Annotated in this window: 101 protein-coding genes (2 of these 101 cut by a window edge); 54 read left to right on the top strand and 47 right to left on the bottom strand. The window is 51.5% G+C overall.

The features are described from left to right. From phnD to bhcR, 3 genes are all read right to left on the bottom strand, one after another. Positions 1-273 carry the 5' portion of a phosphonate ABC transporter substrate-binding protein gene (gene phnD / locus FEE96_RS11360; protein ID WP_138163169.1) on the bottom strand. Its footprint begins 636 nt before the window's first position, so the window shows 273 of its 909 coding nt (coding positions 1-273); the start codon lies at positions 271-273; its stop codon lies off the left edge, out of view. A 62-nt stretch (positions 274-335) separates the two neighbouring features. Next, positions 336-1,160, bottom strand: coding sequence for a phosphonate ABC transporter ATP-binding protein (gene phnC / locus FEE96_RS11355; RefSeq protein ID WP_138163168.1), 825 nt, complete (start codon positions 1,158-1,160; stop codon positions 336-338). A 317-nt stretch (positions 1,161-1,477) separates the two neighbouring features. Beyond that, positions 1,478-2,293, bottom strand: a complete 816-nt coding sequence (gene bhcR, locus FEE96_RS11350) for an HTH-type transcriptional regulator BhcR (protein ID WP_138163167.1) — start codon at positions 2,291-2,293, stop codon at positions 1,478-1,480. Positions 2,294-2,487: 194 nt separating this feature from the next. Here bhcR and bhcA point away from each other — a divergent pair, with 194 nt between their 5' ends. The 5 genes from bhcA (at position 2,488) to FEE96_RS11325 (ending at position 11,411) form a co-directional block, all read left to right on the top strand. Then, positions 2,488-3,678: an L-aspartate--glyoxylate aminotransferase BhcA gene (bhcA, locus tag FEE96_RS11345; RefSeq protein ID WP_138163166.1), complete on the top strand. Its 1,191-nt coding sequence runs from the start codon at positions 2,488-2,490 to the stop codon at positions 3,676-3,678. A gap of 14 nt (positions 3,679-3,692) precedes the next feature. Beyond that, positions 3,693-4,646, top strand: a complete 954-nt coding sequence (gene bhcB, locus FEE96_RS11340) for a beta-hydroxyaspartate dehydratase BhcB (protein WP_138163165.1) — start codon at positions 3,693-3,695, stop codon at positions 4,644-4,646. Between the two features lie 16 nt (positions 4,647-4,662). Continuing rightward, a complete protein-coding gene (gene bhcC / locus FEE96_RS11335; protein ID WP_138163164.1) occupies positions 4,663-5,826 on the top strand; it encodes a 3-hydroxy-D-aspartate aldolase BhcC in 1,164 nt (387 codons plus the stop codon). Positions 5,827-5,904: 78 nt separating this feature from the next. Then, positions 5,905-6,870, top strand: a complete 966-nt coding sequence (gene bhcD / locus FEE96_RS11330; protein WP_138163163.1) for an iminosuccinate reductase BhcD — start codon at positions 5,905-5,907, stop codon at positions 6,868-6,870. Positions 6,871-7,640: 770 nt separating this feature from the next. Next, positions 7,641-11,411, top strand: coding sequence for a Hint domain-containing protein (locus FEE96_RS11325; protein ID WP_246079413.1), 3,771 nt, complete (start codon positions 7,641-7,643; stop codon positions 11,409-11,411). Between the two features lie 76 nt (positions 11,412-11,487). Here FEE96_RS11325 and FEE96_RS11320 read toward each other — a convergent pair whose 3' ends face one another. The 5 genes from FEE96_RS11320 to FEE96_RS11300 all read right to left on the bottom strand — a co-directional run bounded on the left by FEE96_RS11320 (position 11,488) and on the right by FEE96_RS11300 (position 18,820). Then, positions 11,488-12,072: a nucleotidyltransferase family protein gene (locus tag FEE96_RS11320; RefSeq protein ID WP_138163162.1), complete on the bottom strand. Its 585-nt coding sequence runs from the start codon at positions 12,070-12,072 to the stop codon at positions 11,488-11,490. Positions 12,073-12,233: 161 nt separating this feature from the next. Next, a complete protein-coding gene (locus FEE96_RS11315; RefSeq protein ID WP_138163161.1) occupies positions 12,234-14,651 on the bottom strand; it encodes a GcvT family protein in 2,418 nt (805 codons plus the stop codon). 306 nt (positions 14,652-14,957) lie between these two features. Continuing rightward, on the bottom strand, positions 14,958-16,268 hold the full coding sequence (locus FEE96_RS11310) for an HlyC/CorC family transporter (protein ID WP_138163160.1): 1,311 nt from the start codon (positions 16,266-16,268) through the stop codon (positions 14,958-14,960). Between the two features lie 64 nt (positions 16,269-16,332). Continuing rightward, positions 16,333-17,289, bottom strand: coding sequence for a site-specific tyrosine recombinase XerD (locus tag FEE96_RS11305; RefSeq protein WP_138163159.1), 957 nt, complete (start codon positions 17,287-17,289; stop codon positions 16,333-16,335). A 1-nt stretch (position 17,290) separates the two neighbouring features. Then, positions 17,291-18,820, bottom strand: a complete 1,530-nt coding sequence (locus FEE96_RS11300) for a hypothetical protein (RefSeq protein ID WP_138163158.1) — start codon at positions 18,818-18,820, stop codon at positions 17,291-17,293. Positions 18,821-19,041: 221 nt separating this feature from the next. Between FEE96_RS11300 and FEE96_RS11295 the strand changes: the two genes are divergently transcribed. Together FEE96_RS11295 and aroB are read left to right on the top strand one after the other, a co-directional pair. After that, a complete protein-coding gene (locus FEE96_RS11295) occupies positions 19,042-19,632 on the top strand; it encodes a shikimate kinase (RefSeq protein ID WP_138163157.1) in 591 nt (196 codons plus the stop codon). Beyond that, positions 19,632-20,741 (top strand): 3-dehydroquinate synthase, encoded by a 1,110-nt coding sequence (aroB, locus tag FEE96_RS11290; protein WP_138163156.1) that lies wholly within the window; start codon positions 19,632-19,634, stop codon positions 20,739-20,741. The genes FEE96_RS11295 and aroB overlap by 1 nt, the downstream gene beginning before the upstream one ends. A gap of 12 nt (positions 20,742-20,753) precedes the next feature. On the opposite strand, the gene FEE96_RS11285 is transcribed toward aroB, so the two are convergent. Together FEE96_RS11285 and ssb are read right to left on the bottom strand one after the other, a co-directional pair. Beyond that, positions 20,754-22,895, bottom strand: a complete 2,142-nt coding sequence (locus tag FEE96_RS11285; RefSeq protein WP_138163155.1) for a methyl-accepting chemotaxis protein — start codon at positions 22,893-22,895, stop codon at positions 20,754-20,756. 368 nt (positions 22,896-23,263) lie between these two features. Continuing rightward, complete coding sequence (gene ssb, locus FEE96_RS11280; RefSeq protein ID WP_138163154.1) at positions 23,264-23,785, bottom strand: single-stranded DNA-binding protein; 522 nt, start codon at positions 23,783-23,785, stop codon at positions 23,264-23,266. A gap of 241 nt (positions 23,786-24,026) precedes the next feature. On the opposite strand from ssb, the gene FEE96_RS11275 reads away from it, so the two are divergent. The 4 genes from FEE96_RS11275 to FEE96_RS11260 all read left to right on the top strand — a co-directional run bounded on the left by FEE96_RS11275 (position 24,027) and on the right by FEE96_RS11260 (position 28,011). After that, complete coding sequence (locus tag FEE96_RS11275) at positions 24,027-24,611, top strand: lytic transglycosylase domain-containing protein (RefSeq protein ID WP_138163153.1); 585 nt, start codon at positions 24,027-24,029, stop codon at positions 24,609-24,611. A gap of 129 nt (positions 24,612-24,740) precedes the next feature. After that, positions 24,741-25,115, top strand: coding sequence for a hypothetical protein (locus FEE96_RS11270; RefSeq protein ID WP_138163152.1), 375 nt, complete (start codon positions 24,741-24,743; stop codon positions 25,113-25,115). A gap of 132 nt (positions 25,116-25,247) precedes the next feature. After that, complete coding sequence (locus tag FEE96_RS11265; RefSeq protein ID WP_138163151.1) at positions 25,248-26,372, top strand: cytochrome-c peroxidase; 1,125 nt, start codon at positions 25,248-25,250, stop codon at positions 26,370-26,372. A gap of 202 nt (positions 26,373-26,574) precedes the next feature. Beyond that, complete coding sequence (locus FEE96_RS11260) at positions 26,575-28,011, top strand: tetratricopeptide repeat-containing sulfotransferase family protein (protein WP_171021678.1); 1,437 nt, start codon at positions 26,575-26,577, stop codon at positions 28,009-28,011. A gap of 27 nt (positions 28,012-28,038) precedes the next feature. Here FEE96_RS11260 and FEE96_RS11255 read toward each other — a convergent pair whose 3' ends face one another. From FEE96_RS11255 to miaA, 6 genes are all read right to left on the bottom strand, one after another. Continuing rightward, entirely contained in the window at positions 28,039-30,126 is a 2,088-nt protein-coding gene (locus FEE96_RS11255) for a dipeptide ABC transporter ATP-binding protein (protein WP_138163149.1), read from the bottom strand. Positions 30,127-30,213: 87 nt separating this feature from the next. Next, complete coding sequence (locus tag FEE96_RS11250) at positions 30,214-31,428, bottom strand: ABC transporter permease (RefSeq protein WP_138163148.1); 1,215 nt, start codon at positions 31,426-31,428, stop codon at positions 30,214-30,216. Between the two features lie 12 nt (positions 31,429-31,440). Beyond that, entirely contained in the window at positions 31,441-32,493 is a 1,053-nt protein-coding gene (locus FEE96_RS11245; protein ID WP_138163147.1) for an ABC transporter permease, read from the bottom strand. A gap of 125 nt (positions 32,494-32,618) precedes the next feature. After that, positions 32,619-34,283 (bottom strand): ABC transporter substrate-binding protein, encoded by a 1,665-nt coding sequence (locus FEE96_RS11240; RefSeq protein ID WP_138163146.1) that lies wholly within the window; start codon positions 34,281-34,283, stop codon positions 32,619-32,621. A gap of 283 nt (positions 34,284-34,566) precedes the next feature. After that, positions 34,567-35,124 carry an AraC family transcriptional regulator gene (locus tag FEE96_RS11235; RefSeq protein WP_342770967.1) on the bottom strand — a complete coding sequence of 186 codons (558 nt, stop codon included), beginning with the start codon at positions 35,122-35,124 and terminating at the stop codon, positions 34,567-34,569. Positions 35,125-35,455: 331 nt separating this feature from the next. Next, entirely contained in the window at positions 35,456-36,319 is an 864-nt protein-coding gene (gene miaA / locus FEE96_RS11230) for a tRNA (adenosine(37)-N6)-dimethylallyltransferase MiaA (protein WP_138163144.1), read from the bottom strand. 130 nt (positions 36,320-36,449) lie between these two features. Between miaA and pyrH the strand changes: the two genes are divergently transcribed. The 14 genes from pyrH (at position 36,450) to FEE96_RS11165 (ending at position 49,314) form a co-directional block, all read left to right on the top strand. Further along, positions 36,450-37,199 carry a UMP kinase gene (pyrH, locus tag FEE96_RS11225; protein WP_138163143.1) on the top strand — a complete coding sequence of 250 codons (750 nt, stop codon included), beginning with the start codon at positions 36,450-36,452 and terminating at the stop codon, positions 37,197-37,199. A gap of 210 nt (positions 37,200-37,409) precedes the next feature. Then, a complete protein-coding gene (gene frr, locus FEE96_RS11220; protein WP_138163142.1) occupies positions 37,410-37,973 on the top strand; it encodes a ribosome recycling factor in 564 nt (187 codons plus the stop codon). 9 nt (positions 37,974-37,982) lie between these two features. Beyond that, positions 37,983-38,741, top strand: a complete 759-nt coding sequence (locus tag FEE96_RS11215) for an undecaprenyl pyrophosphate synthase (RefSeq protein ID WP_138163141.1) — start codon at positions 37,983-37,985, stop codon at positions 38,739-38,741. Further along, positions 38,738-39,526: a phosphatidate cytidylyltransferase gene (locus FEE96_RS11210; RefSeq protein ID WP_138163140.1), complete on the top strand. Its 789-nt coding sequence runs from the start codon at positions 38,738-38,740 to the stop codon at positions 39,524-39,526. Before FEE96_RS11215 ends, FEE96_RS11210 begins: the two co-directional genes overlap by 4 nt. After that, the gene (dxr, locus tag FEE96_RS11205; RefSeq protein ID WP_138163139.1) at positions 39,526-40,698 is read left to right on the top strand and encodes a 1-deoxy-D-xylulose-5-phosphate reductoisomerase; all 1,173 of its coding nucleotides are present in this window, start codon (positions 39,526-39,528) and stop codon (positions 40,696-40,698) included. The genes FEE96_RS11210 and dxr overlap by 1 nt, the downstream gene beginning before the upstream one ends. A 4-nt stretch (positions 40,699-40,702) precedes the next feature. Further along, the gene (rseP, locus tag FEE96_RS11200) at positions 40,703-42,052 is read left to right on the top strand and encodes an RIP metalloprotease RseP (protein ID WP_138163138.1); all 1,350 of its coding nucleotides are present in this window, start codon (positions 40,703-40,705) and stop codon (positions 42,050-42,052) included. A gap of 125 nt (positions 42,053-42,177) precedes the next feature. Beyond that, a complete protein-coding gene (locus FEE96_RS23980) occupies positions 42,178-42,303 on the top strand; it encodes a hypothetical protein (RefSeq protein ID WP_280817695.1) in 126 nt (41 codons plus the stop codon). 126 nt (positions 42,304-42,429) lie between these two features. After that, positions 42,430-44,826, top strand: coding sequence for an outer membrane protein assembly factor BamA (gene bamA / locus FEE96_RS11195; protein ID WP_138163137.1), 2,397 nt, complete (start codon positions 42,430-42,432; stop codon positions 44,824-44,826). 55 nt (positions 44,827-44,881) lie between these two features. Next, a complete protein-coding gene (locus FEE96_RS11190; protein WP_425467313.1) occupies positions 44,882-45,451 on the top strand; it encodes an OmpH/Skp family outer membrane protein in 570 nt (189 codons plus the stop codon). 71 nt (positions 45,452-45,522) lie between these two features. After that, complete coding sequence (gene fabZ, locus FEE96_RS11185; RefSeq protein WP_138163135.1) at positions 45,523-45,987, top strand: 3-hydroxyacyl-ACP dehydratase FabZ; 465 nt, start codon at positions 45,523-45,525, stop codon at positions 45,985-45,987. A gap of 5 nt (positions 45,988-45,992) precedes the next feature. After that, positions 45,993-46,778: an acyl-ACP--UDP-N-acetylglucosamine O-acyltransferase gene (lpxA, locus tag FEE96_RS11180; RefSeq protein ID WP_138163134.1), complete on the top strand. Its 786-nt coding sequence runs from the start codon at positions 45,993-45,995 to the stop codon at positions 46,776-46,778. A gap of 3 nt (positions 46,779-46,781) precedes the next feature. Then, positions 46,782-47,570 (top strand): LpxI family protein, encoded by a 789-nt coding sequence (locus FEE96_RS11175; protein ID WP_138163133.1) that lies wholly within the window; start codon positions 46,782-46,784, stop codon positions 47,568-47,570. Beyond that, a complete protein-coding gene (gene lpxB / locus FEE96_RS11170) occupies positions 47,567-48,727 on the top strand; it encodes a lipid-A-disaccharide synthase (RefSeq protein WP_138163132.1) in 1,161 nt (386 codons plus the stop codon). Before FEE96_RS11175 ends, lpxB begins: the two co-directional genes overlap by 4 nt. Positions 48,728-48,732: 5 nt before the next feature. Then, positions 48,733-49,314, top strand: a complete 582-nt coding sequence (locus tag FEE96_RS11165; protein WP_138163131.1) for a hypothetical protein — start codon at positions 48,733-48,735, stop codon at positions 49,312-49,314. 97 nt (positions 49,315-49,411) lie between these two features. On the opposite strand, the gene mnmA is transcribed toward FEE96_RS11165, so the two are convergent. Next, positions 49,412-50,557 (bottom strand): tRNA 2-thiouridine(34) synthase MnmA, encoded by a 1,146-nt coding sequence (gene mnmA, locus FEE96_RS11160; RefSeq protein ID WP_138163130.1) that lies wholly within the window; start codon positions 50,555-50,557, stop codon positions 49,412-49,414. 133 nt (positions 50,558-50,690) lie between these two features. Here mnmA and sciP point away from each other — a divergent pair, with 133 nt between their 5' ends. The 5 genes from sciP (at position 50,691) to FEE96_RS23975 (ending at position 56,541) form a co-directional block, all read left to right on the top strand. Then, a complete protein-coding gene (sciP, locus tag FEE96_RS11155) occupies positions 50,691-50,969 on the top strand; it encodes a CtrA inhibitor SciP (RefSeq protein WP_138163129.1) in 279 nt (92 codons plus the stop codon). Between the two features lie 102 nt (positions 50,970-51,071). Continuing rightward, entirely contained in the window at positions 51,072-51,791 is a 720-nt protein-coding gene (gene ctrA, locus FEE96_RS11150; RefSeq protein ID WP_138163128.1) for a response regulator transcription factor CtrA, read from the top strand. 138 nt (positions 51,792-51,929) lie between these two features. Continuing rightward, entirely contained in the window at positions 51,930-54,188 is a 2,259-nt protein-coding gene (gene ligA / locus FEE96_RS11145) for an NAD-dependent DNA ligase LigA (RefSeq protein WP_171021677.1), read from the top strand. Beyond that, positions 54,185-56,275: an ATP-dependent DNA helicase RecG gene (gene recG, locus FEE96_RS11140; protein ID WP_138163127.1), complete on the top strand. Its 2,091-nt coding sequence runs from the start codon at positions 54,185-54,187 to the stop codon at positions 56,273-56,275. The genes ligA and recG overlap by 4 nt, the downstream gene beginning before the upstream one ends. Positions 56,276-56,418: 143 nt before the next feature. Then, complete coding sequence (locus tag FEE96_RS23975) at positions 56,419-56,541, top strand: hypothetical protein (protein ID WP_280818009.1); 123 nt, start codon at positions 56,419-56,421, stop codon at positions 56,539-56,541. Between the two features lie 372 nt (positions 56,542-56,913). Here FEE96_RS23975 and FEE96_RS11135 read toward each other — a convergent pair whose 3' ends face one another. After that, positions 56,914-57,366 (bottom strand): iron-sulfur cluster assembly scaffold protein, encoded by a 453-nt coding sequence (locus FEE96_RS11135; RefSeq protein ID WP_138163126.1) that lies wholly within the window; start codon positions 57,364-57,366, stop codon positions 56,914-56,916. A gap of 60 nt (positions 57,367-57,426) precedes the next feature. Here FEE96_RS11135 and hisI point away from each other — a divergent pair, with 60 nt between their 5' ends. Then, complete coding sequence (hisI, locus tag FEE96_RS11130) at positions 57,427-57,804, top strand: phosphoribosyl-AMP cyclohydrolase (protein ID WP_138163125.1); 378 nt, start codon at positions 57,427-57,429, stop codon at positions 57,802-57,804. A 53-nt stretch (positions 57,805-57,857) separates the two neighbouring features. On the opposite strand, the gene gluQRS is transcribed toward hisI, so the two are convergent. The 3 genes from gluQRS to FEE96_RS11115 form a co-directional block, all read right to left on the bottom strand. Further along, the gene (gene gluQRS, locus FEE96_RS11125; RefSeq protein WP_138163124.1) at positions 57,858-58,799 is read right to left on the bottom strand and encodes a tRNA glutamyl-Q(34) synthetase GluQRS; all 942 of its coding nucleotides are present in this window, start codon (positions 58,797-58,799) and stop codon (positions 57,858-57,860) included. Positions 58,800-58,823: 24 nt separating this feature from the next. Continuing rightward, entirely contained in the window at positions 58,824-60,167 is a 1,344-nt protein-coding gene (gene trmFO / locus FEE96_RS11120) for a methylenetetrahydrofolate--tRNA-(uracil(54)-C(5))-methyltransferase (FADH(2)-oxidizing) TrmFO (protein ID WP_138163123.1), read from the bottom strand. A gap of 312 nt (positions 60,168-60,479) precedes the next feature. Beyond that, on the bottom strand, positions 60,480-61,310 hold the full coding sequence (locus FEE96_RS11115) for an enoyl-CoA hydratase (protein ID WP_281278363.1): 831 nt from the start codon (positions 61,308-61,310) through the stop codon (positions 60,480-60,482). Positions 61,311-61,325: 15 nt separating this feature from the next. Between FEE96_RS11115 and FEE96_RS11110 the strand changes: the two genes are divergently transcribed. Further along, the gene (locus FEE96_RS11110) at positions 61,326-61,754 is read left to right on the top strand and encodes a PaaI family thioesterase (RefSeq protein ID WP_138163121.1); all 429 of its coding nucleotides are present in this window, start codon (positions 61,326-61,328) and stop codon (positions 61,752-61,754) included. A 173-nt stretch (positions 61,755-61,927) separates the two neighbouring features. Here the strand turns inward: FEE96_RS11110 and FEE96_RS11105 are convergent, their stop codons facing one another. Beyond that, a complete protein-coding gene (locus FEE96_RS11105; protein WP_138163120.1) occupies positions 61,928-62,161 on the bottom strand; it encodes a DUF1127 domain-containing protein in 234 nt (77 codons plus the stop codon). A gap of 93 nt (positions 62,162-62,254) precedes the next feature. Between FEE96_RS11105 and FEE96_RS11100 the strand changes: the two genes are divergently transcribed. From FEE96_RS11100 to rpsI, 3 genes are all read left to right on the top strand, one after another. Further along, positions 62,255-63,658 (top strand): aminotransferase-like domain-containing protein, encoded by a 1,404-nt coding sequence (locus FEE96_RS11100; RefSeq protein ID WP_138163119.1) that lies wholly within the window; start codon positions 62,255-62,257, stop codon positions 63,656-63,658. Between the two features lie 164 nt (positions 63,659-63,822). Then, on the top strand, positions 63,823-64,281 hold the full coding sequence (gene rplM / locus FEE96_RS11095) for a 50S ribosomal protein L13 (protein WP_138163118.1): 459 nt from the start codon (positions 63,823-63,825) through the stop codon (positions 64,279-64,281). A gap of 5 nt (positions 64,282-64,286) precedes the next feature. Beyond that, positions 64,287-64,772 (top strand): 30S ribosomal protein S9, encoded by a 486-nt coding sequence (gene rpsI / locus FEE96_RS11090; protein WP_138163117.1) that lies wholly within the window; start codon positions 64,287-64,289, stop codon positions 64,770-64,772. A 108-nt stretch (positions 64,773-64,880) separates the two neighbouring features. On the opposite strand, the gene FEE96_RS11085 is transcribed toward rpsI, so the two are convergent. The 8 genes from FEE96_RS11085 to guaA form a co-directional block, all read right to left on the bottom strand. Beyond that, positions 64,881-66,140, bottom strand: coding sequence for an alpha/beta hydrolase (locus FEE96_RS11085; RefSeq protein ID WP_138163116.1), 1,260 nt, complete (start codon positions 66,138-66,140; stop codon positions 64,881-64,883). A gap of 80 nt (positions 66,141-66,220) precedes the next feature. Beyond that, the gene (locus FEE96_RS11080) at positions 66,221-66,838 is read right to left on the bottom strand and encodes a TetR/AcrR family transcriptional regulator (protein WP_138163115.1); all 618 of its coding nucleotides are present in this window, start codon (positions 66,836-66,838) and stop codon (positions 66,221-66,223) included. Beyond that, positions 66,831-67,700: a polyphosphate kinase 2 gene (ppk2, locus tag FEE96_RS11075; protein WP_138163114.1), complete on the bottom strand. Its 870-nt coding sequence runs from the start codon at positions 67,698-67,700 to the stop codon at positions 66,831-66,833. Before ppk2 ends, FEE96_RS11080 begins: the two co-directional genes overlap by 8 nt. Positions 67,701-67,901: 201 nt before the next feature. Beyond that, positions 67,902-68,819, bottom strand: a complete 918-nt coding sequence (metA, locus tag FEE96_RS11070; RefSeq protein ID WP_138163113.1) for a homoserine O-acetyltransferase MetA — start codon at positions 68,817-68,819, stop codon at positions 67,902-67,904. A 33-nt stretch (positions 68,820-68,852) separates the two neighbouring features. Beyond that, positions 68,853-69,737: an ATPase gene (locus FEE96_RS11065; protein ID WP_138163112.1), complete on the bottom strand. Its 885-nt coding sequence runs from the start codon at positions 69,735-69,737 to the stop codon at positions 68,853-68,855. A gap of 138 nt (positions 69,738-69,875) precedes the next feature. After that, a complete protein-coding gene (locus FEE96_RS11060) occupies positions 69,876-70,958 on the bottom strand; it encodes an OmpP1/FadL family transporter (protein WP_246079411.1) in 1,083 nt (360 codons plus the stop codon). A 121-nt stretch (positions 70,959-71,079) separates the two neighbouring features. Beyond that, positions 71,080-71,967, bottom strand: a complete 888-nt coding sequence (locus FEE96_RS11055; RefSeq protein ID WP_425467309.1) for a DMT family transporter — start codon at positions 71,965-71,967, stop codon at positions 71,080-71,082. 183 nt (positions 71,968-72,150) lie between these two features. Next, complete coding sequence (guaA, locus tag FEE96_RS11050) at positions 72,151-73,719, bottom strand: glutamine-hydrolyzing GMP synthase (RefSeq protein WP_138163109.1); 1,569 nt, start codon at positions 73,717-73,719, stop codon at positions 72,151-72,153. A gap of 262 nt (positions 73,720-73,981) precedes the next feature. Here guaA and FEE96_RS11045 point away from each other — a divergent pair, with 262 nt between their 5' ends. Beyond that, entirely contained in the window at positions 73,982-75,526 is a 1,545-nt protein-coding gene (locus FEE96_RS11045) for a trimethylamine methyltransferase family protein (RefSeq protein ID WP_138163108.1), read from the top strand. A 15-nt stretch (positions 75,527-75,541) separates the two neighbouring features. Here the strand turns inward: FEE96_RS11045 and FEE96_RS11040 are convergent, their stop codons facing one another. Next, complete coding sequence (locus FEE96_RS11040) at positions 75,542-75,901, bottom strand: DUF6477 family protein (RefSeq protein WP_212744757.1); 360 nt, start codon at positions 75,899-75,901, stop codon at positions 75,542-75,544. 235 nt (positions 75,902-76,136) lie between these two features. On the opposite strand from FEE96_RS11040, the gene FEE96_RS11035 reads away from it, so the two are divergent. Then, on the top strand, positions 76,137-77,201 hold the full coding sequence (locus tag FEE96_RS11035) for a DUF6456 domain-containing protein (RefSeq protein WP_138163107.1): 1,065 nt from the start codon (positions 76,137-76,139) through the stop codon (positions 77,199-77,201). A 48-nt stretch (positions 77,202-77,249) separates the two neighbouring features. Here the strand turns inward: FEE96_RS11035 and FEE96_RS11030 are convergent, their stop codons facing one another. Beyond that, complete coding sequence (locus FEE96_RS11030; RefSeq protein WP_138163106.1) at positions 77,250-78,710, bottom strand: catalase; 1,461 nt, start codon at positions 78,708-78,710, stop codon at positions 77,250-77,252. Between the two features lie 96 nt (positions 78,711-78,806). Here FEE96_RS11030 and FEE96_RS11025 point away from each other — a divergent pair, with 96 nt between their 5' ends. Beyond that, positions 78,807-79,730 carry a LysR substrate-binding domain-containing protein gene (locus tag FEE96_RS11025; protein ID WP_138163105.1) on the top strand — a complete coding sequence of 308 codons (924 nt, stop codon included), beginning with the start codon at positions 78,807-78,809 and terminating at the stop codon, positions 79,728-79,730. A 47-nt stretch (positions 79,731-79,777) separates the two neighbouring features. Here FEE96_RS11025 and FEE96_RS11020 read toward each other — a convergent pair whose 3' ends face one another. Beyond that, a complete protein-coding gene (locus tag FEE96_RS11020) occupies positions 79,778-80,326 on the bottom strand; it encodes a peroxiredoxin (protein WP_138163104.1) in 549 nt (182 codons plus the stop codon). Between the two features lie 255 nt (positions 80,327-80,581). Here FEE96_RS11020 and lipA point away from each other — a divergent pair, with 255 nt between their 5' ends. After that, positions 80,582-81,535: a lipoyl synthase gene (gene lipA / locus FEE96_RS11015; RefSeq protein WP_138163103.1), complete on the top strand. Its 954-nt coding sequence runs from the start codon at positions 80,582-80,584 to the stop codon at positions 81,533-81,535. A gap of 98 nt (positions 81,536-81,633) precedes the next feature. On the opposite strand, the gene hpt is transcribed toward lipA, so the two are convergent. Continuing rightward, entirely contained in the window at positions 81,634-82,182 is a 549-nt protein-coding gene (hpt, locus tag FEE96_RS11010) for a hypoxanthine phosphoribosyltransferase (protein WP_138163102.1), read from the bottom strand. Between the two features lie 72 nt (positions 82,183-82,254). Here hpt and FEE96_RS11005 point away from each other — a divergent pair, with 72 nt between their 5' ends. After that, complete coding sequence (locus tag FEE96_RS11005; protein ID WP_138163101.1) at positions 82,255-82,701, top strand: type II toxin-antitoxin system RatA family toxin; 447 nt, start codon at positions 82,255-82,257, stop codon at positions 82,699-82,701. A gap of 25 nt (positions 82,702-82,726) precedes the next feature. Next, positions 82,727-84,019: an MmgE/PrpD family protein gene (locus FEE96_RS11000; protein ID WP_171021676.1), complete on the top strand. Its 1,293-nt coding sequence runs from the start codon at positions 82,727-82,729 to the stop codon at positions 84,017-84,019. 164 nt (positions 84,020-84,183) lie between these two features. On the opposite strand, the gene FEE96_RS10995 is transcribed toward FEE96_RS11000, so the two are convergent. From FEE96_RS10995 to FEE96_RS10985, 3 genes are read right to left on the bottom strand one after another with little or no spacing between them, the layout of a single operon-like run. Continuing rightward, the gene (locus FEE96_RS10995) at positions 84,184-84,675 is read right to left on the bottom strand and encodes a CinA family protein (RefSeq protein WP_425467312.1); all 492 of its coding nucleotides are present in this window, start codon (positions 84,673-84,675) and stop codon (positions 84,184-84,186) included. 2 nt (positions 84,676-84,677) lie between these two features. Next, entirely contained in the window at positions 84,678-85,190 is a 513-nt protein-coding gene (locus tag FEE96_RS10990; RefSeq protein ID WP_138163098.1) for a phosphatidylglycerophosphatase A family protein, read from the bottom strand. Further along, entirely contained in the window at positions 85,187-86,323 is a 1,137-nt protein-coding gene (locus FEE96_RS10985) for a bifunctional 2-C-methyl-D-erythritol 4-phosphate cytidylyltransferase/2-C-methyl-D-erythritol 2,4-cyclodiphosphate synthase (RefSeq protein ID WP_138163097.1), read from the bottom strand. Before FEE96_RS10985 ends, FEE96_RS10990 begins: the two co-directional genes overlap by 4 nt. Positions 86,324-86,506: 183 nt before the next feature. Here FEE96_RS10985 and dusB point away from each other — a divergent pair, with 183 nt between their 5' ends. From dusB to ntrX, 5 genes are all read left to right on the top strand, one after another. Continuing rightward, complete coding sequence (dusB, locus tag FEE96_RS10980; protein WP_138163096.1) at positions 86,507-87,493, top strand: tRNA dihydrouridine synthase DusB; 987 nt, start codon at positions 86,507-86,509, stop codon at positions 87,491-87,493. Beyond that, positions 87,490-88,566 (top strand): two-component system sensor histidine kinase NtrB, encoded by a 1,077-nt coding sequence (locus FEE96_RS10975; RefSeq protein ID WP_138163095.1) that lies wholly within the window; start codon positions 87,490-87,492, stop codon positions 88,564-88,566. The genes dusB and FEE96_RS10975 overlap by 4 nt, the downstream gene beginning before the upstream one ends. Positions 88,567-88,571: 5 nt before the next feature. Then, entirely contained in the window at positions 88,572-89,939 is a 1,368-nt protein-coding gene (locus FEE96_RS10970) for a response regulator (protein ID WP_138163094.1), read from the top strand. Between the two features lie 100 nt (positions 89,940-90,039). Beyond that, positions 90,040-92,319, top strand: a complete 2,280-nt coding sequence (locus FEE96_RS10965) for a sensor histidine kinase NtrY-like (protein WP_138163093.1) — start codon at positions 90,040-90,042, stop codon at positions 92,317-92,319. Next, a complete protein-coding gene (gene ntrX, locus FEE96_RS10960) occupies positions 92,316-93,725 on the top strand; it encodes a nitrogen assimilation response regulator NtrX (protein ID WP_138163092.1) in 1,410 nt (469 codons plus the stop codon). Before FEE96_RS10965 ends, ntrX begins: the two co-directional genes overlap by 4 nt. Before the next feature lie 170 nt (positions 93,726-93,895). On the opposite strand, the gene FEE96_RS10955 is transcribed toward ntrX, so the two are convergent. Then, positions 93,896-94,267 carry a hypothetical protein gene (locus FEE96_RS10955; protein WP_246079409.1) on the bottom strand — a complete coding sequence of 124 codons (372 nt, stop codon included), beginning with the start codon at positions 94,265-94,267 and terminating at the stop codon, positions 93,896-93,898. Between the two features lie 209 nt (positions 94,268-94,476). On the opposite strand from FEE96_RS10955, the gene trkA reads away from it, so the two are divergent. The 4 genes from trkA to hflX all read left to right on the top strand — a co-directional run bounded on the left by trkA (position 94,477) and on the right by hflX (position 99,034). Further along, positions 94,477-95,853: a Trk system potassium transporter TrkA gene (trkA, locus tag FEE96_RS10950; protein ID WP_138163090.1), complete on the top strand. Its 1,377-nt coding sequence runs from the start codon at positions 94,477-94,479 to the stop codon at positions 95,851-95,853. 1 nt (position 95,854) lies between these two features. Continuing rightward, positions 95,855-97,387, top strand: coding sequence for a TrkH family potassium uptake protein (locus tag FEE96_RS10945; RefSeq protein WP_138163089.1), 1,533 nt, complete (start codon positions 95,855-95,857; stop codon positions 97,385-97,387). A 136-nt stretch (positions 97,388-97,523) separates the two neighbouring features. Then, positions 97,524-97,763 (top strand): RNA chaperone Hfq, encoded by a 240-nt coding sequence (gene hfq / locus FEE96_RS10940; RefSeq protein ID WP_008204623.1) that lies wholly within the window; start codon positions 97,524-97,526, stop codon positions 97,761-97,763. Next, the gene (hflX, locus tag FEE96_RS10935; RefSeq protein ID WP_138163088.1) at positions 97,763-99,034 is read left to right on the top strand and encodes a GTPase HflX; all 1,272 of its coding nucleotides are present in this window, start codon (positions 97,763-97,765) and stop codon (positions 99,032-99,034) included. The genes hfq and hflX overlap by 1 nt, the downstream gene beginning before the upstream one ends. Positions 99,035-99,106: 72 nt before the next feature. Here hflX and FEE96_RS10930 read toward each other — a convergent pair whose 3' ends face one another. Beyond that, on the bottom strand, positions 99,107-101,584 hold the full coding sequence (locus FEE96_RS10930) for a penicillin acylase family protein (protein ID WP_138163087.1): 2,478 nt from the start codon (positions 101,582-101,584) through the stop codon (positions 99,107-99,109). Between the two features lie 112 nt (positions 101,585-101,696). Between FEE96_RS10930 and FEE96_RS10925 the strand changes: the two genes are divergently transcribed. Then, positions 101,697-102,569, top strand: coding sequence for an NAD(P)-dependent oxidoreductase (locus tag FEE96_RS10925; protein WP_138163086.1), 873 nt, complete (start codon positions 101,697-101,699; stop codon positions 102,567-102,569). 80 nt (positions 102,570-102,649) lie between these two features. Here the strand turns inward: FEE96_RS10925 and FEE96_RS10920 are convergent, their stop codons facing one another. Beyond that, positions 102,650-103,225: a lipid-binding SYLF domain-containing protein gene (locus FEE96_RS10920; RefSeq protein ID WP_138163085.1), complete on the bottom strand. Its 576-nt coding sequence runs from the start codon at positions 103,223-103,225 to the stop codon at positions 102,650-102,652. Positions 103,226-103,373: 148 nt separating this feature from the next. Then, the gene (hemB, locus tag FEE96_RS10915) at positions 103,374-104,372 is read right to left on the bottom strand and encodes a porphobilinogen synthase (protein WP_138163084.1); all 999 of its coding nucleotides are present in this window, start codon (positions 104,370-104,372) and stop codon (positions 103,374-103,376) included. 166 nt (positions 104,373-104,538) lie between these two features. On the opposite strand from hemB, the gene FEE96_RS10910 reads away from it, so the two are divergent. Both FEE96_RS10910 and mfd read left to right on the top strand, forming a co-directional pair. Further along, complete coding sequence (locus FEE96_RS10910) at positions 104,539-105,063, top strand: component of SufBCD complex (RefSeq protein ID WP_138163083.1); 525 nt, start codon at positions 104,539-104,541, stop codon at positions 105,061-105,063. Positions 105,064-105,090: 27 nt separating this feature from the next. Next, positions 105,091-108,546, top strand: a complete 3,456-nt coding sequence (mfd, locus tag FEE96_RS10905; protein ID WP_138163082.1) for a transcription-repair coupling factor — start codon at positions 105,091-105,093, stop codon at positions 108,544-108,546. Positions 108,547-108,556: 10 nt separating this feature from the next. Here the strand turns inward: mfd and FEE96_RS10900 are convergent, their stop codons facing one another. The 5 genes from FEE96_RS10900 to FEE96_RS10880 all read right to left on the bottom strand — a co-directional run bounded on the left by FEE96_RS10900 (position 108,557) and on the right by FEE96_RS10880 (position 114,549). Next, positions 108,557-109,234: an SH3 domain-containing protein gene (locus FEE96_RS10900; RefSeq protein WP_138163081.1), complete on the bottom strand. Its 678-nt coding sequence runs from the start codon at positions 109,232-109,234 to the stop codon at positions 108,557-108,559. After that, positions 109,231-110,892 carry a tetratricopeptide repeat protein gene (locus FEE96_RS10895; RefSeq protein WP_138163080.1) on the bottom strand — a complete coding sequence of 554 codons (1,662 nt, stop codon included), beginning with the start codon at positions 110,890-110,892 and terminating at the stop codon, positions 109,231-109,233. The genes FEE96_RS10900 and FEE96_RS10895 overlap by 4 nt, the downstream gene beginning before the upstream one ends. A 70-nt stretch (positions 110,893-110,962) precedes the next feature. Further along, complete coding sequence (locus FEE96_RS10890) at positions 110,963-112,186, bottom strand: multidrug effflux MFS transporter (protein ID WP_246079407.1); 1,224 nt, start codon at positions 112,184-112,186, stop codon at positions 110,963-110,965. Positions 112,187-112,382: 196 nt separating this feature from the next. Further along, entirely contained in the window at positions 112,383-113,033 is a 651-nt protein-coding gene (locus FEE96_RS10885) for a DsbA family oxidoreductase (protein WP_138163079.1), read from the bottom strand. 1 nt (position 113,034) lies between these two features. After that, on the bottom strand, positions 113,035-114,549 hold the full coding sequence (locus FEE96_RS10880) for a class I adenylate-forming enzyme family protein (protein WP_138163078.1): 1,515 nt from the start codon (positions 114,547-114,549) through the stop codon (positions 113,035-113,037). A gap of 64 nt (positions 114,550-114,613) precedes the next feature. Between FEE96_RS10880 and FEE96_RS10875 the strand changes: the two genes are divergently transcribed. Continuing rightward, complete coding sequence (locus FEE96_RS10875) at positions 114,614-115,237, top strand: helix-turn-helix domain-containing protein (protein WP_138163077.1); 624 nt, start codon at positions 114,614-114,616, stop codon at positions 115,235-115,237. 14 nt (positions 115,238-115,251) lie between these two features. On the opposite strand, the gene FEE96_RS10870 is transcribed toward FEE96_RS10875, so the two are convergent. Continuing rightward, positions 115,252-115,343, bottom strand: the final stretch of a protein-coding gene (locus tag FEE96_RS10870) for a hypothetical protein (RefSeq protein WP_138163076.1). Its footprint extends 130 nt past the window's final position; only the last 92 of its 222 coding nucleotides appear in the window; its start codon lies beyond the right edge, outside the window; its stop codon occupies positions 115,252-115,254.

Raw genomic sequence — 115,343 nt, 5'->3', positions numbered from 1 at the left:
GGCATAGCCAGAAGCACCCAACCAAGCCATATCCAACGTACCGCCCAACAGGCCCTGAATAACGCCATTGTAGTCAGCAGGGGCGAAGAGCTTGGTTTCAACACCCAACAGCTCTTCGGTTTTTGCACGCAGACATTCGTTGTTATTCAGACGGTCCTGGGCGTTTTCGCCACCCAGAAGACCAATACGGAATTCAGTGATTTTAGTTTCTTCAGCCATGACCGGAGCGGTCAGAGCAGTGGTCGCGAGGACAGCAGCAAGAAGATTTTTCATCGTGTAGTCTCCAGTTTGGTCCCAAGAGCCCCATCGGCTTTGGGTGATGAATTTGGGTAAAGTCAAAGAGCCGTTTCAGCGGTCATCCGAACGACCGCGTTGCCTTGCTCCAGTGTTTCGATAGATGTAGAAGTGGCGGCCTCGGAAAAATCGGCGCCAGCGCCATAGATTTCGCGCGCGACACTTGTAGTCAGCTGCTCGGGTAAGCCGTCAAAAACAATCCGGCCATCGCGCATACCAACCACGCGGTCGCAATACCGGCGCGCTGTATCCAGTGTGTGTAGGTTTGCGATGATCGTGCGCCCGTCTTCTTCGTGGATGCGGCGCAGCGCCTCCATCACCGTTTGCGCGTTCATCGGATCAAGCGATGCAATGGGTTCATCAGCCAAAATTATACGCGGATCCTGCATCAGCGCCCGTGCAATAGCTACACGCTGCTGTTGTCCACCTGATAGTGCTTCGGCGCGTTTGGGGGCATGCTCTGCAATTCCCAAACGGTCAAGAATATCAATTGCGCGATGTATGTCCGTGGTTGGGTACAGATTGAACATCGCTGCAAGCGTTGAACGCTGGTTCAAAGTGCCGTGTAGCACGTTTGAAACCACATCCATTCGCGGTACCAGATTGAACTGCTGGAAAATCATCGCGCATTCGGATTGCCAGGCCCGCTTCGCTTTTCCGGTAAGCGATGTGATGTCGCGCCCTTCAAAACTGATCGTGCCAGTGCTGGCATCTGACAGGCAATTTAGCATCCGCAATAACGTTGATTTACCAGCGCCGGATCGGCCGATAATGCCGATCATACAGGGCTTGTCGATATCCAGCGTCGCGGAATCTACAGCGGTCTTATCGCCGAAGTGTTTGGATAGGTTCGAAATTCTCAGCACAGTCAGCTCCCGGTTTTCCCGGTCTGGCTACTGGTCTTTTTTATAAACTATGTGTCGGGTATGCGAAGATTTTGTAAAGGAGCAGAATATGGAATTACGATTTCCCGATTACTTGCTGTCGGTCAACCGGTGCTTGGACAAGGGCGCAGTTTCACTTTAGGCAAAAGGTGAATTATGGGCCCTTCTGGCTGGATTTAGACAGCGGAGGTGGGACGAAAGGACTGCGGTAAGTGCCCACCGGCAATTGGATTTGGCGAACGTAGTGCACGGGCCTGCATAAGCAAACAACAGCTACCGGGCGCTCTCTCTGTTTCTGATCAGGTTTCTGACGAGCCGAGTCCGCGAGAAATTTGGTTTGCAGCTTGTTTTACGGCCTTGCCGATTTCGCTGATCCTATCCGGTGTCAAACGGTGCGAAGGGCCTGATACCGAAATTCCCGCAACAGGTTCATTGTAGAAATCCAAGATTGGGGCGGCGACACAGCGCATACCCGTTGTCTTCTCTTCATCATCTACGGCAAAACCTGCTTCCCGAATTCCCTGCATGTCTTTGCGTATAGCCACAGGTTCGCACAGAGTTTTCGAAGTAAACGCCTCGAATGTCCCACTCCTTAAAAACCTATCCAAACGGTCATCGGAATAGCGGCTCAAAAGCGCCTTGCCGATGCCTGATGCGTGCATGGGAGAAAGTGTTCCTGGTGGAAAAAAGGCACGGATGGTTTCATGCGTTTCAACTTGACTGAGAAACATAACAAGACCGTCTTTTTCAATCCCAAGGTTTGCAGTTTCACCCGTTATCTCCATCAACTGGCGCATTTCAGGGCGACTGCGGTCTACTACGCTTGTTCGGCGCAAAAAGGCGGACCCGAGCCGAAAGGCCATTGGTCCGATATGCCAAGCCTGCGTTTGCGGATCACTTTCGACAATGCCGCGAGCATTTAGCGTATTGAGAACACGATAGATTGTGGCTGGAGACTGGTCGAGCCGCTCTGCAATCTCTGTCAGTGTAAGCCCAGCGCTGTCCGCTAGTGCTTCCAGCACGATCATCGCCCTATCTAGTGACTGTACCGGCGCAACTTCGGTTTTGGCGTAGAACCCTTTTGGGCGTCCCTTACGGCGCGTGGGCGTTTTCACGTGGGCTCCCTTTCAAGTGGACATCTTTAAAATTATAATATTTGAAAGAGTATTTCAGTCAATGAAAAAATGTAACCTTTTGAAATTTATACGATAATTCCCTTCTTGTTCATAGTGAAATCTTTTTTCAAAAAAATTGGCCTGCGTTAAACTGGCGGCTACAGTTGTCTCAAACGCCACAGGAGGGCAACAACGTGAGCTTTCAAAACCCAGTTTTCATTCCGGGTCCGACCAACATGCCAGAGGTGCTTCGCAAGGCCTGTGATATGCCAACTCTGGATCACCGTTCGTCCTTATTTGGTGATATCCTGCACCCAGCGCTCGAAGGCGTAAAACAGGTTCTCAAAAGCCAAACGGCGGAAATTTTTGTTTTTCCTTCGACAGGAACTGGCGGCTGGGAAACGGCTCTGACAAATACGCTGTCTGCAGGTGACAAGGTTTTAGCTGCGCGTAATGGTATGTTCAGCCACCGCTGGATTGACATGTGTAATCGCCACGGGCTGAACGTCGAAGTTGTTGAAACTCCTTGGGGAGCGGGCCTGCCGGCTGACCGTTACGAGGAAATACTGACAGCAGATACTGGTCATGAGATCAAAGTGGTTTTGGCCACACATAATGAGACCGCAACAGGGGTGAAGTCAGACATTGCCGCTGTACGCCGCGCATTGGATTCGGCTGGGCATCCGGCGCTACTTTATGTTGATGGGGTCTCTTCGATTGGCTCGATGGATTTCCGCATGGATGAATGGGGCGTTGATGTTGCTATCACTGGCTCACAGAAGGGGTTTATGTTGCCTGCGGGTCTGGCAATTGTTGGAATTTCGCCCAAAGCTATGGCCTTGGTTGAAAAAGCAAAATTGCCGCGCACCTTTTTTGACATCCGCGATATGGCGGCTGGCTATGCCAACAATGCCTACCCCTATACACCGGCCGTCGGCCTGCTGAACGGGTTGAAGCAATCAGTTGAAATGCTACTTGATGAGGGGCTGGAGAATGTCTTTTCCCGCCATCGTCGGATTGCCAATGGGGTTCGCGCAGCGGTGGATGCTTGGGGATTGCAGCTTTGTGCCCATTCTCCAGAGCTTTACTCGGACACGGTGAGTGCGATCCGAACGCCAGAAGGGTTTGATGCCACACGTATCGTTACCCACGCTGCTGATATTTATGGGGTCGCCTTCGGCGTTGGTCTTGGAGAGGTTGCGGGCAAGGTGTTTCGCATTGGCCATCTTGGTTCGCTAACCGATGTGATGACACTATCTGGAATCGCCACCGCTGAGATGTGTATGGCAGATTTGGGACTGGATATCACATTGGGGGCCGGTGTGGCGGCTGCACAGGAATCCTATCGTGCCACCACGCGCCAGCCCGCCCTCGCAGCTGCATAAGTAAGGACGCACCTATGTTGATCCCAACCTATGACGACATGCTAGCAGCAAGGGCGCGTATAAAACCCTATGTGCATCACACGCCGGTTTTGACGTCCAGCTTTCTGAACGGGTTGACCGGAGCAGAGCTGTTCTTCAAGTGCGAGAATTTTCAAAAAGCGGCTGCCTTTAAGGTGCGCGGGGCGTCAAACGCGGTGTTTGGCCTAAATGACGAACAGGCAAAACGGGGTGTTGCCACCCATTCCAGTGGCAATCACGCACTGAGCTTAAGCTATGCGGCGGGCCGACGTGGCATTCCCTGCCATGTGGTGATGCCGCATAGTGCGCCGCAGGCTAAAAAGGATGCGGTGATTGGCTATGGTGGCAAAATCACCGAATGTGAACCCTCGACCAGCAGTCGCGAGGCGGTGTTTGCGGAGGTACAAGACCGCACCGGCGCGGATTTTGTGCATCCCTATAACGATCCGCGGGTGATTGCAGGGCAGGGGACGTGCTCGTTTGAATTGGTAGAACAGGTCGACGGGCTCAATGCTGTTGTTGCTCCAATTGGCGGCGGCGGCATGATCTCTGGAACATGTCTAACCCTGTCACATAAAGCACCGGATGTGGCGGTGATTGCAGCTGAACCCGAGCAAGCTGATGATGCGTATCGTAGTTTCAAGGCTGGCCATATCATCGCTGATGATGCGCCCGTGACTGTGGCTGACGGGCTGAAAGTGCCCCTAAAGGATCTGACATGGCATTTTGTCGCCAACAACGTCAGCGACATTCTGACTGCGGGCGAACAAGAAATCATTGATGCGATGCGGCTGATTTGGGTGCGGATGAAAATTGTGGTTGAGCCCTCCAGCGCTGTTCCGCTGGCAACCATTTTGAAGAACAAGGACCGCTTTGCAGGCAAACGTCTGGGCGTCATTATCACAGGCGGCAATGTCGATTTAGACAAGCTGCCCTGGATGAACAGCTGATCTGGGAGATACACAAATGAACATACAAACAAACATCAATGACCTAGTTGTCGGCTATGACGTACCTGCGCTGCCGGGAATGGATGAGACAGATATACAGACGCCCTGTCTGGTTCTGGATCTGGATGCGTTGGAGCGTAATATTAAGAAGATGGGTGATTATGCTGCTGCACATGGCATGCGACACCGGGTGCATGGCAAGATGCACAAATCTGTGGATGTGGCCAAGCTTCAAGAACAATTGGGTGGCGCTGTTGGTGTCTGCTGTCAAAAGGTTTCCGAGGCCGAAGTCTTTGTTCGCGGTGGGATCAAAGATGTCTTGGTCTCCAACCAGGTTCGCGATCCGTTGAAAATGGACCGTTTGGCACAGTTGCCAAAACTGGGTTCTCGGATTCTTGTCTGTGTTGATGATTTGGCCAATGTCGACGGGTTGTCAGCTGCTGTTCAAAAACACGGAACCAAATTGGATTGTCTGATTGAGATCGACTGTGGCGCAGGTCGCTGTGGTGTAAATTCGACCAAAGATGTTGTTGTCATAGCCAAGGCTATTCAAGCCGCCGAGGGGCTGAATTTCACTGGTATTCAGGCTTACCAGGGGGCGATGCAGCATATGGACAGCTATGATGATCGCAAAGCAAAATTGGATATTGCAATCGATCTGGTCGAAGACGCCGTCGCTGGGTTGAAAGCTGAAGGGATAACCTGCGAGCTGGTTTCTGGTGGCGGGACCGGGTCGTACTATTTCGAGAGCAACTCCGGCGTGTATAATGAACTCCAATGTGGCTCTTATGCCTTTATGGATGCCGATTATGGGCGGATCCTTGATCGAAATGGTACGCGCATTGATCAGGGCGAGTGGGAGAACGCCCTGTTTATCCTGACCTCGGTGATGTCACATACCAAAGCAGACAAGGCGATTTGTGATGCGGGCCTTAAAGCGCAGTCAATGGACTCTGGGCTACCGTTTATCTACGGCCGTGACGACGTAGAGTACCTTAAATGCTCGGATGAGCACGGTGTAATCGGTGATCCAGATGGCGTTTTGAAAGTGAACGACAAATTGCGGCTGGTCCCCGGTCACTGCGATCCAACCTGTAACGTGCACGATTGGTACGTTGGTGTGCGCGATGGCAAGGTCGAAACTCTTTGGCCAGTATCCGCACGCGGTAAAGCTTACTAACACCTCCCCGGAAGGTTAGCGGGGCTGGCTAGGCGTTTACGGCTGTTGGCCCCAATTTTCTGATCAAAGGATACATCTATGATAATCGTTCCTGAACGAGAAATTGCCGGGCTTGTAACCCGTGAAGACAGTTTCGACGCGGTTGAAAAGGTTTTTGCGTCGATGGCCAATGATGCAGCTTACAATTTCCCTGTAATCCGTGAGTCGATTGGCCATGCAGATGCACTGTATGGATTTAAATCAGGCTTTGACCGGGCAGGCCTGAATTTGGGCTTGAAATCGGGTGGGTATTGGCCCGGCAATGCCGACAAAGGTCTTACAAACCATCAATCGACGGTTTTTTTGTTTGATGCAGATACCGGGCAATGTCGCGCAGTGGTCGGGGGCAACGTCTTGACCGCCTTGCGTACCGCTGCTGCCAGCGCTGTATCGATCAAGCACCTTGCGCCAAAAAACTCAAAGGTATTGGGCATGATTGGAGCCGGACACCAGTCTGCGTTTCAAGTACGTGCAGCAGTGGAACAACGAGAGTTTGAAAAGATCATCGGGTGGAATCTTCATCCAGAATATCTGGTCAATCTGGAAACTGTCGCCCGAGAGGTTGGCCTGCCGTTTGAAGTGGTTGAACTGGACCAATTGGGAGACGAGTCGGATGTAATCATCACAATCACTTCGTCCTTTGATCCAATTCTCATGGATTCACAGGTCACTGGCGGCACCCATATAGCCTGTATGGGAACCGACACAGTAGGTAAGCAAGAAGTCGATGCAGCTTTGGTTGCGCGCGCGACGGTCTTTACGGATGAGATAGCACAATCCATTTCACTAGGTGAGTGCCAGCACGCCGTTGCCAATGGTCGTAAGCTTGAAACGGAAATTACACAGATAGGGTCTGTCATTAACGGCAAACACGCAGGCCGAAGCACAGATGATGAAGTGACGCTATTCGATGGCACAGGGGTTGGTTTGCAAGATCTTGCGGTTGCAGCAGCAGTTGTCGATTTAGCGGTGGAAAAAGGCGTCGCTTTGGACGTGGATTTCTAAGCAATTTTTCTCGATACAAACATGGCCTCCATTCGCGTGGGGGCCTTTTTATGTTTGGGATCATATGTGGTTGTTAAGCGAGATTGTTGTTTAACGAGCCGCTTCGATTCGAGTTGAAATGGTGGATCTACGCTACATATCTATCTACAATTAGCCGTGTTCAGGGGGATTGGTTCCAAAAGCAGCCATTGGGGGGCGAAATTGTGGGATGATGGATCTGACTGAATTTTCGTTAAAGAGCCTTTATGATTGTATCTAATCTGGAAACAATTTTTGGGTTCCAACGATGAATTTCGAACCGAAAGGAGTATTTTCAGTTGTTATTGGCAAGTTCGGCACTGTGTTCTTGTATGATTAGGAAACAATTCACCTTGAGTTTGGGCGGATTGAGAGTCCCAAATTCAAGTCTTTGGGCTGTCGACTGCAAAATACGTCAATTTTTTTCATTGTTGGGCTACGGGCATGGGGTATTGATAGAACAGCCCATTTTGGGGGGAGAAGTCTGCTGGTCGTGGGGGCGACTGCACTTTTTGCATCGGGACGATGCCTGAGAACTGTTTGGTTACAGAGTGGCTGCCGCTGCGTGGATACCAAAAATAGATACATCGGTGCTAAAAAGCACTTGTGTAGCCGGGTCTTTAATACTTGGCGTTCTCACTTTGTCCTAATTGCAAGTGCTAGTTTCCGATCGTGCCCTGCTTTTCTGATGGAATGGAATTTTTCCGCAGTTTTGCGGTGTGGTGCGTGGGTGTGCCGAGAAGGAGAGTGTGATGGCGAATAACTTTGACAACCCGTTTTCGGCCAATGTCGTTGGTTTGTGGGATTTCCGCGATGGATATGAGAACGATGATAGTGGTCTGGGTGATGGGATTGCCCAAGATGGCACGCCAGCAAATGGGCCAAGTTTCGCCGGTGGCTGGATGCTTGGAAACGGTGATGGTTCTCGCATGGACGTTGATGACGGCGATGACGCTGCATTCGATCTGAGCGAAGGAACGATTGTCACGGCGTTTCGACCATATGAGCTGCCAACTGGCGATCCTCAAACAGTTATGAGCCGTGGGCTTGCTGGCGCAGAAGATCAGGATCCGGACACCGATTTTATGGAAGTCCGTGTTACCAGTGACGGTTCAGTAGAAGTTTATCACGTTGACGGTGCAAATTCGGCGTTGTTGACCACCGACCCAAGCTTTTTTAGCAGTGGCGATATCGTAAAAGTCTCCTACGCTTGGAGCACAGATGGCGTGGTTATGAGTGTTGAAAACACCACTCAAGGTACCTCCACCGTAGTGGGCAGTGATGTAAATAATCTAACACTCGATCTGACTGGTGATGATGAACAGAGCTTTGCCATTGGTAGTCGCGAGACTGTAGAAGGTGAGTTTGACCAGAACTTCAACGGTGCAATCGACTATCTGGCCGTTTTGGATGATGACGTGGTTACACCTGAAAGCGGCCTAGACGGCATTGTCGAGGGCAGCGAGGGTGATGACCTTATCGACGTGGCTTATACTGGCGATCCAGAAGGCGACATGATTGACAACGACGATGCGATCAATCCAGCGGATGAGCCGAATGATGATCTGGTAAATGCAGGTGCCGGGGATGACACGGTCGAGGCTGGTGTTGGGGATGACACTATCCATGGTGGATCTGGCTCTGATGTGTTGAACGGCGGAGAAGGCGATGATGTCATCGAAGCTGACACCGATGCGCCGGGGGTACAGCCGACCAGCCGTCAGGTATTTGAATGGGATCGCGCACCAGATCCAGATGATGGTGGCGAGGTTGACGACGAAGACGACTTGAGCGGTGGATTCAGTCAGGATACTGGCTCGGTAACCGTCGATTTCTCAGTTTTAAACGAGGATCCGGGAGTTGAGACTGAGTTTACGGATACCACCCAATTTGTCGGAAATGTTGACGGTGACGGCAACCCGGTAGAAGACAGCAGTGGTTTGTCTTCTTTGACCAATGGTGATGGCAATGGCGCAGGCTATCAGTTGGATTTCTCTGCACCTGTAGAAAATGTTTCATTCCGGATCAATGACATTGACGGTGATGGTGTTGTCCAGGTTACTGCTTTTGATGCAAACGGTGATCCAGTTGTTGTAAATCTGGCTGGCGGTCCTGCCGTGACACTGTCTGATACGGATAGCGTTGCAGGAAATGACACCGCTACCGCAAATGGCGGATATGCCAGCGCTGATAACGCTGATATTTCACTACTGGTTACGATCCCTGGTCCGATTTCGCGCTTGGTCATTGACCATGAACAGGTTGGCCACGGAAATTCCGGCACGTTGATTTCGGATGTCTATTTTGATGCAACCAACGAGACTTCGGAGATCGTTCCCGGTGACGATACGATTGATGGTGGCGATGGCGACGACATCATTATTGCTGGTGGCGGCAATGACGACGTAACAGGTGGCGAAGGCTCCGACAGTGTTGATGGTGGCGACGGAGATGATATCATCGACACGTCAGGTGGTGGCGCAATTCCCTTACCAGATCGCGGTTTCCCTGGTTATGTCAGTTCTTCGGTAACTATTCCGCCCATTCCCGCTGACGGTGATACCACCGATGATATGGACACCGTGGACGGTGGTGCGGGGAATGACACCATCACAACTGGCGATGATGCAGATTACATCACTGGCGGCACTGGTGATGACAGCATCGATGGCGGCATCGACGACGATACGATTTCTGGTGGAGCAGATAACGACTATATCGTCGGCGGCGAAGGTGCTGACAGTATCCAAGGTGATGCTGGCAATGACACCATTTATGGTGGCCTGGATCCTGCATTTCCTGACGTTCTGAATATCCTTGACGATGGTTCGAGTGGGGATCCTGTGGATCCAGACCAGACCAACGGTATGGATGTGATCGACGGCGGCGAAGGTAATGATCTGATCTATGGTCAGGACGATGATGACACACTCAGCGGTGGTGCCGGTGACGATACCCTTTTTGGTGGTATCGACGAAGATGAACTGTCCGGTGGTGCCGGAGATGACGTGTTGCTGGGTGGTCAGGGTGCCGACCTTGTGATGGGTGGCGACGATGCGGACATCATTGGTGTTGGTATTGGCGATACAATTGTTGGTGGTGAAGGCGGCGATGACAATGACGCCGCAATTGCAACCGGCTTGGCAACGGTGAATTATGATGGCGGCGATCCGTCCTCTGAATCCGGAACCATTACTTATTACAATGACGATCTGACAGAAGCCGGTACTGCTGAGTTCTCTGAAATTGAGAACGTGTATGTTGTCGGAACTGCAAGTACAAATGCGGTGCTGGAAGACCCCTCTTCAGGTCCAGGCGCGCTAAGCATAGATGGCGTTGTTGAAGGCACCAGTGGCGATGATCTGATCGACCTAGCATATACCGGTGACCCTGAAGGGGACATGGTTGACAATGATGATGCTGTTGCACCTCTTGTGGATGAACAAGATGTCATCGTTGCAGGTGCAGGCAATGACACTGTTGAGGGCCATTTCGGTACGGATGTCATTTTTGGTGGCGCCGATGACGATGATCTCTATGGCATGCAGGGCAACGATGCCATTGACGGTGGTACCGGAGACGACTGGTTGGATGGTGGCGCTGGTCGTGACATTCTGGCCGGTGGGGACGGTAATGATACCATCTCAGGTAGCAGTGATGACGCCGAAGATGGCGGCGACCTTATGTTTGGGCAGGATGGCGACGACAGTTTTGTCAATATTGGCCAAGGGGAAGTCATCTATGGTGGTGAAGACGATGACGGCCTGGACGTAGATGTTCTGGACCTGACCGGAGCCGCAGAAGCAGTGAATCCGGGCGGCACACTCACTGTTACCTACGATGTGGGTGATCCTGAAAGTGGTGTCGTTACATTCTTCAACTCTGACGGTGATGAAACTGGGACAACTGAGTTCCATGAAATCGAAACTGTGGTTCTTCCTTGTTTCACTCCGGGAACTTTGATTGCGACACCCAAGGGTGAGCGCAAGGTTGAGGATCTGAAAGCGGGTGACCGGGTGATTACGCGCGACAACGGCATTCAAGAAATCCGTTGGTTGGGTCGGCGGGATTTGTCGAGCGACGAGCTTTCTGGTGGGGCACATCTTCAGCCTGTATTGATCCGTCAGGGCGCCTTGGGCAACGGTCTGCCAGAGCGTGATATGATGGTCAGTCCAAACCACCGTGTTCTGGTCGCGAACAACAAGACGGCACTTTACTTTGAGGACCGTGAAGTTTTGGTTGCTGCTAAACACCTGACAGGTTTGACTGGTGTGGATGCTGTTGAAACATCGGAAGTGTCATATATTCACTTCATGTTCGACCAGCACGAAGTTGTGTTGTCGGATGGCGCTTGGACCGAAAGCTTCCAGCCTGGTGATATGACCCTGCGTGGGTTGGACAAGTCCCAGCGCGATGAATTGCTTGAGCTGTTCCCAGAGCTGAAGACGCAAAAAGGCAAAGCGGCCTACCCCGCTGCGCGCCGGTCACTGAAAAAGCACGAGGCGCGCCTGCTGGTGCACTGATCATTGTGCAACTATAGAAATGGAAAAGGCAGGGCTGTTTTAGCCCTGCCTTTTTGATTTGAGAGTCATCTGAGAACTAGTTCTTGTTGGCGCGCCAGATTGTCCAGGCCTCGGGGGTGTCAAGATCCGTCACGGCGCGCATTCCGGGTAAGGTCACCAGTTTTACAGGTTGGTTTTTTAGGACCGAGCGGGCACCAGAGTCGCCGCTGAGCGTTAGTAATTCTTCGAAATAGTGGCGAGGGAAGAGGACCGGATGACCGGGGGTGCCATCAATGGTACAGGCGCGCAGAATTTGTGGATCATCGCTACTGTACTGTTTTGCCATGTGTAAAAGGTCTTGAGTTTCAATTTCAGGCATATCTGCGGGCAGGATCAACACTGCCCCGATCGTTTTCGGAAGAGCGGCGATACCTGTACGTATTGAGATCCCCATACCCTCTGCAGCGTCGGGAACTTCAATTGGGATGGCGTTGCCAACGTGTGCAGCTCGTGGATGGCTGTGGGACGGGATCGTCACAAAACTGGACAACCCTGTTTGCATTGCGCGGTGGCTCATCAGGCCCAACAACGGTTGGCCGTTCACCTTCTCCATTAACTTGTCACGAGGGGCCATTCGGCTGGAGGATCCCGCGGCCAGCAATAGGATGGCAAGTTGGCTCATGATTTGTCTCCAGTAAGGGCGGGGCGCAGAGACTGGACTACTCCGGCACAGGCATCTAGGGCAACTAATTGCCTTTGAGCCAGAGGTTATCGGAATTTGGAAGGGTGAATCGAGTTAGCGCTTCGTCTGAGGCAAAAGCGCTAACTCATTTGTTTTCGGCGCTAACCGCGCATCCGCGACCCATCTGCATCGAACAGTGGGGCGGATATCAATACCGCAGGATGCATTTTCCCAAGAACTTCAATTTCAACCTTCAGCCCTTCGACTACGTTCCCAACCGGAACAAAACCAAGCGCGATCGATTTTTCTGCGTGATGTGAATATCCGCCAGACGTACAGAACCCAACAACCTTGCCGTCCAGCCAGATCGGTTCATAAGCCACTACGTCAGCATCATCCACACTTACTTCAAACGCGCAAAGCTTACGCGCAGGGCCTGCATCTCGCTCGGCCTCAGCCGCCGCGCGGCCGATGAATGGAGTGTCTTTTTTGAACGAAATAAAACGGTCTAATCCAGTCTCAGCAGCTGTGTAGTCTGGTGAGTACTCTCGGAGCCAAGAGCCAAAAAACTTGTCCAAACGAAGGCTCATCATTGCCCGCATGCCAAAGGGTTTCATTCCCAGAGGTTGTCCTTCCCTCCACAACACAGACCAAAGCGCGCGCAGGCTGGGTAGGTCGCAGAATATTTCATATCCCAAGTCCCCGGTGTAACTGACACGTTGTACGATACAGTCCGCCATGCCGACGCTAAGCTGGCGCACATCCATAAATTTCATATCCGAGATGTCCTGACGGGTGCAGACCTGTAAGACGTCGCGCGCTTTTGGACCTGCAATTTGAAATCCGCTGCGGGTATCCGATATATTTTCGATGTTCACCCCGTCATCAAGGTTCTTCAGGAACCAGCGCCAGTGATAGGCCTGAGATCCGTAAGACGCTGTCAGTTGGAATTCTTCCTCATTCAGGCAAGAGATCGTGAAATCGCCTATCAACCGACCTCTGGCTGAGAGCATAGGCGTCAGAGACAGGCGGCCAACTTTGGGCATCCGACCAGCCATGATCCGATCAAGCCACGTCCGGGCATTTGCGCCAGTTACGCGATATTTTCCAAAATTGTGCAGTTCGTTAATACCTACTGCATTTCGGACAGCTGCAACTTCACGGGCGGCGGCGTCAAATGCATTAGAGCGACGGAAGCTGGGCGTCTCGTAGCGTGGTTCGTCTCCAGCTGCGAAATAGTTGGCGACCTCAAGCCCATACTGTGCCCCCCAAACGGCCCCCATGCCTTCAAAGATGTCGTACATAGGTGTGGTGCGAAATGGACGCGCCGCTGGCAGTTCTTCGTTTGGATAAGACACGGAGAAGCGTGTCTGGTAGTTTTCAATCACCTTGGGACGGGTATAGCCGGGGGTAATCCAGTCACCAAAACGTGCACAGTCCATCGCAAATGTGTCACGTTCCGTTTCGCCTTCGACCATCCATTGCGCCAGCATCAGACCAACGCCACCCCCTTGGCTAAAGCCGGCCATTACAGCGCAGGCGGACCAATAGTTTCGCATTCCGGGAACAGGGCCAACCAATGGGTTTCCGTCAGGTGCAAAGGTGAAAGGGCCGTGGATCACAGATTTTACCCCAGCCGTTTCCAGCGCAGGAAACCGTTTGTAAGCAAAGGCAATTGAGTCTTCAATCTTATCAAAATCATCCTGCAGTAGTTCATGCCCGAAATCCCAAGGTGTGCCATCCACAGCCCAAGGTTTACAGGGTTGTTCATAAAACCCGATACACAGACCACGTCCCTCTTGTCGTAGGTAACTTTCTCCGGCCGGGTCCATCACATGTGGATGTTCGCCTCCAGCGTCGATGATATCTGCAATCATTGGCACCTCGTCGGTGACGATGTACTGGTGCTCCATTGGGTGAAGAGGGAAATAGACCCCGGCCATTGCGCCAACTTCACGCGCCCAAAGCCCACCTGCGTTGACCACGTGTTCGGCGTGAATTGTCCCTTTGTCAGTGACCACATCCCAAGTCCCATCTGCACGTTGGTTGGTCTCGATCACTTTGCAATGCGTTTCGATTGTTGCTCCGCCGAGGCGTGCAGCTTTGGCATAGGCATGGGTGGTGCCCGAAGGGTCTAGGTGGCCATCCAATGGATCGTAGAGGCCACCAAGAATGCCATCTGTGTTTGTGACTGGTGCGAACTTCTTAATCTCTTCGGGGGTGACAATTTCAGTTTCCAACCCCATGAACCGATGTTTGGCACGTTCTGCCTTGAGCATGTCAAAGCGTTCCTGATTGTCTGCTAGTGTGATGCCGCCCACATGATGTAAACCACAGGACATGCCGGTGATTTCTTCCAGCTCACGGTACAGTTTGATCGTATACCCCTGCAGCGCCGCCATGTTGGTGTCACCGTTCAATGTGTGAAAACCACCAGCTGCATGCCATGTTGATCCGGAGGTCAGCTCCGACCGTTCAAGCAGCACGACATCTGACCAGCCCAGTTTTGTCAGGTGGTAAAGAACCGAACAGCCGACAACTCCACCGCCAATGACGGCCACTCGCGTGGTGGTTTTCATCCCTAATCTCCCCAAAATGTCTCCTTTGGATATTCTGGACATATGTGAACAGTAATCCAATCAAAAAACGACCACCCATGTCGCCAAAGGATCTAAAGCGAAAACTGTAGTTCGGTCAGGAGTGTGAAAAGGTATGTGTGGATCAGGAACAACATTACTAGTAGGGCTGCCATCGAAGTTGGGAAGGCTACCAATTTGTATTGGATGATAGCCTTCTTAGCGCGAACCATAACAGGTGGCGCAAGTGGCCAGCACAGCTTTTGCACTCAATTTACGAGCAGCTTCTCGAAGTAGGTCGGGCCCCTGTCACAACAGGGGACGAATTTTAATTCCAGTAACCCTATTTCCGGCCCGGTCGGTCACTTCGAAACGAAACCCATGAAACGAAAAGACCTGACCTATGGTGGGAATCATCTGCGCCTCGTGAATGACCAGACCCGCTACGGTGTTCGCTTCGTCGTCCGGGAGAGTCCATTCGGTTGCGCGGTTCAAGTCCCGGATAGTCATGGCACCATCTACCAGAAAATTGCCATCTGCAGTTTTCTCAACAGGCGTTTCGGTTGCCGTGTCAAATTCGTCGGTGATCTCACCAACGATTTCTTCCAATATGTCCTCTAGGGTTATTAACCCCTGCAACGATCCGTATTCATCTACGACCAACGCAAAATGCGCTCTTTGTCGTAGGAACTGGCGCATTTGGTCGTCTAGCGTCGTTGTTTCAGGAATAAAGTAAGGAGGCTTGGCGACACCAGAAATCTGAAAATCGCGAAGGGCAGCTGCGTCCCCTTCCGGGCCGCCAATCTTGGTGTACATCTCGCGCAATAGGTCTTTGGCGTGGACAACTCCAATAATGTTTTCAGGCTCGTCCCGGAATAGCGGCAAACGTGTATAGGGGGAATTAAGGCATTGTTCCAATACTGCATGGGGGTCATTTGCCGCATCGATCATTTCGATCTTGGAGCGGTGCAACATGATTTCGTCCACCGCCCGTTCAGACAAGTCCAGTGCGCCCAGAATTCGGTCTCGGTCTTCTTTTTCGACAACACCTTCAGAGTGACCAAGTTGCAAAGCTCCTGCAATCTCTTCCCGAACTGCAAGAACGTTGCTGTTGGGGTCAATTTTAACTCCAAAAAGCTGAAGGACACCGCGTACAAGCAACCTTACTGCACTGACAAATGGCGCTAGCACCGTGACCAGCACTGCAATAATTGGTGCAACCCGCGCTGCTGCCTTTTCTGCGTTTGATATAGCATAGGTTTTGGGCAGGACTTCGGCAAACACCAGCACCAGCAATGTCATCACCAATGTGGCCACTGCGACACCACTTTCACCAAATGCTCGGGTGAACATGGCGGTCGCAAGGGAGGCCGCTAAAATGTTGACGAGGTTATTGCCCAGTAGCACTGAACCGATCAAACGCTCTGTGTCGTCAGTAACGTTCAGCGCTCTTTGTGCCCCTCGGGACCCTTTGTCTGCCTGCGATCGTAACTTACCCCGTGAAGCCGCTGTCAAAGCGGTCTCGGAGCCCGAGAAGAAGGCGGAAAGCACCAACAGCAAAAGAATGATGCTAGCACTAATCCAAAAAGCGCTGTCCAGAACGGTCGATGGGGTGTCCATGTAAGATCCAAGTTTATTCGATACAGGGTAAGGTTATGGGGGGCGGTAAGAGAGTATTCAAGCGCTATGGATCTGTATCATCGTCTTCGTTTTGCGCTAGTGGGTGATGTTGAAGCACCAGTTCGCTAAGCCGGGCATCTAACACGTGGGTGTAAATTTCGGTTGTCGCAATATCAGAATGCCCCAACAAGGTCTGAATCGCTCTCAAATCAGCGCCATTGGCCAGTAGGTGAGTGGCAAAGGCATGGCGCAGCGTATGTGGCGTAACCTTTTCTGGAGCGATGCCTCCAGTCACAGCCAGTTCTTTGATCAACTGGTAGAACCAGTGTCGGGTGAAGTGGCCAGCCTTGCCTCGTGACGGGAACAAAAAGGGAGAGCTGGCTTGTCCTTTGCTCGTCCTTTCATCATTTGCGTCATCCCGATCAATCAGCCAAGCAGCCAGTGCTTCACGAGCAGGTGGAGATAAAGGTACCATGCGTTCTTTTCCACCTTTGCCGCTGATCAACAGCATACGTGGATCACCGCGCGCGGCTGAGACAGGCAAGGAGACAAGTTCGGTTACCCGCATACCTGTGGCGTAGAGAAGTTCCATCAGGCAAGTGTTGCGCAATCTGTCTGATTGGGTGCGGCCAGTTTGGCGCGCCGCATTTAAGAGCCGGTCTACTTCAATCACTTCCAACGTTTTCGGCAGACGTTTTTCCCGGCCTGGACCGCGGATCTGAACTGCGGGATTATCACTGCGCCAGCCCTCTTCAAATGCAAACCGATAGATTTGTTTGACAGCTGACAACCGCCGGGCGCGGGTAGATTTTGCTAACCCTTGTGCATCACAGTCAATTAAATAGGCCTCGATGTCTTCACGTGTGGTTGTTGCAATATCAATGTTGGTGCGCTCCATCCATGCGGCGAAATCTTTGAGATCCCTACCGTAGGCTAACAGTGTATTGCGTGAAGCCCCCAGTTCGGCTGCCTGAGCATCCAGAAAAGTGGATATCCATTGATAAACATCTCGTGGAGCCATGTTAGCCTCGATCCAACAGCATCAACTGTAAGGCAGCGCGCCGTGCTGTGTCTTCCAGTCCGATGGCCCTAAAGGTGGTAAGGGCTGCGCTTAGATCTGACAGATTTCCAGCTGCGCCTTGTTCAAACAAAAACATACTGTTCAAAATGGCTTCGCCCAACTGGCCGCTTTCCAACAAGCGTTGCAAGTCGTCAGGTGGAGAGGCTTCTTCGGAAAATCCGTCTTCAATGGCCTGTTCTAGCGCTGAGGTGGCAGCAACGCGATTTGGCGTTCCCTTTGCCAATGCAGAAAGAAACCGATTTTTACGGCTGTCTTGTGGCAGAGTTAAAGCTGCCGTCTCATATGACGGTGATAGCAACCGAACGCGCCAGGCCAGGTCAGCGACGTCACCACTAAGTTGGATCTTGGAAAGCTGCTCTGAGAACAGATCAGCAAAGGCAACTTCAATGCGGGCTTCTGACATCGCTTGCCAGACGCCGGGCAAGGTTTTTGCCACTGCATCTGGGCTGGTTGTATTTAAAGCTGTTTCAAAACGCTGTAAGGCAGCAACCCGGTCCCAAATACCACCGGATGCGGCAGGTAGTCGATCCGTGTAGAGCCCCAACAGTTGATTCGGATTCAACGCGCTGATGCGTGTAAGTCGTTCTGCGGCCTCTAATTGAGCCTTCCAACCAGCAACATCTCGCAGATCTGCAGCCGAAAAAGCGCGAGGTAAAGGCGCAGTGGGCAGTCGTTCACCTATGGTTTCAAACAGGCGGAATGTGAGAGGATCTGGATGTTGCGGACGGGGTAGGGGCGGTGCCAGTTCAAAAACGTCTGGGCTCAAAAAGCGATCTAATAAGTCCATTTGGGCTTTGGGCAGCAAATCTAGTGCATGTACAGCCTCCAGAGTAAGCGCTGCAGTTTGCCAGTCGCCGCGACGTGCTGCACAGAAAATACGAGCTTCATACTTTGGCGACAAATAGGGCTTTGCAGTTAGGGCTGCGCAGGCGCGATCCTCGTCGCCAGTCAACAGAGTAGCATCAAACCAGCGCTGAAAACGTGCGATGCTTTGGGCTGGACCTGCTTGTTCGGCAAGTGCCTGGGCTGGGTCCGTTGCTCCCAGCTGCATCAGCCGGTCGAGCCGTGCCAACAAGAGCTGATCCCCAGTCCCACTAGGGGGACGGGTCTCTGACAATAGTAACGTAAACAAGAGCGATTGCATTGCCGGGTTGTCTTGTACAGAAATTTGGCCAATCAGTCGGGAGAGGGTGCTAGGTCTGCTTCCACGCCATAGATCAACTGGCAACCCTGTTGCGGAGGGTGACACCAGTCCTACTGGTGTCACCAGTGCTTCCAGCGGGGTCACAATAACCTGTGGCTGCAATGCTGAACCGGTTACCGGAGGCTCCAGCAACACTGTACCCGGCAGATTGTTGGTTGTTGTCGTTTGCTGCAGCCAACCGATAGCCGACAGTGGATCAGCAACAACCGCACCGGTGGCAAGGCAAAACACTGCAACCAGTGGCAGGAGGGCCTGCTTAATTGGCATCCAAAATCACCGGTTTTCGTACTTCTGCCGTCGGCGCACTAAAATCTGCCCCAAACCAAGGCCCAACATATGCATAGGCAATTAGCCCAATTCCGCATAAAATAACGATAATAAACAGGTACTTGAATATTCGACCCATAGCAATCTCTCTGCCCCTCTTCTTGGTGTTTTGCTCAAGTTATATATGGCCTTTTCAACAAGATCACGTCATTCACTAGAGAATGAGCGAAAATGAGCAAAAACCTAGATCTGAGATAGCGGACCTCGTTCCCGGACAGCTGAAAAAAACCATTGTAATGGTAGGCATGATGGGGGCAGGGAAGACTGCTGTGGGCCGGGCATTGGCCGCACGGTTGAATGTGCCGTTCCTGGACAGTGACCATGAAATCGAATCTGCCGCCAATCTGACGATTCCCGAGATATTTGCGCGCGATGGTGAACCCTTTTTTCGCCAAAAAGAACGCCAAATTATCAGCAGATTGTTGGAAAAAGAACGCGGTGTTCTGTCTACTGGTGGCGGCGCCTTTTTGTCGGAAGAAAATCGACGGATCATAACTAACGGCGGTGTTTCTGTCTGGCTTCAAGCAGACCTACAGGTGCTATGGAACCGGGTGAAACACCGCGATACTCGTCCATTGCTGCGTACAGAGAACCCTTATGCAACGCTGCGATCGCTTTATGACGCGCGGGTGCCGCTTTACGCCTTAGCCGATCTGCAAGTGGTTTCCGATGGACGGGCTTCAATTGAAACCATGGTTGACCGGGTGTTGCAGTCTTTGCGAGCTCGACCCGATGTATTGGAATGGAAATGATGGAAAAGACAGTACACGTTGATCTGGGAGACCGCTCTTATGATGTTGTTATTGGTCCGGGACTGTTGGAGCAGGTCGGCGAAAGGGTCACCCCATTTCTAACGCGCCAACGGGTTGTCGTGGTCAGTGACGAAAATGTAGCAGGGTTGCATCTGGAAACATTGCGCACAGGATTTGCAAGTGCTGGGATCGAAATGGAAATCCTGGCCTTGCCCGCAGGAGAAGCCACAAAGGGCTGGCCACAATTCAGTCGTACCGTTGAGTGGTTATTGGAGCAAAAAGTCGAACGTGGAGATATCGTCGTTGCATTTGGCGGTGGCGTGATCGGTGATCTGGTCGGTTTTGCAGCGGCTGTACTGCGTCGAGGTGTGCGCTTTGTCCAGATTCCGACATCGTTGCTGGCTCAGGTCGACAGTTCGGTTGGGGGGAAGACTGGCATCAATGCGCCGCAGGGTAAAAACCTTATTGGCGCTTTTCATCAACCTTCGTTGGTGTTGGCTGACACGAATGTTCTGGGCTCTTTGACACAGCGTGATTTTCTGGCCGGATATGGCGAGGTCGTAAAATATGGAATGCTTGGGGACGCTGGGTTCTTTCAATGGCTGGAACAAAATGGCCCAGCCTTGGCCGCAGGTGATATGGCCACACGGGTTGAGGCAGTAACACGCTCGGTTCAGATGAAGGCCGATATCGTATCGCGTGACGAAACCGAGCAGGGAGATCGGGCGCTGTTGAACCTGGGCCATACATTTTGCCACGCACTGGAAGCTGCTACCGGGTATTCAGACCGACTTTTGCACGGTGAAGGCGTGGCCATTGGCTGTGCGCTGGCTTTTGAATTGTCAGCGCGAATGGGGCTGTGTAGTCAGGAAGACCCAAGTCGTGTACGTGCCCATCTTAAAGCAATGGGGATGAAGACCGATCTTGGCGATATTTCTGGCGAATTACCGGATGCGACGACGCTTGTCGAGCTCATGGCGCAGGACAAGAAAGTTGTCGCCGGGAGGTTGAACTTCATTCTCGCCAGGGGGATCGGTGAGGCGTTTGTTACCGCAGATGTGCCACCCGAGGCCGTTCTGGCCGTATTGCAGGATGCCCTGGAACGGTAACGTATCGGATTACTAAGCGACCTGAGACCAATTATCATCTGATGAGAAGGCCGTTTCCTCCGAAACCGAAAATTGAGATATTAGTTGGTTCAGCTCTCCGGCTTGATGTGACAGCTGAACGGACGCTGCAGTGGTTTCTTCGACCATACTCGCATTTTTCTGGGTAACTTGTTCCAGTTCGCCAACGGCGCCGTTGATGTCTGACAACTGGTGAGCCTGTTCTTTGACCACCTGCGCAATTTCCTCCATCAAACCAGAGATTTTGCTCACCTGGTCGTTGACGTTGTCCATCGCGTTGCCTGCTTGGCCAACAAGATCAGCGCCTCTGTCGACCAGCCCAGAGCTGCGGTTTGTTAGTTCGTCGATCTGCCCGACGGCATCCGTGCATCGCTGCGCAAGGACACGGACTTCGCTGGCTACAACTGCAAAACCACGCCCAGCTTCGCCTGCTCGAGCTGCTTCGACACCGGCATTGAGTGCAAGAAGGTTGGTTTGGAAAGCGATGTCCTCAATCACTTTGGTAATCGCTGAAATGTCGCTAGAGGAAGTCCGTATTTCCTCCATGGCTTCCACTGTGTCGTTCACAACTGTGTTGCACTTGGCCACATCTGCACGAGCATTTTGCGCAATTTTTTCCACTTCATCCGCATTCTCGGCTGATTGGCGAACGCTTTGCGTCAACTCATTCATAGCAGAAGTGGTTTGTTCCAGCGCGTTGGCTTGAGATTCAGTTCGCTGCGCAAGACTGGTTGTGTTGGTCGAAATGGCTTGAGTGCCCTTTCCAACAGTGGTCGCCAGTTGGCTGACCGACATCACCGCCGTTTCTAAGGCTTGAGCAGAATCATTGAAATCCAAACGAAGCGTATTGAAGTCTTCGGGGAAGTCTTCCTCAATCCGATATGTCAGCATCTTTCTGTTCAAACTGGATAGCGCTTTGCCCACTTGCTGCGCCATCCAAGTTTGATCACGACGCGTTTTTTCCATTTCAGCGTCGGCAGTACGTTTTTCTAAGGCACCTTCGCGCAGGACCACAACGCTGCGCGCCATAGAACCCAACTGGTCTTTACGATTGGAGCCTGGAATTTCGATGTCTAAGTTTGATTCGCCAAGTTCTTTGAGCGCTTTGTTCAGTCCTGATAGGCCCCGACTGATATCTCGGGCAACCAAGATGGACAGGGTTAGGATGATCGCTACAAGCGCGCTCAAACCAGTAAGGTTTTGAATGAATCCATTTCGATTGCCGTCATCGAAGGCTTGCATGTCTGTGCGCATTTGCAAGATCAACGCGTTTTCCATCTCTTTCATTGCAGCCAAGGCAGCGGTAGCTGTTTCGGACCAGATTTCTTGCGTGATCGATTTGATTTCTGATTTGTTGCGAGCCAGAACGTTGTTTCGGATCGTCATCATGTTCTGGTAGTCTTCATTTTCCAGAAGGATCTTTAGTTGCTCATAGGCTTGTCCCGATGCAATGCTCTGGAAACTGCGGAAACGTTCCTGTGTACGTTGTGCCGCAATAGCTAGCTTTCGCACTCGTTTTGGGGTCCAAACTGCGGAAAATCCGAGTGAGCCAACTGCGCGTTCCAACCCAATTGAGTCTTTTGAAAGTACGAATATCGACATCGCCATTCCTTGCTCAGCGATGTTTTTGTCGTCAATGGTCAAGGCTGCTGCCAGTCCAATATCCACAAGATTGCTGTTGAGATTGGTATAAAAGCTCACCATTTCCGGGACGGTAACGTCTTGCTGATCAACGCTTTGTCGAACCACGTCCAATTGACCGATGGAGGCAATTACTTGGTCGACTTTGCCAAGTGTTTCGTCATGTAGAGTGCTCGTATCTACTTCCGATAGGACACTCTTGAACGATTGCGTCAGTTCGGTGTTTGCCGCTCTGATCTCTGACAATTCGGGAGAAGCGCTGGTGTCGTCGTTAGCGATATACGTCGCACTCATCCCACGCTCAGTTTGCAATCCATGAACAAGGTTACTCATAGTTTCAACGAGCTCACCGGTTACCGCAGTGTTGATCTGGGCCCGTTCATACAGGTCAAGAAGTCTGGAAACCGCAAACACAACGATCAGTATCATCGGGATAGCAACAAGCATCGCTATTCGAGTGCTAATCGGAAGCCTATGTAGAATATAGGTTGCCATGAAACTGATCTCCTCACTTCAGACGTTAGCTATGGTATGAAATTCCATATTTAAGATCAGGTTTATTTTTGGAGATTTGACTTGGCCTTTGCATGGAGTTCACGAACAAAGAAGATCGAAATTGATACAGTGTCTGCATATGCGGCGTGCTGGCGCAATTTGAGATTGCGGTTTTTGTTCAGATAATCGGAAAGAGTTGAACCGGGTCAAAGCTCAACACCGCTGGTTGTGGGCTACAGAATTCCTGATTTGTATGGGCTGTCGGCGCACGTCCCAATGTAGAACACAGCAAAAAGGGCTGACAAATGCCAGCCCTTCTCATCTATTGTTGAAACTTGCGAGAGTTTACCAACGAATTGCAGTAAACCTCAAAACGGGATCTCGTCGTCATCTATACTGTGGGACGGTCCAGATTGCTGGCCACCGCCAAATCCACCACCGCCACTCTTTGGTCCACTATCGTAGCCGCCGCCCTGGGGGCCGCTGTCATAGTTGCCACCGCCATAACTGCCGCCGCCTTCGCCACCGCCGCCTTCGCCACGACCATCAAGCATGGTCAGAGTTGAACCAAACCCTTGCAGCACGACTTCGGTCGAGTACCGGTCCTGGCCAGATTGGTCCTGCCATTTACGCGTTTGCAGCTGACCTTCAATATAGACTTTCGAACCTTTACGCAGAAACTGTTCTGCAACGCGAACAAGCCCTTCGCTGAAAATCGCTACGGAGTGCCATTCGGTTTTTTCACGACGCTCGCCAGTGTTTCGGTCTTTCCAGTTCTCCGATGTGGCAATGCGAAGGTTGCAGACTTTGCCGCCGTTTTGAAAGCTGCGCACTTCAGGGTCGCGGCCCAGGTTGCCGATGAGAATGACTTTGTTGACTGAGCCGGCCATGAGAGACGTGTCCTTGTTGCTGTATACTTGTTTGCGCGAATCTGGTCGCACCTCTTGTTGGCCACAGTATAGGCCGAGTGTCGGTGATAAAAGCAGACATCTGTGGATGAACACCCCAAAACTTACGGTGTCAGGACGACGATGTACGTTGGCACAAGCAAGGTTTTGCCGGTGCGCTTTTCATTTAAGGTGAATTCTATATATTGCGCTCAAGAAACGTGGGCGGGGCAGGTAGAGATTAATGCGCAAACTGGCTGTTGGTATGGTGATCGCGTCTTTGTCGGTTGGACAAGGGGCCAGTGCTGATATTTTTAGTACCAAGAGCCAAAGAAATCTCTTTGCCTCCCATGCGAGAGTGCTCGATGGTCGCGCAGCAAGCCAATATAACAACTCGGTACGCCTGCAACCTCCCAGCATCAATACTCCGACCAAATGGGGTAGCCTGCCATATGAGGGTAAATACCGGGGGGAATACTTGGAAATGGCTCGGGCGGCGGCGCGCCAGCACGACATACCCGAAGACTTGTTTCTGCGGTTGGTACAGCAGGAGAGCAATTGGAACCCCAATGCGAAGTCTCATAAAGGTGCAATTGGGCTTGCGCAGTTGATGCCGGCAACGGCGCGTGCACTTGGGGTCGATCCTGAAAAGCCAAAGCAAAACCTCGAAGGAGGTGCGCGCTACTTGGCGCGCCAGTATCAGAAATTTGGGTCATGGAAGTTGGCATTGGCGGCTTACAACGCAGGCCCAAAAGCGGTTGAAAAATATGGCGGAATTCCCCCTTATCGTGAGACCCAGAACTACGTGAAAAAAATCTGGGGCAGCTGACAAGCCTGCTTGTTCCGATCTACTTTAACTTTGCCTTAAGCTTGCCTTAATGCTTCGTTAACACCGCTTGGAAGTCTTTAGCCCACATTATTTTCGGTTGAGATTGCCACGAGTTTTGGAGGAAATGCCTTGATTACCAATAGTTTTGATCGACGTTTGAATCGTATTCAGTGGCAGCCCAGCGCGGTTCCAACACCTGAGATTGTGGATGGCATTCTCAATGTGCGACCGATGCCGGACCTGCGAGGGGCCGTACTAACATTGTTTGGCGCCATTTTGGGCATTCTGATCGGTGTCGGATTAAAGGGAATGGTGATACCTGGTACTACATGGGGCCCGAACAGCGGCCTAACAGGAGCGATTGTTGGATCGTTGTCGTTCGCTGGGCTTGGCTTATCGGTGCCGTTGGCAGCTTTAGGTGCCTACTGGCATAAGCGCCGCCCCTGGTTACTACAATTTTCGTCGATGAATCTACTGATGATCGTGGTGATTCTTCTCAGCTAAGTCGACGCCGGACGTTGGGGTGTATGTATAGGTGAATTTACCTGAGGAATTTAATCGGGAATTGCGCTAGATCAATGTCTATCATATGTGTTCACGGCAATGGGATGTAGCCCCCAAGGACACAAACTAAAAATGAAGATATTCCCCCTCGTTTTTGGCCTGAGTACACAGCTTTGCAGTGGCGCTTTGGCCGAGCCGATGAACACTTTGACCGAACTAGGTCAGGCGTTGTTTTTTGATGAGAACCTATCACTAAATCGAACCCAGTCCTGCGCTAGCTGTCATGATCCTGAAAATGGATTTGCGGATCCCAGACGCAGCGCCAATGGGGCCTACTCGCTCGGCGATGATGGGATTTCTTTGGGTGACCGGAATGCACCCAGTGCAGCCTATGCTGCATTTGTTCCAGGTTTCCATCAAACCGCCGAGGGAAACTGGGCTGGGGGCATGTTCTGGGACGGCCGTGCAGATGGATTGGAAGAACAAGCCAGCGGGCCACCTCTCAACCCAATTGAAATGGGGATGCCTGACAAGTGCTCTGTGGTTGGTCGTTTGGCTGAAAATCCCGACTATGTGGAGGCCTTCCAGTCACTGTTTGGAGCGGAGGTCTTTGAGCAAACAGATGTTGCATTTGACGCTATGACCCAGGCTATCGCCAGTTTTGAGCGAAGTGATGTGTTTTCCCCGTTCGACAGTAAGTACGACCGTTTTCTGCGAGGGGAGGTGGAGCTGACCAATCAAGAAGAGCTAGGTCGGTTGCTATTCTTTTCACAGCAGTTCACGAACTGTAATTTGTGTCATCAATTGAAGAGCAGCCCAATCGACCCGGCTGAAACATTCAGCAACTACGAGTATCACAATATAGGCGTGCCGGAGAATACTGTTGGGCGTGCTACCAATGGTGTTGAGCCTGGGACTATCGATCGGGGTTTGGGCAATAACCCGTTGGTGTCAGAGCTTGCACATCAGGGCAAGTTCAAGACCCCAACCCTTCGTAATGTTGCTGTGACGGGGCCTTACATGCATAACGGCGTGTTTCAGGATCTACGCACCGTTGTGTTGTTCTACAATCGCTACAACTCTCTTTCCGCGTCACGTCAAGTTAACCCGGAAACTGGCCAGCCGTTTGCCATGCCAGAGATTCCTCATAGTCTGTCGATGAAAGAGCTGACCCACGGGCCGGCTTTGGATGACAAAAGAATAGACGCCTTGGTCGCTTTTTTGGAGACATTGACTGATCGACGATCTGAACCCTAATTGGAGTGTGGTGCTTATTGTGCAGCTGAAACCGTATTTTATAGTTCCAGGAACGCTGTCTATGCTCTGAATGACGCGGCATTTTGTGTCTTGGGGGCGGACTGCGCCAAGAGATTACAGTTTACCAACAATTCACCTTAACTATCTAAATTGGCCGTTGTCACTGGTTCGTTCGAACCGTCAACGTCGGTTTGGATATCCTATGTCAATCATGCAGAACATTCAGCTTCCTAACGTTTCTGAGATCGCACCCAGCGGAATGGAGCGCTTTGCAAAAATAGACGAACTAATCGCGGAACGTGAGTTCCCTCTTGCACTTCCTATGTTGCTAAAGATGTTGCAAATTGACGCCAAATGCGTCGATACCCTGAACCGCGCTGCGATTTGTTATTTCGAACTTGGGGATGCCGCGACAGCACTGGCTTTGCTTCAGTTTATTACCGAAAATTGGCCGAAAAAATCAATTTATTGGGGTAAACTGGCGGAAATGTGTCAGTTTACCGGCGACATCGATGGGGCAATTGCCAACTACAAGCAGGCAATCAAAGTTGATCCCAACAACGTTTTGGCCATTTTTAAGCTAAATCACTTGGAACCGTTTAAGCGGGAGTCCAAACAGGTTTCCAGGCTTCGTAAACTGGACAAGGCAGGCAAACTTACCCAACGGGGGCAGGCGTTAGTATCCAGTACACTTGGGCAGATTGAAGCCAAAAATGGTCGCCATCGCGCAGCATTTCGTCATTTTGCACGCTCCAAATCGGCCAAGACTGGCGAGTTTCCTTTGGAGGACCTGAATAACCAAATAGACGCGCAAATTACGGATTTTCAACCTAGCAATGGAAAGCCTGCCACTGAGGGTGAACCTCGGATGATTTTTGTCTGTGGTCTCCCACGTTCTGGAACTACCTTAGTTGAGAACATTCTCAGCAGCCACGCGGATGTCGGTTCAATTGGGGAAAGTTTTGCACTGTCGCAAACTGTGACTGCAATTGGTAAGCGGCTGACCCCCGGTCAAAACAGGTGGCAGTGGTTGAAAAGTCGGACTGACGAAGAAATTTCCATTCTAAGAGAATACTTCCATCGGGTCGCGCTTAAGGGATTACCAAATGAGCACGGGGTGATCGTCGACAAGATGCCTCTCAACTGCCTTGATATTGGGGTTGCTCAGATGTTGCTGCCGGATGCCAAGTTCATTTTCATGGTTCGTCATCCATTGGACGTAGGATTGTCTAACTTCATTACCAACTTTCAGGATGGAAATGCATTTTCCCAAAAGTTGTCTTGGATCGCCCAAATGACACATGAAGTGTACCGATCGGCTGATGATTATAGCGCGAAACTTGCTGGGGCCATGCGCATGCAATCCTTCCGTGCACTCGTTGAAAACCCCGAAGAGCAAATTCGCAGAATGCTCGAACATACGGGGCTTCCTTGGCAGGATGCCTGTATGCACCCTGAACGGGGCGAGGCTGTTGTCCGTACTGCATCGTCCCTGCAAATCCGCAAAGGTATAAACTCCAAGGGCCTTGGCAAGTGGAAGACCTACGAAGATCAGCTGCAACCACTGTTGACGGCTCTGGGAGGAGAGGAATGGCTTTCGCATTGGCAGACAATAGATGAAGCAGCTGCTTCCAGCTGATCAACCATACCCTGCCTCTTGCGCTGACTACTCCGCTGCAATTTTGATCACTGGTTCCATTCGGGCCAGTGTTTCTTCGGCCAGATGGCATTTGATTTGATGCCCATTGGTCAGTTGCCGTACTGGTGGCACATCTTGATCACACAGTTCGTTTGGAACCTCACTCTTCCAACGACACCGGGTTTGAAATGGGCAACCTGACGGTGGGCTCATTGCAGATGGAATATCGCCTTCCAATACAATGTGTCGTTTCTCAACTGATGTGTCAGCAATTGGCACTGCTGATAGTAGCGCTTCGGTATAGGGATGATAGGGCGGCGAAAACACTTGGTCAGTATCACCAATCTCAACAACATGTCCGAGATACATGACCATAACGCGGTCAGACAAGTAGCGCACGATCGACAAGTCATGGCTGATGAACAGCAATGTGGTTTTCTCATTGCGCTGGATTTCCATCAGAAGATCTGTGACGGCAGCCTGTACTGATACATCCAGAGCAGAGACTGGCTCGTCCGCAACCACAATTCGTGCTCCACCAGCAAAGGCGCGGGCAATGCCAACCCGTTGCTTTTGGCCGCCAGAAAGTTGTCGAGGCATCCTGTCGGCAAAGGCACGCGGCAGTTTTACGAGATCCAGCAGCTCAAGCATACGTTGCTTGCGTGACGCATCAGATTCTCCAATGCCAAAAATTTCCAGCGCACGGACAATTTGCCGCCCAACGCTCATGGATGGGTTCAAAGTGTCAAAAGGGTTCTGGAACACCATTTGAATATCCGACACGGTGCCAGTATTGCGCTGATCAATTGGGGTTTGTTCGATGTTGTTGCCATCCAGCAGAATTTCGCCCTCTGTGGCCGTTTCCAAACCCATAAGCACCTTGGCGAAGGTGGATTTGCCGCAACCACTTTCTCCGACAATGGCGAGTGTTTCGGATTCTCGTGCTTCGAAACTCAAGGTTTCGTTCGCTTTTACGACTTTCTTATCACCCCCACTGAACAGGGCGTTGGCTGAGACTTCGTAGTATTTTTTCAGGTTGTCGATTTTTAGAACGACTTTACCAATCTCGGCTTTTTCCTTTTTCTCCGGGACAGAAACTGGGGCTGACCAGTCGATTTCCTGAAACTTCACACAGCGGCTTTGGTGACGTACATTTCCAGGGACTTCCCGCATCTGAATTTCCTGCGCATCACAACGGCCTTCTTCGAAGTAATCGCAACGGGGGCCAAAGTTGCATCCATTTGGTCGTTCGTGAGGCAAGGGAAAATTGCCCGGTATTGCAACAAGAGGATGAGCATTTTTGTCAGCGCCTGGAAGTGGAATGGAACGGAACAGCGCTTGGGTATACGGGTGCTGCATCTCATCGAACACCTCTTCAATCGACCCTCGTTCAACAGCCTCGCCAGAGTACATTACGCAAAGCCGGTCACAGGTTTCCAGGATCAGGCCAAGGTTGTGACTGATGAACAGCATCGAAGTGCCATACTTTTTACCCAGATCGCGAACCAGTTCAACCACGGCTGCTTCAACAGTCACATCCAGAGCAGTGGTTGGTTCATCAAGAATAAGCAGTGAAGGCTTGGACATAAGCGCCATGGCGATCACAATGCGCTGTTGTTGGCCGCCGGACAGTTGATGTGGAAATGAATTGAGCATCCGCTCCGGGTCAGGCAAGCGCACATCTGTCACAACTTCCAGTGCCCGTGCGTAAGCGATGCTACTACTTACGCCTTCATGAATCATGGGCACTTCCATCAGCTGTTTGCCGATTTTCATAGCCGGGTTTAGCGATGCCATTGGTTCTTGATAGATCATTGCGATTTCGTTGCCACGGATGTCACGCAGCTCGTCAGGGCTCATTTCGGCCAAGTCTTGACCTTTGAATTTAATCGAGCCGCCTACGACCCGACCATTCTTGCCAAGATCCTGCATTACGCCCAGCGCCACAGTTGACTTGCCGCAGCCGGATTCCCCCACCAACCCCACTGCTTCGCCTGGCATTACGGATACTGAAAAGTCCATTACCGCAGGAATTTCACGCAGTCGGGTAAAGAATGAAATCGAAAGTTTGTCGATCTCCAGAATGGGGCCGTCATAGTCTGCCATTTTGTTCATTAGTCTTCTCCCTGCCGATGTCTGGGAATAATGCATCCCCTCATCAGGCCAAAATAGTTTGGGGGTCTGGGGCCGCGGACCCAGACATCAGTCCTTCAGGCTTTCTTCACGCAGGCCATCAGCCAACAGGTTCAGGCCAAGGACCAGGCTCAACAATGCCAGTGCTGGCGGCAGGGCAGGGTGCAGATAGATCGACAGCAGTTTTCGACCATCGTTAATGGTGCTGCCCCAATCCGGACTTTCCGGTGCCAGCCCCAGCCCAAAGAATCCCAACGTACCAAGAAGGATGGTTGTATACCCAATGCGCAGGCAGAAATCGACGATCAGTGGCCCGCGGGCATTGGGCAGGATCTCCCATAACATGATGTACCAAGGCCCTTCACCACGGGTTTGGGCCGCGGCCACATAGTCGCGTGTTTTGATGTCCATGGTCAGCCCGCGTACGATACGAAAGACCGTTGGTGAGTTTACAAAAACAACCGAGACAAACACCACTAACAGACCTGGGTCGATATCAAAAAAGTCGAGCACTCGCGGCAGGCCATAGATGCTGTAGTCCGCAGTGCGGATTAGGTAGCCTCCGTTTGACACCAACTGCAGATAGAGCCAGATGGCCAATCCAAGAACCCCAATCAGCAATGGTGTTCGCAGGCTTGGCCGAGTGTGAAACCGAGAGTTCAACAGCACTGCCAGGAAAATGATAGGGAACACAAACAGTACCATCGCCATATAGTTCGGAACGCCGGACTTAACGATCTCTGGAGTCACCAGAAGGTAGAACAACAAGATCACAGGGAAGGCCAGGATCAAGTTTGCCAGGAACGATAAGAACGTGTCCAATTTTCCGCCGTAGTATCCGGCTGGGAGGCCCAGTGTAATGCCAACCATAAAGGCAAACACGGCTGCCATTGGAGCGATCTTGATAACTTCCCAAGCGCCTTTGATCAGTCGCGAGAATACATCACGCGCCAGATTGTCACCGCCAAGCAAATACCATTGGTATTCTCCCTCTTCGGGACTGCGGAGTGGGGTTCCCGGGATCTTGTTCTTCATGCCCGACACTTGTGACAGTTCGTCATGGGTGACGATCATGTCCATAGCACCAAAAATACCAGCAAACACCCAGAACATGACCAGAGCAAAGCCGATCATGCCGATCGGGCTGTCAAACAGTTTACCGTATAATCCCAGTCGCCGTTTGAACGCGATAGACAGCGCGTATAGGAAAATTAGTGAAATCCAGACTGGTGAAAGCTGTGCCAGAATGCGGATGATAATCTCAACTGTGCTGAGAGGGTCCATTTTCTTCCTCCCTTATGAGATACGAATGCGTGGGTTGAGGTAAACATAGCCGATGTCTGAAATCAGCTGTGTCAATAAGACGACAACAACGGAAACCACGGAAACCGCTAGCAGTAGTTCGATGTCGTTGTTGCCTGCGGCCTGTACCAATACCCAACCAAAGCCTTTGTAATTGAACAAAGTCTCTACGATAACCACGCCATTCAAGAGCCAGGGGAACTGGAGCATGATGACGGTAAAAGGCGCGATTAAGGCGTTACGCAGCGCGTGTTTCACGACGATGTTGTAAAAACTGACGCCTTTTAGTCGAGCGGTGCGGATATACTGCGCTGTCATGACTTCGGTCATGCTGGCGCGGGTCATACGGGCAATATAGCCCATGCCATACAAGGCGATGGTAAGCACCGGCAAAAAGAAGTTTTCGAATGTTGGGTTATCCATCGCCGAGGTCGCGGTACCCTTGAACCATTTCAGGCCCACAGCAGAAGAGGTGAAAATGGCGATGAATATCACGCCAGAAACATATTCAGGTGTTGCTGTGGTCAGGATTGAGACCGTTGACAAAGATCTGTCGGTAAGGGTGCCTTCACGCATTCCGGCAAGAACTCCGATTAACAGCGCCGAAGGTACCATTAGAACCAGAACCCAAAACATCAGCCGCCCGGTCAATGACAAGCGCTTACCAACGATAGTAGAGACTTCATCTCTGAATACCGTGGAATACCCCCAATCCCCTTGAATAATGCCGCAAAATGTTGGTGCCATTGCTGCGTCTTCGGGGCTAACCGGTCCAGATATGCAACGACCCGTTACCTCGTTTTCTACAGTGCGAGTCCAACCCGGAAATACGCCAAGCCATTGACCATATTTAAGCGCTGTAGGTTGGGAGTAGCCATTTTTGTCCAACCAGCTCGTAACCTCAGCGTCGGACATACGCATGTTGCCCTGCGTCTTGGCCAGTTTCTCGAGGTTAGCGTCAAGGTTGGTCAGAAAGAAAACGATAAACGTCAGGCACAGTGCGGTGAAAATCATCACACTTAGTCTGCGAAGGATGAACAGTCCCATAGGGTCCCCTGTTGCTCAGGCAGCGCCTGGACCTGTCTGGTGCAGGTCTTGCTGTTTTTGGCGGGTGCCGGGAAAAGTCGCCCCTTTTTCGGGGCGACTTCATATTGCTTCGAAGTACGCTTGGCTTAAGCCGACCAGCCCCACTTGTAGTGATGGTGCTCAAATGAAACGTGCATGTCCGCTCCAACTACACCGGCACGTGTGTGGCGATACAGGGCGCGCCAGTAAGGTTGAACCGTAACAGCTTCGTCCTGAATCAGAGCTTCCATTTTGGCCATCACGTCGCGCCGTTTGTCAGCATCTGCCAAGGATAACGCTTCGGTTAGCAAGGCGTCGAACTCTGCATTTGACCAGCCAAATTCGTTCCAAGCTTCACCGGTACGATAGGCAAGTGCGTGGATTTGGACACCCAGTGGACGGTGGTTCCAGTTGGTTGAACTGTAGGGGTATTTGACCCAGTCGTTCCAGAAGGTTGAGCCGGGCAAGACTGTCCGCTTCACCTTGAAACCAGCATCGCGCAATTGAGCCGCTACCGCATCAGTGGTGTTCTTACGCCAATCGTCATCGATGGAAATGATTTCATGCTCGAAATCCATCATTCCGGCTTCTTCCATTATAGCCCGCGCACCTGCGGCATCCACCTCTTGTTTGGGGAGTTGGGCATACTCGGGATGGATCGCACCAACGTGATGGTTCTCTGCCACCTGGCCACGTGAGCTATAGCCAAGTTCAAGGCAAACAGCGTTATCAACAGCCATCTGCAGCGCCTTTCGCACACGCTTGTCGGCATAGACTTTTTTGCCATCGAACTCAGCCAGCTGATTGGGTCGGATAACAATTGTACCCATCGTTACCACTTCAGATTTTGGATACTCCAATCCGTCGAGGACATCGATAAACTCACCAACAGTTTCATGCAGCATGTCAACTTCGTCGGATTCTATTGCGGCCATCCATGACGCAGGGTCAGTGCCAAAATCGATGTATTCAATGCGGTCCAGCGCTGCAGCGCCATAGACTTCGTCACCCCACCAGGTGTGGTTCTCATTCTTCACCAAAGTGGCTTTGATACCGACTTCAAGTTCGTCCAACATATAGGGGCCGGTGCCTACATTCGCAGTGAAATCGTTAGACTGGAAGCTAGAGTGCGTTACGGCGGCTGGATAGTCCGACATGCCGGCAATCAATGAGATGTCTGAACTGGGAAGGTTCAAGCGCACTGTATGGCTGTCCACCACTTCAATCGAACCAGCAATAGCCTTGCCGCTTGCTTCATCAACGATAGTTGCAAAACGACCAGTCATGGAATTGCCTTCAAGGCCTTTATCACACCAGCCTTCAATGTTGCGGGCAACGTCTTCGGCAGTGAAATCATCGCCATTATTCCACTTCACGCCCTGACGAACATTCAGGGTGTAGACGGTGGCGTCTTCGTTGATTTCCCAGCTTTCCAGCAACATACCACGGAATGTACCGTCTGAGTTGTATTCGACCAGATATTCCAGTGTGCCGCGTGTCTGGTTGCCCATTTCGGACCATGCATAAACACGTGGGTCTTTGAGTTCGCGTACACTCATCTGTACGCGTAACGTGCCACCTGCTTTCGCGTGGCTCATTGCTTGTGCTGGCGCCTGCAGGCCAATCATTCCGTAGGCAGCAGCAGATGTCACACCTAAAGCCGTGGCGCGGGTCAAGAATTCCCGGCGGTCCAATTTGCCGTCAAATACTTCCTGGGCGTGCATATTTGCCGCCCAATGTGCAGGTGCACCATTGATTGTGTCTATTGTCATGAAAACTCTCCCTGTCGCACCAATGGGATTAATTGAAATGTAACCGGCACCTTTTCTAGGAGCCAGTCAGGCCAAATAAGGTGCGGTATATAGATTTGGTTTCCCCATTTGCTTATTCCGCCTCAGATATGGCCGTAGGTCAATGCACTGTTTCGACGGTTTGGTAGATAATTGCGACATTTTGCTGTCGTTTATAGCATTTGCAAGACAGGCTCTAGTCAGATGTGTCCATTACTTTTGCGCTCAACAGCGCGACAACGGAGTTTTCGCTATGTGTGGAGAATCAGGAGCGGGATTGCTTACGAAGGGCGCTTGGGGTTCGTTTTGTATGCAAGGTAATGAACCGCGTAAAATATGCAGCACTGCGAAAATTCAGCTGAGCGGCAACGTTTTGTATTGGCATATCGCTTTCGATCAACAAACGGTGAGCGGCATAAAGCTGGCGTTCTGTCAGTAGGCTTGCTGCCGTTGTGCCGGTTTCTGCTTTGACAACTCTGGTGAGGTGGGTTGCCGTCACTCCCAGAGCCGTTGCGTGATCCGCCATGCTAATATTCTCTCGATGAAACTGAGAAATACGTGAACAGTAAGCCAGTGAAAGTCGCTTTGCAGCGCTACGTCGAGCGGGTTGGGGCGTGATGCGCGATGTTTGGCGTTGCAACAGTATTCCGACCAATTCGCCGTAGGCTTGCATTGCACGATGCCAAAGGGCTTCATTTTTGCTTTGTTCACGTCGCATAACCTCAAGCAGAGATGTCAGGCTGGCCTGTTCAGTTGGGTCACTGATGCGAAGGTGTTGCGCCTGGTGTGGTAACGAAATTGCGTTTGACGCTGGAACCAACATGACTTGCCCTAGGGTTCCTCGTCCAACGTCTAACGCAAACAGGTTCCCGGCGGGGATAAACAGAGCATTGTGGGAACTAAATCCTCGGCGAGCCCCATTCAATAAGACCCTGCCTTGGCCCCGAGTTATCCAGACTAAAAGATGCCTGTCCCGATCATGTGCAAGCTCGGTTTGCCAAGGACCGCTCGAATACAGTCCCGACAATGGCATAACTTCAATTTCATCAATTGGACTAGGATCATAGGGCATTTAGAGCGAATTTCACATTTTCAATGGTTCAGAAAAATGCACATGAATAATTGATTCTGACAAGGTGCGCCTAGATTTGAAGCTAAATGCTGGGCGAATATGGGGTCCAGTCCCGCATTTTGGAACGAAACCAAGTGCGCTGTCGTTTGGCAAACTGACGCGTTGCGACCGAGGCTTGCTCGCGCGCCTGATCCAGCGTCAATTGACCTTTCAAGTACCCCATCAGTTCAGGCACGCCTATAGCTCGGCATGAAGGTAGAACTGGATCGTAACGGTCCATCATTGCCCTGGCTTCATCCAGCGCACCCTGATCCAGCATTAGATCAAACCGCTTTCGGATGCGTGTTTCCAGCCAGTCCTTTTCGACATCAAATACCAGAGGAACGCAGCTGTTCAGCGGCAGCATCGGTGGTGGAGTCTCATCTTGCCAATCGGAAAGAGATTTTCCGGTGGTTTGAAAAACTTCCCAAGCCCGTTGAACACGCGCGCGGTTTTTAACGTCGATTCGCGCCTGCGTCTTAGAGTCTAAGGCTGCCAACATCTCATCCAGTGCCATCTGATCGCCCTCTGCTCGGACTTCAGATGGCGTTGGCGGGATTTCAACCAGTCCAACCGTCAACGCAGTAAAGTATAGACCCGTTCCGCCGATGATGATTGGCCTGTGCGGTCCTTTCAGCAACGGCGCAACGTCCCGCAACCAGTGGCCAGTAGAATAGGAGGCATCATACGGCATATGGCCATATAACGCATGGTTGGCCTCGGCTTCTTCTGCCATTGACGGGCGTGCGGTTATCACTTGCCAGCAATCATAGACCTGACTGGCATCGGCGTTGATGATTACACCACCTTGACGCTGCGCAATTTCAAGTGCCAAAGCTGACTTCCCCGATGCTGTGGGGCCAGCAATCAGAACGGGTTGATCAGGTGAAATATGGGGCAACGTCATGGTGTTTGTCCTGGCCTGCTAAAGAAACGTCACGAATTTGCGCTTATACTGCGTTGCATCGCATTGAACATGGCGTCGTTTTGAGTCATTTTGCGCGGCAGATTAACCCCGTCACATTCCGGAGCGCAACATGCCCCTTTCCACCGATCAGTCGAGCGGCCAACCCGCTGCAACCTATAAACGCGTGATGCTGAAGATTTCCGGCGAAGCGCTGATGGGGGATCAGGGGTTTGGGTTGCACCCGCCGACCGTACAGCGCATCGCCGAAGAGGTGAAATCGGTCCACGATATGGGCGTCGAAATCTGTATGGTTATCGGTGGAGGTAATATTTTCCGCGGGCTATCTGGGTCTGCTCAAGGAATGGAACGGACCACCGCAGATTACATGGGTATGCTGGCCACTGTGATGAATGCACTTGCAATGCAAAGTGCGCTTGAAGAATTAGAGGTTTTTACCCGGGTTATTTCAGCCATCCCAATGGATCAGGTTTGTGAGCCCTACATACGTCGTCGCGCCGTGCGCCACCTTGAGAAAAAGCGGGTTTGCATTTTTGCAGCGGGAACGGGCAACCCCTACTTTACCACAGATACAGCGGCAACGCTGCGTGCAAACGAAATGTCATGCCAAGCAATCTTTATGGGTAAAAACGGTGTCGATGGCGTTTACGACAAAGACCCCAAAGAACATGCCGACGCGGTGCGTTATGACACTGTCAGCTATGACGATGTTCTGGCCAAGCGTCTGCGCGTAATGGATGCCTCAGCGATTGCGCTGGCGCGAGATAACAATCTGCCGCTAATCGTATTTAGCTTGGATGAGCCCGGTGGGTTCCGTGGAATTCTGGCGGGGCAGGGGACCTACACGCGAGTTCAGGGATAAGCATGTCTTAAGAAGGGGTGGTTGGGGGACTGGGTCTCCCGACCCGTCGTTTTGCAGAAATTATTTTTCCAACCAAATATTGGACATTGGCTTTAGAAACGCTGATTTCATTTGGCGTTGTTCTAATTCCACGCCATGATTGCTATACAACACTTGGCCAATGGCTTATGAGCCTAGAAAACATCACTTAAAAGATGGGGAGAGAGCAGCATGTCTGACGATTTCATTCTCGACACAGATGACCTGCAGCGCCGTATGGATGGTGCAATGGCCAACTTGAAGACAGAATTTGCCAGCCTACGTACTGGCCGGGCTTCTGGTTCGATGCTCGAACCGATCATGGTTGACGCCTATGGAACTAAGACACCAATCAACCAGGTTGGAACCGTCAACGTACCCGAACCGCGAATGGTTACCATCAACGTTTGGGATAAGGGTCTTGTTGGTAAAGTTGAAAAAGCAATCCGTGAAAGCGGTCTTGGCATCAACCCCCAGCTGAACGGCACAATTATCATGCTGCCGATTCCTGAACTGAACGAAGAACGTCGCCGTGAGTTGACCAAAGTTGCAGGTCAATACGCTGAACACGGAAGAGTTTCGATCCGTAACATTCGACGTGATGGCATGGATCAAATCAAAAAGGCCAAGTCTGACGGTATGTCTGAAGATGACCAAAAATTCTGGGAGTCAGAGGTACAGGAAATGACTGACAAGATGATCAAGGTCGTGGATGTCAGCCTCGAGACGAAGCAAGAAGAAATCATGCAGGTCTAACGCGACACAATGCCAAAAGACCCTGATACCATGGCTGAAGGCAGCAGTTCTCCGTCTCTAGGGAGGACTGGTCCCCGTCACATTGCAATTATTATGGACGGTAACGGCCGCTGGGCTCAGGCGCGTGGTCGTCCTAGGTTGTTCGGCCACCATGCTGGCGCGAAACGCGTGCGTGAAGTGGTCGAAGCCTGCCCGAGTTTGGGCGTTGAATACCTGACGATATTTGCATTTTCCACAGAAAACTGGAAGCGAACGCAGGTTGAAGTGGCCGGACTGATGAGCTTGTTCAGACGGTATATCTCCAAAGAGATGAAAGCCCTGGCGACCCGCAATGTGCGTGTACGTTTCATCGGCGATCGCTTGCGGTTGGACGCTAAATTAGTCAAGTTGATGGACCAACTTGAGCTGGAAACCTCAGCTAATGTCGGAACCCATCTGACTATTGCACTGAATTATGGTGGGCGAGACGAGGTTGCGAGGGCCACCAAGCGACTGGCACGGGACGTCGCCGAAGGAACGCTTAATCCCGAAGATATCGATGAAGAAACTCTGCCACGATATCTGGATACCCATGTTCTGCCGGATCCTGATCTGGTGATCCGTACCAGCGGCGAAGCTCGGATATCAAACTTTCTTCTATGGCAGTCAGCCTATGCAGAATACGAATTCATCGATACACTGTGGCCCGATTTCACTGCGACTGAATTGGCAAGACTGTGTGATCGCTATGGTCGCCGTGAACGGCGTTTTGGAGCAGTAAACACATGAGCACCAAAGGTCGCTGGGCCGACTTGGCCCCCCGCTTAATCTCAGCCGTTGTAATGCTTTTTCTGGGTGGAATTGCGGTTGTAGCTGGTGGTTTGGTGTTTGATGTTTTGATTGCTCTGTGTTGTGGGGGACTGATCTGGGAACTGGTGCGCATGTTGGGCCCGGATCAGCGGGCCGTTGCGCTGCAACTAGGCCTGTTGGGAGCCGTTGCGACACTCGCAGCAGCTTTGTGGCCCCAGATGTGGATGCCTTTATTGGTGGCCCCGGCGCTTGTTGGGCTGTCACAGTTGTCTCAACGCCGCTTATACTATTTCAGCTTTTCCTTGTGGATTTTGATCGCCGGATTTGGCTTTGTCTGGTTGCGAAACGTTTTTGGTATGCAGTGGATGCTGTGGCTGATTGGCGTTGTGGTCGTGACTGATGTAGCTGGGTACTTCGCGGGAAAAATTTTTGGCGGCCCCAAATTTTGGCCAAGGGTCAGTCCTAAGAAAACCTGGTCCGGTACGTCAGCAGGCTGGCTTGCTGCAGCTTTGGTTGGGATTTGGTTTGGGCAAGCCCAAGGGGTTGGCCTAGGTCTTGTCGTTCTATCGGTTCTTGTATCGATGGCCAGCCAAGCTGGGGATGTTGCCGAAAGCGCGTTGAAGCGTAAAATGAGAGTCAAAGACTCCAGTGCTCTCATACCAGGCCACGGTGGGCTGTTTGACCGATTTGACGGAATGCTTGGAGCATCTGTTATGGTTCTGATCTTTCTTACTTTTTGGGGCCTGCCTAGCGGGACACTGTAATGCGTAAAATATCTATACTTGGCGCAACCGGGTCGATTGGTCAAAATACCATCGACTTGATCCGGCGGGATTCAGGTGCCTACGACGTTGTAGCACTAACCGGTGGAGCAAATATTGCTAGACTGGCAGAAGATGCCATTTCACTGAATGCTGATTTGGCCGTTACCGCCTATCCCAACCGTCTTGAGGAATTGCGCACGGCACTGGCAGGAACCAATGTCGAGGTTGCTGCGGGACAGCAGGCTTTGATTGAGGCCGCAGAGAGACCGGCTGATTGGATAATGTCCGCCATTGTTGGTGCTGCAGGGTTGGCGCCGGGGCTGGCGGCGTTGAGGCAAGGTACAGCTCTGGCTTTGGCCAATAAGGAATCATTGGTCTGCGCTGGGGCATTGCTGTTGGACACCGCTCGCGAACACAACGCACGTATCTTACCTGTTGACAGTGAACATTCAGCTATTTTTCAAGGGCTAGTTGGGGAGGATATGAGCGCGGTAGAGCGGATTATCATTACCGCCTCTGGCGGAGCCTTTCGGGATTGGCCGTTGGAAAAATTGGCCGACGCGACACTTGAACAGGCCTTGCACCACCCGAATTGGGAAATGGGGCAAAGGATTACGATTGATAGTGCTTCGATGTTCAACAAGGCGATGGAAGTCATTGAAACCCGAGAGTACTTTGGTGTCTCCCCGGAGCAAATTGAAGTATTGATTCATCCTGAATCCATGGTTCATGCGCTGGTTGGGTTCTGTGATGGGGCGATAATGGCGCATTTGGGCGCACCTGATATGCGCCATGCTATCGGTTATGCGTTATACTGGCCTGATCGACGCGACTTGCCCGTTGAACGGCTGGATTTGGCCCGGATTGGTCAGTTGAATTTCGCCACTCCGGACCCCGCTCGGTTTCCAGCACTAGGTTTGGCATATCGTGTGATGTCACGCGGCGGTATGATGGGGGCAGTGTTCAACGGCGCCAAGGAGCGGGCGCTTGACCACTTCATTGCCGGCAAAATTGGTTTTTTGGAGATGGCAAGTATTGTAGAGCATGTGCTCGACCATTTTGAAGACCAGTCTGGCCTCATTGATGACGCAATGACACTTGATAACGTGTTGCGCATCGACCATCTGGCACGTCAAAGGGCCGACATGGTCATGACAAAACAAACAGGGTAATATTTTGGACGTAGTTTCGCTCATTCCGCAGTTTGGCGGCTTCTTGTACACGCTCACCAGCTTTGTGGTGGCCCTGTCAGTTATTGTTGCTGTGCACGAGTACGGTCACTACATCGTTGGCCGCTGGTCGGGCATTCATGCCGAAGTGTTTTCGCTTGGTTTTGGACCGGTGTTGTGGAGCCGGGTAGATCGGCACGGTACACGTTGGCAAGTCGCGCTGTTGCCCTTTGGTGGTTTTGTGAAATTTCTGGGTGATGCCAATGCCGCCTCCGGTAAGGATGAGGAGGCTATGGCTGACGCTGAAGAGGATGAAGCTTTGCTACGTCGCACCATGCATGGAGCACCGTTGTGGGCGCGCTCTGCAACTGTTGCCGCGGGGCCTATTTTTAATTTTGTGCTGTCGACGCTGATTTTTGCAGGGATTTTTATGGCGCAGGGCACGCCACGGGATACTTTAACCGTTGGGGAATTGTTGCCGATACCCGGATTGGTGAATGAACTGCAAGAAGGCGACGAGGTCGTTTCGATCGCTGGTTTAGAAGTGCCGAGCCTTGAGGATGGGACCAGTTGGGCAGCATTTCGTAATCAAATTCCGTCCGAACAGCCTTTAGACTATGGGGTGAGACGTGATGGGGTGGAAGTGACGGTCAGCGGACCAAACTTAGCGCCTCCATATGTGCATTCGGTTGCGCCGCGAAGTGCGGCTGCTGACATAGAATTGGTACCTGGCGATATTATCACTGCAGTGGATGGAGAACCTATCGTTGCCTTTGACCAACTCAAAGTGATTGTTGAAAATGCAGAGGGACGTGTTCTGTTGTTACAGGTTTGGCGCACAGGCCAGACTATTGAACTGGCCCTAGCGCCGCGTCGGATCGATGAGCCACAACGTGATGGCAGTTTTGCTACCAAATGGCGAATTGGCATTTCCGGTGGTTTGGCATTTAGCCCGGCCACCAAATCTGTTGCGCCTCTGGATGCTTTGACTGCTGGTTCGGCACAGGTTTGGATGGTTGTGGAAACCTCACTCTCTGGCTTGAAACACATGATCACCGGCGCAATCGACACCTGCAACCTGTCGGGTCCACTGGGAATCGCTGAGACGTCTGGTGCAATGGCCAGTCAAGGAGCAAAAAGTTTTATCTGGTTTATCGCGGTTCTGTCCACGGCGGTAGGGTTGCTGAACCTCTTCCCAATCCCGGCACTCGATGGAGGCCACTTGGTGTTTTATGCTTACGAAGCCGTGGTTGGAAAACCGCCTAGCGACTTAGCTATGAGAGTTCTGATGACGCTCGGCTTCGGTGCAATTCTGACATTGATGGTTTTTGCACTGGGCAATGATATTTTCTGCTGAACCGAAATAATGGGACCACTTCTAAACGAGGCAGTTGTCCCATTGTAGCCACATTCTCTTGTTAACGTTTGATCAAGGTATAGCTCCAGCGTGGGGCAGCTACAATTGTTCCAAGAGGATTGATCATGCATACAATTCAGCATTCTTATCGTGGATTGGGTCTATTGATGCGCTTGAATTGGGACCGTGCACTTTCGACCGGTTTGATTTTTCTCGCTCTGATTGCAGGTGCCTGGATGGGCAACTTCTAAGCTTTCACTGCCAAACGCGTAATAGTTGCGTGCAGCTTCTGGCCTGCCCGCCTTTTCTTGGTTTTGACAAGCGGCGGTAAACCCGATACGCAGTTTTAAAGCTGCTTAATAATCGGGTTATTTGATATGCTCTGGGGGAAACGCGTAGGTAAATCCTGCGTTGAGTGCAATCCACGCACCAATATGTTGTATCGGCAGGCATCAGCGATTTCACTCGCTGTTGCTTTGGGGTTTGCCATAACCCCTTCGTTTGCTGAGGCTCAAAACTATAGGTTCAATACTGTTCAGGTCGAGGGCAATCAGCGCATCCAGACCTCAACCATTATTGCCTATACTGGGATTGAGCGTGGCGAATCTGTAAGTGCAGGGCAGTTAAATGATGCCTATCAGCACATTCTCAATAGTGGCGTTTTTGAAACTGTCGAACTTGTCCCTCGTGGCGGCACTTTGATAATCAAAGTGACTGAGTTTCCAACTATTAGCCGAATCAGCTTTGAGGGAAATCGAAGGATTAAGGATGATGCGCTTGTGGCGCTGATCGAATCATCTCCTCGGCGAGTGTTCAATCCTTCTCAAGCAGAACGTGATGCAGCAAGCATCGCTGAAGCTTATGGCGCGCAGGGGCGTTTGGCATCGCGTGTGACACCAAGGATTATTCGCCGGAGCGACAATCGTGTCGACTTGGTTTTCGAAATTCGTGAAGGTGACACAACTGAGGTAGAGCGTGTTTCCTTTGTTGGTAACCGGGTCTACTCCGACCGCAGACTACGCCGTGTCCTGGAAACTAAGCAAGCTGGTTTGCTGCGGACGTTCATCCGTGCAGATACCTTGATCGAAGACCGTATAGAATTCGACAAGCAAGTGTTGCGTGATTTCTATTTGTCTCGTGGCTACGTAGATTTTCGTATTAATAGTACGAATGCTGAAGTGACTAGCGAGCGCGACGCGTTCTTCCTGGTCGTGGACGTCACTGAAGGTCAGCAATTCCAGTTTGGCCAAATCTCGGTGTCCAGCGAAGTTGGCGAAGCTGACTCGGATGTGTTTTTTGACGCCCTTAAGGTGAAGCCTGGATCCACTTATTCACCTTTGGTCGTTGAGAATTCGATATCGCGGTTAGAAACACTAGCCATTCGTCACGGCATTGACTTTTTGCGGGTTGAGCCACGTATTACCCGCAATGATCGGGACCTGACACTAGACGTTGAATTCGTTCTGACTCGTGGTCCGCGGGTTTTTGTCGAGCGTATTGATATCGAAGGCAACACCACAACGCTTGATCGGGTGATCCGACAGCAGTTCACTACCGTTGAGGGCGACCCATTCAACCCACGCGAGATTCGCGAAAGTGCTGAGCGTATTCGCGCGCTTGGTTTCTTTGCTACGGCTGCCGTTGATGTCCGCGAGGGCAGTTCACCTAGTCAGGTTGTAGTTGATGTAGACGTAGAAGAACAGCCAACTGGGTCGTTGAGCTTGGGGGGGGCCTATTCTGTTGAAGACGGTTTTGGTCTCTCTATCGGCCTAACAGAAAATAACTTTTTAGGTCGTGGTCAACGGTTTTCCTTCAACATTTCTACAGCTCAAGAATCTGAAGAGTACGTTATTGGCTTTACCGAACCTCACCTTTTAGGCCGAGATCTAAGATTCGATCTTGATTTGGGAGTTTCGGAGACCGATTCCAGCTTCTCAGATTACGACACCAAACGCGCGTTTATCGTCCCATCTTTGTCGTTCAAGACTGGTGACAATACCATTTTGCAAATGCGCTACTCTTGGGATCGTGATGAGATGATCAGCCGGGGCAATGACACAAGTGGAGATCCCTTTGCGGGGCCGGTTGTGCTCACGGAGATTAACCAGGGTGAGCTAGCCTCGAGTGGAATTGGTTTTACTTACACTTACGACAGTCGGTTAACTGGACTAGACACCACGTCTGGTTTTTTGGTGCAAGTTGGCGCTGACTATGCAGGTTTGGGTGGCGACAATGAGTACTTGAAGTCTACGACCAAAATTGTTGCTCAAAGACTGGTTTTCAATGAAGAAATCACTCTTCGAGCGACATTTGAAGCCGGCGCATTCAGCTGGCTCGGCAACGATAATAGCCGATCAATTGATCGTTTCATTTTGACGCCAAGTATTATGCGTGGGTTTGAACCTGGAGGGATCGGACCTCGAGACCAATCAGCGCGTGCTACGTCAGGAGCCGGAAATTACGATGATTTCCTCGGCGGAAACTACTATGCTGTAGCGCGGTTTGATGCTGAATTCCCCCTTGGGCTACCCGAAGAACTTGGGCTGCGCGGTGGATTGTTCTTTGATGTCGGGAATTTGTGGGATTTATCCAATGTAAACACCACGGGCGGCAGCATTGTCGGCGAAGGAGGGTCGTTCCGACAGGTCGTTGGTTTCTCCTTGCTTTGGACCACAGGTTTCGGACCATTGCGATTTAACTTCTCCAAGGCCTTGAAGAAAGAAAGCTTTGATAAGGAGCAGAGCTTTGATCTGACGCTTCAGGCGAGGTTCTAATTCGATGCCGGGTCACGGCATTCATCGTCCACGCAGATCATTGGCCGCGGTGCTAATGGTCTGCGGTGCGTTACTAACTCCTTTGCACACAAGAGCGCAGTCTCCTCTACAATTTCCGCCGAATTACACTACGCAGTTGGGGGCTCCGCAGAGCTCTATCTTGACGATCCAATCTGATAGATTGTTTTCTGAGAGCGCGTATGGTCGGCGTGTTGCACAAGAGATTGAAGCAGACGGGGCTGTACTAACTGCGGAAAATCGCCGAATTGAGGCGGAACTGCGAACTGAAGAGCAAACGCTAACTGAACGCCGCCAGACTATGGATCCAGCAGTTTTTCGTACTTTGGCAGATTCCTTTGATAAGAAAGTTCAAGAGACTCGGCGTCTGCAGGAAGATAAGCTGCGTGAGATAAACTTGGCTGGTGAAGCCGCTCGGCGTGAGTTTTTTTCGGTTTCTCTGCCCATCCTCCAACAATTGATGCGGGAAACTGGTGCGGGGGCTATTCTCGAGCATTCAACAGTTTTCTTAAGTGCAGACGCTGCTGATATCACCGATATCGCAATTTCTCACATTGACGCAGTTCTAGGTGACGGGGCAGTTTTTGGTGACGTGCCTGAGCAATAGGCTCTGCTTGCCCAATCAGTTCCGTCTTGCTAGTCACAACGCCAACACAATGCCAAAACAGGAACACCGTCATGACCGCCGAGTTGAAAAGCGCTGACATCCAAATGATTCAACGGATCCTGCCTCATCGGTATCCGTTTCTTCTGGTCGATAAAGTTGTCGATATTGATGGCTATAAATCTGCCCGTGGTATTAAGAATGTGACGATGAATGAACCGCATTTTCAGGGACATTTTCCTGGAACACCGATCATGCCTGGGGTCACTATTGTTGAAGCAATGGCGCAGACAGCTGGCGTCATGATCGGAACGGCTTTTGATATGATGGACAGCGATATGCTGATCTACTTCATGAATATCGACAAATGCAAATTCCGCCGCAAGGTTGGGCCGGGTGATGTGCTTGAAATGAACATCGAAACGGTGCGCGGTAAACCTGGCGGTAAGATCTGGAAATTCTCTGGCAAAGCTACTGTGGATGGCGAAGCGGCTGCTGAGGCTGAATTCACTGCCATGGTTGATTTGCAAAAGGATTGAATAGCATGAGCCAGATCCATCCCAGTGCGGTAATCGAAGAAGGTGCGACCATTGGCGAAGGCTGCGAGATCGGCCCGTTCTGTGTCATTGGCGCCGAGGTGGTTCTGGGGCAACGTGTGGTTTTGAAGAGCCACGTGGTTATAGCTGGTCAAACTGAAGTAGGCGAAGATTCCGTAGTGTTCTCGTTTGCAGTGCTTGGTGAGGTGCCGCAGGATCTAAAGTTTAAGGGCGAGCAAAGCCGTACAGTAATTGGCAAGCGCAACCGTATTCGGGAACATGTGACGGTGAACGCTGGCACCGATGGCGGTGGCGGTGTTACTCAAATTGGTGACGACGGCCTGTTCATGGCTGGTTGTCACATTGCTCACGACGCCCAAATTGGTGATCGGGTAATTGTAGTGAATTCTGCAGCTGTGGCCGGGCATTGTGTGTTGGAAGACGATGTTATTATTGGCGGGCTGTCTGGCATTCATCAGTGGGTACGTATCGGCAAAGGTGCAATAATCGGTGCTGTTACGATGGTGACAAATGATGTCATTCCATATGGTTTGGTTCAGGCCCCGCGCGGTGATCTTGATGGGTTGAACCTAGTGGGTCTCAAACGCCGCGGTGTAACCCGTTCAGATATCACAGCTCTTCGCGCCGCCTTTCAGATGCTGGCACAGGGAGAGGGCACGTTTCAGGAACGTGCTCGCCGTCTGGGCGCAGAAAGCGATAGTGAGTACGTGCAAGAGATCGTAGCTTTTATCACTGGTGACAGTGATCGTTCGTTTTTAACGCCGGGGCGCTAAGACATGTTAGCATTGATTGCAGGAACCGGCGCATTGCCGGGGGAGGTTGCGCAGCGGTTGGCTGATAAGCTGTTAATTTGTTCTATGGCAGGTTTTCCACCTACGTCAGTTCGTACCGAAGTCAGCTTTCGGTTGGAGCATTTGGGCAGCTTCCTTGAAGAATTGTCAGTCCGGGGTGTTACCGAAATTTGCATGGCCGGCGCTGTTGGGCGCCCATCTATAGATCCATCCGTAATTGACGCTGCCACAATGCCATTGGTTCCTGTGATACAGGCCGCACTTGGAGCTGGTGACGATGGTGCGCTAAAGGCGGTTATCAAAATATTTGAACAGGCTGGGTTTACCGTTCGATCTGCGCAGGATGTCGTTCCTGAATTGCTGATGGAGGCTGGGGTGCCAACTCGGGTACAGCCTGGTGAGCTGGACAAGGCGGATGCACTGCGTGGGGCTGAAATAGTAGCGGCGATGAGTGCGGCTGACATTGGTCAGTCTTGCGCTGTCAGAGCACGGCAGGCGATTGCGGTGGAAAATGCCTTTGGCACCGATTGGATGCTTGAATCTTTGCAAAAACGTCCCGATGGACAGGGTGGTCTTCTGTTTAAGGCCCCAAAATCCACGCAGGATCGTCGCGCGGATCTTCCTACCATTGGTCCTGCCACAGTCACGATGGCAGCCCGTGCCGGGCTGTCTGGTATCGTACTCGAAGCCGGAGGCGTGATTGTGTTGTCGCAGGCCGATGTCATAGACGCATGTAATCACCACGGTCTGTATCTGTGGTTGCGCCCGGCATGAGCCTGCGGGTCTTTATTCTAGCTGGTGAGCCTTCAGGCGACCGGCTGGGAGGGGCTATGATGGTGGGATTAAAGCAACTATCGCCTGGGGTCTCGTTTGACGGGGTAGGTGGCCAAATGATGTCCGACCAAGGACTGGTCTCTCAGTTCCCGATGGATGAGTTGTCGGTTATGGGGCTGGCAGAGGTCTTGCCAAAGTATCAGCATTTGAAACGCCGTATTCGTGAAGTGGCAGAAGCGGTGATTGCCTCAAAGCCTGACGTCCTGATCACCATTGATGCCCCTGACTTTTCATTGCGGGTGGCTAAGCTGGTCAAAAAATCCAGCTCCATCCGAACGGTACACTATGTGGCGCCATCTGTCTGGGCTTGGCGTCCTGGCCGAGCCAAACGGATGGCTCGGGTCATTGACCAAGTCTTGGCGTTGCTTCCGTTTGAGCCACGATTTATGCAGGCGGCTGGTATGGAATGTGACTTTGTGGGTCACCCTGTCGTGGCAGAACCGCAAGCGACACCTAACGAGATTTCACGATTCCGGGCTGAGATGGGTATGGGGGATACGCCATTTGTGCTTGCGTTACCGGGATCTCGCCGTTCTGAGGTCGAGCGCTTGGCCCCCGTGTTTGGGGAGGCGTTGGCGGCATTTTGCAAGTCTCACCCAAACATGCGTGTCATTGTTCCTGCTGCGGCACCGGTGGCCGATTTGGTGCGTGACAAGTTACAGTCATGGCCGGGCGATGCGCTGGTTCTGGATCCTCGTGATTTTGAGCCAGCGACAGCGCAATCCCATAAACGTGCAGCCTTTGCAGCCGCTGACCTGGCTCTGGCCGCGTCGGGAACTGTGTCGCTAGAACTGGCGGCGGCGAATACCCCAATGGTAATTGCTTATAAATTTCAGTGGTTAACCTGGCAGATAATGAAGCGCATGGCCTTGATCGACACTGTGACCTTGGTCAATTTGGTAACTTGCAGCCGGGTTGTGCCTGAGTGTCTTGGGCCAGAGTGCACAGCAGACAATATTTCGACTGCTTTGTCGCAAGTGGCCTCAAACCCACAAACACAACATCAGGCCATGGCGCTTACAATGTCACAGTTAGGTCTGGATGGCGAATCTCCGGGGCTTCGTGCTGCCCGTGCGGTACTGGAACGTCTGGGGTAAACTTGATGTGGGATGAAGTTGCCTTTGCCGCCTCTGCCGCTCTGGCACAAATTGTGACAAACCTCGACAACCTGGCAGTGCTATTGGTTTTGTTGGTAACAATGGGAGCCATGCGCCCTCTGACTGGATATGCTCTCTCGCAGGGCCTTATGTTAGGCGCAGCGATGGTGCTGGCTTTTGGGACTGATCAAGCCGCGCCTGAATGGACCGGATATTTGGGAACTGTCCCAATTCTGTTGGGAGTTCACGGGTTGTGGCATCAGTGGCGGCACTCAGAAACCAATACACAACCACGCTTGTCGACCAGTTCTGGGATTCTCGGGGTGACGGCGCTGTTCCTCGCGTTGTCATTGGATAGCTTTGCGGTGATGGCACCTTTGCTGGCTGATAGCGCACCGGGTTATCGTCTATGGGCATTGGCCGGGGCATCTAGTGCTGTGGCCGTGCTCTGTGCTGGGGCTGTTTTGCTGTCTGATGCAACCGCGCTCTCAGGACCATGGGCGGTACGTCTTGAGAGACTTGGGCCGGTGGTGATGATACTGATTGGTGCCTATGTCTTGATCAACAGTGGTACAGATCTGGTCTGACATCTACAGAGCACTTTTTCGCGCGGGATAAACTTGCCCGGACGTATCGCCGGGCAAGTTTGTTTCCGATCTAGTTATAAGTAGGCAGGTCTTGTTTTTAGTATCCGCGCCAGATCCAGCCACCGCCAAAAATACGGCTGCCTTCGTTGGCGTAGAACACACAGGCCTGACCAGGTGACACGCCTTCCTCGGCTGTCAGCAATTCGACCTCAGCCTCGGTATCCGAGATAGGTCGAATGATCGCATCGCGCGGTGGTCTGGTGGACCGCACCTTGACCGACAGGTGCCATTCTTTGCGACTGGTGAAAGGTTCATCCCCGAGCCAGTTGATCTCGCGCACTGGAATCTTGCGTGTTGCCAGCAGCTCTTTGGGGCCAACAACAACCTGTTTGCTGTCAACGTCCAGTTTGACCACATACAAAGGTTCGCTCAACCCGCCGATCCCAAGACCTCGGCGTTGACCGATGGTGTAATGGATGACCCCCGTGTGGGTGCCTAGCACGCGACCGTCATGATGCACAATTTCACCGGCTTCGGCGGCACCAGGGCGCAGTTTTTCGATCAGACCAGCGTAATCGCCATCTGGGACAAAGCAGATGTCCTGACTGTCGGGCTTGTCAGCTACTGCCAATCCATACTGTGCAGCCATTTTGCGGGTCGCATCTTTACTGGGGAGGTGTCCCAGTGGGAAACGCAGAAAATCGAGCTGCTCGGGGGTGGTTGGGAAGAGGAAATAGCTCTGGTCGCGGTTGGCATCAGTCGCTGAATGGAGTTCAGCACCCTGTGCACCCATCTTGCGCTGAATATAGTGACCGGTCGCCATGCAGTCTGCTTCCAGATCTTTGGCGGTTTGCAGCAGGTCTTTGAACTTGATCCGCTCATTGCAGCGAATGCAGGGCACAGGTGTTGCGCCGGCCAAATAGCTATCAGCAAACTCGTCAATCACTGCATCTTTAAAAATGTTCTCATAATCTAGAACGTAATGCGGAAAGCCACGTTCTTCGGCCACGCGGCGCGCATCGTGGATATCAATGCCCGCACAGCAAGCGCCTTTCTTTGCCAGGGCAGCGCCATGATCATACAGCTGAAGGGTTACTCCAACCACGTCATAGCCTTGATCTGCAAGGTATGCAGCCACAACTGAGCTGTCGACGCCGCCTGACATAGCCACCACAACGCGGGTTTGCGAAGGCGGTTTGGCGAAGCCAAGCGAGTTTAGCGGGGTGTCATTATCCAGCGCCATGTTGGCGTCTCCTTGGATTTTGAGGAAGGCGTCGAAGAATATAAGAAAATCCTACAGACTCTCAAGGGGCATGGTTCACATCTCGTTAAGCCGTATAGGCCAAATCTGTGTCAGCACAATAAGGGATACGGTGATGTTTTTGAAGAAAGTGGATGGGCCGCGTGCTGTGACGCTGCCAGATGGGACAACTATGACCCGCGCCGATCTACCGCCGGAGACCACGCGCCGCTGGGTAGCATCGCGTAAGGCTGCGGTTGTTCGTGGCGTCCTGTATGGCTTGTTGCCAGAAAAGGAAGCGATGCAGCGCTACGGGTTAAGTGAAGAAGAATTTCGCAGTTGGGTTGCTGCAATCGCGGATCATGGAGTCGACGCGTTAAAGGCAACAGCCTTGAAAAAATATCGACAACCCTAGGCAACGAAGCATATTAACCATTATGGTAACTGTGCGTTAACCTTTTTCCATCAAGGTTAACGCAACTTGAGAAAATGAGCATACAGGCGGAGACTTGAGAGCATGCGTATACTTCTGGTGGAAGACGATCCAACAACTGCAAAAAGCATCGAGCTAATGTTGACCCACGCGAACCTGAACGTCTATGTGACGGATCTGGGTGAAGAGGGTATCGATCTGGCTAAGCTTTATGATTACGATCTGATCCTGCTTGACCTGAATCTGCCAGACATGAATGGCCACGAAGTGCTGCGTCAGCTGCGTTTGTCACGCATTGAAACACCGATTTTGATCCTGTCTGGTGAAGATGATACCGAGAACAAGATCAAAGGCTTCGGCTTTGGCGCTGACGACTATATGACCAAACCGTTCCACCGGGAAGAACTGGTTGCACGTATCCACGCCATTATCCGTCGCTCCAAAGGTCACTCACAGTCGATCATCAAAACCGGTAAGATCGCTGTTAATCTGGATGCCAAAACTGTCGATGTTGACGGCAAGTCCGTGCACCTGACCGGCAAAGAGTACCAGATGCTGGAGCTTCTGAGCCTTCGTAAGGGAACAACTCTGACGAAAGAAATGTTCCTGAACCATCTATATGGTGGCATGGATGAACCTGAACTGAAAATCATCGACGTATTCATCTGCAAGCTGCGCAAAAAATTGAGCACAGCAACTGAAGGCGAAAACTACATCGAAACTGTGTGGGGCCGTGGCTATGTACTACGTGATCCACAAGAGGACGTGATGTCCGGTGGCCCACGTTTGGCCGTTGGTGCATAAAAATGTTTGGGCAATGGGTCTAAAGTAGGCTCATTGCCAAACGGCATTCTTACCGAATTCAATACTACCTATATTCTGCATCTAGACCTCAGTCGCGCCTACTCTTATCACCGTATCATCAGGTGGCAGGAGGCGTACGTGCAGCATACCGAGGACAAATTATCCATTTCGCTTTCTGAACAGGATGCCCGCAAAGAGTTGCTGCACCTTCAGGAAAACTTGCGCCTGGCTGATGTTGCCTACCACCAAAAAGACTCCCCCGTTCTTTCTGATGCCGCCTACGATGAGGCCAAGAAACGATATCTTAGACTTTTAGAGCTTTTTCCACAGTTTGACGAAATTGCCATCCTGTCCGATAAAGTCGGAGCACCTGCTGCTTCGGGTTTTGGTAAAATCATTCATTCCCAGCGGATGCTGTCTTTAGGTAACGCCTTTGAGGATGCCGATGTTGAGGATTTTGACACCGGCGTGCGTAAGTATCTCGGCTTGTCAAATCATGTTTCGTTGGCATATACAGCTGAACCCAAAATTGATGGGCTGTCTCTTTCGCTCCGCTATGAAAATGGAGTGCTCAAGCAAGCAGCCACGCGTGGCGATGGATCTGTGGGTGAAAACGTTACTGCAAATGCGATGACCATTGCCGACATACCGCATCAGGTTGAAAATGCACCTGACGTTTTGGAAGTCCGTGGTGAAGTGTATATGAGCCACGCAGATTTTACGACGCTCAATCAGCGGCAGATCGAACATGGAGGTAAAGTCTTTGCCAACCCTCGCAATGCCGCCGCCGGGTCTTTACGGCAGCTGGATGCTGAAATCACCCGAGCCAGACCGTTAAAGTTCTTTGCTTATAGCTGGGGGGAAGTGTCTTCGCGATTGGCCGAAAATCAGATGGAGGCAATTAAGAGATTGAAAAGTCTCGGATTTGATGTGAATCCGCTGACTAAGCTCTGTCAAAATCCGTCCGAAATGATTGCACACTACCGTCATATCGAAGCCCAACGTGCTACACTTGGCTATGATATTGATGGTGTTGTTTACAAAGTGAATGACCTTGATTTGCAGGAACGCCTTGGTTTTCGTTCAACCACGCCGCGATGGGCAATTGCACACAAGTTTCCTGCGGAACTCGCCTGGACCAGGATTGAAAGCATCGATATTCAAGTTGGTCGAACCGGAGCGCTTAGCCCGGTTGCTCGGCTGGCACCGGTTACAGTTGGCGGAGTGGTGGTCTCAAACGCGACGCTACATAATGAGGACTACATCGCCGGTCGGGATTCCAAAGGGTCGTTGATCCGTGAGGGTAAAGATATTCGCATTGGAGACTGGGTTCAGGTCTATCGTGCTGGCGATGTTATTCCAAAAGTTGCAGATGTTGATCTAGCCAAGCGGCCGACCAGTTCGGAATCATTTGTTTTCCCTCATATATGCCCTGAATGCCAAAGCCCGGCTGTGCGTGAAGAGGGGGATGCGGTTCGTTATTGCTCTGGTGGCATGATTTGCCCTGCTCAAGCCAAGGAAAAACTGAAACATTTTGTCGGGCGCAAAGCTTTTGATATCGAAGGGCTTGGCGCTAAGCAGGTCGAAATGTTCTATGATGATGACGTCCTTCCTATTCGTGAGCCTGCAGATATTTTCACCTTAGCGGCACGTGATCAGAATAATTTTACCAAGCTAAAAAATAGAAATGGCTGGGGCGAGCAAAGCGCCACAAATCTGTTTGCAGCGATCGAAGAAAAGCGCCGTATCGAGTTTGGCCGTATGTTGTTTTCGCTTGGTATTCGTCATGTCGGCGAGGTTGCAGCTAAAGATTTGGCACTGCACTTTTCAACTTGGAATAGCCTGAAGGATGGAGTGGTCGCAGCCCGACCAGCCGCTCTGGCATGGCGCTTTGCTGATGAGGCTGAAGATGCCGAGCGTATTCTTGCGGTAGCTCAAGGTCGCCGTGCAAAGGTTAAGGAAACCCGCGATGCAGCCATTGCACAATGTGATGTCGACGCATCATCCCAGTCTGTTTGGCAAGACATGCTGGGGATAGATGGCGTGGGTTCCACGGTTATCCTGTCCTTGACCGATGCATTTGCAAATGTTGAAGAACACGCAGCTATTTTGAGGTTGGCCGATGAACTAGATGTAATCCCTCCGAAGGCGCCTTCCAATGAAAGCCCCGTAGCTGGAAAAACAGTGGTTTTCACCGGAACTCTCGAAAAAATGACCCGCGCAGAGGCGAAGGCCCGCGCAGAGTCTCTTGGCGCAAAAGTGTCTGGGTCGGTGTCGGCAAAAACCAATATTTTGGTTGCTGGGCCTGGGGCTGGATCTAAGGAGAAAAAAGCAAAAGATTTGGGTGTCGAAATCCTTGACGAAGACAGCTGGCTGACGTTGATCAATTCGGCATGAGCGGTCGCCCAGAAATTTTGTTTCCGTTGTTTGCGGGGTTGGAAACCCTTTTGGGAGTTGGTCCAAGAACAGCCTCTAACTTCCATCAATTAGGTGTGGAAACGCCTCGTGACTTATTGTTTTCATTACCCTATTCACTTGTAGATCGACGCAGACGAACGACAATCAAAGACGTCGACCTCCCTGCTGTTGTCACTGTGGAAGTCACTATTGGCGCACACCGTGCAGCGCGCAATAAGGGGGGCGCCTATCGTATTCATGTCGAAGACGCTGAAGTAGATTTCCAGCTAGTGTTCTTTCATGGACGAAGTCGCTATTTGGAAGCTCAGGTTCCCGAGGGCACGCGCCGTGTTGTTTCAGGTAAAATCGAAATTTTTGATGGGCTCGCCCAGATGGTGCATCCGGATCACATGCTACCGGTGGGTGAAGCTGATCAGATCCCTGATTATGAACCCGTTTATCGGCTGACACAGGGAATTACCCAAAAGACATTTTTTAAGGCTGCGCAATCCGCCCTGAAAATGGCGCCAGAGCTAACGGAATGGATTGACCCGTCGCTCCTCAACAAAGAAAGTTGGCCAGCGTGGCATCAGGCCATCCAATCCGGGCACAATCTAAATGGTCTGGATGAACTGGATTCGCAATCTCCTGCGCGTGCACGCTTGGCATATGATGAACTGTTTGCACACCAGTTGACTCTCTCTCTTGCCCGTCAGGTCGAACGAAAATCACCCGGTATTGTCAGTGTGGCGGATGGCAGCCTGCAAAGTAAGGTTCTGGCAGCATTACCATATCGACCAACAGGTGCACAAAGCCGTGCTATTTCTGAAATTACAAACGACTTAAGTTTAGACAAGCGGATGAACCGGTTGTTGCAAGGTGACGTTGGCTCAGGAAAAACATTGGTTGCTTTCATGGCATTACTGGTCGTGGTTGAAGCATCCGGTCAGGGCGTGATGATGGCGCCAACCGAGATTCTGGCGCGCCAACATCTCGAAGGGTTAAAGCCCCTCGCCGAAGACGCTGGTGTGGTTCTTGAACTCTTAACTGGGCGCGACAAAGGTGCGGAGCGTCGGGCAAAACTGGCTGCGCTGGAACGTGGCGATATTCAAATTCTTGTTGGTACGCATGCGGTGTTTCAACAAGACGTAAAGTTTAACGATTTGCGACTAGCAATTGTAGATGAACAACATCGGTTTGGCGTCCGTCAACGTATGGAACTTGCAGATAAAGGGCAGGGCGCCGATGTACTTGTTATGACTGCAACTCCAATCCCACGTTCGCTGGCTCTAGCGCAATATGGCGACATGGATATATCGATTCTGGACGAAAAACCGCCAGGGCGCAAACCGGTCAAAACTGCTGTGATTAGCACTGAACGGATTGATGAGGTGATCAACCATCTTCGTCATGCCATAGACGAGGGACGACAATGTTATTGGGTTTGTCCACTGGTTGAAGAATCAGAGGTCATGGATCTGATCGCAGCCGAGGAGCGGTTCAAGCGTTTGCGTGCAGTACTGGGTGAAGGTGTGGTTGGTCTGGTTCACGGTCAAATGCCGGCTGCCGAGAAAGACGCGGCAATGGCGGCATTTCAGAGAGGTGAAACATCGGTTCTGGTCGCCACAACGGTGATTGAAGTTGGGGTAAACGTTCCTAACGCTTCGATTATGGTGATCGAGAGAGCCGAAATCTTTGGTCTTGCACAACTGCACCAACTCCGGGGCCGGGTTGGCCGGGGCAGTGCTGCGTCTACATGTCTGCTAATGTATCAAGCGCCTCTAGGGGCTACCGGGCGTAAACGGTTGGAAGTGCTACGAGAAACAGAAGATGGGTTCGTCATCGCAGAAACAGATCTGCAAATGCGGGGGGCTGGCGACATGATTGGAACTGCGCAATCGGGCCTCCCGCGGTTTCAGATTGCCGATTTGGAACGGCAGGCCGATTTGATGGAAATAGCACAAAGTGATGCGCGGACGCTGCTATCTGTGGATCCCGAACTGACTAGCTCGCGTGGCCAAGCCGCACGTGTTCTTTTGTGGTTGATGCGCCAAGATCAAGCCATTCGTTTGATTTCAGTAGGTTAGCCGCAACAAATCTCCTCCATCTCTTTTTGTTCGCGTTTGTTCTCTTTTGTTCTTTACAAGATGGGGTGGAATGTGAGAACAAAGGGTCAACAAGCGCCAAAGAGCGTGATCAACAGACCCAAGACAGCCCGGAGGCGCACGTTATGTTTGAACAAATCAAGAACACACTGCAGGTTTCTTCTGCCACTCTGTTACAGGATGCGGTTGGTGCGGCTTCTCTTGTTGTCATGTTGGTTGTGGCTCTGCACATGCCCGGGCTTGTCTAAATATCTATTTCCTGATTGCACTCTTATGCCGGTTGCGCCTGCATCCTGTCCCAAAATGATGTTGGGGATCTCTGCCTGTCCTGATCCCACACTGGATCTACCTCATGATCCGCCGGTCGCACCCGGATCCCGCATACGAGTGTACCCTACCGCCGCCATCTGCCCAGATGAGCGGCGGTTTTTTCGGTTTGCGCGATTAGACTTGAACAATCTTGCTGCCCATCTTTGAGGGCAATTGGAGATCGATAGATCTTAACTCATCTTCACATTGGGATGGAAGGCAGAACTATTGCATGTAAGGCCACGTTGAAACCGTCGCTTTTTGGTTCCAACATATTGTTTATACGTAAAAATCAGATTTGAGATGTCAAATTACGCGCAATTTTCTCTCGAAATCTGTTCAATAGCCTCAACTGTGGCCTCAAGTGACAACATGATTGATGCATGCCGATTTTTAAAAGCACGTGCTGGAATCAAAACTTCAAAGTCGTCAAAAGGCGCATCAGGAACAGCACCTTCTTCGGTTAGCATCTGTTTTAGCTGGTTACGGGCGGTCACAATTTCTTCTTTTGTTCGGCCAAGCACGGCCGCACCAAAAACCGAAGCTGAAGCCTGACCAAGGGCGCATGCCTTAACATCCTGGCCAAACTCAGAAACCTTCCCGTCCAACATTCGCAAATCGACTGTAACAGTCGATCCACAAAGCGGTGCACGCTTTTTAACCGTGGCATCGGGCGCACTTAAGCGCTCTAGATTGGGGATATCAGCTGCCAACGCCAAAATACGCGTGGAGTAGAGTTTGATCAGATCATTTTCACCGGACATGCGTGTTCCTTGGGCTTTCCCTAGCTAATCGTTCTCAATACATAGGGTGCCAATATCCAGATGCAAAAGGTTTTTACCATGTCGTTTGATCCCAGCAGTTTAACTTATAATGAAGCCGGTCTGATCCCCTGCATTGCACAGGACGAAGAGAGCGGAGAGATCTTGATGATGGCCTGGATGAATGCTGAGTCGGTGTCTCGAACTCTACAAACGAACAAAGTTACGTATTGGTCGCGTTCTAGGCGGTCTTTTTGGGTCAAAGGAGAAAGTTCAGGCCATGTTCAACAGCTGATTGATCTACGCGTCGATTGCGACCGGGATTGTTTGTTGGCAGTCGTTCGCCAGACTGGCCCTGCCTGCCATACCAACCGACGGAGCTGTTTTTATACATCGATCCAGAAGGACGAAGAGGTTGAGTTAATGCAGCCGATGGTGTGATTCTTTCCCTGACAGCTTTAGGCAAAGAAATGTGGACTTGAATTCAGGTGGACTTAGTCTAGGCCAACCATTTTGCGGATGTCCTGAGGGCTGGCGCCTTCGGAACGGTATTTGGATATCGCGCGGGCGTCATCACGTTTGGCGAGCCGCTTGCCCGCACCATCTCGGATCAACTTGTGATGGTAATAGGTTGGCTGAAAATATACGTATTCGAGTTCGTCGTCTAGCAAATGCCCGATGACGTAGTGGATCATGGTGGCCTCCAGTAGATCCTCGCCTCTGACTACATAGTTCACCTTTTGGGCCAGATCATCGACCACAACAGCCAGATGATAGGCGGCTCCCATGTTCTTTCTGCAAACAACTACATCTCCAATGTTGCTGATTACATGGTCGGACGTAAACTCGTAGGATTGAACTTGTGTATTTGCCCGTTTTCCCCATTCTGGGAAATACGCGAATTTCGTGGTGGCGCCGACAGGAGGGGGAGGAAACATGGTTTTCGACCAGCAGCTGTGATTAATTGCCTTGCTGACATTTAGACGCAGTGTGACGTTTCTGGGTCGCTTACTAACAGGTCGTTCGTTGGGGGCTGCATACTGACGACAGGTTCCGGGATAAACCAGACCATCTGGCCCCACTAGTGGAGCACCTTCTTGGGGTGCTGACTGGGATTCACGAATGTCTCGTCGTGAGCAAGAGCACTCGTACAAGAAACCATTTTCCCATAGCGTATCCAACGCCTGATCATATTGAGACTGACACTCTGATTGCTTTCGGCAAGGCTCTCTCCACGATAAACCCAACCAACGAAGATCATCATAGATTTGCTCTTCCCAGTGGCTGCGAGCTCGGGATTGATCAAGGTCGTCGATTCTAAGCAGGAACTCACCATATTCCTCCATTGCCTTGTCATGAGCCAACAGAGCTGAATAGGCATGGCCAAGATGCAAAGGGCCAGTGGGGGACGGCGCAAACCGAGTGACAAATTTCATCAATTTCCCCCTTTTAAAACAAGTTCAGGAAAAGTTTTCAAGCCATTCTGACCAAACGATTTTTGCTCGATCAGTATATGCTTTGTAGCGATCTTTGCGGCCTCGGCGACCACCTTTCAAACCTTCGACGGGTTGGAATAATCCAAAGTTCACGTTCATTGGCTGAAAGGTCTTTGCCTCGGCACCACCGGTAATGTGGTGGATAAGTGCGCCCATGGCGCTATTTTGCGGAACTGCTGGTAGGTCATTGCCGAGGATTTCGGTGGCAGCCATGCGGCCGGCCAAGAGCCCCATTGCGGCGCTTTCGACATAGCCCTCGACGCCAGTGATCTGCCCGGCAAACCGAATATTAGGTTTTGATTTCAGGCGCATCTGCTGGTCAAGCAATGTAGGGGAGTTCAGGAATGTATTACGATGGATTCCTCCAAGGCGGGCAAACTGTGCCTCCTGCAGCCCAGGGATCATCCGTAATACCTGAGTTTGAGCGCCGTATTTCATCTTGGTCTGAAAACCAACAATATTGTACAATGTTGCCAGCTTATTGTCCCGCCGCAACTGTACTACAGCATATGCCTTCTCGTCAGGTTTGTGACTGTTGGTAAGGCCAACTGGTTTCATTGGCCCAAAGCGAAGTGTCTCTCGGCCGCGTTCCGCCATGACCTCGATTGGCAAGCAGCCATCGAAATAGCCCGCTGTTTCACCTTCATGAAATTCTGTTTTTTCAGCAGCAAGAAGCGCATCGATAAACGCCTCATACTGATCCTTGGTCATCGGACAGTTGAGGTAAGCGGTGCGCTCCTCTTCAGTCTCGCCTTTGTCATAGCGCGATTGCATCCAGGCTTGCGACATGTCGATGCTGTCTGCATATAAAATTGGTGCGATTGCATCAAAAAACGCCAGTGCTTCCGCACCTGTCTCAGCCTGAATTGCCTGTCCCAATGCGGTGGATGTCAGCGGCCCAGTAGCAAAAATCCAGTGGCCATCATCAGGAAGTTCGGTGACTTCGTCGTAGGATACAGAAATATTGGCGTGGTTAGTTAACTTGTCAGTTACGGTCTGTGCAAAAGGCTCGCGGTCAACAGCAAGCGCACCACCGGCCGGCAGGCGGTGCTGATCTGCGGTGGCCATGATCAACCCGTTTGCAGCGCGCATTTCCCAATGTAACAGGCCAACAGCGTTTTGTTCGTCATCATCCGAGCGGAAGGAGTTCGAGCAAACCATTTCGCCCAGGTTTCCGGTCTGGTGTGCAAAGGTTTCAACTTTGGGCCGCATTTCGTGGATTACCACTGAAACGCCCATGTTTGCAGCCTGCCAGGCTGCTTCGGACCCGGCCATGCCGCCGCCCACGATATGCAATGTCTGTGTCATGAATTTGACATAGGGCAGGGGGCGATCCAGCGCAATATGGCCTGCGTGGATTAGAAGTGATCGGGATCAAGTAGACCAAACCCAAGGCTAAAAATCTGCAATTTTAGGAAAGGGACATTTGGGGTCGCTGCTGCAGGAATGTCGAACCGGGGAGAGACCGGTTTGGAGGGACCTTCCACAGGCAGCGACCCAAATTGTGACCGGGCGATGTGCCCTGCCCAATCTTTGCCATGTTCTTGCCTTTATTAAAAGGCCCGATATGGAAACAATACGCACCGAAACGTAAACAAAGACTAAAATTTTATAAAAACTTTAATCCACCTGCCAGTTGGGGGGTCTTTTTTCTGCAAAAGCCTCCATCCCTTCGACCGTGTCTTGGTCGAGCAGGTTCTCAACGATGACTTCGCTTGTGTAGGCGTAGGCTTGATCCAATGGCATTTGCAGTTGTTGATAAAAGGCTCGCTTGCCAATTTTGACTGCTGTGCTCAACTTGCTGGCAATGGTTGTTGCAAGTTTTAGTGCCTCGCTTTCTAGTTCGCCGACGGGGACGGCGCGGTTGATCAGGCCTAGGTCTGCTGCACGGGATGCAGAGATGAAGTCGCCAGTCGTTAAAAGTTCAAATGCCTGCTTTCTGGGAATGTTCCGTGACAAGGCGACCATGGGAGTCGAACAAAATAGGCCAATATTGACGCCGTTGACGCCAAATTTTGTGTTTTCTGATGCGACGGCCAGATCGCAAGAGGCAACCAATTGACAGCCCGCTGCGGTGGCAATTCCGTGAACTTGTGCGATGACGACCTGTGGAAGGGACTGAAGTCCCATCATTACGGCTGTGCAACGTGCAAACAGATCCTGATAGTAGGCCTTGCCACCATCTACTTCGCCTCGAGCAGCATTCATCTGTTTGATATCATGTCCGGCGCAAAAACCTTTTCCGACCCCGGACAAAACCACCACTTTGATCGTGCTTTCTTTGTGCAGCGAATCAATTTGGGTCTGCAGGGCTGCCAACATTTCGTCAGATAGGGCGTTTAGCTTTTGCGGTGTGTTCATAACTAGATGGGCTATAGAGCCCGTGTCGTGACGTCGTAAAATTGTCATCTTGCTCTCCTCGTCGTGCCTGTCCAACCTTAGGCGGCGCATGACCGGGAGGATAGTATGGGCTTGCAAATGGACGCAGCGGAGTTGGCGAAATTTCTGGACCAAGTGTTTCCACAGGTGCGGGGGGAGTTTTTTGTTGAAGCGCTAGAGGAAGAAAAAATCCTCATGCGGCTTTGTGTACAAGATAAGCATCTACGCCCTGGAGGTACGGTTTCTGGTCCATCGATGTTTGCATTGGCTGATTGTGCGGCTTACGCCATGACATTGGCTCGAATTGGCGAACAGGCGCTGGCAGTTACCACGGGCTGTTCAATGGACTTTATGCGTAAACCCGCAGCTGGTTCCGACTTGTTGGCTACGTGTTCGTTACTGAAGTTGGGCCGAACTTTGGCGGTCTGTGACATTTTGATACATTCCGTTGGACTGGAGGCGCCAGTGGCGCGTGCCAGCATGACGTATTCAATTCCTCCAAACCGCTCGGTCTAATTGGTGCAGGTCGCTGGGGCAGATCGGCGCACTGCTATTTTACTTCAAAAGGTTTAGCCTTAAACGATAATGGTATTAGGGTGAGCAGTTTACAAAACGACCTGCATTTCCCCTACCAAAAAAAAGGGCCGGGGTTTCCCCCGGCCGTGTAGTGGTTCTGGTGTCCCTGGGGATCAAGGGCGCCAGAACGGAAGAGTGGCTTGATAATGGGCTTCGGCGCGGCTGAGGCCGATGTCATCCAGTTGTGTATGAGTTAGGTGGCGCAGATGTTTTCGTGTTCGCTTACGCAGGCTCCACTTGGTAATGAGCACAGCAAAGGTGACGGCCAGTTGCGCCAACACCGGTAAAGCCGGGCGGCTAACCAGAAAGGACATGTTAGACTGAGTCATGTGAGCGTGCTGTACCATGGTGTGCTCCAATATTGTGTTGATACAATCCTGCAAGTGTGTTAGGAGTTTTTGATACAAAGCAGAAAATGTATTGTCCATGGAGGGATTGTAATGGGTACAATTTGGCCTCATGACCTTGGTGATACCAAAGGTCCGAAGTATAAGAAGCTGGCTGACACAATCCGTTCGGCTGTTGGTTCAGGGACTTTGTCGATTGGTGCAAAGCTTCCGCCGGTGCGCGAATTGTCATATCAACTTGGTATTACCCCTGGGACGGTAGCGCGCGCATATTCAATTTTAACCGAAGAAGGCCTTTTGCAAGCCGAAGTTGGCCGTGGAACGTTTGTTGCAGCCGCCAAAAAGCCTGTGCTTGATGATGTATGGGCAAGGCAATTGCATATTCACGAGATTAAAAATCCTGGACACATCAGCCTGTTTAGTCCTCGAATTCCAGATGTTGGGCAGGTTGCAGCGATGCGGGATGCGTTGAGGCTGGTTGCGCAAGGGCCTGATTTGGCGTTCTTAAGCTATCCAACACGAGACGCCTATACCCCATTGCGTGAGGCTGTAGTGAATTGGTTGTCGGAGCTTCCATTGGGAAGCTTGAGTGAACAGGAGGTTGTGTTGACCCATGGTGGGCAAAGTGGCCTAATGGTCGTCATGCAGGCTTTGTTGCGGGGGCCGCAACCAACCATTTTGGTCGAAGATTTATCATATGCTGGTTTTCGACGTGCCGCAGAACTTCTTCGTGCGCAAGTGGTCGGGGTTGAAATGGACGAATGTGGCATTCTGCCCGATGCACTGGAAAAAGCAGCCCGTAAAACCGGAGCACTGGTCCTTTGTACCAGTCCAGAAGTGCACAATCCGACCGGATTGTATACGCCTTTAGAAAGACGGCAGGAGATTGTACGGATCGCACGTCGTCATGGCATTCAGATTATCGAAGATGACTGTTATCGTATGGGCGATCCAAGAGCGCCAAGTTACCGCGCCCTGGCACCTGAGCTGGGGTGGCATGTCAGTTCAATTTCAAAATCCTTGACCCCAGCCCTACGAATTGGCTTCGCTCTGGCGCCCCAAGGGCGAGGCCCAGACCTGCGCAGGGTGGCTGAGCATGGCTATTTCGGCCTGGCACAGCCACTTGCGGCGCTAAGTTGCATTCTTTTGGGCGATCCAAAGACTAAGGATCTGGTGCGGGCAGTTCAAAAAGAGATGGCGCGCTATATACGTGTCGCTGTGAACGCGCTGGGTGGGTTTGATCTGACTTGGGATGATCAGGTACCATTTGTATGGTTGAGGCTGCCTGCTGGTTGGCGTTCGGCTGCCTTTAGCCGCGCGGCTGCGGCGCAGGGGGTGCAGATCCGATCAGCGGATGAATTTGCACTTCGTGATGGCCGTGCACCAAATGCCGTACGTATTGCGATAAATGCCCACGTGTCTTTAGCAGAGTTTGAAAGTGCAATGCTGCGGTTGAGGGCGCTCTTGGATAGCCCTCTTGAGCAAATTAGCGTTTAGGTTTTGGGGTAAAATAATACCTATTTTGTAACATGCTGAAAACACGTGATTTAATATCAATTAGTGTGGTTGACTGGTGTGCAGGATAGCCGTAAACCCCGGTAATCGAATTCGAATGACGGAATTGCTCTGTTGTTTCTAACGTCAAACAGGATTTACCTGCCATGAAAACCTTTTCTGCTACCCCAGCAGACATCGAGAAGAAATGGATCATCATCGACGCCGAAGGCGTGGTGCTGGGCCGTCTTGCCTCGATTGTAGCCATGCGTCTGCGTGGCAAGCACAAGCCATCCTTCACTCCTCACATGGATTGTGGTGACAATGTCATCGTCATCAATGCTGATAAAGTGCAGATGACCGGCAAAAAACGCGAAGAAAATTTCTATTGGCACACCGGTCACCCGGGTGGCATCAAGTCGCGTACCAAGCAGCAGATCCTCGAGGGTAAGCACCCCGAGCGCGTCATGATCCAAGCGGTCAAGCGCATGTTGCCGGGCAACAAGCTCAGCCGTCAGCTGATGACAAACCTGCGTGTGTACGCTGGTGCCGAGCATCCCCATGAGGCGCAAAGCCCCGACGTTCTGGACGTAAAGTCCATGAACAAGAAAAACACCCGGAGCTAATGTAGATGTCTGATCAGATCAACACTCTCGAAGAGCTGAGCGCCGTTGCTGGCGTTGAAGCTGTCGCCGAAGACATCATCGCACGTGAGCCTGTGCGTGATGAACTGGGCCGTTCCTATGCAACCGGTAAGCGTAAAGACGCTGTTGCCCGCGTATGGATCAAGCCGGGTTCCGGCAAGGTCACCGTCAACGGCCGTGAAATCAATGTGTATTTTGCACGCCCGGTTCTGCAGATGATCCTGCGTCAGCCGTTCCAGATTTCTGGCACAGAAGACCAGTTTGATGTCTATGCTACCGTTAAAGGTGGCGGTCTGTCCGGCCAGGCCGGCGCAGTCAAGCACGGCATTTCTAAAGCTTTGCAGCTGTACGATCCCAGCCTGCGTGGCGCACTGAAGGCTGCTGGCTTCCTGACCCGTGACTCGCGCGTTGTAGAACGTAAGAAATACGGTAAAGCCAAAGCCCGGAAGAGCTTCCAGTTCTCCAAGCGTTAAGTTTAGAACGTATCTTATTGAAAGGCCACGCAATTTGCGTGGCCTTTTTTGTTTGGTGCAACAGTAATGTTTGTATTTTTTGATGGGGTCCACTGACATCCGGGTGGATTAGTAGGCTGTTAGCCCAGACTTTAGGCGCTCAGGATAATCAGCAGGGAATTGCCATACCGCACTGTTTTGCACCCGTGCTAAGCCTCGTGCAGCTGGAGAAAGCCCCTTGAGGAGAGACACAAAAATATCGCTGCTGGCCCAAGGGGAAGATCGAAAATACCAATGACCATTGCCCAAATCTGCCCCCAACGCATTACTGGCATCAATGAGCGACAATCGTGGCTCTGCCTTCAGGAGATTTTCAATTCCAGCGGGGACTTCATCTTTGGCCGCGACTTGACCTAATCGATTTCGCCCAAACATGATCCTGCTGAGGTTCAATGCGGCATCACTACTAGACATATAGATCGTTAAGTGGTCCATGCCCTCCAGCAACCCATCCGCAAGGGCTTGCGTGAAATAGGTACGGTCTAGGTCACTGCCAATTAGGATCACTTGGCCCAATTTTGCTTGTCGTTTTCCGGAAGCTTGATTTTGCAATGCAATTTGGTAGGCCACTTCAAACACCAATCTGGAACCAGCGCTATAACCGATCAGATGAATCCGTTGGGCTTGGGTTTTGTCTGACAAGAGTTCAACCAGTTTTCGCAAATTCCGGCGTGTGGCCCCAGCGGTCTCCAAATCCCTAATGTATGCCAGCCGACTTGGTGTCGCTGGCCAGTTGTAGCTGATAAAAGCACCCTGATAGCCTAGAAAATGCTGCAGCTCCTTGGACACCAAAGTTGGGTATTCAAAGTCGACATTATAGCCGTGAACGTAGATAAACACGTCTTGGTTTCCGGACCGTGCTAGCTGCCGATCTATGCTTTGTGTGAAGGCCCTGGCTGCTTCACGTGTGGCTTGCTCGGGCAGGGGGCGTCCCTGTTCATCGCCTGACGAAAATGGCATTGGCCCGAATTCATGCACTGCAGATACTCGAAGGGTCCGCTCAATGTCACGTTCTGCCGTCTGGGAGATCTGCTGCAAATCCTGCCAACTTGTTGCAGGTGGCGTCATTTTCACATCTACAAGCCCAGTTCGTAACGCAATACCTCGGTCATTGGCGTAATAGGTCTGTTTGTCGTTAGGTCCGGTTACCCGGCGGTCAGTGGCATAAAACAGTTGAGTATGAGATAGAACCTGCCGTGCTGCTTGGTCGTTAAACGGATCCAAATCGCCTTCCACATAAACTGTGGGCGAAGGCATAAGCTCCAGTTCGTCATACACATTTTCGCCGCATCCAGACAAAAGCAAGCCTATTGCAACCCAACGAGTCATTCGCCAAACTGCTGTCGGGCAGAAAGTGGGCAAGCGGTACAAAATCTGAATCACAGGGTGCTCGTCTAGTTAAATGAGTACTAAGTATCGGGGTCTATCAGCCCTAAGCCACGCAAATAAATGCCGATACCTGACTCCAACAAATCTTCTGGTGAGAATGGCGACGCGGTACCTGGTGTGTTTCGGGCATATAGCTCCACCACCCCATGGCTAAGTGCCAAGATATGGGCAGAAAACATCGAGGCTGGTGGTCGTTTATGCAATGGAATATGTTCGCATAACTCAGTGGCAGCACGCTCTAATATACCTCGGGCACGGGCGGCGGCATCGGCGAGTTCCGGTGTTCTGTTGACGGAAATACCACTTTCAAACATAGAAATGTAGTGACCGGGGTGTTTGCGGGCAAATGCAAGATAGGCACGGCCCGTGGATTCGAAAGCCGCCAATGCCGAAGGCTGGCCTTTATCATATGCAAATTGCATCAGATCGGCGAACATTGAAAACCCTTGGCGTGCGGCTTCCGCTATCAAGTCTTCGCGGCCTTCAAAATGCCGGTAAACAGCTGCGGGCGTTACACCAGCTTGCTTTGCTGCTTCGGACAGGGTGAACCCGGTTGGTCCCTTGATCTCAATTAGTCGCAAAGCGGCCTCGACCAGTGCTTGGCGCAGGTTTCCGTGATGATAACCTCTCTTAGGCATTCCAGATATCCAACCCTCCACAGATTGTTTTATCAACCGTTCCAAGGGCTTTACCGTCTTTGTTATCGTAATCAAGTTCAGAAAGCACGTAACGTATAGCCGCAAGACGAGCCCGTTTTTTGTCCTCGGACCTGATCACCGTCCATGGTGCATCCTGGCTATGTGTGCGCTCTAACGTTTCTGTAATTGCCCCGGTATAGTCGTCCCAGCGTTCCAGCCCATTGATGTCGATCGGGCTGAGTTTCCATTGCTTCAGGGGATCTTTCTCACGTTTCAAAAAGCGCTGTAACTGTTCGGCACGCCCAACATTCAGCCAAATTTTGAACAGCTTGATCCCGTCATCTACCAGTGCCCGCTCAAATCCGTCGACCTGACGAAAGAAACGCTCTCGCTGACCATCACTGCAAAAGCCAAACACTTTTTCCACAACACCGCGATTATACCAGCTTCGGTCGAAAAAGGTGATTTCGCCGCCTGACGGAAGGTGGTCTATATAGCGTTGGAAATACCACTGCGTTTGTTCGGCTTCTGAGGGCTTAGCAAGGGCGACCACACGAGCGCCTCGGGGATTAAGGTTCTCTCGAAACCTTTTGATTGTACTGCCCTTACCAGCAGCATCACGACCTTCAAATAGCACTGCAACGCGTTGACCAGATTGTTTGATCCAAGCCTGCATTTTAACAAGTTCAATTTGCAAACTGGCCATGTCACGCTCGTAACTTTTACGGCTAAGCCTGACAGAATGCGGATAGTTCTGGTCCAATATTTTGCCTTTACCCGCAGTCCGGATAGCCTCGCGAATTTCAATTGGGGCAGCGTCTTCGTAGTAGGCGCTGATGGCACCGTTGAATGGCAATTGCATGTTGAAAACCTTCCTGACCTCAATCCCTTATATGGTAACCGCAGGTAAAATGTGAATCGCTTTGACGTAATTGTGCATGACATCATTTGGCCAGGACATGGCTGGGGTCAAATTGGGCAATCTGCCCGTGTGAGCTCAGTGAGACGACTGGAAGATGAGGTTTGACATTTAACCACGTTGTTTCGACTGAAAAAATTCGACTTATTTGCCAATATCGGCCATGTCATATGGAGTGGTTTGATAAATCTCATTAATCCAGTTTCCATACAGCAGATGCGCATTGCTGCGCCAGCGATTCAGAGGTTTTTGATTGGGGTCATCATCTGGATAGTAGTTGTCTGGAACATTAATTGCGGAGCCCTCAGCTATATCTCGATCGTATTCTTGTTTCAGGCTATCACTGTCATATTCAAAATGGTTGAATATGAATAACGCGCGATGGTCTGGGTCCTGGATCAAGCAGGGGCCTACTTCTGCGCTGCCAAGCAGGGTGTGTAGCCCAGGGCAGGCATCAACTTCTTGTTGGCGAATTTCGGTCCATCTGGACACTGGAACAACGAAATCGTCGGAAAAACCCCGCAGATATGGCGAGGCCGGGGCCAAGTTTTGATGCCGAAAGCAGCCAAACGCTTTTTGGTCAAGGCTGTGTTTTTGTATTCCGTGAAAGTGATTGATCATGGCCATCCCGCCCCAGCAAACGCCAAACGTGGAATGCACATTCGTTTGTGTCCATTCGAACACTTCGCGCATCTCATCCCAATAGGTCACTTCTGTGAATTCAAGGTGCTCAATTGGGGCGCCGGTAATAATGACACCGTCAAACTTGCGATCCCGTACTTCTGAGAAAGGCTGATAGAATTCGGCCATGTGCTCTGCTGCTGTATTACGGGTGCGGTGTTCGCTCATGCGGATCAAGGTCAGATCTATCTGCAACGGTGTTGCACCAATCAAGCGAGCAAACTGATTTTCTGTCTGGATCTTCTTGGGCATCAGATTCAACAGGGCAATTTTTAGCGGCCGTATGTCCTGACGTGCCGCCTGATCCGGCGACATCACCATCACACCTTCGTTCGTTAGAACGTCATAGGCGGGCAGGTCAGACGGTATTTTAATTGGCATGTCAGTATCTCGGTTGTCAGTTGGAAAAGATAGTTAGGTGGTTTGAGTTCGGCTCTCAAGAGCAGCATCGATAGAACGGGCAATCAGGTCGGTGAAGCTCGACTGATCTGTTGCCGATGCGATTTGATCGGCGGTGACTGTTACGCCCCAATTTTCCGCCATCGCGGCGTATCGCGGTTGTCGATGCGCTAGCGCCCGTGCGTAGGTCGAACGGATAAAATCATCAGGATCAACTTCGTCTTCAGTGATGTTGTTTTCAAATAGATATTCATTCCAGCACTGCGTCAAAAACTCTGGCTGATAAGACATCGGTTTTGGAGCGCGGTCAAAACGGCGCACCAGTTCGGCGGTATGGTCGTCGTCGCCTTTTATCCAGACCATCAGGGCGTGTTTGGAGAGTTCAGCAAGAACCGGATCCTTAGGATTCTCGGTATCGACCCATTCGCAGATTGACCCACCTGTGTCGCAGATGAAGTTGTCATAGCCGTAAAGCCGTTGTGCTCTGTCAATAAAGTACTCTGTGTCCAACAGGGCGTGAATTTCGGCTAAACGGAACTGTTCCTGGCGCCGTCGATATTCACTGATTTCCATGCCACCCTTGGACTCGCCGCCGGGTTTCCCCAGATAACTTGCCACCGGTGTCAGGTTCTCAAAGCTGATATTTGAGCCAATGTAGATCGAATCCGACAACAAAAGATCGCGCAGAAGCGGCACTTTCATGGCCTCAGCCTTAGCATTGTCCGCGATGTATTCGCCCATATAGCGTGTGCCAATACGATAATCGATTGAGTAGTGAAACCATTGTCCAGCATCACGCAGCATGTTGCTGACATGGGTTTTACCCAGACCAGACATGCCGAAAAACAAAACACGTTTGCTGGGCGCATCACGCCAGTCTTGTGCAGATGAGTAGAGCATGATGTCTGGCGTCCTTGTATTGTTCGACCTTGCTAGCCAGTGCTGGTCGCGGGGTCAATCTCTGGCCTATGCCCCCTTAGACCAAAAAACGCCCCGCTGCGATACGGGGCGTTTCTGAAACTGTGCTGATACAAGTGGTTAAAAGCGAAAGCCAACTTTGATCCCGGCACCAATGGATGAGTTGTCGGTAAAGGATGAGGTAAGGAGCGGCGATTTGTTCACCACTGTGGAGGCGCTGCCGATGCGGGTGTAGTTAATCCCGCCAGACACCACCATGTTGTCCATGGTATACCGCAGGCCCAGCGTCACACCAAGGCGCCCATCTGTTGGCCCCAGGTTGGAAACTGTGTCGCCGTGTGTCTTTTCATAGCTGATTGCAACCGAACCAGACAGGTTCTCTGTCAACTTTCGACCAACACCGATTGTATAGGTGAAAGTATCATTCTTAAACGAAACCAGTGGGTCACCGGTCGCCCCTTTATAAGCGACGGGTGCAATTTCAAAAGCTGACCAGTCCACCCAACGCACACCACCAAACAACAAAGTGCCTTCGGCTATGCCAGTCTGAAAATCTAAATTTACAGCCTGCGGTGTGTCAGTGCTGGTGACTGAGTTGGTTGGCGAGCCGCCTAAGACTTCTGTGGTATCCATTTCGTGTTTGATCTTGGAGAAATATGTGAGCGCCACACGCAGAGCGATTTCAGGTTTTTCGTAAGCAACCCCAACCAAATACCCAACGCCGGTATCTCGTTCACCGTTTGCGGTGTAAGTCAGGACCGGAATTGACGCCTTTGCCTCTAGAGTTTGAACGCGCAGTCCAGCGTGCAGGCTTAATCCGGTGTCCAATTTGTATCGCAGTATTCCGCTCACGGCGTGCGTGTTCAGCTCGGCTGTTGATCCCTGGAAAATGTAGCCTGTCCCCGAAGGATAGGATACATCCGCGCCGTAGGGTTGGTCGTAGATTAAGGCAAAGCTAAATTGGTCATTGATATCACGCTTGTAGCTGGCGCCGAGCTGTGGATACCTCTTCGACATGTCCCCTGATGAGCTGCCGAGTGCCGTACCTGAAACATCTGGCGAAACGCTCCCATAAGAGATCTCCGCATAGTTTCCCGTTTCAAACAGAACACTGATGTTCTGACCTGACCGCCCAGTCCCACCGGCCGAGGCCGCACCAGATATCAGCGCCAGCAAAGCTGACGTCGCAAGATAATGTTTCACAGTTTCCCCCATCAGACCTTTGTCTGCATTGTTGTTGGGTGAAACTAGCGAACATCATTTCTTTAGATCAATGTTGACGAGACGGAAGCTTTGTCAGCCAATTGAAAAACAGCGGTCTTGATCAGGTATTTCGAGCTCTTTTCGGCGTTTTTGCATCCATAATATTCAAGTAGTTAGCGCCAAATATGACAATTGCGCCACACAATACCCAAAGATCCAATGGCTCATTATAGAGAAGCATACCCAGTATGGCGATAACCGGTAAGCGGGTAAAGTCAATTGGAACTACCACCGTGGCGGGAGCCACTGCCAAGGCGTTTGTGAGGCAAAAATGCGCAGTTAGTCCAGCAACTCCAATCAAGACCAACAATGGTGCGGTGGATGCGCTGGGGAGAGCAATCTCGCCATCATATCCGGAAGCAATCAACCCCATGACCAACTGCATGGAGGTAAGCCAGAACAGGATGGATCCGATACGTTCCACCTGTGTCAGGCGTTTGGTCAGTAAATTTGTCAGTGCAAAAAAAATGGCAGATCCTGCCGCAGCCATGACCCCGGCATTTATGGTGTCAGGGCTTGGCCGGGTCACGATCAGGATCCCAATGAACCCGATCAGGGCTGAGATTGCACGGGCAGACGTCAGCCGCTCTCCTACGATTAAGGGGGCGAGTACCAGCACCCACAGGGGGGAGGTGAATTCCAACGCAAAAACCTGAGCCAGCGGGATAATCGTGACAGCGAAAAACCAAAGGTTTTGACCGGTGAAATGGGCTGTGTTCCGAATTAGGTGCGGGCCCAAACGTTGGCTGGATACCTGTTTCCAGCTTCCTGTGACGGTCAATACGCCAACAACGATAATCAATCCAATCAAACTGCGATAGGTCATGATTTCAAAGGTATCGAGCGATGACCCTGCTTCACGACCTGCGATAGCCATTGCTGAGAATGAAGCAATGGCACCAGTCATCCACAGCGCCGCCCGCCCGATCTGGACTGGTTGATCTGACATTTCCATTTTCCTCAGCCTAATTCTGCGCGAGAAGGCGTCAAATTCGGTGGGGCGTCAAGGTCATTCTCAGCAGGTATAAGGTTTCAATGAGAGCGAGGTTTGAGTGAACACCAAAGTTTATGTTTGTAAAACTGGGCAGAAAAAAACCCGACGTTGTTGCGCCGGGTTTTTCTTATTGCTGTACTATTCCCATTCGATCGTACCAGGAGGTTTCGATGTGATGTCATAAGTTACACGGTTGATGCCCTTGATTTCGTTGATGATCCGCGTTGCGGTCTCACCTAGGAATTCATGACTGAAAGGGTAGTAATCCGCTGTCATGCCATCCACAGACGTGACAGCACGCAGTGCGCAAGCAAAATCATATGTGCGCCCATCACCCATCACCCCAACGGTGCGTACAGGAAGGATGGCAACAAAGGCCTGCCAAATGTCGTCGTACAACCCATGTTTACGGATTTGGTCGATGTAAACCGCATCGGCCTCACGCAGGATCTCCAGTTTCTCACGGGTGATTTCGCCGGGGCAACGAATGGCCAGTCCGGGACCAGGGAAGGGGTGGCGTCCAATGAAACTGGCAGGAAGGCCCAGTTCGCGGCCTAAGGCACGGACTTCGTCCTTGAACAATTCACGAAGAGGTTCGACCAGTTTCAGTCCCATTTTTTCCGGCAGGCCACCGACGTTGTGGTGGCTCTTAATTGTCACCGAAGGACCGCCAGAAAACGAAACAGACTCGATGACATCTGGGTAAAGGGTCCCCTGAGCCAGAAATTCTGCGCCTTCAATACTGTTTGCGTGTTTTTGGAACACGTCGATAAACAGCTTGCCAATGATCTTGCGTTTGGTTTCAGGATCGGACTGGCCATCCAGCTCGCCTAGGAACAGGTCTTGCTCGTCGGCGTGAATGAACTGCATGTTGTAGTTGTCGCGGAACATGGAAACAACTTCGTCGGCCTCGCCCTTGCGTAGCAAGCCATGGTCAACAAAGACGCAGGTCAGCTGATCACCGATGGCTTCGTGCAGTAGCACGGCTGTGACCGAACTGTCAACGCCTCCGGACAGACCGCAAATGACCTTCTTATCACCGACCTGATCGCGGATCGCGGCAATAGCCTGTTCGCGGTACAAACCCATAGTCCAGTCGCCGCTGAACCCTGCTTGGCGTACAAAGTTTTCGTAGAGTTTTGCACCGTTGGGGGTGTGGTGCACCTCTGGGTGGAATTGCACGGCATAGAAATTGCGAGAGACATCGGCGGTTATGGCGTATGGAGCGTTGGGCGAGGTCCCGTATACTTTAAATCCTGGTGCAATTTCGCTGACGTGGTCACCGTGGCTCATCCAGACCTGCTCACGATCAGCATCATCGGAGAACCAACCGGCCAGCAATGGTAGTGATTTAACAGATGGCGTAACATAAGCCCGGCCGAATTCGGCAGTGCCGTGGCCGCTATCAACCTGACCGCCCAACTGCTGCATCATCATTTGTTGACCATAGCAGATGCCAAGAATGGGCACACCGTATTCAAAAATCTCTTGCGGCACCCGTGGACTACCCTCGCGGGTCACACTGTCGGGCCCACCTGAGAAGATCACCGCTTTGGGCGCCATATCGCGCACAAAATCCATTGTGATGTTCTGATAGGGGTGAATTTCGCAATAGACGTTCAGCTCTCTCAGGCGGCGCGCAATTAGCTGCGTAACCTGGCTACCGAAGTCGATGATGAGAAGGCGGTCATGGGATGTCTGGCTCATGACCGCGCCATAGGCCAGACCGGAGGGTTTCGCAAGTAAAATTGATCAAAGGGAGCGGTGTTTTTCTCGTTGGCGTCCACAGTTTTCCGGATCCACTGCCTATACCCCGACCGTTTGCTTCCCGTAATTGAAGGAAGGTCGCAATGTGGGGCTGTTTTGATGGAATGTCGCTTTTCAACTTGAATGGCCGTTATCCTTCGACGGCGGCTTGTAGCGGTACGGTAAACAGAGACAACAAAACGCCTGTGACGAAGGACAGAACATGGCTGAAGCAACCTCACGTCGACGTGCTCGCTCAGGTGGCGGCGCTGCGCGCCGCGCCGAACGCACCAGTGTAAAAATCGAAACCGCCAAGTATATCGAACGCAACATCCCGAATTTTGAGGTGTTGAGCGAAGAGGCTTTGGGTGTGATCGAGGCCAACGCCGAAACCGTTCTGGCAGAGATTGGTGTCAATTTCGTCGACAACCCAGGGGCGCTGCAACGTTGGCGGGATGCCGGCGCCGAGATTGAAGGCGAACGTGTGAGAATTCCTCGAGGTTTGGCCCGCAAACTCATCGCGACGGCTCCATCTGAGTTCACACAGCATGCCCGAAATCCTGAAAAATCGGTGGTGATAGGTGGCAAAAACCTGGTTTGTGCGCCAGTTTACGGCCCTCCTTTCGTGCGCGATGTTGCAGGAGGCCGTCGATACGCCACGATAGCGGATTTCGAAAAATTCGTAAAACTCTCGTACATGTCCAAATGGTTACACCATTCTGGAGGTACTGTTTGTGAACCAACTGATGTTCCGGTGAACAAACGGCATTTGGATATGTTGCTGGCGCATATGACGTTGTCGGATAAACCATTCATGGGGTCGGTGACTGATCCCAGTCGGGCCCAAGACAGCGTTGAGATGTGCGAAATCCTGTTCGGGAAAGAGTTTGTTCAGAACAACACGGTGATGACCTCGCTGATCAACATCAATTCGCCGATGACATTCGATGACGTGATGATGGGCGCGCTGGAAGTCTACGCCAAAAATAACCAGGCCTGCATTATTTCACCCTTTATCGTGGGTGGTGCAATGGCGCCAGTATCCGTGGCAGGGACACTGACACAGGTGTTGGCCGAAGTGATGGCCGGTATTGCCTATAGTCAGTTGATCCGCCCTGGTGCGCCTGTGATATTTGGCGCCTTTGTCAGCTCGATTGATATGAACTCAGGAGCACCAACTTTTGGTACCCCCGAAGCCTCACTGGTCACTTACGGCGCTGGACAGTTAGCACGTCGTCTAGGGCTGCCGTTTCGCTCGTCTGGATCCTTTTGTGGATCCAAGCTGCCTGACGCCCAGGCAGCGTACGAAACCGCCAATAGCCTCAATATGGGCTTGATGTCCGGGGTGAATTTCATGCTGCACTCCTGCGGCTGGCTGGAAGGCGGGCTTGTTGCCTCCTTCGAAAAGTTTGTGATGGACGCTGATCAACTCGGCGCATTGCATGGTTTGGCCAAAGGTGTCCCGGTCAGTGAAAATGATCAGGCGATGGATGCCATTCGAGAAGTGGGGCCGGGTGGCCACTATCTGGGCTGTGCGCATACCCAGGCAAATTTTAAAACGGCGTTTTGGAAGTCAGATTTGTGTGACTATAAGCCGTTTGAAACCTGGGAAGAAGAAGGCGCGCGCGACACTATGGAACTGGCGACTGACCGGGTAGCTTATTTGGTCGACAACTACCAAGCGCCCAGCCTAGATCCAGAAATCAGATCGGCGCTTCTGGCATATGTGGCCGCAAAGAAGGATTCCATGGCGGATTCTTTCATGTAATAAGCGATAGCATCATCAGGCAACTATCTGAGATGTTTCATGGCGGCGACCGGCAACGGTGGCCGCCACTTTTTGTTGCGTCATCTGCAAATGCGATGCGTGAGGGGTTAAATGAGCCTCCCCCATGAGCGCAATCAACACGTTGATGTGGTGCGCGATTGAATACCCCGGGTCGTTGTTACATCTCTGATGGTCAAGCTTTTGCTCTTTTTCAATCAAGTGTTCAATCAACCGTGATGGCTTTTGCGCGCTGCAATCGCCAAGCAGCCGTGGCAAATGACGTTGGCGGCAATAGTGAGGGGTGCCGATGCGGGCAGCCCTGATCAGCAGCCTAGGACGGCGCATTTCTGACAGGCGATCAAACAGGTCCAGCATTCCACGTCCTTTCATTGTGTGAATTATCCACAATGTCGCACAACTTGAGCGGGTGTTGCTGGGTTGATCTCCCAGCGATCTCTGCCTTTAATATTGATTATCTAATGGAAACAATGATGAGCTGAATGGGACTATTGTTCAAAACTGACAGGCAGGTCGTGACAGCCGTCTGAGTAATTCTGGGGATAAGCGGTGGACAATCTAACCTGACTGCCTGCTGCTGGGATCTCAGAAAATGCAAAAACAATCTATTCAACTTCTACCTAATTGGGTGCCTGAAGAGGCCTGCCGTTACCTAGATCACACTGAAGCCGGTCGTTCGATCCGTCAATTGGCACGTTCGGCTGGGTGCCATCCGTCTACCGTTCTGCGGCAGGTGCGTAGGATTGAAACGCGACGCGACGATCCGTTGGTTGACGGCGCGTTGCAAAGGCTTGCCTCAGATCACTATGACGCTGCGGCGACATACGATGTCGCTGGAAACCGCAGGCCGGATGAAGAAGTAGAATTTAAGCAAAAGGCAATCAGGGTGTTGCGCGGCCTGTGTTACAGCGGCGCCATTCTGGCGCTTGCGGATGGAATGGAAATGGCTGTTGTCGTTCGAGACGCAGAGCCTCAGACAGCAACAAAAATAGTCGTTAAACGTAGCTTTGCCGAAGCATTGGCTCTGTTGGACTGGATTAGTTGTGAGACGCCTGGTCGGATAAGCCGCTATCACATCACAGCCACAGGGCGTAGCGCAGTAAGCAGCATTATGGCTGACGTTGAAAACAGAGCGTTAAATCAAGAGAGCAATGGTTTTAGCGATGATGCAAGCATATTTACAGTGCATAGTTTATCCCAAACTTGCCCCCAACAAAAAAACCGCCGGGTTCGATACGGGCTGGCTGAAAGCCCGCTTGATACCCTTAGTCGCCTGTTGGACCGTCATGGAAATCCATTTCTTTCAGCATGTTTGGTGCAAGCAGGCGAGAGGTTGAGAGAGGATTTTGAATTGGCCCAAATTGGTGATCATCTGGCGCAAGGCCGTGCTCAATTTAGCGCCGAAAATTGCGGGGCTGTACCTTTGTCCAGTCCAGCGAAAGCCGCCAAAGTACGCGCGACTGCAGCGCTTAACTCTTTGGGTCCAGGTTTGAGCGATGTAGCACTGAGATGTTGTTGCCACCTGGAAGGGTTAGAGGCAACCGAGCGACAAATGGGTTGGTCGGCGCGTTCTGGCAAAGTGGTCCTGCGGATCGCTTTGCAGCAACTGAAAGCGCATTACGACACTGCGGCCGGGTCGGACGAATTGATAGGTTAGCTTTTTTCAAGTGACCGCCCGGAGTAAAGAGAACCCCGGGCGGTTACATCATTCTGCGGCGTCGTGCATTTCAGAAAGCTTCGAGCGAGCGCTCCGAATTCCAGCGCCATATTCGGGGCTTATCAGATCATAGTGAACCAGAACGCGGGATATTATATCTTCGGGGACACCTGCCATTGCTTCTGCCGTGTTGGCGTACAGTCGGGTGCGTTGACTTTCGTCCATCAAATCATGCAAAGCGCGTGGCTGACTATAATCATCATTTCCGTCACGATGATTATAACGATCTGCATCCCCAGAGATTTTCAAGGGTGGTTCCTGCAGGCCGCCTTCTTTGGCGGCTTCGCTGATCGAATTTGGCTCGTAATAGGCATCAGTGTGACCGCTGCGTTGGCCCAATGCATTCATTGTACCATCTTTATGATAGTGATGTACCGGGCATTTAGGTGCATTAACAGGCAGTGATTCATAATGCGTACCCAGCCGGTAACGATGAGCATCTGCGTATGAAAAAATACGTGCTTGTAAGACCTTGTCCGGTGAAGCTCCTATGCCTGGTACGGTGTTTGAAGGGGAAAATGCGGCGTTTTCGATCTCGGCGAAATAGTTCTCTGGATTTTGGTTCAACTCAAATTCTCCAATGGTCATCACCGGATAATCAGAATGGGGCCAGACCTTGGTCAGATCAAACGGATTGAACGAAGTTTTCTCGGCCTCAGTTTCGGGCATGACCTGAATTTGAAGTGTCCATTTTGGAAAGTTTCCTGCTTCAATGGCACCGAATAATTGTTCCTGATAGCCTTCGCGGCTTTGCCCTACAACTTCTGCTGCTTCTGAATTGGTGAAATGTGCATGGCCTTGCTGGGTTTTGAAGTGAAACTTGACCCAAAACCGCTCACCAGCTTCATTCCATAAACCAAAGGTATGGCTACCATATCCATTCATATGCATCGGGCTTACCGGCAATCCGCGATCAGACATCAAAATGGTAACCTGGTGAAGGGCCTCTGGTGACAGGCTCCAATAATCCCACATCGCCGTAGGGCTGCGAAGATTGGTTTTGGGATGGCGTTTCTGGGTGTGAATGAAGTCTGGGAATTTGTAAGGGTCGCGCAGGAAAAATACTGGTGTATTGTTGCCAACCAGGTCCCAGTTGCCTTCCTCGGTATAGAACTTCAGCGCAAAGCCACGCACATCTCGCTCGTGATCAGCGGCACCTTGTTCTCCTGCTACAGTAGAGAAGCGGGCAAGCATCGGAGTTTCCATGCCAGGCTGCAGAACCTTTGCACAGGTGTAGGCTGAGATATCGCCCGTGATTTTCAGTGTGCCAATAGCCCCCCAACCCTTAGCGTGTACGACGCGCTCAGGTATGCGCTCGCGGTTCTGATGTGCGAGTTTTTCCAGCAATTGGTAGTCCTGCATCAACAGTGGTCCACGTTCCCCAGCAGTGGCAGAGTTTTGGTTGTCTGTAATAGGTGCACCGGCAGTGGTGGTTAATCTCTTCGACATAAAATCGCTCCCTTGTGGCTATGACTACCCCGAGTGTGTTCTTGTCGGGTGATAAATACCAATTGTAGTTTCTGTGATTTTTGATAGCTTTTGATTATGAATTTTACTTTGCGCCAACTCAGCTATTTTAAGTCCCTGTGCCAACACAGGAATTTTGGACGGGCGGCTGAAGCCTGTCATGTGTCACAACCTGCGTTATCAGTACAAATTCGTACATTAGAGGAAATCATGGGGGCACCACTGGTAGAGCGACGGTCTCGTGATGTTATTCAGACGCCACTAGGGCGGCAGGTTCTGGCACAGGCAGAGGTGCTTTTGGATGCGGCGCAAGTCTTGGATAAAGTGGCCCGAGATCGAGGGGCTGGTCGGCGCACGTTATCGCTAGGTTTGATCCCAACACTGGCGCCATATCTGTTGCCCGGTACGCTTTCAAAACTGCGGTCACAAGATTTGCAACTGAATGTACAAATACGTGAGGCCCGAACTGAGAGTTTATTGAGCGAGTTGCAAATGGGGGCACTTGATGCGGTAATTCTAGCCCTGCCAACCAGTACACCGGGCTTAGTTGAGCTACCATTGTTTGAAGATCGTTTCCTGCTGGCAGGTTCGGCTTCCCGGTTACGCGCCTTGAGCCAAGACGGCAGCAACCTCCGCCCAGAGGATCTCAAGAGCGAGCAATTGATGCTGCTTGAGGATGGACATTGCCTGACTGATCAAGCGCTAGAAGTTTGCGGGATGATGGCTTCCTCACCCAGTATCAACATGGGGGCGGGATCATTAGCGACACTGTCGCGACTTGTGGCTGCTGGTTTTGGTCTGACGTTAATGCCTGAACTCGCTATGAAGTCGGAATGTGAGGCGGCCAATGGATTGGAAGTTCAGCGGTTTCCCGAGCCGCAACCCGCACGGCAGATTGGTCTTGTTCGACGGCATACTACAGCCGGAGATGGATGGTTTGAACAGCTTGCCGAAACCGTTAAGAGTGTCGGCCAAGAGATTGTAATGGAAAGTAGAAACTAAAAGGGCCCGCCAAAAGCGAGCCCAATTACAAACCTGTATTACCGCTATTAGGCGGCAGATTCTTTGTTAGCGTCCGTTAGGTAGTTGAGCACTGTCTCGGGTGAAGAAACGCCATAGGGGTCTTCGCCATGGTTATCTGTCAGGCCAGGCTCTTCGAACCAAGCTTCTACAACACCATTGGCTACGACAGCTGCATAGCGCCACGAACGGTTGCCAAACCCTAGGTTATCTTTAGAGACAAGCATGCCCATTTTACGGGTAAATTCGCCTGATCCGTCAGGGATCACGTCAACATTTTCCAGCTTCTGGGCTTCGGCCCATTTGTTCATCACAAAGCTGTCGTTTACGGACATGCAATAAATCGCATCAATACCCTGAGCTGCAAAATCTGCAAAGCCATTTTCGAAACCAGGCAGCTGGTAGGTAGAGCAAGTTGGGGTAAAAGCACCGGGCAGCGAGAACAGGACAACGCGTTTGTCGCTGAAATAGTCTGCTGTGGTTTTATCTTCCCAACGAAATGGGTTAGGACCTTCAATGGTTTCGTCGCGCACACGGGTGTGGAAGGTCACGTCGGGCAGTTTTACGCCAGCTTTCATATCTCAGGACTCCTAGTCTGTAAGGATTGTTCTGGTGCAGACTTAAAACGATTCTAAATGCCCTGCAATAACGGAGTCTTTGCTAATCTCGGAGGGGCACAAGTAAGGCGGAAATCAACCGATGCCCGCTTGGGCAGGTGCTTACTGAGCCCGAAGTCATGTCTCCGGTGCAATACTGCGTTGCATTTATGGTCCTTCTGATGCCATTGATCTGTGCTAGACTCAGCCATTGACATTGCCACAAGGGATACCCGCGTGAGAGATCTTAAAATTCCCGAACAGCGCCACCCCGAGAAAGCGCGCCGCCCAGACAATGCCCAGCCAAAAAAACCCAATTGGATTCGGGTTAAGGCACCAGGCGGAAAAGCCTATGCCGAAACCCATAAAATCATGCGTGACAATGGGTTGGTAACCGTTTGTGAAGAGGCGGGTTGCCCCAATGTCGGTGAATGTTGGTCACAAGGCCACGCTACCATGATGATCATGGGGGAGGTCTGTACCCGTGCTTGCACTTTTTGCAATATCGCGACAGGCAAGCCACCAGAGGATCTGGACGCCTTTGAGCCAGGTCGCGTAGCCCATGCTGTCGCCAAGCTAGGGTTGAACCATGTGGTGATCACCAGCGTTGATCGTGACGATATCGAAGATGGTGGCGCGGAACACTTTGCTCAGACCATTCGTGCGGTTCGTCATCGGTCACCCAGCACCACAATCGAAATTTTGACACCCGACTTTATCAAATGTGATGCCTCGGCCTTGGAAAAAGTGGTCGAGGCGCGGCCTGATGTGTTTAACCACAATCTGGAAACGGTCCCTGGGCTGTATCCTGAAGTTCGCCCCGGCGCTCGCTACTTCCATTCACTGCGTCTGTTGCAACGGGTTAAAGAAATGGACCCATCCATGTTTACCAAGTCGGGTATCATGGTTGGACTAGGAGAAGATTCGCAGTCGGTTCGTCAAGTCATGGATGACATGCGCGCCGCCGATATCGATTTCCTGACCATTGGTCAGTATCTTCAGCCAACCCCAAAGCACCACGGTATTGACCGGTTTGTCACTCCAGATGAGTTTGCAGCCTATGAAAAGGCCGCCTTTGGTAAAGGTTTCCTGATGGTTTCTGCGACGCCTTTGACCCGATCATCCTACCATGCTGGCGATGATTTTGCCCGCTTGCGAGATGCGCGCCAAAAGAAGTTGGGGCAGGGTTGATCAACGAGAAACTGGCGCAGCCTGTTGGGTTGCGCCATACTTTTCTTTGCATCTCAGATGGTTGGGTGATTTAGCTAAGGGCCCTGGAAATTGGCAACCTATTCGGGGTCGTCGGTAAATCGCACGGAGCCAATAAACGGCAGGTTGCGGTTTCGTTGTGCGTAGTCGATTCCATAGCCGACAACAAATTCATCCGGGATTTCAAATCCGATCCAGTCTGAGCGGAAATCCACTTCACGTCGGCTTGGTTTGTCCAGAAGCGCGATGGATTTCAACCGCTTGGGATTGCGGCTTCGCAGCAGTTTTGTGACATGGTTCAATGTATGTCCGGTGTCGACAATATCTTCAACCACCAAGACGTCTCGACCTTCAATAGCGCCACGTAAGTCTTTGAGAATACGTACTTCACGGCTGCTTTCCATACCGTCACCGTACGAGGATGCCTCTAGAAAATCGACCTCAATCGGCAGGTCCAGTTCTCTCACTAGGTCGGCAATGAATACAAATGATCCACGCAGCAAACCAACGACAATCAGCTTGTCAGTGTTGCCAAACTCTGAAGTGATTTCACTGCAAAGATCTTCGATTTTTGCTGCAATGGTCTTGGCACTGATCATCACATCAATGACATATGGACGCTGTGACATGGATGCCCCCTTGAATTTTCCGCATTGATAAGACAATACGCGCGTCAATTACAGCAGGAATTGCCACAGACCATGCCAACCCATTCCGAAACCCGCCATTTGCCGTTTTCGGCGCAGCAAATGTTCGACTTGGTGGCCGACGTGGGTGAGTACCCTAATTTTCTACCTTGGTGTTCAGCTGCACGTATTCGGAACACTTCTCACTTACAGGAAATGGTGGTTCTGGAAGCGGATTTGGTGATTTCGTTCAAAGTGTTTCGCGAGAGATTTGGAAGTCGGGTGACTTTGTTTTCCGATGAGCGGAAGATCGACACTGAGTACTTAGATGGACCGTTTCGATACATGAAATCCAGCTGGGCCTTTACTGAGGCAGAAGATGGAGGATGTGAAGTTGAGTTCTTTGTCGATTTTGAGTTTAAGAACGCAATTTTACAGGGCATCATAGGTGTGGTTTTCAATGAGGCCATGCAACGTATCGTGCGGGCTTTTGAACGACGTGCGGCCCAGCTTTATGGCTAAGCCGACCAACTTGGGGTGAGCTGTGGTGGGTAACTTTACAGAAAAACTAGCTGAGTTTTCTTCCAAAGATCTTGTCGCTACGCAGCAGCTTTTGGAAATCGGGCGGCTATCGGCCTTGGATTGGTTGGCCTGCGGCGTCGCCGGGGTGTCTGAGCCGGTTGCAGGTGTCGTACGGTCCATAGCGGTTGCAGAAGGTGGTAAACATGTTGCCGACCTGTTTGGTGGCGGCGGCGCACCGGCCAGGATGGCGGCGTTGGTCAATGGGACGATTTCACATGCACTTGACTATGATGACACCCACTTTGCCCATATTGGACACCCGTCGGTGACTGTCTTTTCAGCCTCATTTGCAGTAGGTCAGCAATTGGGCAAGACCTTACCGCAGGTCTTGCTGGCATCTTTGCTTGGGATGGAGATGTCTGTACGGGTAGGGCAATGGTTGGGCCGAAGTCATTATCAGGCTGGGTTTCACCAAACAGCTACAGCTGGTGCCTTTGGTGCCGCGGTTGCCGCAGGGCGATTGCACGGCTTTGATACTTCGCAGATGGCACAGGTCTTGGGCCTGACGGCCACGCGCGCCGCGGGTTTGAAGGCACATTTTGGAACGATGGGAAAACCCTATAATGCAGGAATTGCGGCTTCAACTGGTGTTGAGGTCGCGCAGTTAATTCAAGCTGGCTTCGTCGCAAACCCAAATGCTCTTGAGGGAGAGTTTGGATTTGGGGCATCCCATCAGGGGTCTGAATCCACCGAAACTGCGTTGTCGGGCTTAGGGCAGAAATGGATGATGGAACATGTAAACTACAAGTTTCACGCCTGTTGTCATGGGTTGCATGCAGCGTTGGAAGCGGCACGAAAACTGGACTTGGCAGCACCAGAAATTGCCGACATACGGGTTAAAACCCATCCTTGTTGGATGTCGGTTTGCAATCAATTGGCTCCGGACACAGGGCTCGGGGCAAAGTTCTCCTACCGGACTGTACTGGCTATGCAGGCGCTGGGATTGGACACTGCAAAGCTTGACACTTATTCAGATGCTCTTTGTAGACGGAAGGATCTGCAGACTCTGAGAAACCATATTTATGTCGATTCTGATGACACTCTGGCTGAGACGGAAGCGGTGGTTAGCCTATTGCGGCGTGATGGCCAACGTCTCGAAGTCAGGCATGATTTGCAATCGTTGGTAGATCGGCCGGAGAAGGAGCAAAGGGTTCGAACTAAGGTTGCGTCGTTGCTTGGCGAAGTTGAAGCTGAAAAAGCCTGGCAGATATTGCACCAAGATTTACCCGCTACTGAGTTTTCTAAGCAATTTAGCTAATCCAAATTGGAACTTATTATGGGCGAGAAAGGGTCGATTTCGTTCCGGTTGCTGGAGGCTTGCGCATACGCAAACCAACAATAACGCTCTTTGTTTCAAACGTGATTTTTGCAGCTGACTTTGCGCTGGTTCGGCAGTGTCTGCCAAAAACAAAAGCTGCCAGTCTATTTTCGCAAGGGTGTGTTCATTTCGTGAACAGCATCATGTAGCAGTGCCAGCGCCTGGTTGCATGCTGCTTCGCGTACGTTCTGCCGACCAAGTGCACCAAACTCAAGTGTTTTTGTTATCGTCTTTTGATCGGTAACCGCTAGGCCAAAGCACACTCGACCTTCGGGTTTGTGATCTGACCCTCCGGGGCCCGCAATGCCCGAAATGGACACAGCGATAGTCGCCCCTGAGTTGCGCAAGGCCCCAAGTGCCATTTCTGCGGCGACTTCGGGGCTAACTGCGCCAAAATCTGCAAGAGTTTTGACCGATACACCCAGCATTTCAGTTTTGGCTGAGTTCGAATAAGTGACGTAACCGTGGCTAAAAACTGCGGATGACCCGGGAACGTCAGTCAGGGCCGCAGACACAAGCCCACCCGTACAGCTCTCAGCAGTAGCAATGGTAACGGAATGGAGGTGAGCTGTTGAGACCAAGTTAGAAACGGTGATGGTCATTGACCGATTATCCGTTCGACGACCCCGTGCCATAAGGCGGCAAGCGAGATAACACCAATAGCAGCGAACAAGCCTGCGATTACATCATCCAGCATAACACCCAGCGCATCGCCCCTGCGATCTGCCCGACCGATGGGACCTGGTTTGGTGATGTCGAACAGGCGAAACAGGGCAAAGGCCGCGACCCATCCTGGCCACATTGCCAGTATGTCGATCCCATGAAGCCAGGACGCATAGCTAAGAGGCAGCAGCGCAATGAATTGCCCGACCACTTCATCTATGACGATTTCGGAAGGGTCATGATTTTCGGATCCAGCTGTCATTTGCTTGGTTGCCCAGGTTCCTTTTACAAAGGTTCCTATGACTGCAATCACCAGCAGTGGAAAACCTCCAAGCGTATGAAAGGCCCAGGCCATCGGCAAGGCTACCAACGAGCCCCAAGTGCCAGGAGCGGGACGCAGGTATCCAATGCCACCAACGGTGGCGGTCATTTGGGCAAGCCGGTTCATGTTTTCACCAACGCAGCTGTGGCCACTGCTGCGATACCTTCGCTTCGACCAGTAAACCCAAGCCGTTCAGATGTTGTGGCTTTGATCGAAACACGTTCAATTGAGATGTTGAGTATACCGGCCATTTCTGTACGCATATGTTCTGCATGAGGCTCAATTTTGGGGTGCTCGCAAACCAAGGTGCAATCGACGTTGGAAATGGAAAACCCCATTTCTTTGGCTAGATTGGCAGCGTGGTTCAGGAATATTTTACTGGCGGCGCCTTTCCACTGGGGATCTGATGGCGGAAAATGCCGACCGATATCGCCGCGAGCCAGCGCACCATAGATGGCATCTGTGACAGCGTGCATTCCCACATCTGCATCAGAATGGCCCTGTAATCCTTTGTTATGGGGTACTTCTATCCCGCAGAGGGTGACAAAGTCACCATCCCCGAACCGGTGAACATCATAGCCATTTCCCAGTCTGATATCCATTTCAGTCCCCAAGATTTTTTCTGCCCGGGCAAAGTCGCCAGCGGTGGTAATTTTTATGTTATCTGGTTCGCCCGGAACGATTGCAACGTCAAGTCCTGCGGCCCGCGCAACCTCGACGTCATCAGCAGCCCCCCCTGGATGTGCCAAATGCGCCGCCAGTATAGCGTCAAATTGAAACCCCTGTGGTGTTTGAGCTGCAAACAATCCGCTTCGATCCTGTGTGCCAGTTACTTCATCTTTGGCACCAATCCACAACGCATCACTTACTGCAAGCGCCGGCGCGGCGGCTGGGTTGCTGTCCAGCGTATCTATCACTTGTTGGATTAAGCCATGACTTACACAGGGACGAGCAACGTCGTGAATAAGAACCTTGTCCACTTCGTATTCTTGCAAAACGGTCAATCCATTGAGAACTGAACCGGCTCGATCGCTGGCTCCGGTTGCGAAGATCAAACCGGGAATAGATGCAAAGCTCTCGCGAACATCATGGTCCTCAGGAGACAGCACCAAAACTATATGGTCCACTTTGGATTTAGCAAAAGCATCAAGTGTCCAGTCGGCCACTCGGAGCCCCTTTAGCGTCCGCCATTGTTTGGGCTGTCCTCCACCCGCGCGAACCCCACGCCCTGCAGCGACGATGAGTGCAGCAATGGTCATAAAATGCTCTCCAATCTGGTTGGCGCTGTTTTTATGGGGAGTTGGTGGGGGAGGCAATCATCCACCTCTGTTTGCCTAAATTTTGTGCACACCTTCTGATTTTTTGTAATATTTGGGGTAGTATGATTGTGAAAAGGGTTCGTGGTGGACTAGAAACGCCCTACATGCACAAGGATTAGGCAATTGTCTTTTACAGTCGGATCTACCTCGATGGCACCGCCAATTGCTTTGGCGCCAATGGCGGGAATCACTGACCGGCCGTTTCGCGATCTGGTTCGGTCATTTGGGTCCGGGTTGATGGTCAGCGAAATGGTGGCCAGCCAAGAGATGGTCCAGGCGAAGCCTGGTGTGCGCGAACGTGCGGAGCTAAGTGCAGATGTCGAAAATACTGCAGTTCAAATAGCGGGCAGAGAATCGCACTGGATGGCGGAAGCTGCGCGGCAACTGGAAGATCGTGGGGCCCGTATCATTGACATCAACATGGGTTGTCCGGCCAAGAAAGTGGTCAACGGTTATTCCGGCTCGGCACTGCTGAAAACGCCAGATCATGCTATAAAACTGATCGAGGCAGTCGTGGCGTCGGTAGATATACCGGTCACACTAAAAACACGGCTTGGTTGGGATGGTAACTGTCTGAATGCAAATGATATTGCCCGGCGGGCACAAGATGCTGGTATCCAGATGATCACAATACATGGCCGAACCCGTTGTCAGTTTTACAAAGGGACAGCCGATTGGAGAGCGATACATAACATCAAGCAGGCTGTGTCAATTCCTGTCCTTGCCAATGGTGATATCATTGACACTGGCACTGCGCAGAGTGCATTGGCGCAATCGGGTGCAGATGGTGTGATGATAGGGCGTGGCGCACAGGGTAAGCCTTGGCTTTTGGCCCAGATAGCACATGAGATTTGGGGATCAAAGCAACCAGAAATTCCTCTCGGGGATGATTTTAATGACATGGTTTCATTGCATTATGAAGCTATGCTCACCTTTTACGGCGCCGTTCTGGGACTGCGTGTGGCACGCAAACATTTAGGGTGGTATATGGATGTTGCGGGTACCGTCTCCAAGCTTCGACGGGCTGTCCTTACCGAAGCTGACCCGGCAAGCGTTCTTCGCTTACTTCCAGATGCTCTGAATGTTACGGATCAAGAGGCCGCGGCATGATCAGCGACACGGCACTCTGGGCTTCATTGCCTGTTCCTGCATTCCTGATTGACGCTGAAGATTGTATTCTGGATGTCAACTCGGCAGGTGAAGGGTTTCTAAATGCGTCGTGTAAGTCGGTCCTAGGTCATCCAATCTGGGATCAAATTGCTATTGATGCTCCCATCGAAGATGCGCTTTTGCGGTCACGGCGAGACGGGACACCGTTGTTTGTTAATGATATAGATGTCGGTTCAGGTAATCGGGCGCCATTACAATGTGGGGTTCAGTTCGCTCATGTTGTGGGGAACCCTGGCCAAATGCTGTTGATGTTAACGCCACGTGAGTTGGCAGGCAGCATGACGCGGGCACAATCTGCTAAATCTGCCGCCCAATCAGCCATCGGAATGGCTGAAATGTTGGCCCATGAAATCAAGAACCCTCTGGCTGGAATTACCGGTGCCGCCCAGTTGTTGAGCATGAATCTCGCTCAAGATGATCTCGAACTGACCGACCTAATTGTTGAAGAATGCCGTCGGATAGTAAAGTTGCTGGACCAAGTGGAACAGTTTGGAAACCTATCTCCGCCTGATTTCCAACCTGTCAATTTACATGATGTTCTAGACCGGGCACGCCGCTCGGCGCTACTCGGTTTTGGGGCTCATATGACCATTGTCGACGACTACGATCCTTCCTTACCTATGGCTTGGGGGGATGCCGACCAGTTGCTTCAGGTGGTGTTAAATCTCCTGAAGAACGCGTCTGAAGCTGCTGAAAATAAACATGGGACCATCAAAATCCGCACGTTTTATGAGCATTCCTTCAGGCTGCGTCGTAGTGATGGGACTGGCAAGACGCTGCCGTTACAAGTTGAAGTGATTGACGATGGCCCAGGGCTGCCGCCTGCCATTCAAGAAGATGTCTTTGATCCATTTGTTTCGGGGCGTGAAAACGGCACCGGCCTTGGGCTCGCTTTGGTGAGTAAAATAGTTTCAGACCACAAAGGCTGGATTTCAGTGAGTTCAACGCCAGGCCGAACCGTGTTCCGCTTGTCACTGTCACGCGTCCAGAGGGACAAAAAGGTACAGGAGTAAACACCATGGATGGTACCGTTCTTGTTGCGGATGATGATCGAACAATCCGTACAGTTTTGACTCAGGCCCTTACCCGTGCCGGCTGTAAGGTCCATGCAACATCTTCGCTCACAACACTGATGCGTTGGGTGGCAGAAGGGAAGGGTGATGTTGTTATCTCTGATGTGGCAATGCCGGACGGTAACGGTTTGGAAATGTTACCTAAAATTTCTGAAGATAGGCCTGGTCTGCCGGTAATTGTCATATCTGCACAGAATACCATTATGACGGCGATTAAGGCTGCTGAGGCGGATGCTTATGATTACTTGCCAAAGCCATTTGATCTTCCTGACCTGATGAAGCGCATCGCCAAAGCGCTTGCGGAAAAACCTACCGGTTCAGTTGCTGCCAATTTTGAAAACTTAGATCACCCCGATGACCTGCCTCTGGTCGGGCGTACCGAGGTCATGCAAACTTTGTATCAGTTGATTGCAAGGGTAATGAACACTGATCTACCGCTATTGATAACCGGGGAAAGCGGGGCAGGAAAAACCTTGATTGCCCGTTCAGTTCACGATTTTTCGGATCGCCGCACATTGCCCTTTGTCAGCGTGAATTCAGAAGATTTGGTTGAACTCGAGGGGCCGGCCCGTCTCTTGGCGCGGGTCAAAGGAGGCACCTTGTTGATTGACGAATTGGTAGATCTGCCAGATGAAGCCCAAGCGCGCTTGGTTCGAATGATTGATGAACCAGGTGACTTTTTCCCGCGCTTCATGGCCACCAGTCAATGTGATCTCAGCGCGTCAATCGAAGCGGGCACTCTCCGTCAAGATTTGTATTACCGTATATGTGGTACAGCCCTGCGCGTGCCATCGTTGCGCGAGCGTGTTGACGATATCGTTTTATTGGCTGAGCATTTCTTGATCAAATCTGAGAACGATGGGGCGCCGCACAAGTATTTGAGCAATGGATGTCGAGAAATGCTGCGCCACTTCTCTTGGCCCGGCAATGTTCGTCATCTTGAAAATGTTATCCGTCGCCTAAGTCTGACAGCGAGAGGCGAAGAGATTACCGAGGCTGAACTTGCTGCTATACTAGGGCCGCAACCCGAAGTGGAACCTGTGCTGGGTGGAGGTGTCGACGAAAAGTTGTCGGAAACGATTGGGCGGCATCTGCAACGCTATTTCGAACTGCATGGCGACTTGCTGCCCCCCGCCGGGCTATATTCGCGGCTACTGCGTGAAATTGAAACACCATTGATCGAAATTTCATTGCAGGCCACCAGTGGAAACCAGGCGAAATGTGCAGATTTACTAGGGATCAACCGAAATACTTTGCGAAAGAAGATCACTGATCTGGATATTCAGGTGACACGCCGCCGCAAACTGATGTAATATCGCCACATAGCCGTGGCAACTTGGTACTCGTACTGGTAGAAAGCCACGATATACGGCGGTTGACCCACGTGGTCACACATCAGAATGAGGATTGTCAGTGGCGCACAGGTCACATATTCGCTCGGCGTATGGCCCATTTGCGGCCATGGTCCGGTGGCGCAGGACTCGGAGAGCCCGCAACATTGGTACGCTTGGGCTTGTGGTCTTGGGACCTTTATTGGCTGGCGTCACATTTCTAGTGCTGGGACCATTCGGGGGAGGGGCTTCATCTCCAAGTTTGCGGCTGATATTGCTGGCTGACCTGGTTTATGTTCTGGCAATCGCTGCGTTGGTTCTTTTCCAAATTGGACGGTTGATCGCTGCCCGTCGCGCCAAATCCGCCGGATCTCGACTACACTTGAGATTGATTGGGGCATTTACATTCTTGGCGCTAGTGCCGACGGTAACTGTGGCGGTATTTGCTGGGTTAACTGTGAATGTTGGACTTGAAGGGTGGTTTTCTGAACGGGTCCGCCAAGTTGTCGGTAGTTCTCTAGCCGCAGCTGAGGCATATGAATCGCAGCAACGTCAGGATCTTTCTGAAGATGCGCGGGCACTTGCTCGATTTCTGGACAATAGCCGGTCCCGAAGCTTTTTCATGAATGATGCAGAGCTACGTCAAGTTCTGACCCAAGGACAGCTGCAAATTCAACGCGGGTTGCGGGAAGCTTATGTGTTGGACGGCGGTGGTGATATCCGCGCCAGGGGTGAACGGTCCTACGAATTCGATTACGAAAAACCATCCAATGAAGACGTTATTAAGTCGTCGACAGATGGGCTGGCTATTATACAGGACTGGGATAACAACGAATTCCGAGCGTTGATTCCGTTAGATGCATTTGTTGATCGGTATCTCTACGTCAGCCGTAATGTTGATGGCGAATTACTAAACTTGTTGGATGAAACCAAACAAACGGCTCATTTGTATCAACAGTTAGAGAGTGAACGCGGCCGTGTGCTTTTCGAATTTGGGCTGCTGTATCTTGGCTTCGCGGTCATTTTGATCCTGGCTGCGATGTGGTTAGGGATGTGGTTTGCAGAACGGTTGTCACGGCCAGTTGGGCGTCTGACGGTTGCTGCCCAGAGAGTTGGTAGCGGTGACCTGAATGTGCAGGTAATGGAAGACGATGGGGATGATGAAATATCGGATTTGGGCCGTTACTTCAACCACATGACGCGAGACCTTCAAGTTCAACGCGAAACTCTTTTGGACAATACCCGGCAAATTGAACGGCGAAGGAGATTGTTTGACTCTGTACTTTCATCAGTGCCGTCTGGAGTTGTCGGTCTGGACGATCAGGGCCGGGTTACATTTGTCAACCGGTCAGCAGAAAGATTGCTGGACTGGCGCGAGGATCAACAGTCAGTAGCACTTACAGTTGCTGTGCCAGAATTTGGGGCATTGTTCTCTGAGCTGACTGCGGACGGTAGTGCGGTAGTTCAAGGCGAAGTAAAAGTAACCCGTCTAGGCCGCTTGGAAAACCTGTTGGTTAGAATGTCTCCAAGAATGTCAGAAGAAAAACGGCTTGAGGGGTATGTGGTTGCTTTTGAAGATGTGACAGACTTGGTCAGCGCTCAAAGGATGGCCGCTTGGGGAGATGTGGCTAGACGCATTGCTCACGAAATCAAGAATCCTTTGACTCCTATCCAGCTCAGTGCTGAAAGGATCAAGCGCAAGTTTGCTCCAATGCTGGGCGAGGAGAACAGCGATAAACTTCAATCTATGACTGACGTAATAGTTAGGCAAACTAATGACTTACGTCGTATTGTCGATGAGTTTTCGAAATTCGCCCGCATGCCAGAACCGGACCGCCGCGAAGAAGATCTTGTCGGGCTGGTGCGCGATGCTGTGTTGCTACAACAGTCAGGCCAACCCGAAATTCAATTGATCGCCGAATTGCCCGAAATCCCACTCCTGGTGACACTAGATGCTACCATGATTGGTCAAGCGCTAACAAATTTGATCAAGAACGCTGGCGAAGCGATAGCCACCCTCGAGAAAAAAACCGGTCAGGCCGTTTCAAACCCGCGGGTCCGGGTTTCGCTTAAAGAGACGGAGAATTTCTATGAAATTACTATTGCTGACAATGGCATAGGATTGCCCGAAGATCGTGCTCGTCTATTTGAACCCTATGTAACGACACGTGACGAAGGCACCGGGTTGGGACTGCCAATTGTGAAAAAAATTATTGAAGAACATGGTGGGAGCTTAGTTTTGGAAGATGCCCCATATTTTGACGAAAATCCGCACCGGGGCGCCATGGCGATTATCCGGTTGCCAGCTATGGCGCGTACTGCGCAGAGCAACAGAAATACAGTGAAGGCAGGTCTGACATGAGTGATATTCTAATTGTTGATGATGAACGCGACATTCGCGAGCTGGTTTCGGATATACTAGAAGACGAGGGCTACGTTACTCGTAAAGCAGGTAATTCTGATGAATGTATGGCTGCATTGAATGACGGTCTGCCTGCTCTGTTGATCTTGGATATCTGGCTCAAAGACAGTCAGATGGATGGTATCGATATTCTCAAAGCAGTGAAACGCGACACGCCCGAAGTTCCAGTTGTGATTATTTCTGGCCACGGCAATGTTGAGATAGCGGTGGCGGCGATTAAGCAAGGGGCTTACGATTTCATTGAAAAACCCTTTAACATAGACCAGTTGATGGTTGTTATCCGTCGCGCGATGGAAGCCTCGCAGTTACGGCGCGAAAATTCTGACCTGCGGCGGCTTGATGGCGGTGGCGCAGAAATGATTGGGGATTCAGCCGTTTACCGGGTATTGACCAGTCAGCTGGACAAGGTGGTTAAGTCAAACGGGCGGGTAATGTTGAGCGGTCCCGCCGGCAGCGGTAAGGAGATTGCTGCACGTTATGTTCATGCAAATTCTAACCGTTCATCAGCACCGTTTATTACCGTCAGTTGTGCGAGCATCGAACCAGAGAGAATGGAAGAGGTGCTGTTTGGGCGTGAGACAACCGAGCGCGGGATTGAGCCGGGATTACTAGAGCAGGCAAATGGCGGAGTCATTTATTTCGATGAGGTTGCCGATATGCCGTTGGGCACACAGTCCAAAATTCTTCGTGTGCTGGTCGATCAGAAGTTTCAGCGGGTTGGTGGTGCAGACAATGTTAGTGTAGATTTACGTGTTATTTCCTCAACAAACAAAGATCTTGAGCAGGAAATTCGTCTAGAGAAGTTTCGTGAAGAGTTGTTTCATCGCCTGAACGTGGTGCCGATTGCAGTGCCCTCTTTGTCAGACCGGCGTGAAGACATTCCTATGCTGGTTGAGCACTTCATTGCTCACTTTAACGATACTCAAGGCCTTCCCTTGCGAAGGTTGAGCGAAGAAGCGGTGGCGTTGTTACAAACGATGATCTGGCCCGGTAACGTGCGCCAATTGAAGAATTTGGTAGAACGGGTTTTGATCCTTGGTGAAGGCAATGGTCCAATCGAAGTTAAGGAATTGCCACGCGAGGTAGAGGCACCCAATGAGGAAGGACGTGTAGTTCTATCTGGCGCCTTGGCGACTCTACCGCTGCGTGAGGCTCGTGAAGCATTTGAACGGGAATATCTACTGACTCAGATCAATCGGTTTGGAGGAAATATCAGTCGAACCGCAACCTTTGTTGGTATGGAACGCTCGGCGCTGCATAGGAAATTGAAATCTTTGGGTGTGGTAACCTCAAATAAATCCGGAGCCAGAGTGGCACATCTAGACAGTGAAGATACCGTTGCATGAATTTGAGTGGAGGCACGGCGATTTGGTTGGTCTGCCTTCACTGGATCAAGCCACAGCGCAGGGTTGAACTACTGTTTTTGTGTAAATGTTTGAGTTTGGGACCCTACTTTAAGTCGGACTCAGGTCATGGGACTTTCGAACAAGTGCGAAGTTTCTTGATCTCCACCACTTTAACGAGGGTCTACAATTAAAAAGCTACCGTTCTCGTGGCGGACAGCACATGATTTCTCACTCAACTGTGGCATTCGAATTGTTTGCGCATTGCCAGCAGCTTTAGCCACTGATGGATTACATATTTCCAATTCGACTTGTTGGTAACCTTTGTCCGTCATGCATTGGTTCTCAATTCTGTGGCGCAGTCCACGGTTCACATCTACGGTATAAATATTGCCTTCAACCCAGTAGCCAGGGCGGTAATAGCAGTTTGTTCCGTTGCAGAACTCGCCACCAGGATAGAAGATGGGAGGGCTCTGACGGATCTCATTGGCGACAGGTGCATCTTTTAAAGCAAGCGTTTCGCAGGTCAGGCTATCAGACTGCATACGAGATACCTCAACACCGGGTTTGTAGTACAGTGAAAGCGGTGCACAGCTCGTAACAAGCGAAACAACCAATATAAATACGGGTGCTCTGAGTGACTTAATCATGGAATTACAGTGCCATCACAAATACGAAGTTACAATTGAATTGACCGTGTTCTAGGGTTCTGTCATGCAAAATACTGGCAAAAACGTGCCTAGGGGCAAATAACATGAAAGTCATCATCTGTGGTGCAGGTCAGGTTGGTTGGCAAATTGCCAGGCATTTGTCCGGCGAACTTAACGATGTCACCGTGGTCGACAATAACCCTGATCTGGTGCGACGGGCTACTGACACGCTTGATGTTCAAGGCATAGCAGGTTTTGCTTCGTATCCAGACGTGCTGGAGCGGGCAGGGGCTGCAGATGCTGATATGATCATTGCAGCCACCCATTCCGATGAAGTTAATATGGTCACCTGCCAAGTGGCCCATTCGGTTTTTTCGATACAACGAAAAATTGCTCGCCTTCGTTCGCAAAGCTATCTGGATGCGATTTATTCCGATCTTTACCGCCGTGATCATCTTCCAATTGATGTTGTAATCAGTCCGGAAAGAGAGGTTGCCGCTGCGGCGATGCAACGTTTGTCAGCACCAGCTGCATTTGACACCGAAACATTTATGGATGGAAAAGCACAGCTTTTGGGTATTACAATCGATGATGATTGTCCTGTCGTGCATACGCCATTACGCCAGCTTACTGATTTATTTTCGACCTTGCGCGCCATCGTGGTTGGGGTCCGGAGAGATGGTACTCTATTTGCTCCTGATCCAGGAGATCAATTATTTGTCGGTGATAACTGCTACATTTTCACGCATATTGAAGATGTTAGCAGGACAATGGAAGTATTTGGAAAAAAAGAAAAAAAGCAAGATCGTGTTGTGATTGTTGGTGGGGGCAACGTTGGTTTGGAGGTGGCCAAAGCAATGGAGAACCGAACCGGCAGAACCCGCAGTAAGATGATTGAACGGGATCGCAAGAAAGCCGAACATGCGGCTGAAGCGTTAGAACGGACCATTGTGTTGAACGGGGACGGGCTGGATCGTGCGTTAATGATCGAGGCAGGAATTGACCGAGCAGATGCTATGCTCGCGGTGACTGACGATGATAAAACCAATATGTTGGCAGCCGTACGCGCAAAGGCCGAAGGGTGCTCTTTGGCCATCGCCTTGATCAATGACCCTACTCTTGTGCCGTTGATGGCACCTTTGGGAATTGATGCGTATATCAACCCACGGTCCACAACCGTTAGCTCTATTCTGCGCCACATCCGCCACGGCAGAGTCCGTCAGGTTTACTCTATCGGTGATGCTGAGGCTGAAGTTATCGAAGCCGAAGTGATGTCGACCTCACCCATGGCTGGGCAAATGATCCGTGATATTGATTTTCCAGAAGGTGTGCTGGTGGGAGCCGTTTATAAGGGCGGTGAAGTTCTTCGACCTAGCGGAAAGCTACGGATTGAGGAAAGTGATGTCATTTCACTGTTTGCGATCGCAGCTGATGTGCCCGAAGTTGAGCGCCTGATGCAGGTCTCGATCGACTTCTTCTGATATGGCAAGGAAGACCGCCCCTCCTGGCATTCTTCGATTGCCCTTGTTCTTGCTGATATTTGGCATTGCTGCGTTGGCAATGTGGGTACCCGCCATTCATGCAGTGGTGCTGGATGATCACCCAACTTCGCGTAGTTTCTTTTATTCGGGCATTGTTGGTTTGATGCTTGTGACGTTTATTGGTTTGTCGTTGAGCAACAGGGTGCCGCGCTATGGAATGTTGGGGCAACTGTTGTCATTGCTTGCCACCTTTTCGGTGCTGCCACTTTTCCTGGCGGTTCCCACCCATGATGCTTTGCAAAACACCAGCTATCTAAATGCATATTTCGATATGGTTAGTGCGATTACTACTACTGGTGCTGATGTCTTTGCAGACCCTGGCCGGTTGCCGCCTAGTGTACATCTTTGGCGCGCGCAGGTCGGCTGGATGGGGGGGCTGCTTATGTGGATTGCAGCATCAGCGGTGCTTGCGCCCTTGTCGTTAGGAGGTTTTGAAGTAACTGCACGTGGAGAACCCGGGCGCGGCACTGAAACCCCTGCTCATATGCAGCAGGGGGACCCTCGGCGTCGATTGGTGATTGTGACACAGACCTTGGTGCCAATTTATGTTGGACTAACAATGGCGCTTTGGGTGTTGCTGATGATGACCGGAGAGAAGAGCCTGATCGGTTTGAGCCATGCGATGTCGGTGATGGCCACCTCCGGTATTTCCGCAGTTGGAGGGTTAGTTAACGCGAACAGTGGATTGGCCGGGGAAATGGTCATCTTCCTATTTATGTTCTTTGCTTTATCACGGTTAACGTTTTCTACTGACACTGCAACGTCGGGACACGTCCGGTTAGACCGGGATCCAGAATTTCGCATTGGTTTGATTCTGGTGATTGGGGTGCCACTGCTGCTGTTTTTACGACATTGGTTGGCCTCCTTTGAAGTCAGCGCTTCGGAAAATTTGTCGCAGGCCTTTCATTCTTTGTGGGGGGGCGTGTTTACCGTGATGTCCTTTTTGACAACTACGGGGTTTGAAAGTGCGGACTGGGCAGCAGCCCAACAGTGGTCTGGCCTAGGTACACCAGGGTTGATTTTGCTGGGTTTAGCAGTTGTCGGAGGTGGTGTTGCAACCACTGCAGGTGGGGTGAAGCTGCTTCGAGTTTATGCTTTGTATCTTAACGGTATGCGTGAAATGGAACGGTTGGTGCACCCATCTTCGGTTAGTGGCGAGGGTGCCGGAAATAAGCGTCTACAAAAGAATGGAGCCTTTATTGCATGGGTTTTCTTTATGTTGTTCGCACTAACGCTCGCGTTGATAAGCACCAGCCTGGCCGCTTTGGGCTCTGATTTTGAGCAGGCACTTGTGTTGGCAATCGCTGCCTTGTCGACCACAGGCCCGTTGATAGAGGTCGCTAGCGAAACTCCAATTTCCTTAGCGTTGCTAGCGCCCTCCGCCAAATTAGTACTCTGTCTAGCTATGGTTCTAGGGCGGCTAGAAACTCTCGCAATCATCGCCTTGTTGACACCAAACCTCTGGCGCAATTGAACGAACTTGGTTAACTTCGCAGCGATATCAAGTGCTTTTTTGGTTGGAAACACTGAATTTCTGTGTCCATACTTGAATGAAATGACGAGTCGCGCTGATCCGCAGCGTGTTGCAAGAACAAAAGCGAGAACAAACTATGGCTTCGGACCGACAGAACCTTCAGGATGCGTTCCTGAATCATGTGCGTAAAACCAAAGTTCCGGTTACTATATTTCTGATCAATGGTGTAAAATTGCAAGGTGTCATCACCTGGTTTGACAACTTCTGTGTACTGTTACGTCGCGACGGTCAGTCACAACTGGTTTATAAACATGCCATCTCCACGATCATGCCGGCCCAGCCGATCAGCCTATACGAGGGTGAAGACGCCTCTTGATGGAACATGATAGGATCCAGACCCGTGCATGGGTGCTGCATCCGGATATTAGATCAAACAGCGGGCGGCGCCCGGCCGAACCTGCATTGCAAGAAGGCGTGGCGTTAGCTAAGGCCTTGCCAGATCTTGATGTGATCGGGTCTCTTGTTGTGCGCTTGCCAAAGGCTCATTCGGGTCAATTGTTCGGCAAAGGTAAGATCGAAGAACTGGCTGCGATTTTCAAAGCTGAAGACATTGATCTCGTTCTTATTGATGGCCCCGTTTCACCGGTACAACAGCGCAACCTTGAAAAATCCTGGGGTGTAAAGCTACTCGACAGAACCGGCCTAATTCTCGAAATTTTCTCGGATCGAGCGCGAACTCGAGAGGGTGTGTTGCAGGTTGAAATGGCTGCACTTAGCTATCAAAGAACGCGATTGGTCCGTGCATGGACCCACCTTGAACGACAGCGCGGCGGATTGGGATTTGTTGGGGGACCTGGCGAAACCCAGATCGAGGCCGACCGTCGAGCTATTGATGATCAGTTGGTCCGTCTGCGTCGCCAGTTGGACAAGGTGGTCAAGACCCGTACTCTGCACCGAGAGGCTCGTGCCAAGGTGCCATATCCGATTGTTGCTTTGGTTGGATATACCAATGCAGGGAAATCCACTCTGTTCAATCGCCTTACCGGCGCTGACGTGATGGTCAAAGACATGTTGTTTGCGACCTTGGACCCGACGATGCGGCGGGTTGAGTTGGAAGACGGGCCAGAAATCATTCTATCAGATACTGTTGGCTTTATTTCAGATCTCCCAACTGAGCTGGTGGCCTCATTTCGTGCGACACTAGAGGAAGTTCTTGGTGCCGACCTCGTGGTGCATGTGCGCGACATAAGCCACGAAGACACTCATAATCAGGCGATGGATGTCGACAGAATTCTGACGTCTCTAGGTGTCGATGAAAATCGAGCAAGGATTGAGATCTGGAACAAGCTGGATCAGCTGCCGGAAGAAGAGGCAGATGCGAGGCGTCAGCGAGCAGAACGGGAAGAGGGTATCCACGCGATTTCCGCCATTACCGGTGAAGGTCTGCCAGAACTGTTGCGAGACATAGCGGAGCAACTGCAAGGCGCTCGTCATCAAGAAGTGCTCAGTCTTGAGTTTTCGCAAGGCAAACAGAGAGCTTGGCTTTTTGCCGAAGATCTTGTGCAAGGTGAAAAACAAACTGAGACCGGGTTTGAGATTACTGTTCTATGGACAGATCGGCAGAAGTCGCAATTCAACGCGTTGTAAACTGACCTTAGCCAAATGTTCTTGCTGCCCATCAATCCGTTCAAATGTGAAACACATTGATGGGCAGCACGGTCATTTCTGTAACGGCTGAATTCGTGTAATTCCAACCGCTGCAGCGCGCGCTAGATCTACATCAAGTGACATTGGAATATACTCACCCCTCCGCCACAACTGCGCCATGTCATCATAGAAACGAGACAGGAAGTGACCCGATTGCCCAGTTGAGGTTATGAAGACTGAACTGTCCGGGTCTGAGAAATCATAGACTCCACGATAGCCAGCTGAATGAACATTCTGAAAGGGATTGGGATCTTCGCCTGAACTCAGACCACGTTGAAGGGTGTTGTCGCCACCACTTGTGGATTGACGGATGTTTACGAAGAATCGAAGTAGGGGAACGTCTCCCAAGACCTCGTGGTCATGTGTTGCCTGATGAGCATCACCCCATCTTAGAGACTCAAGCGCTGGCCCGTAACGTTCGTTAATCCAAACCAAGGCATCGTCTAGCGCCATTCGGGCCATATCAGTGCAGCTTTCTTTGGGTGCGCTTTGGCGAATATCACACCAGGCAGATGCGCCATCAACATCTCGAAATACGCGTTCAATAAACAGCGGTTCCACATGTTTGAATTCGCTGGCCAGAGGTCCTAATTCATCAACGATTAACCGCGCTTGAAGGGCCCTAAGCCAGGCCGCATAAATAAGCGGCTCTGGAAGGTGCTCGTTCATTTCGCCGTTCCACTCGGACAGCAGACTTAATGCGGTCTGCTGTTGACGTGCTAGTGTACCCTCGGTAGCGGCGTTGGACGTGAACCAGAGATCTGCACCAATGAGAGGAAGTAGGGAGCGAGCAGTGTAGGAAACTGTGTCTAGCTGTGCTTCGATGAAGCTATCCCGAGTATGAACTTGGCGTGTCTGCATCAGCTTTTGCCAGCGATGGATACGCTGTGTGTCACCCCAGTTATATGACACGTGATTGGGAAAAGGGCGTTCAAGGAGTTTGTTGTTTGTGTTGCCCAATATGCCACCAAGCGGGCTAACAAATTGCGGATTTGCAGCATAGGGCGATCTCCCCTGCCAACGGTTTTCACGACGCCAGCCTTGATTTGGCAGGCGTCCTTGGCTTTGATTACGGGCATTGCGTTGCGGCACAGAACCAATGGTTTTCATTGCAATGGTTTCTTGATCCGCCAAAACAAGGTTTTGCGGTGGTGCAATGAAGTTCCCCCCTGATACCAATGCGTCTTGCACATTTTGGCTTCGCATTAGCGAAATTGCAGCGCTCATGGAGGTATCGGTATCGCTTAGAGCTGTCCATGCAAGGCTGGCAACATGTCCAGAAGGTGTCACAGCAGACAAACCATAAAGGGAGCCGGGTAAAACTGGGCCGTTCTCACTCCATCTCAGGATGAGTGTGATGGGCTGCGAACCTTTAATTTGAATGATCGAAGGTCGAGACGTAAATCGTTTATAGCCATTCGGGGTTAGGTATTCCTCGGGGTTCTTAGGGTTGAGCTTTTCAATGAAAATATCCTGGTCATCAACATAAGACGAGGTAACACCCCAACCTAACTGATCCGACCGGCCGACAATCACAGCTGGAATGCCGGGTAAGGTCGCGCCAATAACTCCTCCCGTAGCAAGTTCCATACGTGCCAAATACCACAGGGTAGGAGCGCTCAGTCCCATATGTGGATCGTTGGCCAGCAAAGTACCACCCGAAGCAGACCTGGCGCGAGCAGCAGCCCAGACATTTGAGGCCCCAGCCAAACCGCGGGGCGCAAAAGGGGACATTGCAGCCTGTGGCATCGACTCTGTCTCGGCGTAGCGTTTTAGGTCTGGGAACAACTGGGCATATTCTGGTAAGGCAGCGACGCCGGTGCCTGGAGCATCTGGAAGAATATCGAGCAGGCGTTCTGGATCGTCCAGCATCAGCATAGTCCTGGCACGGAGGACTTCGTCTTGAAGCTGCCCGGATAACTTCAGAGCCATAAGTTTCATCACCGCAATACTGTCAGCTGGCTGCCAAGGGGCGATGGGAGCGTTGAAAACAAACATTTCTGGTGCACCTCGACCAAGGGCGCTGTCGTTGATCTCACCAAGGCGTGCATTGACACCTGCAGAGTAAGCAGTGAGGGCGGCCAGCGTCCCCTGATCTTGAGCGCTGACCGACTGTTGAGCCAGTCGATACAGGTCAAGACGACGCAATAAGCTATCAGTCTCCACTGTTCGGCTGCCAAATACTTCGGATAGCCGACCCTGTACGGTACGGCGAAGCATAGTCATTTGCCAGAGCCGGTCCTGTGCATGAGCGTAACCAAGGCCAAAGTAAACATCTTCGTCGCTAGCGCCGAAGCTTCCGAATATATGGGGAACATTTGCATTGTCGCGGACAATTTCGACAGGCGCCGAAAGCCCTGGCAGGGCAATGTCTTTGTCATAGTCTGGGAGGGATTGCGACGCTAGAAAATATGCAAGCCCGAGCCCCAAAACCATCAAGACAAGTAATGCTGTGGTCATTCTCATGAGCCAGCGGAAAAGGAGTCCCATGGATGGTCTGTTCCTTCAGTACAATTCAATTTCGGTCGAAGGTGATTGAACCTTTCGACGCGGATGTTAGGGTCGCGCCAACATAGGCGAAGTCTGGTTGAGGGGAAAGCAGATGGCAAAAATAGCATTCTTAGGTTTGGGCGTAATGGGTTACCCGATGGCTGGACACCTTCAGAACGCCGGGCATCAAGTAACGGTTTACAACCGGACCACATCTAAAGCTGAGGCTTGGTCCGAGCAGTACGGCGGCGGTTGGGCAGTCACTCCGCGTGAGGCAGTGCAGGGGGCAGACTTCGTGATGTCTTGTGTCGGCAACGATGATGATTTGCGGGCGGTTTGCCAAGGCAAAGATGGGGCGTTTGTTGGCATGCAGAAGGGGAGTGTGTTTGTTGATCATACTACCGTATCAGCAAAAGTGACGCGTGAACTCTATGCGGCTGCCGAAGGACTCGGAATATCATTTGTGGATGCGCCAATCTCGGGTGGTCAGGCCGGGGCTGAAAATGCTGTCTTGTCGGTTATGTGTGGTGGCGATGAAGATGCCTTTGAGCGCGCAGCACCAGTAATTGATGCGTATTCACGTATTTGTCGCCGCATTGGTAACAGTGGTGCAGGACAGATGACCAAGATGTGCAACCAGATCGCAATTGCGGGGTTGGTACAAGGGCTAAGCGAGGCTTTGCACTTTGCGGAAAAAGCAGAGCTGGACGGCAGAGCAGTGGTAGAAGTGATCAGTCAAGGTGCAGCGGGAAGTTGGCAAATGGCCAACCGTTTCGAAACCATGATTGACGACAACTTTGATCACGGTTTTGCAGTGGACTGGATGCGGAAGGATCTGGGGATTTGTCTGGATGCTGCGGATGAAACAGGGGCCAGCTTACCAGTGACTGCCATCGTTGATCAGTTCTACAAGGACGTACAAAACAAGGGTGGCGGTCGTTGGGATACGTCTAGTCTGCTGAAGAGACTACGTATGCTGAGTTGATCGCCATCACAGCCAATCAATGATGACCAAAAACAAAGCGCACCTGTTTCAGTGCGCTTTGTTGTGAGGGTTGGTGTCGATCAAGGAATGATGCGGGTGTACTTTGATCCTTCGAGCGAGGCTCCGATTTGAAGGCCCGCTTGTCCAAACACTGCTGCCAAAATAGGTGAGGTCAGCGTATTGGTGTCGGTGGTCAATGTTTCACCCTTATCTTTGACGACATAACCGATATCAGCGCCTGCAGTCCAACCTGTCGAGCGGCGAAAAGTGCTTAGGGCGTCCTCAGTCATGAAGAACAGAACATGCGCATATTGCTGCACGCCAATCTGCAGACCCGCATTACCTTTGACGGTAGAATAATAATCAACAGTTGCACCATCAATGCGCAGTGAGCCCCGGCCATATCCACCACCAACAATGAAACCAGCTTCGGTCACCAATGGCATAATCAACATACCGGTTGAATTGTCGGACAACGTTCTGGTGTTTGGGTAAAGGCTATACATCTGGCTAAGAGTTGCATTTACGCGAGCATCAATAGTTGCTGCGCCGCTGCTGCCAACGCCATTGCCGCAGGCTGCGGTCACACCGGTCGTCGCTAAGGCGCCTAGGGCAAAACCACGTCGGGTCAGCCGGGAAGAAGAATTTCTAGTCATGAGTGTCACTGCCTGTAGTTGCTCGATAAAGGCCGGTTTTCCGGCTCTGTCATTGTTTATAAGCTTAAAACCGCCATATGTCATCTAGGAGCGCGCTATTATGCGCGGCTTCTTGCTGGAAGCCAGCCGAATGCGCTGACCTGGTGAATTACCTATTCAGCAGGCGAGCGACTTCTGGCGCGAAGTAAGTCAAAATGCCATCACACCCGGCGCGTTTGAATGCCATCAGACTTTCCAGCATCACCTGTTCGCCGTTGATCCAACCGTTTTGTGCAGCGGCTTGGATCATCGCGTACTCGCCGGATACTTGGTAAGCATATGTGGGGGCGCCAAATGTGGATTTAACGCGGTGGCATATGTCGAGATAGGCGATACCAGGCTTAATCATAACCATATCCGCACCTTCGCTAAGGTCTCGCTGTACCAGCCGTATGGCCTCATCACCGTTGGCCGGGTCCATTTGATAGGTTTTCTTATCTCCATTCAGTGCACCCGAAGCGCCAACCGCATCACGAAAAGGGCCATAATACCCCGACGCGTATTTTGCAGAATATGACAAGATCATCACATTGGAATGGCCAGCCTGCTCTAGAGCGTTACGCATTGCAGAAATTCGGCCGTCCATCATGTCCGAAGGACCAATGATATCGGCGCCAGCTTCAGCCTGGGCTAGTGTCATCTTTACCAGTGCCTCGACAGTCGCGTCATTGACGATTTCGCCGTCTACGACAAATCCGTCGTGGCCGTTAATGTTGTAAGGATCAAGTGCCACATCGGTCATTACTGCGATGTCTGGAGCTGCCGCCTTGATCGCACGAACGGCCTGGTTGGTCAGGTTGTCTGGATTCCAGGCCTCTACGCAATCTTCGGTTTTGAGGCTGGCGTCGGTATACGGGAACAAACAAATGGCGGGGATACCCAACGCTTGGGCTTCGACTGCAGCCTCTGCAATCTTGTCGACAGAGCGCCGGACAACACCTGGCATTGAAGGAATAGGCTCCTCAATACCGTTGCCATCGCGAACGAAGACCGGCCAAATCAGATCGCTTGAGCCAAGACTGTTCTCGCGGACCAAATCCCGGATCGCCGGAGTTGACCGGGTGCGGCGAAGGCGGGCGGCGGGAAAGCTGGCAACAGTCGGCGTCATGGATATCTCCTTAGAATACTATCAAACTGGGTGGCATGGATTACTGAGGGTTAACAAGTGCACAATCGTCGCGATCTTCGGAATATTGAGACCAGACCTTGTGCAGGCGGGCGGGGCAGTGGATACATGCCAACACTTGACTTAGCGTGGCGTAGGGAGCGCAGCCTTGGATTTAGTTGATACTTTGGTTGAGCTGATTGACCTGCGGTCGTTTTCCAATCTTTGGTTCTGGATTGCCCTTGCGGTCATGTGGTCGTCTGCCAGCCACTGGGTACTTGGGGTTCCAATTGATATGGTCTATCGCGCCAAGCGGCATGGTGGTCAGGCCGAACAGGATTTGGAAGATGTGGTTCGAGGCAATGTAAACCGTCTTATATACATTATGCAGGTGTCTGGTGCTTGGTTGCTAGCTCTGGTTTGTTTTGTCTTGTCCGGATTGCTGGTGTTGGGATTTTTCTACCATGTAGAATTTGCTCAGGCGGCCTTTTTGCTGGCTTTCCCATTGAGTCTGGTTGGTGTTCTTACCCGAGCAACTGCGGGGCGAATTGTACGGGACGGCATTTCGGGAACAGAGTTACAACAGGTTCTGGTTCGGTGCAGGCTGTATATTCAGATGATTGGCACAGTCTCGATCTTTGTTACTGCGATGTGGGGCATGTATCAAAACCTACAACTTGGCTTCCTAGGGTAGCAGGCCATGCAAGAGGAGAAGCGCACAATGGCGCAGCGTGTTATCACCATGGGCGGTGCGCCAGAAGGGTTTGACGCCCAGTTGATCCTCAAAGAGGTGAGCAAATCTGGCGAACCCGTGCTCCATGTGGCACGTGATGACAAACGTATGGAGGCGATGCGGGCAGCGCTTGCATTTTTTGCCCCAGAAATGCCGGTGTTTGTGTTTCCTGGTTGGGACTGTCTGCCATACGACCGGGTATCGCCTAATGCTGATATTGCAGCTGCGAGAATGGCTACTTTGGCGGCGTTGGTTCACCAAATGCCGAGCGAATTTATACTTTTGACAACATTGAACGCAGCGACCCAGCGGGTGCCGGCTCGCACCGTGCTGCGCGAAGCTGCGTTTTCGGCACAGGTGAACAAACGTATTGATGAAACGGCATTACGTAATTTTCTGGTTCGGATGGGGTTTACTCAAAGCCCAACAGTGATGGAACCGGGAGACTATGCAATCCGAGGTGGTATCATCGATATCTTCCCTCCAGGTCAAACTGGCCCGGTACGGCTGGATTTGTTTGGAGATGTGTTGGATGGCGCGCGTCGCTTTGATCCGGTTAATCAGCGGACCATTGAAAAACTGGATCTGATTGAACTGGCTCCGGTCTCCGAAGTGATCCTTGATGAAGCGGCGATCACCCGGTTCAGACAAAACTACCGGATAGAATTTGGCGCTGCTGGAACAGATGACCCGCTGTATGAGGCTGTGAGTGCAGGGCGTAAGCATCAGGGCATTGAGCATTGGTTGCCGTTCTTTCACGAAAAGATGGAAACTCTCTTTGATTATTTGCCAAAGGCAACAGTGACACTGGACGATCAGGTGACGCCAGCCCGGTTAGCCCGCTGGGAAACTATTGAAGATCAGTATGAAAATCGAAAAATTGCGATGCAGGCCAAAGGTCGGATCGATACTGTTTACAAACCAACCCCGCCGGAATTGCTATATTTGGATGACACCACTTGGGAGAAGGTTATTTCTGACCAGCGGGTGATCCAATTGCATCCGCTCCCGCAGGCCACTGGGCCGGGTGTCCTAGATGCTGGTGGTCGAATAGGCCGGAACTTCTCTCTAGAACGACAGCAAGAAAGTATCAGTCTTTTTGGCGCTTTGGCTGACCATATTCGGGCGCGGCTGATTGAAGGACCAGTTGTGGTTGCATCTTATTCCGAAGGTGCGCGGGAACGATTGACTGGGTTAATCGAGGATGAAGGACTTGCTGAAGTTATCCCTGTAATGAATGGCACTCGGATTGGGAAATCCGGGTTGCATCTGGCCGTATGGGCGCTGGAACATGGGTTTACGACCCAGGACATGACGGTCATTTCTGAACAGGATGTCTTGGGCGATAGATTAATCCGGGCGCCGCGTAAACGGCGCAAGGCAGAAAACTTTCTGACAGAAACTCAGTCCCTTAGTCCGGGTGATCTGGTAGTGCATGTTGACCATGGTATTGGTCGTTTCCTTGGACTGGAAGTTGTAACTGCGGCTGGCGCTGCACATGAATGCATCCTTCTTCAATACGCAGAAGCCGCCAAACTGTACCTGCCGGTTGAAAACATCGAGCTGTTGTCAAAGTACGGTCACGACGAAGGTTTGTTGGACAGGCTGGGCGGTGGTGCCTGGCAATCTAAAAAAGCCAAGCTGAAGGAACGTATCCGCGAAGTAGCTGACCGGTTGATCCGGGTGGCCGCTGAACGCGCCCTGCGTCGCGCACCCGTACTTGATCCGCCACCTGGCAGCTGGGACGCATTTTCTGCGCGGTTCCCATATCAGGAAACCGATGATCAATTGCGTTCTATTGGGGATGTCATTGATGATCTGACCTCGGGTCGCCCGATGGACAGACTGATTTGTGGTGACGTTGGATTTGGCAAAACCGAGGTGGCTATGCGCGCAGCATTTGTTGCTGCAATGTCGGGTGTGCAGGTTGCAATTGTTGCGCCAACGACGTTGCTGGCGCGGCAACACTACGCAAGTTTTGCTGAAAGATTTCGGGGGTTTCCTCTTGAGGTCAGGCAGTTATCGAGATTTGTTACAGCAAAAGACGCTCAGGCTACTCGAGATGGAATTTCGCGTGGCACAGTAGATATTGTCGTTGGCACCCATGCGCTCTTGGCAAAGAGCATCCGGTTTAAAGACCTTGGTCTTTTAATCATCGACGAAGAACAACACTTTGGCGTTGGTCACAAAGAACAATTGAAGCAGATGCGTAGTGATATTCATGTGCTGACACTAACGGCAACACCAATCCCGCGCACCCTTCAATTGTCACTTTCAGGGGTGCGGGACCTGTCTATCATCGGGACGCCGCCGGTCGACAGATTGGCGATACGAACCTATGTGAGCGAATTTGATACTGTCACCATCCGCGAAGCTTTGCTCCGCGAACATTACCGTGGTGGGCAAAGCTTTTACGTGGTGCCACGCGTCAGCGATCTTCCGGATATCGAAGCCTTCCTGAAAGACCAAATGCCCGAGCTCACCTATGTGATCGCCCATGGTCAGTTGGCAGCAGGTGACTTGGATGAGCGCATGAATGCCTTCTATGATGGAAAATACGATGTTCTGCTTGCCACAACCATCGTCGAAAGTGGGCTGGATATTCCTACCGCAAATACAATGGTGGTGCATCGGGCTGATATGTTCGGTCTATCGCAGCTGTACCAAATCCGTGGACGGGTGGGGCGTTCCAAAACCCGCGCTTATGCCTATTTGACCACCAAACCCAGAACCAAACTGACACCCGCTGCAGAAAAACGGCTGAGGGTTTTGGGGTCCTTGGATACGTTGGGCGCCGGCTTTACCCTTGCCTCGCAAGATCTCGATATCAGGGGCGCAGGAAATCTTTTGGGTGAAGAGCAATCGGGCCAGATGCGCGACGTCGGGTATGAGTTGTACCAATCCATGTTGGAAGAAGCGATCAGCAAAATCCGGTCAGGACAGATGGAAGGGCTGACTGAGAGCGATGACCAGTGGGCACCGCAGATTAACCTAGGTGTTCCAGTCCTGATCCCAGAAAAGTATGTACCTGACCTGGATGTTCGACTGGGCCTGTATCGACGTTTGTCATCACTCACCACCAAAGTAGAACTCGAAGGGTTTGCTGCCGAGCTTATTGATCGCTTTGGAAAATTACCCAAAGAGGTCAATACATTGATGTTGGTTGTACGGATCAAAGCGATGTGTAAGCGGGCTGGAATTGCGAAACTTGATGGCGGTCCAAAGGGGGCGACCATTCAGTTTCACAACGATAAGTTTGCTTCACCTACAGGGTTGGTCGAATTTATTCAGGCCCAGGATGGGCAAGCCAAAGTACGGGACAACAAAATAGTTGTAAGCCGCGACTGGCGCAGTGATGGTGACAAAATCAAGGGCGCCTTTGCAATTGCCCGTGACCTCGCTGAAAAAGTGGTTGCTGCCAAAAAGAAGAAAAAGACCGCTTAACGGTGGAGCATCAATCCCCTGCAACGAACGAGCAGAGCTGCCAGTCTCCGTTGGCAGTTTTTGTCAAAGACGCCCGATAACCGACTATTGGCCACAGGTAATCCCTGTGCATGTAACCTCTGCGACTGTCGCCAATTGTCACGTGTTGATACGGAGCGTTTTCGTCAAACTTAGCTATTGTCACAACTTCATGAGAAATCTGCTCTAGGATCGTCGCTTTGCTATCAGCCGACTGCCGAAGGGCAACATGGCGACCGTTTACAAAATAGGCCTCAAAAATGTCGATCTCGTCGGGCAGATCGATTTGCCAGTGAAATGGCATCCAGAATTCAGCACTGTCAGCGAAGTATCCTGGTTGCTGAAGTGTTTTTTGCAGGTTTTTCCAATATGCTTCACGCAGGGCGTCAGCCTGAGACCTGTATTCTTCACTCAGACTTTTTTCGGGCAGTGTCAAATTGTGCCGGAATTCATCGTGGCCCCCATTGCCGCCATGGCTAAGGTAAATCTGATTACAAGAGGCCGCAACGACTGCCTCAGTATCACGAGCTATGATGTCGGTGAGCAATTGGGTCCGAAAAATTGAAAGAGTTGGATCTTTTTCAGCCTGGTCGACCGGAGAGAGATGGATACGTTGGGCAACCAGTGGGCTTCCGAGGCCCACAAAACAAACGATAAGCGCCCTGATCATTCGTTTTCCTTCATTGCAACCTGTGCGCAGGCGCATGAGGCTGCGACCCGGTCTGCACGTGCCATAGCCAGGTCCAGGTTGTGCTTTACATGTTTGATCTCAGTGGTTTCTCCCCGAGCCTTAAGACAATCATGCAGTCCCTTGAGGCTCCAGACATTGCTGGGGTGTATTGATGCTCGTGATAAGGAGCCACCAAGCCCTAAATCCTCACGGTAAACAGCCTCGGCCTGTGCAACGTGACCTTGTTCAAACAGTAAGGCCCCCAGTGCATGACGCGTAGGTTGCATCCAACCCCAAGGTTCATCGTAGGGCAAGTTGTCATCTAACTCGACGGATCGTCTTAAATGTGCAAAAGCGATCTCATAGTTTTCTTTACGATATTCAATCTCACCACGTAACATTTCTGCTGCAATTTCAATTAGATCTATCACACGGTTGTTATGCATCAATCGCGTTTCTGGGATCCTAGCTTTTGCAGCTTGGAACAAAACCTCTTCTGTTTCTGCTTCAATAACACGTCCGGTCGCGGCAAATCCGATCGCGCGAGCGTAGTGAGTTGTGGCGGTCAGAGTGCGGTACAGATCCGGGTCCTTGGGCAACTCCAACGCCATCGCTTCGTCCCAGCGACCAAATCGGATCAGAATATGAGGGCCCATTGCCATGTAGCTTTCAAAATAGTCGGCCATCGGCGGGCTTTCTATGCGTAGCATTTCTTCTGGAACCGTTTCCCACATGCCTAGATTGGCGCGCTGCGCAGGCTCGTATTGTCCCAGGAACATCGCGCCATAAATGACAAAGTGATAGTTATGTTGGCGGTATCCAGTGTAGATATTATAGGCGCCTTCGCGGTGGTAATATTTTAGATCAGCTTCAACCGCTTTTTCGTTCCAGTGAACAACGTCTTTGTAATCGCCACACAGGACATCAATGTGAGTAGGCATATGGACCAGATGCCCGGCGTCTGGAACCAATGTGCGAAGGACGTCTCCGGCTTTCAGAGCCTTTTCTGGGCACGGCGACATTTCCATCAAATGTACGTAGAGGTGCAATAGACCTGGGTGTTGCATAGCTCCGGGTGCATGGCTCATCGCCCATTCCAACACCTCTTGCGTCTCAAGCGTGGCGGCACCCTCTGCAGGCTGTCCGGTTTTCAAATCCCACATTTTCCATGGCGTTAGGTTGAGTAGGCTTTCCGCATAGATTGTTCGAAGATCTAGGTGATCTGGGCATTCGGCAAATGCAGCGCGCATGGCATCTGCAAAACTAAAATCCCATGCGTGCATGTCGTCGATCAGCTCGCGCTGCGGGTAACGAGCGGCTAGAGCATTTATTAGAGCAGCCTCTGGCTTGGTAACACCTTCCACATGCGATATTGCCAGTTGTGCGGCATCAAAAGCAGCGCTTAGTGCTTTCTCTCGGCCTGGAACATCATGCAATTCCCAGGGCATATTGTAATTCGGACCAGAGGCGTAGGCGACCCCCCAGTGTGCCATCGCGCAGTTGGGATCATGTTCCAATGCCCGCTGAAAACAGACCACCGCTTCTTGGTGATTATAGGCATAAGTCCAGATTAAGCCGCGATCAAACCAGAGCTGAGCACTGTTGGAGGTGCTGGTAATGGGGCAGGTATAGTTGCCCAAATCATAGTAGTCGCTCATACAAAGTTCCTCCCCGCGAATGCGGAGAGGTTAGGGTTTTCAATGTACTACGGCAAGAAGGTCGTAGGGGCTATTCTGCTGGTAGGCGTGTTTCGACGCGCCCCATATGCAACATGAGCAAGTAAGCGACGATGATCATAGTTAAAATGCCAGATGTTAGTGGTAGCAATGAGCCATCAAAGAACAACCCAATTGGCGCGGCAATAACAGCTGCAAGCACCGTTGAAATTGCACCAATAACCGATGCCGCCATGCCAGCGATGTGTCCCATGGGCTCCATCGCCATGGCATTCAGATTACCCAAGGTCAAACCCACCATAAAAAACAGGCTGGTTTGCCAAGCTACGAACAGGCCAAATTGGAATGTGTCCGGTAGATTGGTGTTACTGAGAAACAGCACGGCAGTAGAAAACAGGATCTGGCTCGCCAGCGACCAGGTGACCATACGGCGCATTCCTACTTTAACAACAACAGCAGCATTAATCAGGCTTGCGCTTCCAGACATTAGTGCAACAAAACCAAACCAAAAAGGAAAGCTGTCAGCGCGATCAAATATCACGTCATACACGGGCTGCACCATGGTAAGCATTGTGAACAGTGCAGCCATACAAAGCGTCTGAACAAAAATCGATATACGTACCGCAGGATGGGCAAACATCTCGCGGATGGCACCGATCATCAAATGCAGCTGAAACGGGCGGCGATCTTCACGTGCGAGTGGCTCTGGCAGGCGAATACCCATCCAGATCACAATGGTGATTGCAAACAAGGCAAAGGCGATGAAGATTGCACGCCAGCCCGCAAAGGCGATGATGACAGTCCCGAGCATGGGGGCAATAGCAGGCACCAAAGTGAAAATCATCATTGCGATTGACATGAGTTTTGCCATCTCACGACCAGAATAAAGATCACGCACGATGGCCAATGCCACCACGCGTGGGCCAGCGGCTCCGAGACCCATTGTGACGCGGGCAAACAGGAGTAGTTCCAGAGAAGAACTTGCCCAGGCTACCGCAGCGGATACAACATACAGTGATGCTCCGGCGATAATCACCGGTTTGCGGCCAAAAGCGTCAGACAATGGGCCGGTGAAAAAGGTGCCGACCCCCATACCAAAGACAAAAGCAGTCAGAATGAGCTGCGCACGGTTGATATCATCCGCGCTGAGCGCAGCACCAATTTCTGGTAAAGCGGGCAGCATTGCATCGATGGAAAAAGCGATGGTGGCAAACATCATCGCAATCAACGAGATAAACTCGACCCTGGACATTTGATGGGCGGCTGGGTTGGACATATATTACCTCAGGCGGCACTTCAGTAGGATCCGGAAATCGGATGCAATCTGGGAACCGCTAAATTTTGGCGCTATCACAGAATTTGGCGCGCATCCAGAAACTGCGTCGCACAGATGGGTGTGCATTGATGTTGAAGTTACCTGAAAGGGACGTGCATCCCTTTCAGGTATTGAATGTAGTTGCTTTAAAATGGGTCTATGAGTTGCTAGTTTCGACCTGATCCATGATCTCGGCTATGACCTTAAGCCAAAGCTCAGGAGGTTGGGCGCCGGGGACCGCATGTTTATTGTCGACAATAAATGTTGGTACAGAACTAACCCCCATCTCACGGCTATGGGCGTCGCGTGCTTTGATATCATCGATGTCGTTGTCGGTAGAGAGTAGTTTTTGCACGATTGCTGCATCCATACCGATGCTGTCGGCAATATCTCCAAGTACCTCGGAGTCACCAATGTCGCGCGCATCGACGAAATATGCCTGAAATAATGCGTCCACAGCCTGTGTCTGTTTGTCTTCAATGCCGGCCCAATGGATCAGCCGGTGAGCATCCAACGTATTGGGGGTCCGCTTCATCGCTTCGAAGTTGATCGTGAGGCCCGCCTGTTGGGCGTGTTCGACAACAGGGGCGTATGCTTTTACAGCCCCATCTTGTCCACCAAATTTTGTCTCGAGATATTCTCGGCGGTCCATGCCTTTGGCGGGCATATCGGGATTTAACTGGAAGGGATGCCATTCGATTGCAAAAGGATGATTTGGCATTTGAGCCAGTGCTTTATCCAAATGGGCTTTGCCAATGTAGCACCACGGGCAGATCGGATCCGAAAGAATATCGAGTTTTACGGTCATGTTAGGATGTAACCTTGAAGGAAGCGGGCAGGGCGCGGCGCAGCAGTTTGCCATTGGCCCCCTGCGGCAACGCGTTCATATGAATGTAGACGCGGGGTTGTTTGTAGCGGGCCAAGTGCTTGTTAGCAAAACCCCTTAGGTCGTCCTCGTTCAACTTATTGGGACCGGTATAGAACGCAGCGATAACAAAGGTGTCGGGTTTGATCTCAACCGTTGCGGCGCCTACCTGGGTGATCCCAGGATGGATAGAGAGTGCACCTTCAACCTCTAGCGGGGAAACGCGGAAACCTCCGGCATTCATCATGTCGTCGGCGCGACCTAGATAGCTGATCTGGCCTTCGGCAGTCATTGCCCCCTGGTCACCGGTCAAGAACCAGTCCCCATCGTAACGGGCAGCTGTTTCGTTTTGTGCATTCAGATAGCCAAGCATCAGCCCCGGATCGGACCGGTGGATGGCGATTGTACCTTCGTTTCCGATTGGAACAGGACCGTCGCTATCAACGATGGCAACGCGACGACCGATCTGAGGTTGCCCTAACGCACCGTTTTTTGCGGGATGCTTTGGGCTGGAAGAAATAAAAGTAGAGCATTCCGACATCCCATAGGCCTCATACAGCTTAGTTTTTGTAGCTTTGGTCCATTCCTGTTGTAAATTAGCCGAGAGCTTTTCGCCGGCGCAAAGCCCGTGGCGAAGATTTGGAAGGTCCAATTGAGAACTACCTTGTAGAATTTTGCGGTAGACGCCAGGCGCGGCAGCAAAAATGCTGGCGCGATGGTCCTGCAGCAGTTCGGGGAGGTCAGAAATCGCTGTGCCTGGCGCAGGGATTAAGGCGGTTGCGCCCATGGTCCATGGGTCCATCAAGCCCGTGCCCAAGGTATAGGTCCAGTTAAAGGCACCAGCATGTAACAGCAGGTCATCCGAGTGCAGATCATACCAGCCTGAAATCATCATCTGTCTCGCCCAAATGGCGCGGTGGGCATGTGCAACGGCGCGCGGATTTCCGCTGGTCCCAGAGGTGTAGACTAAATAGGCTAGCCGCTCTGGGTCGCCCAAAGCGTACTCGCACGGGGGAAGGTCACGCATCGACAGAAGTGAGTCGGTTGTGATTTGATTCGGGTGTGAGCCGCAAGCCACATCGGGATCCCGCAGGATTGCCGCTGGCGCTAGGTCGGCAATCATCTTGACCGTTTCGGGGGCCGTCAATTGAGATGACGTTGGAACGGGAACCAATCCGGCTGCGATGGCTCCGAGATAGGCAATGGGGAACTCGACCGTGTTGCCCAATCTCATCAGAAGGACATCACCTGCGACCAGCCCAGATTGCAGCAGTCCTGTTCCGGTTCCGCGCACTGCTGCTTCAAGTGCCCGGTAAGTCCAGTTCTGTGTCGAAGTTCGTGAAAGGACGGACAAAGCAAGTTTGTCCGGTGCGGTCGGGGCATGCCGCAATACATGGGCGGCCAAGTTAAAGGGCGCGGGGCAGGGTGCGAACGAGCCATGGTCAAAAATCGACAACATGGGGTGTGGCTATCGTGAGTGGTGCTGCGTTGCAAGCTGACTTGGGGCCGCTTATAGAGAGCGTATGACAAAACGAGATCCAAAATCGCTAATTTCCATTGCACGCAACAGCGGCGTCCAGAGCGAAGCTGAGCCGCTGGATTTGGGAATGAGGGTACGTGAATTGCGTAAAGCCCGTGACTGGACGTTGGAGCATGCCGCCAACCAAGCGGGACTGGCCCGTTCGACCTTGTCGAAGATCGAAAATGGCCAAATGTCACCAACTTACGATGCACTAAAGAAGTTGGCTGTAGGGTTGGAGATTTCGGTCCCTCAATTATTTACCCCCCCACAACGTGGCCAGGTGAATGGTCGTTTAACCGTGACCAAAACTGGAGAAGGCGCCGCACATGCGACCACGACCTATGAGCACGAGTTACTCGCAGATGGTTTGTCCAGAAAACAGATGTTGCCTTATCGGGCCCGCGTACGTGCCCGGTCCATGGATGAGTTTGAAGGCTGGGTGCGCCACGACGGTGAAGAGTTTCTGTACGTTCTGACCGGAGTGGTTTGGCTGTATACTGAATTCTATGAGCCAATAGAGATGCGACGTGGTGACAGTGCATATTATGACGCTGCGATGGGGCATAACGTGATCTCGTCAAGTGACGAGGACGCCACAATCCTTTGGGTCACTTCGCTGGCTTGAAGCCACAACTTCGGTCAGCCTTCGACCTCGCGTAGCAACCCTTCTACAAATAGGAAGTCTTCCACTTCTTCTTTAGCTTCCGTCAGGGTCAAGTGATGGGTCTGAG

Origin of the sequence: Parasedimentitalea maritima, assembly GCF_005771405.1 — a bacterium.
In the GTDB taxonomy this organism is placed as follows: domain Bacteria; phylum Pseudomonadota; class Alphaproteobacteria; order Rhodobacterales; family Rhodobacteraceae; genus Parasedimentitalea; species Parasedimentitalea maritima.
This window is presented reverse-complemented; position numbering and strand designations above follow the sequence as displayed.

Bases quoted from the DNA above. Each gene is read 5' to 3' on its own strand.
- bhcB (WP_138163165.1), top strand. From the start codon at position 3,693: ATGTTGATCCCAACCTATGACGACATGCTAGCAGCAAGGGCGCGTATA.
- bhcC (WP_138163164.1), top strand. From the start codon at position 4,663: ATGAACATACAAACAAACATCAATGACCTAGTTGTCGGCTATGACGTA.
- bhcD (WP_138163163.1), top strand. From the start codon at position 5,905: ATGATAATCGTTCCTGAACGAGAAATTGCCGGGCTTGTAACCCGTGAA.
- FEE96_RS11325 (WP_246079413.1), top strand. From the start codon at position 7,641: ATGGCGAATAACTTTGACAACCCGTTTTCGGCCAATGTCGTTGGTTTG.
- FEE96_RS11320 (WP_138163162.1), bottom strand. From the start codon at position 12,072: ATGAGCCAACTTGCCATCCTATTGCTGGCCGCGGGATCCTCCAGCCGA.
- FEE96_RS11315 (WP_138163161.1), bottom strand. From the start codon at position 14,651: ATGAAAACCACCACGCGAGTGGCCGTCATTGGCGGTGGAGTTGTCGGC.
- FEE96_RS11310 (WP_138163160.1), bottom strand. From the start codon at position 16,268: ATGGACACCCCATCGACCGTTCTGGACAGCGCTTTTTGGATTAGTGCT.
- FEE96_RS11305 (WP_138163159.1), bottom strand. From the start codon at position 17,289: ATGGCTCCACGAGATGTTTATCAATGGATATCCACTTTTCTGGATGCT.
- FEE96_RS11300 (WP_138163158.1), bottom strand. From the start codon at position 18,820: ATGCCAATTAAGCAGGCCCTCCTGCCACTGGTTGCAGTGTTTTGCCTT.
- FEE96_RS11295 (WP_138163157.1), top strand. From the start codon at position 19,042: ATGAGCGAAAATGAGCAAAAACCTAGATCTGAGATAGCGGACCTCGTT.
- aroB (WP_138163156.1), top strand. From the start codon at position 19,632: ATGGAAAAGACAGTACACGTTGATCTGGGAGACCGCTCTTATGATGTT.
- FEE96_RS11285 (WP_138163155.1), bottom strand. From the start codon at position 22,895: ATGGCAACCTATATTCTACATAGGCTTCCGATTAGCACTCGAATAGCG.
- ssb (WP_138163154.1), bottom strand. From the start codon at position 23,785: ATGGCCGGCTCAGTCAACAAAGTCATTCTCATCGGCAACCTGGGCCGC.
- FEE96_RS11275 (WP_138163153.1), top strand. From the start codon at position 24,027: ATGCGCAAACTGGCTGTTGGTATGGTGATCGCGTCTTTGTCGGTTGGA.
- FEE96_RS11265 (WP_138163151.1), top strand. From the start codon at position 25,248: ATGAAGATATTCCCCCTCGTTTTTGGCCTGAGTACACAGCTTTGCAGT.
- FEE96_RS11260 (WP_171021678.1), top strand. From the start codon at position 26,575: ATGTCAATCATGCAGAACATTCAGCTTCCTAACGTTTCTGAGATCGCA.
- FEE96_RS11255 (WP_138163149.1), bottom strand. From the start codon at position 30,126: ATGAACAAAATGGCAGACTATGACGGCCCCATTCTGGAGATCGACAAA.
- FEE96_RS11250 (WP_138163148.1), bottom strand. From the start codon at position 31,428: ATGGACCCTCTCAGCACAGTTGAGATTATCATCCGCATTCTGGCACAG.
- FEE96_RS11245 (WP_138163147.1), bottom strand. From the start codon at position 32,493: ATGGGACTGTTCATCCTTCGCAGACTAAGTGTGATGATTTTCACCGCA.
- FEE96_RS11240 (WP_138163146.1), bottom strand. From the start codon at position 34,283: ATGACAATAGACACAATCAATGGTGCACCTGCACATTGGGCGGCAAAT.
- FEE96_RS11235 (WP_342770967.1), bottom strand. From the start codon at position 35,124: ATGTTGGTTCCAGCGTCAAACGCAATTTCGTTACCACACCAGGCGCAA.
- miaA (WP_138163144.1), bottom strand. From the start codon at position 36,319: ATGACGTTGCCCCATATTTCACCTGATCAACCCGTTCTGATTGCTGGC.
- pyrH (WP_138163143.1), top strand. From the start codon at position 36,450: ATGCCCCTTTCCACCGATCAGTCGAGCGGCCAACCCGCTGCAACCTAT.
- frr (WP_138163142.1), top strand. From the start codon at position 37,410: ATGTCTGACGATTTCATTCTCGACACAGATGACCTGCAGCGCCGTATG.
- FEE96_RS11215 (WP_138163141.1), top strand. From the start codon at position 37,983: ATGCCAAAAGACCCTGATACCATGGCTGAAGGCAGCAGTTCTCCGTCT.
- FEE96_RS11210 (WP_138163140.1), top strand. From the start codon at position 38,738: ATGAGCACCAAAGGTCGCTGGGCCGACTTGGCCCCCCGCTTAATCTCA.
- dxr (WP_138163139.1), top strand. From the start codon at position 39,526: ATGCGTAAAATATCTATACTTGGCGCAACCGGGTCGATTGGTCAAAAT.
- FEE96_RS23980 (WP_280817695.1), top strand. From the start codon at position 42,178: ATGCATACAATTCAGCATTCTTATCGTGGATTGGGTCTATTGATGCGC.
- bamA (WP_138163137.1), top strand. From the start codon at position 42,430: ATGCTCTGGGGGAAACGCGTAGGTAAATCCTGCGTTGAGTGCAATCCA.
- FEE96_RS11190 (WP_425467313.1), top strand. From the start codon at position 44,882: ATGGTCTGCGGTGCGTTACTAACTCCTTTGCACACAAGAGCGCAGTCT.
- fabZ (WP_138163135.1), top strand. From the start codon at position 45,523: ATGACCGCCGAGTTGAAAAGCGCTGACATCCAAATGATTCAACGGATC.
- lpxA (WP_138163134.1), top strand. From the start codon at position 45,993: ATGAGCCAGATCCATCCCAGTGCGGTAATCGAAGAAGGTGCGACCATT.
- FEE96_RS11175 (WP_138163133.1), top strand. From the start codon at position 46,782: ATGTTAGCATTGATTGCAGGAACCGGCGCATTGCCGGGGGAGGTTGCG.
- lpxB (WP_138163132.1), top strand. From the start codon at position 47,567: ATGAGCCTGCGGGTCTTTATTCTAGCTGGTGAGCCTTCAGGCGACCGG.
- FEE96_RS11165 (WP_138163131.1), top strand. From the start codon at position 48,733: ATGTGGGATGAAGTTGCCTTTGCCGCCTCTGCCGCTCTGGCACAAATT.
- mnmA (WP_138163130.1), bottom strand. From the start codon at position 50,557: ATGGCGCTGGATAATGACACCCCGCTAAACTCGCTTGGCTTCGCCAAA.
- sciP (WP_138163129.1), top strand. From the start codon at position 50,691: ATGTTTTTGAAGAAAGTGGATGGGCCGCGTGCTGTGACGCTGCCAGAT.
- ctrA (WP_138163128.1), top strand. From the start codon at position 51,072: ATGCGTATACTTCTGGTGGAAGACGATCCAACAACTGCAAAAAGCATC.
- recG (WP_138163127.1), top strand. From the start codon at position 54,185: ATGAGCGGTCGCCCAGAAATTTTGTTTCCGTTGTTTGCGGGGTTGGAA.
- FEE96_RS23975 (WP_280818009.1), top strand. From the start codon at position 56,419: ATGTTTGAACAAATCAAGAACACACTGCAGGTTTCTTCTGCCACTCTG.
- FEE96_RS11135 (WP_138163126.1), bottom strand. From the start codon at position 57,366: ATGTCCGGTGAAAATGATCTGATCAAACTCTACTCCACGCGTATTTTG.
- hisI (WP_138163125.1), top strand. From the start codon at position 57,427: ATGCAAAAGGTTTTTACCATGTCGTTTGATCCCAGCAGTTTAACTTAT.
- gluQRS (WP_138163124.1), bottom strand. From the start codon at position 58,799: ATGAAATTTGTCACTCGGTTTGCGCCGTCCCCCACTGGCCCTTTGCAT.
- trmFO (WP_138163123.1), bottom strand. From the start codon at position 60,167: ATGACACAGACATTGCATATCGTGGGCGGCGGCATGGCCGGGTCCGAA.
- FEE96_RS11115 (WP_281278363.1), bottom strand. From the start codon at position 61,310: ATGCGCCGCCTAAGGTTGGACAGGCACGACGAGGAGAGCAAGATGACA.
- FEE96_RS11110 (WP_138163121.1), top strand. From the start codon at position 61,326: ATGGGCTTGCAAATGGACGCAGCGGAGTTGGCGAAATTTCTGGACCAA.
- FEE96_RS11105 (WP_138163120.1), bottom strand. From the start codon at position 62,161: ATGGTACAGCACGCTCACATGACTCAGTCTAACATGTCCTTTCTGGTT.
- FEE96_RS11100 (WP_138163119.1), top strand. From the start codon at position 62,255: ATGGGTACAATTTGGCCTCATGACCTTGGTGATACCAAAGGTCCGAAG.
- rplM (WP_138163118.1), top strand. From the start codon at position 63,823: ATGAAAACCTTTTCTGCTACCCCAGCAGACATCGAGAAGAAATGGATC.
- rpsI (WP_138163117.1), top strand. From the start codon at position 64,287: ATGTCTGATCAGATCAACACTCTCGAAGAGCTGAGCGCCGTTGCTGGC.
- FEE96_RS11085 (WP_138163116.1), bottom strand. From the start codon at position 66,140: ATGACTCGTTGGGTTGCAATAGGCTTGCTTTTGTCTGGATGCGGCGAA.
- FEE96_RS11080 (WP_138163115.1), bottom strand. From the start codon at position 66,838: ATGCCTAAGAGAGGTTATCATCACGGAAACCTGCGCCAAGCACTGGTC.
- ppk2 (WP_138163114.1), bottom strand. From the start codon at position 67,700: ATGCAATTGCCATTCAACGGTGCCATCAGCGCCTACTACGAAGACGCT.
- metA (WP_138163113.1), bottom strand. From the start codon at position 68,819: ATGCCAATTAAAATACCGTCTGACCTGCCCGCCTATGACGTTCTAACG.
- FEE96_RS11065 (WP_138163112.1), bottom strand. From the start codon at position 69,737: ATGCTCTACTCATCTGCACAAGACTGGCGTGATGCGCCCAGCAAACGT.
- FEE96_RS11055 (WP_425467309.1), bottom strand. From the start codon at position 71,967: ATGTCAGATCAACCAGTCCAGATCGGGCGGGCGGCGCTGTGGATGACT.
- guaA (WP_138163109.1), bottom strand. From the start codon at position 73,719: ATGAGCCAGACATCCCATGACCGCCTTCTCATCATCGACTTCGGTAGC.
- FEE96_RS11045 (WP_138163108.1), top strand. From the start codon at position 73,982: ATGGCTGAAGCAACCTCACGTCGACGTGCTCGCTCAGGTGGCGGCGCT.
- FEE96_RS11040 (WP_212744757.1), bottom strand. From the start codon at position 75,901: ATGCTGGACCTGTTTGATCGCCTGTCAGAAATGCGCCGTCCTAGGCTG.
- FEE96_RS11035 (WP_138163107.1), top strand. From the start codon at position 76,137: ATGCAAAAACAATCTATTCAACTTCTACCTAATTGGGTGCCTGAAGAG.
- FEE96_RS11030 (WP_138163106.1), bottom strand. From the start codon at position 78,710: ATGTCGAAGAGATTAACCACCACTGCCGGTGCACCTATTACAGACAAC.
- FEE96_RS11025 (WP_138163105.1), top strand. From the start codon at position 78,807: ATGAATTTTACTTTGCGCCAACTCAGCTATTTTAAGTCCCTGTGCCAA.
- FEE96_RS11020 (WP_138163104.1), bottom strand. From the start codon at position 80,326: ATGAAAGCTGGCGTAAAACTGCCCGACGTGACCTTCCACACCCGTGTG.
- hpt (WP_138163102.1), bottom strand. From the start codon at position 82,182: ATGTCACAGCGTCCATATGTCATTGATGTGATGATCAGTGCCAAGACC.
- FEE96_RS11005 (WP_138163101.1), top strand. From the start codon at position 82,255: ATGCCAACCCATTCCGAAACCCGCCATTTGCCGTTTTCGGCGCAGCAA.
- FEE96_RS10990 (WP_138163098.1), bottom strand. From the start codon at position 85,190: ATGAACCGGCTTGCCCAAATGACCGCCACCGTTGGTGGCATTGGATAC.
- FEE96_RS10985 (WP_138163097.1), bottom strand. From the start codon at position 86,323: ATGACCATTGCTGCACTCATCGTCGCTGCAGGGCGTGGGGTTCGCGCG.
- FEE96_RS10975 (WP_138163095.1), top strand. From the start codon at position 87,490: ATGATCAGCGACACGGCACTCTGGGCTTCATTGCCTGTTCCTGCATTC.
- FEE96_RS10970 (WP_138163094.1), top strand. From the start codon at position 88,572: ATGGATGGTACCGTTCTTGTTGCGGATGATGATCGAACAATCCGTACA.
- ntrX (WP_138163092.1), top strand. From the start codon at position 92,316: ATGAGTGATATTCTAATTGTTGATGATGAACGCGACATTCGCGAGCTG.
- FEE96_RS10955 (WP_246079409.1), bottom strand. From the start codon at position 94,267: ATGCAGTCTGATAGCCTGACCTGCGAAACGCTTGCTTTAAAAGATGCA.
- trkA (WP_138163090.1), top strand. From the start codon at position 94,477: ATGAAAGTCATCATCTGTGGTGCAGGTCAGGTTGGTTGGCAAATTGCC.
- FEE96_RS10945 (WP_138163089.1), top strand. From the start codon at position 95,855: ATGGCAAGGAAGACCGCCCCTCCTGGCATTCTTCGATTGCCCTTGTTC.
- hfq (WP_008204623.1), top strand. From the start codon at position 97,524: ATGGCTTCGGACCGACAGAACCTTCAGGATGCGTTCCTGAATCATGTG.
- hflX (WP_138163088.1), top strand. From the start codon at position 97,763: ATGGAACATGATAGGATCCAGACCCGTGCATGGGTGCTGCATCCGGAT.
- FEE96_RS10930 (WP_138163087.1), bottom strand. From the start codon at position 101,584: ATGGGACTCCTTTTCCGCTGGCTCATGAGAATGACCACAGCATTACTT.
- FEE96_RS10925 (WP_138163086.1), top strand. From the start codon at position 101,697: ATGGCAAAAATAGCATTCTTAGGTTTGGGCGTAATGGGTTACCCGATG.
- FEE96_RS10920 (WP_138163085.1), bottom strand. From the start codon at position 103,225: ATGACTAGAAATTCTTCTTCCCGGCTGACCCGACGTGGTTTTGCCCTA.
- hemB (WP_138163084.1), bottom strand. From the start codon at position 104,372: ATGACGCCGACTGTTGCCAGCTTTCCCGCCGCCCGCCTTCGCCGCACC.
- mfd (WP_138163082.1), top strand. From the start codon at position 105,091: ATGGCGCAGCGTGTTATCACCATGGGCGGTGCGCCAGAAGGGTTTGAC.
- FEE96_RS10900 (WP_138163081.1), bottom strand. From the start codon at position 109,234: ATGATCAGGGCGCTTATCGTTTGTTTTGTGGGCCTCGGAAGCCCACTG.
- FEE96_RS10895 (WP_138163080.1), bottom strand. From the start codon at position 110,892: ATGAGCGACTACTATGATTTGGGCAACTATACCTGCCCCATTACCAGC.
- FEE96_RS10890 (WP_246079407.1), bottom strand. From the start codon at position 112,186: ATGTCCAACCCAGCCGCCCATCAAATGTCCAGGGTCGAGTTTATCTCG.
- FEE96_RS10885 (WP_138163079.1), bottom strand. From the start codon at position 113,033: ATGACCGTAAAACTCGATATTCTTTCGGATCCGATCTGCCCGTGGTGC.
- FEE96_RS10880 (WP_138163078.1), bottom strand. From the start codon at position 114,549: ATGTTGTCGATTTTTGACCATGGCTCGTTCGCACCCTGCCCCGCGCCC.
- FEE96_RS10875 (WP_138163077.1), top strand. From the start codon at position 114,614: ATGACAAAACGAGATCCAAAATCGCTAATTTCCATTGCACGCAACAGC.